The sequence below is a fragment of the Amycolatopsis thailandensis genome, from assembly GCF_002234405.1.
GTDB classification, from domain to species: Bacteria; Actinomycetota; Actinomycetes; order Mycobacteriales; family Pseudonocardiaceae; genus Amycolatopsis; species Amycolatopsis thailandensis.
On sequence record NZ_NMQT01000034.1, the window covers coordinates 1 to 82,434 of the forward strand.

At 68.8% G+C, this 82,434-nt stretch carries 87 protein-coding genes and 1 pseudogene; 49 read left to right on the forward strand and 39 right to left on the reverse strand.

Features of this window, described 5'->3' with window-relative positions; translation table 11 throughout:
• The 4 genes and pseudogenes from CFP71_RS44890 to CFP71_RS10855 form a co-directional block, all read right to left on the reverse strand.
• Positions 1 to 101, reverse strand: a pseudogene (locus CFP71_RS44890) (NUDIX hydrolase); the annotation flags it as partial.
• On the reverse strand, positions 98 to 1,492 hold the full coding sequence (locus CFP71_RS10845; protein WP_093933714.1) for a coenzyme F420-0:L-glutamate ligase: 1,395 nt from the start codon (positions 1,490 to 1,492) through the stop codon (positions 98 to 100). The gene CFP71_RS10845 and the pseudogene CFP71_RS44890, both read right to left, overlap by 4 nt.
• Entirely contained in the window at positions 1,428 to 2,426 is a 999-nt protein-coding gene (gene cofD, locus CFP71_RS10850) for a 2-phospho-L-lactate transferase (protein WP_093933715.1), read from the reverse strand. The genes CFP71_RS10845 and cofD overlap by 65 nt, the downstream gene beginning before the upstream one ends.
• Positions 2,423 to 3,157, reverse strand: coding sequence for a GNAT family N-acetyltransferase (locus tag CFP71_RS10855; protein WP_093933716.1), 735 nt, complete (start codon positions 3,155 to 3,157; stop codon positions 2,423 to 2,425). The genes cofD and CFP71_RS10855 overlap by 4 nt, the downstream gene beginning before the upstream one ends.
• A gap of 53 nt (positions 3,158 to 3,210) precedes the next feature.
• Between CFP71_RS10855 and CFP71_RS10860 the strand changes: the two genes are divergently transcribed.
• The 3 genes from CFP71_RS10860 (at position 3,211) to dapC (ending at position 4,923) form a co-directional block, all read left to right on the forward strand.
• The gene (locus CFP71_RS10860) at positions 3,211 to 3,405 is read left to right on the forward strand and encodes a hypothetical protein (RefSeq protein ID WP_093933717.1); all 195 of its coding nucleotides are present in this window, start codon (positions 3,211 to 3,213) and stop codon (positions 3,403 to 3,405) included.
• A 109-nt stretch (positions 3,406 to 3,514) separates the two neighbouring features.
• Positions 3,515 to 3,835 (forward strand): ferredoxin, encoded by a 321-nt coding sequence (gene fdxA / locus CFP71_RS10865; protein WP_005155436.1) that lies wholly within the window; start codon positions 3,515 to 3,517, stop codon positions 3,833 to 3,835.
• Positions 3,832 to 4,923, forward strand: a complete 1,092-nt coding sequence (dapC, locus tag CFP71_RS10870) for a succinyldiaminopimelate transaminase (protein WP_093933718.1) — start codon at positions 3,832 to 3,834, stop codon at positions 4,921 to 4,923. The genes fdxA and dapC overlap by 4 nt, the downstream gene beginning before the upstream one ends.
• A 245-nt stretch (positions 4,924 to 5,168) precedes the next feature.
• Here dapC and CFP71_RS10875 read toward each other — a convergent pair whose 3' ends face one another.
• Entirely contained in the window at positions 5,169 to 5,777 is a 609-nt protein-coding gene (locus tag CFP71_RS10875; protein ID WP_093933719.1) for a TetR/AcrR family transcriptional regulator, read from the reverse strand.
• 79 nt (positions 5,778 to 5,856) lie between these two features.
• On the opposite strand from CFP71_RS10875, the gene CFP71_RS10880 reads away from it, so the two are divergent.
• Positions 5,857 to 7,260, forward strand: coding sequence for an FAD-dependent monooxygenase (locus tag CFP71_RS10880; protein WP_093933720.1), 1,404 nt, complete (start codon positions 5,857 to 5,859; stop codon positions 7,258 to 7,260).
• Here CFP71_RS10880 and CFP71_RS10885 read toward each other — a convergent pair.
• Positions 7,236 to 8,204 carry a CHAD domain-containing protein gene (locus CFP71_RS10885; RefSeq protein ID WP_093933721.1) on the reverse strand — a complete coding sequence of 323 codons (969 nt, stop codon included), beginning with the start codon at positions 8,202 to 8,204 and terminating at the stop codon, positions 7,236 to 7,238. The genes CFP71_RS10880 and CFP71_RS10885 overlap by 25 nt on opposite strands.
• Positions 8,205 to 8,470: 266 nt before the next feature.
• The gene (locus tag CFP71_RS10890; RefSeq protein WP_093933722.1) at positions 8,471 to 9,145 is read right to left on the reverse strand and encodes a lysophospholipid acyltransferase family protein; all 675 of its coding nucleotides are present in this window, start codon (positions 9,143 to 9,145) and stop codon (positions 8,471 to 8,473) included.
• 51 nt (positions 9,146 to 9,196) lie between these two features.
• Here CFP71_RS10890 and CFP71_RS10895 point away from each other — a divergent pair, with 51 nt between their 5' ends.
• Positions 9,197 to 10,102, forward strand: a complete 906-nt coding sequence (locus tag CFP71_RS10895) for a glucosyl-3-phosphoglycerate synthase (RefSeq protein ID WP_093933723.1) — start codon at positions 9,197 to 9,199, stop codon at positions 10,100 to 10,102.
• Here CFP71_RS10895 and cydC read toward each other — a convergent pair.
• From cydC to CFP71_RS10915, 4 genes are read right to left on the reverse strand one after another with little or no spacing between them, the layout of a single operon-like run.
• The gene (gene cydC / locus CFP71_RS10900; protein ID WP_093933724.1) at positions 10,088 to 11,641 is read right to left on the reverse strand and encodes a thiol reductant ABC exporter subunit CydC; all 1,554 of its coding nucleotides are present in this window, start codon (positions 11,639 to 11,641) and stop codon (positions 10,088 to 10,090) included. The two genes, CFP71_RS10895 and cydC, sit on opposite strands and share 15 nt — an antisense overlap.
• Entirely contained in the window at positions 11,638 to 13,197 is a 1,560-nt protein-coding gene (cydD, locus tag CFP71_RS10905; protein WP_093933725.1) for a thiol reductant ABC exporter subunit CydD, read from the reverse strand. The genes cydC and cydD overlap by 4 nt, the downstream gene beginning before the upstream one ends.
• Positions 13,198 to 13,206: 9 nt before the next feature.
• Positions 13,207 to 14,199 (reverse strand): cytochrome d ubiquinol oxidase subunit II, encoded by a 993-nt coding sequence (gene cydB, locus CFP71_RS10910; protein WP_093933726.1) that lies wholly within the window; start codon positions 14,197 to 14,199, stop codon positions 13,207 to 13,209.
• A 3-nt stretch (positions 14,200 to 14,202) separates the two neighbouring features.
• Entirely contained in the window at positions 14,203 to 15,381 is a 1,179-nt protein-coding gene (locus CFP71_RS10915; RefSeq protein WP_093933727.1) for a cytochrome ubiquinol oxidase subunit I, read from the reverse strand.
• Between the two features lie 140 nt (positions 15,382 to 15,521).
• Between CFP71_RS10915 and CFP71_RS10920 the strand changes: the two genes are divergently transcribed.
• The 7 genes from CFP71_RS10920 to CFP71_RS10950 are packed head-to-tail and all read left to right on the forward strand — an operon-like array spanning position 15,522 to position 19,138.
• Positions 15,522 to 15,848: a helix-turn-helix transcriptional regulator gene (locus tag CFP71_RS10920; protein WP_005155407.1), complete on the forward strand. Its 327-nt coding sequence runs from the start codon at positions 15,522 to 15,524 to the stop codon at positions 15,846 to 15,848.
• Positions 15,845 to 16,510 (forward strand): permease prefix domain 1-containing protein, encoded by a 666-nt coding sequence (locus CFP71_RS10925; protein ID WP_093933728.1) that lies wholly within the window; start codon positions 15,845 to 15,847, stop codon positions 16,508 to 16,510. Before CFP71_RS10920 ends, CFP71_RS10925 begins: the two co-directional genes overlap by 4 nt.
• Positions 16,507 to 17,163 carry a permease prefix domain 1-containing protein gene (locus CFP71_RS10930; RefSeq protein WP_093933729.1) on the forward strand — a complete coding sequence of 219 codons (657 nt, stop codon included), beginning with the start codon at positions 16,507 to 16,509 and terminating at the stop codon, positions 17,161 to 17,163. The genes CFP71_RS10925 and CFP71_RS10930 overlap by 4 nt, the downstream gene beginning before the upstream one ends.
• The gene (locus tag CFP71_RS10935) at positions 17,160 to 17,831 is read left to right on the forward strand and encodes a permease prefix domain 1-containing protein (RefSeq protein ID WP_093933730.1); all 672 of its coding nucleotides are present in this window, start codon (positions 17,160 to 17,162) and stop codon (positions 17,829 to 17,831) included. The genes CFP71_RS10930 and CFP71_RS10935 overlap by 4 nt, the downstream gene beginning before the upstream one ends.
• Entirely contained in the window at positions 17,828 to 18,130 is a 303-nt protein-coding gene (locus CFP71_RS10940) for a DivIVA domain-containing protein (RefSeq protein WP_093933731.1), read from the forward strand. Before CFP71_RS10935 ends, CFP71_RS10940 begins: the two co-directional genes overlap by 4 nt.
• The gene (locus CFP71_RS10945) at positions 18,127 to 18,576 is read left to right on the forward strand and encodes an SRPBCC family protein (RefSeq protein WP_093933732.1); all 450 of its coding nucleotides are present in this window, start codon (positions 18,127 to 18,129) and stop codon (positions 18,574 to 18,576) included. Before CFP71_RS10940 ends, CFP71_RS10945 begins: the two co-directional genes overlap by 4 nt.
• Complete coding sequence (locus CFP71_RS10950) at positions 18,569 to 19,138, forward strand: DNA-3-methyladenine glycosylase I (protein ID WP_093933733.1); 570 nt, start codon at positions 18,569 to 18,571, stop codon at positions 19,136 to 19,138. Before CFP71_RS10945 ends, CFP71_RS10950 begins: the two co-directional genes overlap by 8 nt.
• Here the strand turns inward: CFP71_RS10950 and CFP71_RS10955 are convergent.
• Entirely contained in the window at positions 19,135 to 19,608 is a 474-nt protein-coding gene (locus CFP71_RS10955; RefSeq protein WP_093933734.1) for a hypothetical protein, read from the reverse strand. The genes CFP71_RS10950 and CFP71_RS10955 overlap by 4 nt on opposite strands.
• Before the next feature lie 112 nt (positions 19,609 to 19,720).
• Positions 19,721 to 20,515 (reverse strand): enoyl-CoA hydratase-related protein, encoded by a 795-nt coding sequence (locus CFP71_RS10960; RefSeq protein WP_093933735.1) that lies wholly within the window; start codon positions 20,513 to 20,515, stop codon positions 19,721 to 19,723.
• A 195-nt stretch (positions 20,516 to 20,710) separates the two neighbouring features.
• Here CFP71_RS10960 and CFP71_RS10965 point away from each other — a divergent pair, with 195 nt between their 5' ends.
• Together CFP71_RS10965 and CFP71_RS10970 are read left to right on the forward strand one after the other, a co-directional pair.
• Positions 20,711 to 20,878, forward strand: a complete 168-nt coding sequence (locus CFP71_RS10965; protein WP_005155393.1) for a DUF3117 domain-containing protein — start codon at positions 20,711 to 20,713, stop codon at positions 20,876 to 20,878.
• Positions 20,879 to 20,968: 90 nt separating this feature from the next.
• Positions 20,969 to 22,444 carry a leucyl aminopeptidase family protein gene (locus CFP71_RS10970; protein ID WP_093933736.1) on the forward strand — a complete coding sequence of 492 codons (1,476 nt, stop codon included), beginning with the start codon at positions 20,969 to 20,971 and terminating at the stop codon, positions 22,442 to 22,444.
• Positions 22,445 to 22,452: 8 nt separating this feature from the next.
• Here CFP71_RS10970 and CFP71_RS10975 read toward each other — a convergent pair whose 3' ends face one another.
• Both CFP71_RS10975 and CFP71_RS10980 read right to left on the reverse strand, forming a co-directional pair.
• Positions 22,453 to 23,064, reverse strand: a complete 612-nt coding sequence (locus CFP71_RS10975; protein WP_093933737.1) for a phosphatase PAP2 family protein — start codon at positions 23,062 to 23,064, stop codon at positions 22,453 to 22,455.
• A 70-nt stretch (positions 23,065 to 23,134) separates the two neighbouring features.
• Complete coding sequence (locus tag CFP71_RS10980) at positions 23,135 to 24,019, reverse strand: LysR family transcriptional regulator (protein ID WP_208635927.1); 885 nt, start codon at positions 24,017 to 24,019, stop codon at positions 23,135 to 23,137.
• Between the two features lie 105 nt (positions 24,020 to 24,124).
• Here CFP71_RS10980 and CFP71_RS10985 point away from each other — a divergent pair, with 105 nt between their 5' ends.
• Positions 24,125 to 25,375: an MFS transporter gene (locus tag CFP71_RS10985; RefSeq protein WP_208635928.1), complete on the forward strand. Its 1,251-nt coding sequence runs from the start codon at positions 24,125 to 24,127 to the stop codon at positions 25,373 to 25,375.
• Positions 25,376 to 25,958: 583 nt separating this feature from the next.
• Here CFP71_RS10985 and CFP71_RS10990 read toward each other — a convergent pair.
• Entirely contained in the window at positions 25,959 to 26,609 is a 651-nt protein-coding gene (locus tag CFP71_RS10990) for an O-methyltransferase (protein ID WP_093933740.1), read from the reverse strand.
• Positions 26,610 to 26,787: 178 nt separating this feature from the next.
• Between CFP71_RS10990 and sigE the strand changes: the two genes are divergently transcribed.
• Positions 26,788 to 27,408 (forward strand): RNA polymerase sigma factor SigE, encoded by a 621-nt coding sequence (gene sigE / locus CFP71_RS10995; RefSeq protein ID WP_026467370.1) that lies wholly within the window; start codon positions 26,788 to 26,790, stop codon positions 27,406 to 27,408.
• On the forward strand, positions 27,405 to 28,109 hold the full coding sequence (locus CFP71_RS11000) for a zf-HC2 domain-containing protein (RefSeq protein ID WP_093933741.1): 705 nt from the start codon (positions 27,405 to 27,407) through the stop codon (positions 28,107 to 28,109). Before sigE ends, CFP71_RS11000 begins: the two co-directional genes overlap by 4 nt.
• Before the next feature lie 9 nt (positions 28,110 to 28,118).
• Here the strand turns inward: CFP71_RS11000 and CFP71_RS11005 are convergent, their stop codons facing one another.
• Complete coding sequence (locus CFP71_RS11005; protein WP_093933742.1) at positions 28,119 to 28,775, reverse strand: LppU/SCO3897 family protein; 657 nt, start codon at positions 28,773 to 28,775, stop codon at positions 28,119 to 28,121.
• Positions 28,776 to 28,935: 160 nt separating this feature from the next.
• On the opposite strand from CFP71_RS11005, the gene CFP71_RS11010 reads away from it, so the two are divergent.
• Together CFP71_RS11010 and tatB are read left to right on the forward strand one after the other, a co-directional pair.
• A complete protein-coding gene (locus CFP71_RS11010) occupies positions 28,936 to 30,477 on the forward strand; it encodes a trypsin-like peptidase domain-containing protein (protein ID WP_093933782.1) in 1,542 nt (513 codons plus the stop codon).
• 54 nt (positions 30,478 to 30,531) lie between these two features.
• Positions 30,532 to 30,969, forward strand: a complete 438-nt coding sequence (gene tatB, locus CFP71_RS11015) for a Sec-independent protein translocase protein TatB (RefSeq protein ID WP_093933743.1) — start codon at positions 30,532 to 30,534, stop codon at positions 30,967 to 30,969.
• 97 nt (positions 30,970 to 31,066) lie between these two features.
• Here tatB and CFP71_RS11020 read toward each other — a convergent pair whose 3' ends face one another.
• Genes CFP71_RS11020 through CFP71_RS11035 form a run of 4 tightly spaced genes read right to left on the reverse strand, consistent with a single transcriptional unit; the run spans position 31,067 to position 34,988 of the window.
• Entirely contained in the window at positions 31,067 to 32,212 is a 1,146-nt protein-coding gene (locus CFP71_RS11020; protein WP_167406076.1) for an Mrp/NBP35 family ATP-binding protein, read from the reverse strand.
• A 10-nt stretch (positions 32,213 to 32,222) separates the two neighbouring features.
• Positions 32,223 to 32,732, reverse strand: a complete 510-nt coding sequence (locus CFP71_RS11025; protein WP_093933745.1) for a DUF1003 domain-containing protein — start codon at positions 32,730 to 32,732, stop codon at positions 32,223 to 32,225.
• Complete coding sequence (locus CFP71_RS11030) at positions 32,725 to 34,032, reverse strand: magnesium transporter MgtE N-terminal domain-containing protein (RefSeq protein WP_093933746.1); 1,308 nt, start codon at positions 34,030 to 34,032, stop codon at positions 32,725 to 32,727. The genes CFP71_RS11025 and CFP71_RS11030 overlap by 8 nt, the downstream gene beginning before the upstream one ends.
• A 44-nt stretch (positions 34,033 to 34,076) precedes the next feature.
• The gene (locus CFP71_RS11035) at positions 34,077 to 34,988 is read right to left on the reverse strand and encodes an aminoglycoside phosphotransferase family protein (RefSeq protein WP_093933747.1); all 912 of its coding nucleotides are present in this window, start codon (positions 34,986 to 34,988) and stop codon (positions 34,077 to 34,079) included.
• Positions 34,989 to 35,076: 88 nt separating this feature from the next.
• Between CFP71_RS11035 and CFP71_RS11040 the strand changes: the two genes are divergently transcribed.
• Positions 35,077 to 35,907: a slipin family protein gene (locus CFP71_RS11040; RefSeq protein WP_093933748.1), complete on the forward strand. Its 831-nt coding sequence runs from the start codon at positions 35,077 to 35,079 to the stop codon at positions 35,905 to 35,907.
• A 231-nt stretch (positions 35,908 to 36,138) separates the two neighbouring features.
• Here the strand turns inward: CFP71_RS11040 and CFP71_RS11045 are convergent, their stop codons facing one another.
• The 3 genes from CFP71_RS11045 to CFP71_RS11055 are packed head-to-tail and all read right to left on the reverse strand — an operon-like array spanning position 36,139 to position 37,583.
• Entirely contained in the window at positions 36,139 to 36,804 is a 666-nt protein-coding gene (locus CFP71_RS11045) for a DUF4190 domain-containing protein (protein WP_093933783.1), read from the reverse strand.
• 49 nt (positions 36,805 to 36,853) lie between these two features.
• The gene (locus CFP71_RS11050) at positions 36,854 to 37,228 is read right to left on the reverse strand and encodes a DUF4190 domain-containing protein (protein WP_093933749.1); all 375 of its coding nucleotides are present in this window, start codon (positions 37,226 to 37,228) and stop codon (positions 36,854 to 36,856) included.
• 37 nt (positions 37,229 to 37,265) lie between these two features.
• Positions 37,266 to 37,583, reverse strand: a complete 318-nt coding sequence (locus tag CFP71_RS11055) for a DUF4190 domain-containing protein (protein WP_093933750.1) — start codon at positions 37,581 to 37,583, stop codon at positions 37,266 to 37,268.
• 159 nt (positions 37,584 to 37,742) lie between these two features.
• Here CFP71_RS11055 and CFP71_RS11060 point away from each other — a divergent pair, with 159 nt between their 5' ends.
• The 6 genes from CFP71_RS11060 (at position 37,743) to CFP71_RS11085 (ending at position 44,037) form a co-directional block, all read left to right on the forward strand.
• The gene (locus CFP71_RS11060) at positions 37,743 to 38,939 is read left to right on the forward strand and encodes an acyl-CoA dehydrogenase family protein (protein ID WP_093933751.1); all 1,197 of its coding nucleotides are present in this window, start codon (positions 37,743 to 37,745) and stop codon (positions 38,937 to 38,939) included.
• Positions 38,940 to 38,999: 60 nt separating this feature from the next.
• Positions 39,000 to 39,515 carry a YflT domain-containing protein gene (locus CFP71_RS11065; RefSeq protein WP_005155368.1) on the forward strand — a complete coding sequence of 172 codons (516 nt, stop codon included), beginning with the start codon at positions 39,000 to 39,002 and terminating at the stop codon, positions 39,513 to 39,515.
• Between the two features lie 225 nt (positions 39,516 to 39,740).
• Entirely contained in the window at positions 39,741 to 41,063 is a 1,323-nt protein-coding gene (locus CFP71_RS11070; RefSeq protein ID WP_093933752.1) for an ABC transporter substrate-binding protein, read from the forward strand.
• Positions 41,060 to 42,010 carry a carbohydrate ABC transporter permease gene (locus CFP71_RS11075; protein ID WP_093933753.1) on the forward strand — a complete coding sequence of 317 codons (951 nt, stop codon included), beginning with the start codon at positions 41,060 to 41,062 and terminating at the stop codon, positions 42,008 to 42,010. Before CFP71_RS11070 ends, CFP71_RS11075 begins: the two co-directional genes overlap by 4 nt.
• The gene (locus CFP71_RS11080) at positions 42,010 to 42,852 is read left to right on the forward strand and encodes a carbohydrate ABC transporter permease (protein ID WP_093933754.1); all 843 of its coding nucleotides are present in this window, start codon (positions 42,010 to 42,012) and stop codon (positions 42,850 to 42,852) included. Before CFP71_RS11075 ends, CFP71_RS11080 begins: the two co-directional genes overlap by 1 nt.
• A gap of 3 nt (positions 42,853 to 42,855) precedes the next feature.
• Positions 42,856 to 44,037: an ABC transporter ATP-binding protein gene (locus CFP71_RS11085; RefSeq protein WP_093933755.1), complete on the forward strand. Its 1,182-nt coding sequence runs from the start codon at positions 42,856 to 42,858 to the stop codon at positions 44,035 to 44,037.
• Between the two features lie 22 nt (positions 44,038 to 44,059).
• Here the strand turns inward: CFP71_RS11085 and CFP71_RS11090 are convergent, their stop codons facing one another.
• A complete protein-coding gene (locus CFP71_RS11090; RefSeq protein ID WP_005155361.1) occupies positions 44,060 to 44,260 on the reverse strand; it encodes a PspC domain-containing protein in 201 nt (66 codons plus the stop codon).
• A 199-nt stretch (positions 44,261 to 44,459) separates the two neighbouring features.
• Between CFP71_RS11090 and CFP71_RS11095 the strand changes: the two genes are divergently transcribed.
• Positions 44,460 to 45,386, forward strand: a complete 927-nt coding sequence (locus CFP71_RS11095; protein ID WP_093933756.1) for a hypothetical protein — start codon at positions 44,460 to 44,462, stop codon at positions 45,384 to 45,386.
• Positions 45,387 to 45,568: 182 nt separating this feature from the next.
• Here the strand turns inward: CFP71_RS11095 and CFP71_RS11100 are convergent, their stop codons facing one another.
• Positions 45,569 to 46,246 (reverse strand): TetR/AcrR family transcriptional regulator, encoded by a 678-nt coding sequence (locus tag CFP71_RS11100; protein ID WP_093933757.1) that lies wholly within the window; start codon positions 46,244 to 46,246, stop codon positions 45,569 to 45,571.
• A gap of 122 nt (positions 46,247 to 46,368) precedes the next feature.
• On the opposite strand from CFP71_RS11100, the gene CFP71_RS11105 reads away from it, so the two are divergent.
• Positions 46,369 to 47,892, forward strand: a complete 1,524-nt coding sequence (locus CFP71_RS11105) for an MFS transporter (RefSeq protein WP_093933758.1) — start codon at positions 46,369 to 46,371, stop codon at positions 47,890 to 47,892.
• Between the two features lie 81 nt (positions 47,893 to 47,973).
• On the opposite strand, the gene CFP71_RS11110 is transcribed toward CFP71_RS11105, so the two are convergent.
• From CFP71_RS11110 to corA, 3 genes are all read right to left on the reverse strand, one after another.
• Positions 47,974 to 48,813, reverse strand: coding sequence for a ParB N-terminal domain-containing protein (locus tag CFP71_RS11110; RefSeq protein WP_093933759.1), 840 nt, complete (start codon positions 48,811 to 48,813; stop codon positions 47,974 to 47,976).
• Positions 48,810 to 49,457: a metallophosphoesterase family protein gene (locus CFP71_RS11115; RefSeq protein ID WP_093933760.1), complete on the reverse strand. Its 648-nt coding sequence runs from the start codon at positions 49,455 to 49,457 to the stop codon at positions 48,810 to 48,812. The genes CFP71_RS11110 and CFP71_RS11115 overlap by 4 nt, the downstream gene beginning before the upstream one ends.
• A gap of 177 nt (positions 49,458 to 49,634) precedes the next feature.
• Entirely contained in the window at positions 49,635 to 50,723 is a 1,089-nt protein-coding gene (gene corA / locus CFP71_RS11120; RefSeq protein ID WP_093933761.1) for a magnesium/cobalt transporter CorA, read from the reverse strand.
• 250 nt (positions 50,724 to 50,973) lie between these two features.
• Here corA and CFP71_RS11125 point away from each other — a divergent pair, with 250 nt between their 5' ends.
• Complete coding sequence (locus CFP71_RS11125; protein WP_341866885.1) at positions 50,974 to 51,552, forward strand: MaoC family dehydratase; 579 nt, start codon at positions 50,974 to 50,976, stop codon at positions 51,550 to 51,552.
• 26 nt (positions 51,553 to 51,578) lie between these two features.
• Positions 51,579 to 52,682: a DUF2332 domain-containing protein gene (locus tag CFP71_RS11130; RefSeq protein WP_167406077.1), complete on the forward strand. Its 1,104-nt coding sequence runs from the start codon at positions 51,579 to 51,581 to the stop codon at positions 52,680 to 52,682.
• A 107-nt stretch (positions 52,683 to 52,789) separates the two neighbouring features.
• On the opposite strand, the gene CFP71_RS11135 is transcribed toward CFP71_RS11130, so the two are convergent.
• Positions 52,790 to 53,218, reverse strand: coding sequence for an NUDIX hydrolase (locus CFP71_RS11135; protein WP_093933762.1), 429 nt, complete (start codon positions 53,216 to 53,218; stop codon positions 52,790 to 52,792).
• Positions 53,219 to 53,395: 177 nt separating this feature from the next.
• On the opposite strand from CFP71_RS11135, the gene CFP71_RS11140 reads away from it, so the two are divergent.
• From CFP71_RS11140 to CFP71_RS11170, 7 genes are all read left to right on the forward strand, one after another.
• The gene (locus tag CFP71_RS11140; protein WP_085939772.1) at positions 53,396 to 53,566 is read left to right on the forward strand and encodes a hypothetical protein; all 171 of its coding nucleotides are present in this window, start codon (positions 53,396 to 53,398) and stop codon (positions 53,564 to 53,566) included.
• A 24-nt stretch (positions 53,567 to 53,590) separates the two neighbouring features.
• Positions 53,591 to 54,151: a PH domain-containing protein gene (locus tag CFP71_RS11145; RefSeq protein WP_016331479.1), complete on the forward strand. Its 561-nt coding sequence runs from the start codon at positions 53,591 to 53,593 to the stop codon at positions 54,149 to 54,151.
• 51 nt (positions 54,152 to 54,202) lie between these two features.
• Positions 54,203 to 55,066 carry a PHP domain-containing protein gene (locus tag CFP71_RS11150; protein WP_093933763.1) on the forward strand — a complete coding sequence of 288 codons (864 nt, stop codon included), beginning with the start codon at positions 54,203 to 54,205 and terminating at the stop codon, positions 55,064 to 55,066.
• Positions 55,063 to 55,692 carry a MarC family protein gene (locus tag CFP71_RS11155; RefSeq protein ID WP_016331481.1) on the forward strand — a complete coding sequence of 210 codons (630 nt, stop codon included), beginning with the start codon at positions 55,063 to 55,065 and terminating at the stop codon, positions 55,690 to 55,692. The genes CFP71_RS11150 and CFP71_RS11155 overlap by 4 nt, the downstream gene beginning before the upstream one ends.
• A 645-nt stretch (positions 55,693 to 56,337) precedes the next feature.
• Positions 56,338 to 57,198, forward strand: a complete 861-nt coding sequence (locus CFP71_RS11160) for a RecB family exonuclease (protein WP_093933764.1) — start codon at positions 56,338 to 56,340, stop codon at positions 57,196 to 57,198.
• Positions 57,199 to 57,231: 33 nt separating this feature from the next.
• A complete protein-coding gene (locus tag CFP71_RS11165) occupies positions 57,232 to 57,576 on the forward strand; it encodes a hypothetical protein (protein ID WP_093933765.1) in 345 nt (114 codons plus the stop codon).
• A gap of 114 nt (positions 57,577 to 57,690) precedes the next feature.
• Entirely contained in the window at positions 57,691 to 58,356 is a 666-nt protein-coding gene (locus tag CFP71_RS11170) for a hypothetical protein (protein WP_093933766.1), read from the forward strand.
• A 39-nt stretch (positions 58,357 to 58,395) separates the two neighbouring features.
• Here the strand turns inward: CFP71_RS11170 and CFP71_RS11175 are convergent, their stop codons facing one another.
• Together CFP71_RS11175 and CFP71_RS11180 are read right to left on the reverse strand one after the other, a co-directional pair.
• The gene (locus CFP71_RS11175) at positions 58,396 to 59,793 is read right to left on the reverse strand and encodes an Rv3212 family protein (protein WP_093933767.1); all 1,398 of its coding nucleotides are present in this window, start codon (positions 59,791 to 59,793) and stop codon (positions 58,396 to 58,398) included.
• A 34-nt stretch (positions 59,794 to 59,827) separates the two neighbouring features.
• Complete coding sequence (locus CFP71_RS11180) at positions 59,828 to 61,423, reverse strand: DEAD/DEAH box helicase (protein ID WP_093933768.1); 1,596 nt, start codon at positions 61,421 to 61,423, stop codon at positions 59,828 to 59,830.
• Positions 61,424 to 61,885: 462 nt separating this feature from the next.
• On the opposite strand from CFP71_RS11180, the gene CFP71_RS11185 reads away from it, so the two are divergent.
• The 3 genes from CFP71_RS11185 to CFP71_RS11195 all read left to right on the forward strand — a co-directional run bounded on the left by CFP71_RS11185 (position 61,886) and on the right by CFP71_RS11195 (position 64,223).
• Positions 61,886 to 62,539 carry a ferritin-like fold-containing protein gene (locus CFP71_RS11185; RefSeq protein ID WP_093933786.1) on the forward strand — a complete coding sequence of 218 codons (654 nt, stop codon included), beginning with the start codon at positions 61,886 to 61,888 and terminating at the stop codon, positions 62,537 to 62,539.
• Positions 62,540 to 62,597: 58 nt separating this feature from the next.
• On the forward strand, positions 62,598 to 62,828 hold the full coding sequence (locus CFP71_RS11190) for a DUF3107 domain-containing protein (protein WP_005167610.1): 231 nt from the start codon (positions 62,598 to 62,600) through the stop codon (positions 62,826 to 62,828).
• A gap of 114 nt (positions 62,829 to 62,942) precedes the next feature.
• Positions 62,943 to 64,223: a heparan-alpha-glucosaminide N-acetyltransferase domain-containing protein gene (locus tag CFP71_RS11195; RefSeq protein WP_093933769.1), complete on the forward strand. Its 1,281-nt coding sequence runs from the start codon at positions 62,943 to 62,945 to the stop codon at positions 64,221 to 64,223.
• A gap of 356 nt (positions 64,224 to 64,579) precedes the next feature.
• Here CFP71_RS11195 and CFP71_RS11200 read toward each other — a convergent pair whose 3' ends face one another.
• Both CFP71_RS11200 and CFP71_RS11205 read right to left on the reverse strand, forming a co-directional pair.
• Positions 64,580 to 64,906 carry a DUF4873 domain-containing protein gene (locus tag CFP71_RS11200; protein ID WP_093933770.1) on the reverse strand — a complete coding sequence of 109 codons (327 nt, stop codon included), beginning with the start codon at positions 64,904 to 64,906 and terminating at the stop codon, positions 64,580 to 64,582.
• Positions 64,903 to 65,682 (reverse strand): TetR/AcrR family transcriptional regulator, encoded by a 780-nt coding sequence (locus CFP71_RS11205; protein WP_093933771.1) that lies wholly within the window; start codon positions 65,680 to 65,682, stop codon positions 64,903 to 64,905. The genes CFP71_RS11200 and CFP71_RS11205 overlap by 4 nt, the downstream gene beginning before the upstream one ends.
• A 50-nt stretch (positions 65,683 to 65,732) precedes the next feature.
• Between CFP71_RS11205 and CFP71_RS11210 the strand changes: the two genes are divergently transcribed.
• Positions 65,733 to 66,641 carry an AurF N-oxygenase family protein gene (locus tag CFP71_RS11210; RefSeq protein WP_167406078.1) on the forward strand — a complete coding sequence of 303 codons (909 nt, stop codon included), beginning with the start codon at positions 65,733 to 65,735 and terminating at the stop codon, positions 66,639 to 66,641.
• A complete protein-coding gene (locus tag CFP71_RS11215) occupies positions 66,638 to 67,561 on the forward strand; it encodes an alpha/beta fold hydrolase (protein WP_093933773.1) in 924 nt (307 codons plus the stop codon). The genes CFP71_RS11210 and CFP71_RS11215 overlap by 4 nt, the downstream gene beginning before the upstream one ends.
• Before the next feature lie 72 nt (positions 67,562 to 67,633).
• Here CFP71_RS11215 and CFP71_RS11220 read toward each other — a convergent pair whose 3' ends face one another.
• Positions 67,634 to 68,170 carry a carboxymuconolactone decarboxylase family protein gene (locus tag CFP71_RS11220; RefSeq protein WP_093933774.1) on the reverse strand — a complete coding sequence of 179 codons (537 nt, stop codon included), beginning with the start codon at positions 68,168 to 68,170 and terminating at the stop codon, positions 67,634 to 67,636.
• 163 nt (positions 68,171 to 68,333) lie between these two features.
• Between CFP71_RS11220 and CFP71_RS11225 the strand changes: the two genes are divergently transcribed.
• Positions 68,334 to 69,755: an amidohydrolase family protein gene (locus CFP71_RS11225; RefSeq protein ID WP_093933775.1), complete on the forward strand. Its 1,422-nt coding sequence runs from the start codon at positions 68,334 to 68,336 to the stop codon at positions 69,753 to 69,755.
• 73 nt (positions 69,756 to 69,828) lie between these two features.
• Here CFP71_RS11225 and CFP71_RS11230 read toward each other — a convergent pair whose 3' ends face one another.
• Entirely contained in the window at positions 69,829 to 70,449 is a 621-nt protein-coding gene (locus CFP71_RS11230) for a TetR/AcrR family transcriptional regulator (protein WP_005167618.1), read from the reverse strand.
• Between the two features lie 295 nt (positions 70,450 to 70,744).
• Here CFP71_RS11230 and CFP71_RS11235 point away from each other — a divergent pair, with 295 nt between their 5' ends.
• The 4 genes from CFP71_RS11235 (at position 70,745) to CFP71_RS11250 (ending at position 75,393) form a co-directional block, all read left to right on the forward strand.
• Positions 70,745 to 71,602: an alpha/beta fold hydrolase gene (locus CFP71_RS11235; RefSeq protein ID WP_167406079.1), complete on the forward strand. Its 858-nt coding sequence runs from the start codon at positions 70,745 to 70,747 to the stop codon at positions 71,600 to 71,602.
• Between the two features lie 81 nt (positions 71,603 to 71,683).
• Positions 71,684 to 72,856, forward strand: coding sequence for a DUF3152 domain-containing protein (locus CFP71_RS11240; RefSeq protein ID WP_093933788.1), 1,173 nt, complete (start codon positions 71,684 to 71,686; stop codon positions 72,854 to 72,856).
• 118 nt (positions 72,857 to 72,974) lie between these two features.
• Positions 72,975 to 74,153, forward strand: coding sequence for an adenylyltransferase/sulfurtransferase MoeZ (moeZ, locus tag CFP71_RS11245; RefSeq protein WP_093933776.1), 1,179 nt, complete (start codon positions 72,975 to 72,977; stop codon positions 74,151 to 74,153).
• Positions 74,154 to 74,595: 442 nt separating this feature from the next.
• Positions 74,596 to 75,393 (forward strand): TIGR02569 family protein, encoded by a 798-nt coding sequence (locus tag CFP71_RS11250; protein ID WP_093933777.1) that lies wholly within the window; start codon positions 74,596 to 74,598, stop codon positions 75,391 to 75,393.
• Positions 75,394 to 75,437: 44 nt separating this feature from the next.
• On the opposite strand, the gene CFP71_RS11255 is transcribed toward CFP71_RS11250, so the two are convergent.
• From CFP71_RS11255 to CFP71_RS11265, 3 genes are read right to left on the reverse strand one after another with little or no spacing between them, the layout of a single operon-like run.
• Positions 75,438 to 77,669 carry an FtsX-like permease family protein gene (locus tag CFP71_RS11255; RefSeq protein WP_093933778.1) on the reverse strand — a complete coding sequence of 744 codons (2,232 nt, stop codon included), beginning with the start codon at positions 77,667 to 77,669 and terminating at the stop codon, positions 75,438 to 75,440.
• On the reverse strand, positions 77,666 to 78,346 hold the full coding sequence (locus CFP71_RS11260; protein ID WP_093933779.1) for an ABC transporter ATP-binding protein: 681 nt from the start codon (positions 78,344 to 78,346) through the stop codon (positions 77,666 to 77,668). Before CFP71_RS11260 ends, CFP71_RS11255 begins: the two co-directional genes overlap by 4 nt.
• 15 nt (positions 78,347 to 78,361) lie before the next feature.
• Positions 78,362 to 78,886 (reverse strand): PadR family transcriptional regulator, encoded by a 525-nt coding sequence (locus CFP71_RS11265; RefSeq protein WP_093933780.1) that lies wholly within the window; start codon positions 78,884 to 78,886, stop codon positions 78,362 to 78,364.
• 169 nt (positions 78,887 to 79,055) lie between these two features.
• Here CFP71_RS11265 and CFP71_RS11270 point away from each other — a divergent pair, with 169 nt between their 5' ends.
• Both CFP71_RS11270 and CFP71_RS11275 read left to right on the forward strand, forming a co-directional pair.
• Positions 79,056 to 81,128: a molybdopterin oxidoreductase family protein gene (locus CFP71_RS11270; RefSeq protein WP_143267067.1), complete on the forward strand. Its 2,073-nt coding sequence runs from the start codon at positions 79,056 to 79,058 to the stop codon at positions 81,126 to 81,128.
• Positions 81,125 to 82,434, forward strand: a 1,310-nt coding sequence (locus tag CFP71_RS11275) for an NAD(P)/FAD-dependent oxidoreductase (protein WP_093933781.1), incomplete at its 3' end; no start/stop codon positions are given. The genes CFP71_RS11270 and CFP71_RS11275, both read left to right, overlap by 4 nt.

The following is an 82,434-nucleotide window of genomic DNA, read 5'->3' on the forward strand; positions in this document are numbered from 1 at the left end:
GCGGCGAGGAAGCCGAGATAGGCCTGGCGCAAGGATTCCTGAGCGGCGTCCGCCGGTCGCCAACCGGACAAAGTGGACACAACGTCGTCGTGCAAAGTCACAGCTCGAGAAGTCCTTCACCGGGTTCGACGGGACCGCGCGCGGGCGGCAGGGCGGCGGGATGGCCGATCGCGACAGCGCCAAGCGGTTCCCAGCGCGAGTCCAGGCCGAGGACCTCGCGCACGATGTCGGCGGCGAAGATCGTCGAACCGATCCAGCACGAGCCGAGGTCTTCGGCGGCGAGCGCGACCAGCAGACCTTGCACCGCCGCGCCCCCGGCGACGGTGAACATCGTGTGCTCACAAGCGTTTCGGCGGTCGTCGCGGTAGGTGTGCGCGCCCTCGGCGACGAGGAACGGCACCACGACCTCGGGCGCGTCGTAGAGAATGTCGCCGCGGCTGAGGCGCTTCGTGACCTGCTCGGCGGTGAAGTCGTCGCCTTCGAGATCGGCCTGCCAAGACGCCTTCATCGCGTCGAGAAGCTTGCGGCGCAAGCCTTCCTCACGCAGCCACACGAACCGGACCGGCTTCGTGTGATGCGGTGCGGGCGCTGTCAACGCCGTTCCGACGGCTCGGCGCAGCACTCCGGGATCGACCGGCTCGTCGGTGAACGACCGGATCGAACGCCGCGCGAGCACGGCTTCCCGACGGCCCTGCGCGAGGGATTCGTTGGCACCGAGACGGAACAGGTCCTCCTCGATCGGCCGGAGCAGCTTGCGGGCGGTCGAACCGTCGTCCGTGAGCTGAAGGCCGCGCACGACCGCGACCGGCGTCCCGCCGAGCTTGCCCTTGACCAGATCCGCCGCGGCGGCCAGTTCGTCGGCGATCGCCACCTCGGTGACCGCGAGTTCGTTGCCCTGGCTGTCGACCTCGCCCGCGTACGAATGCAGCACCCGCAGCCCGGACGCGCCGATCGCGGCGTCGGTCTGCCCGACCCGCCACGCGCGGCCCATGGTGTCGGTGACGACGACCGCGACCTCGACACCCAGCCGCTCCCGCAGCCCGTTCCGCAACGCGAGCGCGGAGGCGTCGGGGTCGGACGGCAACAACGCGACCTCGCCGGAGGCCACGTTCGACGCGTCCACCCCGGACGCGGCCTGCACGATGCCGAGCTTGTTCTCGGTGATCACCGTCCGGTTGATCCGCGCGATCACGCGGACGGACTCCTCCTCGACGAGTTTGCGCCGGGCGGCGTCGCGCTCCTCGGGATCGGCCGGGACGCGGATGAGCATGCCCTCGGTCTTGGAGACGATCTTGCTGGTCACGACCAGGACGTCGCCCGAGCGCAGCCACGGCGCCGCCGTGACGATCGCGCCGGTCAGGTCGTCGCCGGGCCGGAACTCCGGGAGACCGTCGACGGGCAGGATTTCGATCTTCGAAGAAGCGTGGTCAGTCAACGGAAACTCCCGCCAGGTCGAAAGCTGCGCGCACCATCGCCGCGGTCGCGTCCACATCGGACATCAGCAGGGGGACGTCGCGGACGGCGACACCCGGCACGTCCACGGTTTCGCCCTCGGAGACCAGCCAGCCGTCGAGTACGCCGTCCGGGGATTCCTTGCGGGAACCGTAATGCCGCCCGACGGCCTCGGCCGAGGTCTCCACGCCGATCGCGCTCAGGCACGCGTCGGCCATGCCACGCAACGCCTTCCCGCCGATGATCGGCGAGACACCGACGACCTTGGCACGGGTCTTCCGCAGCGCGTCACGGATCCCCGGGACGCCGAGGGTCGTGCCCACCGAGACCACCGGGTTGGACGGCGCGAACAGCACGACGTCGGCGCCCGCGATCGCGTCGAGCACGCCCGGCGCGGGCTTCGCCTCGTCGGCGCCGACGGCGATGATCGAATGCGCCTTCGGCTCGGCGCGGTAGCGCACCCACCACTCCTGGAAGTGGATCGCCTTGCGCTGGTCCGGGTCTTCCGGATCGTCGATCACGACGTGCGTTTCGACGCGGTCGTCCGACATCGGCAGCAGGCGCACCCCCGGCTGCCAGCGGTCGCACAGCGCCTCGGTGACCTGGGAGAGCGGGTAACCCGCGCGCAGCATCCGCGAACGGATCAGATGCGTCGCGATGTCCTTGTCACCCAAGCCGAACCACGTCGGCTCGGCGCCGTATTCGGCGAGCTCCTCCTTGACCGTCCAGGTCTCACCGGAGTGGCCCCAACCGCGCTCTTTGTCGATCCCCCCGCCGAGGGTGTACATGCAGGTGTCCAGGTCCGGGCAGATGCGCAGACCGTGCATCCACACGTCGTCCCCGGTGTTCACCAGCGCGGTCACCTCGTGCGGCGATTCCGGCGCGGAACCGATCGCGGGCAGACCCAGTGCTTGCTTGACCCCCAGCAGGAAGCGGGCCCCGCCCACTCCGCCGACCAAAATGACGACCTTCACGACGGGCGATCCTCGCACGCGCCGGGACCCGGGGCCCAGTAGCGGTAGCTGTGGTGCTCCGTACAGCCCAGGTTCTCGTACAGCTTCAGCGCGCCGGAGTTCGCCACCGCGACCTGGAGAACGACCCCGGTGGCGCCTTGAGCGGCCGCCCAGCCGCCAGCCGCGTTCATCAGCCCGCGGGCCAGCCCCCGCCGCCGGAACTCCGCCCGGACCTCCAGCCTGCCGATGTGCAGCCACTCGCCGACGACCGCGCCGCGTACCGCCCCGGCCGTGACGCCGTCGACTTCGACGACCCCGAAGCCGACCTTTCCGGTGCCGAGGACATGCCGTGGCGCCTCGGCCGGCTCGGCGCTTCCCGTCGTCATTTCCCACCATCCGGACGTCGGTTCGTCGAGAATCACCGCTCCCGCCGAGGTCCCGTGCGAAAGCGGCCCGGTCAGCACCGAAACCTCGTGCGCGGGCCGGTGTTCCACATACTGGACCCAGCCCGTCGAGGCGATCTCGTCCTCCACGGACGTGTTCTGGATCACCTGAACGACCGGCGGGATGGCATGATGGTGGGCGAAGTCACAGACCGCCCGCAGGGCGTCTGGCAGCGGTTTTCCCGGGTCACCGATCGCCAGCGCGCTGTTGGCGCGGGCGGTGAACCCGTCCGCCCAGCGCAGCCTCCAGTCGCCGATCCGGCGCTCCAGCAGGGGCGTCCAGGCCTGGCTACAGGTGAGCTCGAGCATTTCCGCACTGTTCACGGTTAGATTGTGCCAAGGAAGGCAGTGGAGGGACCCCGATGAGCATCGCGCGCAAAGACGACAGGCACAACGAAGACCTGGTCCGCGAGATCTCCGACGGCTTCAACCGGGCGTTGGGCGCGGAAAAGGCAGTCGAGGAGAAGAACGAGGAAGCGGAGAAGCCCGCCGCGCCGCAGTTCGTCATCACTGGGGACAGCAGGGCCACTCCGCCGCCACGCCGCAGGGACCGCTGAAAGCCCATACCCGGGGTACGGATAAGGGTGGCCTAAGCGGGCCTGGCGCGCCCGTGGGCGCGTAATGTCCGTTGCAGACTGGTGAAGCAGAGATAAGCAGGAGTACGCAGTGACCTACGTGATCGCCGAGCCCTGCGTCGACGTGCTCGACAAGGCGTGTATCGACGAGTGCCCCGTGGATTGCATCTACGAGGGTGACCGCATGCTGTACATCCACCCGGACGAATGCGTCGACTGTGGTGCCTGCGAGCCGGTCTGCCCCGTCGAGGCGATCTACTACGAGGACGACGTCCCCGACGAGTGGAATCCCTACACCAAGGCCAACGTCGACTTCTTCGACGAACTCGGCTCGCCCGGTGGAGCCTCCAAGGTCGGCAAGACCAGCCACGACCCCGCCTTCATCAAGGCTCTTCCCCCGCAGGGCGAATGAGCCGGGTCGCTCTTCCTGATTTCCCCTGGGACTCCCTCGCCGGAGCGAAGGCGAAAGCCCAGGCGCACCCCGGCGGCATCGTCGACCTGTCGATCGGCACGCCGGTGGACCCGGTCCCCGAGAGTATCCGCGCGGCGCTCGCGTCCGTGTCGGAGATCCCGGGGTACCCGACCACGCACGGGATTCCCGAGCTGAGGGCCGCCGCGATCGAAGCGCTTTCGCGGCGGCACGGCATCGAAGGCGTTCCCGAAGCGGCCGTGCTCCCGACGATCGGCTCGAAGGAACTGGTCGCCTCGCTGCCACGGCAGCTGGGGTTCGGCCCCGGTGACCTCGTCGTCATCCCCGAGGTGGCGTACCCGACCTACGAGGTCGGCGTGCTGATGGCGGGTGCTTCCCTGCTGCGCGCGGACAGCACTTTCGCGCTCGGCCCGCAGAAGCCCGCGATGCTGTGGCTGAACTCGCCGTCCAACCCGACCGGGCGCGTGCTCGGCGTCGACCACCTGCGCAAGGTCGTCGAATGGGCACGGGAACGCGACGTCGTCGTGGTCTCCGACGAGTGCTATCTGGCGCTGGGCTGGGAAAGCGAGCCCGTGTCGATCCTGCACCCGTCCGTGCACGGCGGCTCCCTCGACGGTCTGCTGGCCGTCCACTCGCTGTCGAAGTCCGCGAACCTCGCCAGCTACCGCGCCGGTTTCGTCACCGGTGACCCGAAGCTCGTCGCCGGATTGCTGGAGATCCGCAAGCACTCCGGGCTGATCGTGCCGCGGCCGGTGCAGGAGGCCATGGTCGCCGCGCTGAAGGACGACGAAGCCCTTGTCGTGCAACGGGAACGCTACGCGCGCCGTCGGCTGGTGCTGCGGAAGGCGTTGCTGGACAGCGGTTTCGAGATCTCGCACTCCGAGGCGGGGCTGTATCTGTGGTCGACGCGCGGGGAATCCGCGCTCGACACCGTCGACTGGCTCGCCGAGCGCGGCATCCTCGCCGCGCCGGGCACGTTCTACGGGCCGACCGGTGGCCGGCACGTCCGGATCGCGTTGACGGCGACGGACGAGCGGATCGATGCCGCGGTGGAACGCCTCGCCGCCTAGAGCCTTCGTCGCGGCTGCCGGTTCTCCCGGTCGCCCCGAACGTCAAAGCAGCACGTCTCGAGCGCCACGCTCGAGACGGTGAGCGTCCCCAGCGTGGCGCTCGGGACACGCACGCCGACACGTTAGCCCTGCCCCGCAAGAGAACGCGACTTGCTACTCACGACCCCCTCGGTCTGGCGCGGTCTGGTGGATCGGTGGCGTGGCGAAAGCGCCCTTCGCCGCGTCGTATGCGGCCATGGGCCCCTTCAGCCCACGTCGCGGCCGGTGAATCCCCGGTAGATGAACCGCGTCAGCGCCTCGACGGCTTCCTCTTCGGAGACCGCTGACGGGTCGACCAGCCATGTGTGCGCGAAGCCGTTGACCAGCTCGGCCATCATCGCGAGAGTGAGCCGCTCCGAGGCCGGGAGTTCCATTCCCGCCGCGGTGATGTACCCGAGGTGGCCGAGGATGTCCTCCGCCTGAGTGGCGCCGAAACGCGCGTACGTGCGCGCGAAGTCGTCGCTGACCATCGCGGCCTGGCGCAGCGCGAGCATCGTCGCGGCGTTGTCGCGATGGAAGTTCCAGTACTCGCGGACGTGCCAGCGCACCGCGTCCGGGTCGGTGAAGTCCGCTTTGTGCCCAGGCAGGGCGGCGTTGACGTCGCTCGCCGCCGCGAGGTCCGCGAGGAGCGCTTCGAGCAGCTCCTCCTTGCCCGCGAAGTGGTTGTAGAACGATCCCGCCGCGCGCCCGGCCTCGGCCGTGATGTCGGTGATCTTGGTGTTCAGATACCCCTTCGCCGCGAAAACGCGCTTCGCCGCGTCCTTGAGGGCGGCCTCGGTCTCCGCCGCCTTCTCCTTGCGGCTCGTCGCCGTCATCGGCACCTCCTTGACACGGAAGGCTAGCAACGATCATAGTGAATACAGATTCACTGAATTCTAATTCACTGGAGGAGAGATGACCGAGGTCCTGATCGCGGGCGCCGGCCCGACCGGGCTCACGCTGGCCATCGACCTGGCGCGCCGCGGCGTCGGCGTGCGGATCGTGGAGAAGACCGAGACGTTCTTCGAGGGGTCGCGCGGCGACGGCCTGCAACCGCGCACGCTGGAGGTCTTCGAGGATCTCGGCGTACTGGACGCGGTGCTGGCCGCCGGGATGCCGCCGGTGCCGATGAAGATCCACTTGGGCGGCGAGGTCGTCGGCGAGCGGATGATGGCCGAGCTCGCCGAACCGACGCCGGAGGTGCCTTACCCGAACGGCTTCTTCCTCGGCCAGTCGCGGACCGAGGGGATCCTGCGCGACCGGCTCGCCGAGTTCGGCGTCCGAGTCGAGGTCGGCACCCCGTTGCTCGGCTTCGAGCAGGACGCCGACGGCGTGACGGCCGAGCTGCCGGGCGAGCGGATCCGGGTCCGCTACCTCGTCGGCGCAGACGGCGGGAAGAGCTTCGTGCGCAAGGCGCTCGGGATCGCGTTCGAGGGGACCACCGACGAATCGATCCGCATGCTGCTGGGCGACGTCCAGGCCGAAGGGCTCGATCGCGCCTACGGGCACTGGTTCGCGAAGCCCGAAAACCCCATGTCGGGGATCGGGCTCACGCCGTTGCCGGGAGTGCCGCACTTCCAGTTCGGCGCGCCGCTGGGGGAGGAGGAGGTCGAGGCGTCACTGGCCACGCTGCAGTCCCGGCTCGACGAGCTGTCCGGCGGCGGGATCCGGCTGCACGACCTCGCCTGGTCGACGGTGTGGCGGCCCAACATCCGGCTCGCCGAAAGGTTTCGCGAGGGCCGGGTCTTTCTCGCCGGCGACGCGGCGCACGTCCACCCGCCGACCGGCGGGCAGGGGCTCAACACCGGTGTCCAGGACGCGTACAACCTGGGCTGGAAGCTCGCCGACGGTTCGCTGGAACTGCTCGACAGCTACGAGCCCGAGCGTCGCGGGAACGCCGCGCGGGTGCTGAAGATCAGCACGGAGATCCTCGAGAAGTACAAAGAGGGCGCGGACGACGCCCACGAGCGTGGCGAGAACACGCGCCAGCTCGACATCGGCTACCGCGGCGGTCCGCTCGCGCCCGAGGCGACCGGCCGGATCCGGCCCGGTGATCGCGCCCCGGACGCGCCGCTGAAGGACGCGAACGGCAAGTCCGTGCGGCTGTTCGAACTGATGCGAGGCCCGCGGCCGACGGTGCTGGTGTTCGGCGACGGTCCCGCTCCCGAAGGCGCGCGGCGGATCCTGCCCGCGGGCAGCGCACTGTCCGATGTGGACTTCGAGGACGTCGGCGGGCACGCCTTCGCCGCGTACGAAGCCGGGAACGGGCGGCAGGTGTCGATCCGCCCGGACGGCTACATCCGCGGGCTGACAGCCTGAGCGGCCGCGTCGACCTCCGCCCAGACCTCGCGCCACACGGCGCGGACCTGGGCGCGGCGCAGCAGTTCCTTCTCCGCGATCCGGCCCGCGATGAAGGCGACTTCGACATCGGTCGTGTCCAGGGCTCCTCGCATGCGATCGGCGGCGACGCAGGCGTCCTGATGGTCCCCGAGGACGGTCTGGAAGTTCTTCGTGGCCTTGATCAGCCGTTGGATCCGCTCCGCCTGCTTCTTCTTCGCGGCGGGCTTGGCCATCTCGGCGGCGTAGCGGAGCTTCTTGCCGTAGATGCGAAGCGCGTGAAGGTCGTCGTCCGGGGGATTGGCGGGAAGTGCCCTCACGGCCTTCGCGAGCTTTCGATGCGGCTTCGCGAGGCCGGCGACGAGATCGGCCGAGGTCTGGGGGCTCTCGTCGGCTTCCTCGGTGGCGGGCTGCCGGGCGAGACGGCCGATGCCCTGCAGCATCGAGGCGTACCGGGGGCTGGTGAGCGCGCGAGTGAGCCGCCGCTTCGCGACCCCGCGTTCGGTGACGAACTTCGAGACCAGACGGCGCGCGGCGGGCTGGTCGCGCACCTCGAAGTCGGCGACGACGTCGCGAAGGTGACCGATGAGGACGTCGTAGTCGCGGACGTCGCCGAGGGACTGGCCGAGCCAGCCGAGTTCGGCGCGCACGGGCTCGGCGTCGGGGCCGACGAGGCGGCCCGAAAGCTTGAGGACGCTTCGCATGCGGCGCAGCGCGACCCGCATCTGGTGCAGGTCCTCGGGGTCGGCGCCGGATTTGGTGCCCGGTTCGTGCGCGAGGAGCGCGCGGATCTCGACGTCGAGTTTGACCCGGACGTGGGTGGCCGCCGGATCGTCCGGCCCGGCTTTCGCGGGGCGGTCGCCGAGCCCGAGCGCGGCCGGAGTGGTCGAAGGGACGTTCTTGCGCGGCAGGGTCTCGGCTGTCACAAGATGAATTCTAAGTGAACGGGCAAGGTCGTCCAGGCCGTGAGAGAAGCAAGGGACCTTTGCTGTCGCCCTCCGGGGGAGCGTGACAGCAAAGGTCCCTTGCTCCCTTTCGGCCGTGCGCGCGCCCGCCCGCCCGCCGATGCAATGAAAGGCTCTTTCCTTGCAAAATTTGCAAGGAAAGAGCCTTTCATTGCACGCGTCTACAGGGAGCGCGGGCAGCAGGGGGAGCAAGGGACCTTTGCTATCGCCCGAGCATCGACGAGGCGTCAGGCGGCGCTCTGATCAGGGCGTTTGTGGTACGAGTCGACGTACTCCTGCCCCGAAAGCTCCAGGATCGCGTACATGATCTCGTCGGTCACCGACCGCCGGATCGCCGGCGAGGAGTCCTGTCCCTCGTACCGCGAGAAATCCAAAGGCGCGCCGTAGGTGACCGTGATCTTCGCCCGCCGCGGGATCCGCTTCCCCGCGGGCTGGAGGTTCTCGGTGCCGGAAAGCGCGACGGGGACGACCTTCGCGCCGGTCGCCAGTGCCAGGGCCGCGACGCCGGTGTGGCCGCGGTGTAGCCGCCCGTCCAGCGAGCGTGTGCCTTCGGGATAGATCGCGAACGCGCCGCCCGCGTCGAGCACCTTCCGCGCCGCTTCGAGCGCGGCGAGACCGGCCTGCGCGTTGCCGCGTTCGACCGGGACGTAGCCGAGGCCGCCCAGGAAACCGGCCATCATCTTGCCCTTGAGCCCGCGGCCGGTGAAGTACTCCGCCTTGCCGAGGAATTTGACCGGCCGCATCGCCGTGAAAGTGATCACTCCGGTGTCCAGGGCCGCCCGGTGGTTGGGCGCGAGCAGCACCGGGCCGGTGGCCGGGATGTTCTCCACGCCGCGGATCTCGGGGCGGTACAGCGCCCTGACCAGCGGACCCAGCACGAATCGGACGAGCAGCGGTAGCAAGGTTCCTCCATCGACAGAGTGTCGGACTCCAGCATGGCACGATCACTACTCATGAGTTGGTTCGAGCGGCGCACGTGGCAGAACCCCGGTTGGACGCTCGACGACATCGTCGCTGCGAAGGGTGACCGCACGGTTTCGGTCGTGCTACCGGCACTCGACGAAGAGGACACCGTCGCCGAGGTCGTCGGAACTGTCCGCCCGTTGCTGGGCACGGTCGTCGACGAGCTGGTCGTGATGGACTCCGGGTCCACCGACGCGACCGCCGAGCTCGCCGAGCGGGCCGGCGCGCGGGTGGTGCACCGCGAGGACGTGCTTCCCGAGCTGCCGCCGGTGCCGGGCAAGGGCGAGGTGCTGTGGCGGTCGCTGGCCGCGACGACCGGTGACGTCGTCGTGTTCCTCGACTCCGACCTCGTCGATCCGGATCCGGCGTTCGTGCCGACCCTGCTCGGGCCCCTGCTCTGCGAAGAAGGCGTCCACCTGGTCAAGGGCTTCTACCGGCGCCCGCTGCGGCTGGAGAGCAGCGGCGGCGGCCGGGTCACCGAGCTGCTGGCGCGACCGGTCCTCTCGGCGCTGCGCCCGTCGCTCTCCGGGCTCATCCAACCTCTGGGCGGCGAGTACGCCGCGACGCGCGAGTTCCTCGAGTCAGTGCCCTTCGCGGCCGGGTACGGCGTCGAGATCGGACTCATCCTCGACGCCGAAGCGCGCTACGGCCTCGAAGGGCTCGCGCAGGTCAACCTCGGCGTACGCAAGCATCGCAACCGTTCGCTGCTTCAGCTGGGCGTGATGGCGCGGCAGATCCTCGGGACGGCGCTCGCGCGCTGCGGCATCAAGTCCGACGACCCGGCCCAGCTCACCCAGTTCGCGCAGGTAGGGGACGAATGGCTGCCCGAGGTGGCCGAGGTTTCGGTCAGCGACCGGCCGCCGATGCGCGAAGTCCGCGGCTTATCCGAGTCGTAGGACCTCGTCGAAGCCCGCCACCTGCGACTCGCGATGGGTCACCAGGACGACGGTGCCACGAGCCGCCGCGAGAACGTCGGCCAGGACGGCGTCGCCGTGCTCCGGGTCCAGCCCCTCGACGGGCTCGTCCAGCACCAGGATCGGTGGTGCCGAGAGCACTGCTCTCGCAAGGATGAGCCGCTGGCGCTGCCCGCCTGACAACGCGTCGCCGTCGGACCCGACTTCGCGATCCAGAGGCAGGTCGAAACCGGCCGTTTCGCACGCCGAGAGCAGCTCGGCGTCCGCGGCGCCGGGCTTCGCGAGCAGCAGATTCTCCCGGACCGTCGTGTGGAAGACGTGCGCGTCCGCGAGCGCGCCGGAGACCACCGACGGCAGCAACGCCGGGTCGTACTCGTCGAGCGGCCTGCCGTTCAAGACCGCCCGGCCGGACGTCGGTGCCACGGAACCGAGCAGGACGTTCAGCAACGTCGTCTTCCCGGCCCCGCTCGGCCCGAGGATCCCGACGCGCTTGCCCGGCGGCAGGTCGAGGTCGACGCCCTCTAGCGCCGGAGCCCGGCCTTCGAAGTGAACGCCGACCCGTTCCAGTCGCAGATGTCCCGGCTCGGGCACCGCGTTTCCCCGCGTGGGCGACGGCTCGGTCAGCAGCGCCCGCACCCGCTCCGCCGACGCCCGGACCTCGACCCAGCGCTGCGCGGCCGCGGTCAGCGGGAGGACCAGTTCGAACACGGCCAGCGCCCCCAGCGCCAGTGCCGCCGTCACCGGCGGTGAAACCCCGGCGACCAAGGCGATCGTGACGCAGGTCAGCAGCTGGACAAGCATCCCGGCCGCGGTCAGCAGGCTGGTCCGGTTCGCCGTCCTCCGGTCCCGGACGGCGAGCGCGTCGACGGCGACGTGCGCGGCGTCCACAGTGGACTCGTGGACGCCGTACGCGATCAGCTCCCGGCGTCCGGTGATCAGCTCGACCGACCGTTCGGCGAGGTCGGCCCGTGCCGGGGCGCTCTGTTCCGCCGCCGCGCGGGTGATCCGCACGCACAGCCACGGCAGCCCGATCCCCGCGACGGCGAGCCCGAGCGCAAGCACGAGACCGGCCAGAGGACTGACGACGAGTGCGAACGCGGTCGACACCGCGCCCACGAAAGCGGCGACACCGGCGGGCAGCAGGCAGCGCAGGATCGCGTCCTGCACGGCGTCCACATCGGACACCAGGCGCGTGACGAGGTCGCCGCCGGAATGCCGGGAAACCCGCTGCGGCAGCAACGACGTGTACACGCGGGTCCGCAGGGCGCCGAGATACCGCAGGACGACCTCGTGCCCGGCGAGCCGTTCCGCGTACCGCAGCCCGCCGCGCAGCAACGCCAGCGTCCGGACGGCGACGATCGCCACCGTGAGCGACGCCAGCGGCGGCTGCTCGGCCGCCTTGAGCAGCAGCCACGCGGCGGTGGCCATCAGCGCCAGCCCGGCCAGCTCCGCCCCGGCCGCGATCAGCCCGGCCCGGACCAGCCGGACGACGTCCTTTGTGGACACACCCCAGACGTTCACACCAGTTCCCGTTCTCTCACGGCGCCATCCCGGACTTCGAGGACGCGGGTGGCCAAGCCGGCCATCGCGGGCCGGTGGGCCACGAGCACCGCGGTCCGGCCGGTGAGCAGTTCGCGGGTCGCGTCGAGCACGGCCGCTTCGGTTCCCGCGTCGAGTCGCGCGGTCGGTTCGTCGAGCAGCGCGAGACCCGCCTCGGTCCGGGCCAGTGCCCTGGCGAGGCCGAGCCGTTGCCGCTGCCCGGCGGACAGCGGGGCGCCCAGTTCCCCGATCCGCGTCCGGTAGCCGCCGGGCAGCCCGCGCACGACCTCGTCGAACGCCGCCGCGCGGGCCGCCGCCTGGACGTCCGGCACCCCGCCCATCGCGATGTTCTCCTCGACGGTCCCGGTGAACAACGTCGGCCGTTGCGGCACCCACGCCGTTCCGGCCCGCCATCGGCTCGGATCCAGTTCGCGCAGGTCGACGCCGTCGACGAGGACCCGGCCGGACATCGGTGTGACGAAACCCAGCAGGACCGCCAGCAACGTGCTCTTCCCGGCGCCGCTGGGGCCGACGAGCGCGACGTGCTCACCCGCCTCGATCGTCATGTCCACTTCGGACAGCACGATCTCCTCGCCGTACGCGACGCTCACCTTTTCCAGCACGATCTTCGGCGCACCCTGACCGGCCACCCGCGAACCGCGCACGGCGTCCTCGGAGTGGACGTTCAGCGCTTCCCGGAGGGTGGCGAGGCCTTCCGCGCTGGCGTGGAACTTCGCCCCGGCCGCCCGCAACGGCAGGTAGGCCTCGGGCGCCAGCAGCAGCACCAGCACCGCGGTGTGCACGACCATTCCGCCTTCCAGCAGGCGGAAACCGATCGGCACCGCGACCAGCGCCACCGAAAGCGTCGCCACCAGTTCCAGCACCAGCGCGGACAGGAACGCGACCCGCAGCGTGCGCATCGTCGCGTCTGTATGCGCGTCCGCCATCGCCCGCACCGTCTTCGCCTGGGCTTCGGCGCGGCCGAACACCTTGAGCGTGCCCAGCCCGCGCACGACGTCGAGGAAATGCCCGCCCAGCTGGGAAAGCAGCCGCCACTGCTTGGCCGTCTTCGCTTTGGTGTGCTGCCCGACCAGGATGGCGAACACCGGGATCAACGGCAGCGTCGCGGTGATGATCAGCGCCGACGACAGATCCGCGGCGAACAGCCGGACGACCACCGCGACCGGGACGATCGCGGACAACACCACCGTCGGCAGGTAGCCGGTCAGGTAGGCGTCGCCCGCGTCGATCCCCTTGGTCACCAAGGTCGCGACCTCGCCGGGATTTTCCGCTTCCGCGCCGAGAAGCCGTTGACGCAGCTTGGCCTTGACCGTCGCCGCGAACCGGCCGCCGAGGGAACCCTGGACGGCCGCGAGCAGCACCCGGACCGCGATGGCGGCCGCGAGGGTCCAGGTCACGCCGCCGCCGGTGAGCAGCGTCGCGAGACCGTCCGCCTGGACGAGGATCGCCGCGGCGGTCAGCGTTCCGAGGACGCCCAGCACACCGAAGTGGCGCCGCAGTCCGGGAAGGGGAGGCATCACGAGCTCCTAGAAGTGCAGCAGCGAACGCTGGTCGACCCGGCCGTCGTGCCTGCGCCAGGTCACCCACTGCACGGCGGCGATCGCCACGAGCGCGGGCGGCAGGACGAAGGTGAGCAGGCCGAGCATCTCGGTGCTGGTGGCGGCTTCCGTCAGGCTCAACGAGAACCCGCCGTCCACAGAGGACGTCAGCGCGTCCGGCAGGCGGAGGGTCCCGACGGCCAGCACGGGTGACGCGGAAAGCGCCATCGTGGCGATCAGCGCCACCTTGTGCCGCCCGGCGCGCAACGCCGCCGACGCCACACCCAACGCGCCGAACGCCAGCACGATCGACGGCACCACGGACCACGACGCGGAGGTCTCGAAGGCGCCCCAGACGACCGCCACGACAAGGAACGCGAGGGCGGGCGCGGTGAGGGCCTTGGCGATCCGGTTCGCGCGGGCGGTGAATTCGGCGGGTGCTCGAACGGCGAGGAAAGCCGCTCCCTGCAAGGCGAACAGCGCGACGAACCCGGCGCCCCAGAGCAGCGCGTACGGACTGAACACCGCGAGGACGTCACCGGCGGGTTTCCCGGAAGCGTCGAGCGGGAGGCCGAGGACGAGGTTGCCGAGGAACACGCCCCACGACACCGCCGTCACCCACGCGCCGACGGTGATCCCCAGCGTCCAGGCGCCGCGGCCCGCGTCCGGTCGCCTGCTGCGCAACTGCACGGCCGCGGTGAACGTGACCAGCCCGAGCAGCAGCGCGACGACCGGGATGTACGCCCCGGAGAACACTTTTCCTTCCAGATGCGGGAAAGCGCCGAACAGGACGCCGACCGCAGCCACCAGCCAGACCTCGTTGGCCAGGAAGAACGGACCGAAGGCGCCGAGCACACGCCGTCGTCCGGCCTCGTCACGGCTGAGCCTGCCGAGCAGCATCCCGACGCCGTAGTCGTAGCCGGCCAGCGCGAAATAGCCGGAGATCAGGAAACCGAGCACACACCACCAGAGGATCACCATGGGTCAGACTCCGCTCAGGACGGGAAGTTCGGCACGAGGCGCGGTCGCCTCTTCTTCGGGTTCCGGGCCGCGTCTGGCGACCCGCGACATCAGCACCCAGTCGGCGATCGCGAGCACCAGGAACAGCAGGGTGAAAGCGATGAAGGAGAACAGGATCTGCCCAGCCGGGATCGACGCGACGGCGTCGGCCGTGGTCAGGTGGCCGCGGATCAGCCACGGCTGACGGCCGATCTCCCGTACCAGCCAGCCGGAGATCGCGGCGAAGAACGGCAGCGGGATCGCCAGCACCATCACGTACAGCAGCGGCCGCACCTTGGTGATCCAGTTCCGGAACAGCAGCAGCGTGCCGAGGCTCGAGGCGAGGAAGGCGATGAAGCCGATCTGGATCATGAGCCCCAGCGGGGCGCCGACCAGCGGTTCCGCCGTTTCGAGCTTGCCGGGGTGGTACTCCCCGAGCGGGCCGAACTGCGCGAAGCCGAAGCCGATCACCATCGTGCTGCCCACCAGCGAGGTGAGCACGCCGACCCGCATCGAACGCCGGAAGAACTCGATCTCCTTGGTGCGCTTGATGAAGTGATACGCGCTGACGCCGACCACGAAGAAGCCACCGGTCATGAGCGCCGCGCTCAGCACATGCGGCAGCGACATCGCCAGCGCCGGGTTGGTGAACAGCGCGCCGAAGTCGTCGAGCTTCAGCACGCCGTTCTCGACGTGGGTGCCGACGGGGTTCTGCAGGAACGAGTTGGCCACCATGATGAACAGCGCCGAGGCGTACGCGGTCAGCGTGACCAGCCAGATCAGCGTCAGGTGGACCCACTTGTTGAGCCTGCCGAACCCGAAGATCCACAGGCCGAGGAAGGTCGATTCGGCGAAGAACGCCACCAGTGTCTCGATGGCCAGCGGGGCGCCGAAGACGTCGCCCGCGACGGCGGACAGGCCTGTCCAGGTCAGTCCGAACTGGAATTCCATCACGATTCCGGTGACGATCCCCAGCGCGTAATTGATCACGTACAGCTTGCCCCAGAAGCGTGTCATCCGCGTGAGTTCCGGCTTGCCGCCGAACGCGGAGCGTGTCTGCATCACCGCGACGAGTGTCACGAGCCCCAGTGTGAGCAGCACGAACAGGAAGTGGAACGAGGTCGTCGTCGCGAACTGGAGTCTCGCGATCGGGAGTGCGTCCATGCCGATGCACTGTATACGTAGCCTGTCTACATGTAGGCACAAAATCTATGAAATCGGGGCGATCTCGGGGTAATTCCCTGAGGTGACCAGTGGAAAGACCCGACTACCCTGTTGATCGGCGATGTGTAGACTGTCTATCTATGAAGGCCGACAGCCTGCGCGGGCACCTCGACGCGTTGCTCCTCGCCGTCCTCGACGGCCGGAAGCTCCACGGGTACGCCATCATCGAGGCGCTCCAGCTCCGCAGTGACGGTGCGCTCGACCTGCCGACGGGCACCGTCTACCCGGCGCTTCGCCGGTTGGAGCGCGCCGGGTTCCTCGCCAGCGAATGGGACGTCGTGTCCGGCCGCAAACGTCGTACGTACAAGCTCACCCGCTCCGGGCAGAAGGCCTTGGCGGCGGAACGGGCGGAGTGGCAGGAGTTCACCACCGTGATCGGTGGTGTCCTCGGGGGGAGCACCGCATGAGCGCGATCGAGGCCTACATCGGCGACTTGGACAGACGGTTGAGCGGGTCGGCGGGGGCCAAGGCCGATCTGCTCACCGAAGCCAGGGACGGTTTGACCGACGCGGCCGAGGCGTATCGCGAGGGTGGTACCGGCGAGAAGGAAGCCGAACGTCGTGCCGTCGCCGACTTCGGTCCCGCCGCCGTGATCGCCCGCGAGTACCAGGCGGAACTGGCGTTGCGCGCCGACATCGGCACCCTGTGGAAGGTCATCGTCGGAGTCCCGCTGATCCAGGTGGGCTGGGAGCTGGCGCGGATCTGGACCCACGGCGACTGGAGCCGGTCGGGGAAGCCGATCCCGGGCTGGTACGTGTCCGTCATCGAACTCTTCGGCGTCCTGGTCGTCGTTTCGCCCGTGATCGGCGCGGTCGCGCTCTTCGGCACCCGACGGCTGGGGCGCAGGCTCGACAGCGTGCGCCTGGGGAAGGTGACGCGGTGGACGGTGGGCGCCGCGGCGATCGCGAACCTGCTGGCGCTGCTGCTGCTCACGGTGGGCACGTCGGTCCTCGATCCGGCCAGGCTGAACGTGAGCCTGCCGTGCAACGTACTGGCGATCGGCTGGGCGGCCTTCAGTATCTGGCTGCTCGCGCCGGCTTTCCGGTCGCGGACCCTGATCGCCGCATGAACGCCATCGAGGCCTACATCGGCGACCTGGACAGGCGGCTGAGCGGATCGGCGGGGGCGAAGGCCGATCTGCTCACCGAGGCGAAGGACGGTTTGACCGACGCGGCCGAGGCCTATCGCGCAGGTGGCTTCGACGAGGCGGAAGCCGAATCCCGTGCCGTCGCCGATTTCGGCCCGGCCGACCTCATCGCCCGTGACTACCAGGCGGAACTGGGGCTGCGGCGCGACATCCGCGTCCTGTGGGAGCTGATCGTCGGTGTCCCGCTGCTGATCCTCGGCTGGGATCTCGCGCGGGTGTTCAGCTCCGGCGACTGGTCGCGGCTCGGGCAGCCCCCTTCTTGGTACTTCCGCGTGATCGGCACGGCCGACACCCTCGCCGCGCTGTCCCCGATGATCGCGATCGCCGGGCTGATCGCGGCACGGCTGCTTTCGCGGCGGCCGGGCGGTCCGTCCACCGCTCGCGTGGTCTCGTGGTCCTTGGCCGTGGCAGTGGGGCTGAACCTGCTCGCGGTCGCGACCTACGGCGGCGCGACCGGGCTGCTGGAGCCTGCCCGCCTGATCGTCAGCGTGCCGTGCGCGCTCCTGTCCGCGACGTGGATCCTGTTCAGCATGCGGCTCACGGTCGCCGCACGGAGTCGGAGAGCGACGGCATGACGGTGATCGAGGCCTATCTCGGCGAGCTGCGGACGCGGCTGGACGGCCCCGTGACGGCGAAGCGGGATCTGCTGCGCGAAGCGCGGGACGGGCTCAACGACGCCGCCGACGCCTACCGCGAGGGCGGCTGGAGCGAGCACGACGCGCAGCGCCGCGCCGTCGAAGACTTCGGGCCGGTGCACCTGATCGCCCGGGACTATCAGGCCGAATTGGGGATGCACAGCGGGACGCGCACGCTCTGGAAGCTCATCCTCGGCGTGCCGATGATGCAGATCGCCTGGGAGCTCGCCCGCAAGTGGACCTTCGGCGATTGGTCGCAGCTCGCGCCGACCCCGGGCTGGTACCGGTACATCGCCCAGTTCACCCACGGTTCGGTGTTCATCGTGCCGGTGCTGGGGGTGCTGGCGCTGGTCTGCATGCGCTGGCTCTCCCGCCGGATGGACGGCGTCAAGCTGGTCAAGAGCATCAGCGTGCTGATCGGCGAGGCCGTCGGGCTGAATCTGCTTTCGGTGGCGCTGCTGGTGATCGCCACCGGCCTGATCGACGCGTCGAGACTGTTCCTGTCGGTCCCCTGCGGCATCCTGATGGTGCTTTGGGTGGTGCTCAGCGTGCGACTCGCGTTGCTGGCGCGACGATCGTGGCGTTCGTGTGCCACGATCGTGGCGTGACGACCGCCCTGATCTATCTCGTAGTCATGCTGCTGGTGGCCGCGGTGGTGTTTCTGCTGGCCGCCGTGGTGTTCGGCAGGGGTGAGGAGCTCGCCCCGCTGCCGCCCGGCAGTTCGCCGACCAGGCTGCCCGCCGAAGACATCACCGCCGAGGACGTCCACGCCGTCCGCTATCAAATGGTGCTGCGCGGCTACAAGATGTCCGAAGTGGACTGGGTGATGCGGCGGCTCGGCGTCGAGATCGAGGAACTGCGCGCCAAGGTGGCCGAGCTGGAGGCCGACCGCGAGGGCGCCAGGTGACCGATGTCGTCGTCTCCGTCGACGTCGCGGTACCGGCCGGGACGGCTTGGCTCGCCCTGACCGACTGGGAACGTCAGGGCGAGTGGATGCTCGGCACCGAGGTCAAGGTCGTGGAGGGCAACGGGCGCAGCGTGGGCTCGAAGCTGTCGGCCTTCACCGGCGTCGCCGGGATCGGGTTCACCGACACCATGGAGATCACCACCTGGGAGCCACCGCTGCGGTGCGTCGTGACGCATCTCGGCAAGATCGTGCAGGGCACCGGGGTGTTCCAGGTGATCGAGAAGGGGCCGCATTCGTCGACGTTCGTCTGGGCGGAGCATCTGCGGCCGCCGTTCGGCGTCGTCGGACGGCTCGGCTGGCCGGTCGCGAAACCGGGGTTCGAACTGGGACTGCGGCTGAGCCTGCAGAAATTCGTGAAGTACGCGGAGGGGTACCGGGTTGGCTGAGGCGGGTCTGCTGGGGGCGGACGGGATCAAGCGGTGTTCGTGGGGCAACTCGGCCCCGGACTACGTCGAGTACCACGACACCGAATGGGGAGTCCCGCTCCACGGCGACGAGGAACTGTACGAGCGCCTGTGCCTGGAGTCGTTCCAGTCCGGGCTTTCGTGGATCACGATCCTGCGTAAGCGGGAGTCGTTCCGGAAGGCGTTCGCCGGCTTCCTGCCGGAGAAGGTCGCCGTCTTCACCGACGACGACGTTTCCCGTCTCATGGAAGACGCGTCGATCGTGCGGAACCGGGCGAAGATCCTGGCGGCGATCAACAACGCGCGGGCGATCGCGGAACTCGACGGTTCGCTGGACGAGCTGCTGTGGTCGTTCGCGCCGGCTCGGCAGAAACGGCCGCGCACGATGGGCGACGTCCCTGCCATCACGGACGAGTCGAAGGCGATGGCGAAGGAACTCAAGAAGCGCGGATTCGTGTTCCTGGGGCCGACGACGTGTTACGCGCTGATGCAGGCGACGGGGATGGTCGACGACCACGTGAAGGACTGCTTCCGGGCCGCTTAGTGCGCTCCGAGGTCTTGCGCCAGTCGTTCCAGGGATCGGTAGCTGCCGTCGAGCTCGATCACCCCACCGTTGTCCAAGGTGATCATGCACTTCGCGATGTAGGCGACGGGAATGAAGTTCAGCCAGTGCTCGACGCTCTTGTAGCGCACTTCGCGGACTCGGGCCCATGGGACGGCGTAGCGGACCTTGCGGCCGTGGACCTCGGCGAAACCGCCGGTGAAGAGGTACACGCCGCCGTCGAGGCGCCTTCGCGTGGAGACACACCAGGTCAGGAACAGCGGCGGCCAGAGGAACACCAGGATGCCCAGGGTCGTCGTCGGGTCGCTTTCCCGGATCCCCAGGACCAGCGCGCCCACGAGTGGGGCGAAGGCGACGAAGGTACCGATGACGCCTGGGCGGCGTCGGTAGCGGCGGACGAACTCGCCGAGGTCGTGCTCGGCGGCTTGCGTCCTGAGGTGGGGCGGGATCACCGCGGGACGCTAACCGCGCCGGTCGGGTACCGGTCCCGAGAGCGCTATGAAGGACGCTTTCATTGCAAAATTTGCTATGAAAGCGTCCTTCATCTCACGCTGTGGGGGAGGGCTACTTGCCCTGGAAGGTTGGCTTGCGCTTGCCCACGAACGCCTCCACCGCTTCGGTGTGGTCGGCGGTCGCGCCCAGCGCGGACTGCGCGGCGTCCTCGGCGTCGAGCGCCTCTTCGAGCGACGACTCGGCGGCGACGGACAGGACGTTCTTGATCTTCGCGTACGCCACCGTCGGACCGGCCGCGAGCTTCGCGGCGACCTTCTGCGCACGGGCGGCCAGTTCCTCGTCCGGGACGACCTCGCCGACCAGTCCCAGCGTCAGTGCCTCGGCGGAGTCGACCGTGCGCGCCAGCAGCATCAGTTCGGCCGCGCGGCCGAGACCGATCAGCCGCTGCAGCGTCCACGACGCGCCCGAGTCCGGGCCGAGGCCGACGTTCGCGAACGCCATCAGGAAGTTCGCCGACGTCGCCGCGATCCGGAGGTCGCTCGCGTAGGCGAAGGCGGCGCCCGCGCCGGCCGCCGGACCGTTCACCGCGGCGATGACCGGCTTCGGCATCCCGACGATGGCCTTGACGATCGGGTTGTAGTGCTCCTTGACCGTGTGTAGCGGAGCCGGGTCACCCGCTTGAAGCAGTCCGACGTGCTCCTTCAGATCCTGCCCGGCGCAGAACGCCTTGCCCGAACCGGTCAGGACGACCGCGCGGACACTGTCGTCGGCCGCGGCCTCGGTCAGGCCCGCCAGCAGCAGTTCCTTGAGTTCGACGGTCAGCGAGTTGTACGCCTGCGGCCGGTTCAGCGTGAAGGTGCGCACGCCATCGGCGTCGGCGGTCAGCAGAACGTCGGATGTGGTCACGGGATCTCCTAGTCGGCGAAACTGCGGTCAAGACTGAGTCTTTCAGCCTCGCGAGCCGCATACCAGCACCGATACGGCGGCAAAAGATCGGTCCGCGTTCGCGCTCGGCCGCTGATGAGGGACAATGGACAGTAGACCCGGCTGGCTTTGACGAGCGCGACCCGGGCGCGCCGGTTGAGACGGAGGGAGCACGCTATGGCGGCCATGAAGCCCCGGACCGGAGATGGTCCCCTCGAAGTGACTAAGGAGGGGCGGGGCCTCGTGATGCGCGTACCACTCGAGGGTGGTGGGCGCCTCGTCGTCGAACTCTCCGCGGAAGAAGCGAAGGATCTCGGCGCGGCCTTGCAGGAGGTCACCGGCTGAGCCGGACCGCACCAACGTTCAACCACCCGCACCCCGGTCTCCCTTCGGAGGCCGGGGTCGCGGTTCATCTGTGCCCGGAGGTCGCTCACTGTGCGTAACCCGCTACCCCCCGTTCCGGGGAAGCTGCTCGAACTCGAGGTCTCGGACGACCTGCGGCGCGGTACGCCGCTGGCCACGCTGATCGCGGCGCCCTCCGAAGAGGACGGTGACGCCGGACTCGCGGAGATCGGCGGCGTGCGGCCCTCCGGCAAGGCCGGTGACGTGCAGACCGTGCCGACCGGCGCCACCCGCTGGCTGGCAGGCGTCGGAGACGGCGAACCGCGGCAGTACCGCAAGGCCGGTGCCGCGCTGGTCCGCGCCGTTTCGGCGGCGCTGGAAGAAGACGTCAAAGCGGGCCGGAAGGCGTTCCGCGGCTTCGCCGTCGAGCTGCCCGAGGACGCGGGCGCCGAACACCTCGAAGAACTCGCGTTCGGACTGCTGCTCGGCGGCTACCGGTTCACGGTGACGGCCGAGGAGCCGAAGCCGAGCCTGCGGACCGTGCGGTTGCTCACACGTCACGAACGCGCCGTGCCCGCGTACGACAAGGCACTGGAGCGGGTCCGCGAGCTCGCCGCGGCCGCCTCGTTCGCGCGCGACCTGGCGAACACGCCGTCGAACGTCAAGACCCCCGCCTGGCTCGCCGACACGGCCGCGCGCGCGTCCGGCGGCATCCCGAACCTGAACGTGACGGTCCGGGACGAGAAGTGGCTGGCCGAACAGGGCTTCGGCGGCGTCCTCGCCGTCGGTGGCGGCTCGGCCGCGCCGCCGCGGCTGATCGAGCTGGAGTACCGGCCGCGCGGGGCGGCGACGCATCTGCTGCTGGTCGGCAAGGGCATCACCTTCGACACCGGCGGGCTTTCGATCAAACCCGCCGACGGCATGCACCTCATGCGCACCGACATGGCCGGCGGCGCGGCGATCATCGCCGCCGTCCGCGCGATCGCCGCGCTGCGCCTGCCGGTCAAGGTGACCGGGCTGGTGCCCGCCGCCGAGAACCACGTGTCCGGTTCGTCGTACCGGCCCGGGGACATCGTCCGGCACTACGGCGGCAAGACGACCGAGGTGGGCAACACCGACGCCGAAGGCCGCATGGTCCTGGCCGACGCGCTCGCCTACGGCATCAAGAAGCACAAGCCGGACGCCGTGATCGACGCGGCGACGCTGACCGGCGCCATGAAGGTGTCGCTCGGCGTCCGGACCGGCGGCGTGTTCGCCACCGACGACGTGCTCGCGGAGCGGGTCACGAAGGCGGGCGAGCGGGTCGGCGAGGCGTGGTGGCGGATGCCGCTGCTGGAGGACCTGGCCGAGACCGTGCAGGGTTCGCTCGGCGACATCCGGCAGGCGCCGGGCGGTCCCGGCGGGATCGTCGCGGCACTGTTCCTGCGGGAGTTCGTCGGCGACGTGCCGTGGGCGCATCTCGACATCGCAGGCCCGGCACGAGCCGACAAGACCTACGCCGACGTCGTGCCGGGAGCCACCGGTTTCGCCGCGCGGACGCTGGTCGAGCTGGTCGCTTCCTACGTCTGACCTGCGGTTTACCTGCGCGGCGGTAGCAAGGGACCTTTGCTGTCGCCGCGCGGGCGCACCCTCGGCATGGGCTGGGTCGGCGCGTCGCCGGCATGCGCGGTGAGGCGGCGGGCGATCCTGGTCACGGGGCCGCTCAGATAGCGGAACACGAGCCACGCCGTCACGGAGCCGAGGACGAGCCCGGCGAGCACGTCGTGCGGGTAATGAGCGCCGACGAACACCCGCGAGAAGCCCATCAGCAGGGCGCCCGGGAGTACCCACGGCGCGAGCCGTCTCCAGGCGAGCGCGAGTCCGACGGCGGCCGCCGCGGCGACCGTGGAGTGGTTGCTCGGGAAGGACCAGTCGCCGACCGCCGGGCAGTCGACGAGGGTGACGAGGCCCCGGCACGGCCGGTCCTCGCGGATCACGCTCTTCGCCCCTTCGCTGATCACGTACGCGATCGCCGCGGCGGCAGGTACCAGCAGCGACACCGCGAGCCTGGTCGGCGAGGTGCGGGCCCGCCAGGCGACCCAGACCATCAGGGCGGCGAAGATCAGCATGCCCGCGTCGGTGAACAGGACGCCTGAGGCCTGAAGCCAGCTGGGGCTCTCGCCCGCCATCTCCACGATGTCGTCGTACATTCACCCTAAGTTAGCGAAACCGACAGTCGCGCCGCCTTGCACCATCGTCAGGGATCGCCCTTGACGATCGTCACGTCCGCTGCGCGCGGACCCGCTCCCGGAACCGCATGACGGCGGGAGGCAGGACGACGTCCTTGCGCCACGCCAGCCCGATGGTCCGTCCCACCGGCGGCACCAGCGGGACTTCGGCGACGCCCGCCGGGCTGCCGGGTTCGAACCGGGGGAGCAGCGCCACCCCGAGCCCGGCCGCGACCAGCCCGCGGACCGTGTCGGACTCCTGGCCTTCGAAGGCGATCTTCGGCTGGAAGCCGGCCGCGGCGCACAGCTCGTCGGTGATGGTGCGGAGGCCGTAGCCGGTTTCGAGCAGGACGAATTCCTCGTCCTTGAGGTCTTCGATGGCGGCGCATTCCCGGTCGGCGAGGCGGTGCGACGTCGGAACGGAGAGGAAGATCTCCTGCTCGGAGAGCACGGCCGTGTCGAGCAGCGGATCGTCGACGGGGGCGGGGGCGAGCAGTGCGAGGTCGAGCTCGCCGCTGGTCAGCCTGTCGACCATGTCCTGTCGTGAGCCCTGGACCAGCGTGAAGCGGACTCCCGGATGGTCCGCGCGGTAACCGCGGAGCAGGGTGGGGACCAGCGACCGGCCGAGCAGGTGCAGGAAGCCGAGGACGATGTGCCCGGATTCCGGATCGACCTCTTCGCGGGCCTGGCGGACTCCGGCGTCGACGTCGGCGAGGGCGCGTTCGGCGGCGTCGGCCAGCAGCTCGGCGGCCCGGGTGAGCCGGATGCCGCGGCCGTCGGGGACCGTCAGCGGGGCGCCGAGGGCCTCGCCGAGCGCCGAGATCCGGCGGCTTACCGTGGGCTGCGGGACGCCGAGCAGTTCGGCCGCGCGTGTGACGTTCGTCGTGCGGCGCAGTGCGGTGAGCAGCGCGAGCTGGGGGGCTAGCTGGGCGGTCATCCTTTCATTCAGCACGGTATCGATTGTGTCAGATGATCGTATTAGACGTATCGTTTAGCCAGGCTTAGCTTCAGGATCGTGTCTGCCACCGGAACCACCCGCCGGGTGACGATCGCCGTCGCCGCGGCCGGGATCTCCTCGTTCGCCCTGCTCTACGCGCCGCAGCCGGTGCTGCCGCAGCTGGCTGGGCAGTACCACCTCGATCCCGGTGGCGCTTCGCTGGCGGTGAGCGTCGCGACCGGCGCGCTCGCGATCGCCGTGTTGCCGATCGCGGCGCTTTCGGAGGTCGTGGGCCGGCGTCCCGTGATCGTCGCTTCGGTGGTCGCGTCGGTCGTGTTCGGTTTCCTGCTGCCGCTGGCGCCCAGCTATCCGGCGCTGTTGGTGCTGCGGGCGCTGCAAGGGGTCGCCATCGCGGGGTTCCCCGGAGTGGCCGCGGCCTACCTCGCGGAACGGCTCGGCAAGGCCGGGCTCGCGGCGGCGGTGGGCGCGATGATCGCCGGGAACACCGTCGGCGGCATGATCGGGCGGCTCGCGGCCGGGTTCACCGCCGGTCCGTTCGGGTACCACGGCGCGCTGCTCGTGGTCGCGGCGATCGGCCTGGTGTGCGCGGTGGTCACGGTGCTGGCCCTGCCGCCGGGGAAGCAAGGGACCTTTGCTGTCACTTCCGCGGATCGGCCCAGGTCAGAGCGGCTTCGCGAGCAAGGACGGGCGGTGCTGGCGGGCCTCGGCGCCGCGGTCCGGAAGCCGGTCCTGCTGGTCCAGTACTCGGTCGCGCTGCTGGCGATGGGTTCGTTCGTCGCGCTGTACAACGCCGCCGGCTTCCGCCTGACCGGGGAGCCGCTGAACCTCTCGCCCGCGATCGCGTCGCTCGTCTTCCTCGCCTACGCGATGGGCTCGGTCTCGTCCGCGACCGCGGGCAAGCTCGTCGGCCGGTTCGGCCGTCGCGGGTCGCTCGTCGGCGCCTTGCTGCTCACGATCGCCGGCGCCGCGCTTACACTCTCCGACTCGCTGCCCCTGGTCGTCGCCGGTTTCGTGGTGCTGACCGGCGGGTTCTTCGCCGCGCACGCCGTCGCCAACGGCTGGGCCGCCGCGGAGGCGCCCGAGAACGCCCGAGGCCAGGTGGGCGGCCTCTACACGCTTTCGTACTACCTCGGCAGCAGCATCGGTGGCGCCGTCGGCGCGACCGTCTACGGGCACTCCGGCTGGACCTGGCTGATCGTGCTCACCGCCGGCTGGCTGGCCCTCGCCGCGGCGGCCGTGGTCGCGGTGGTCCCCAAGTCCGTGAAGGCCTCCTTCCCTACCTTCAGGGTCAGGGGCTCGGCGAAGTTGCCTCTTCGCTGGTCAGGGAGGTTGTGAAAGCCACTTTCGCAACGTTGAAGGTTGCGAAAGTGGCTTTCACAACACTGCGCACTGGGCCCACTGAACGCCCCCCCCCGGCCGCCGGACCGCGCGATCCCGACACCTCCCTCGCCAGGTCGGTCCGGGTGGTCGTGAGTGGCGTTTCGGGTTAGAACCGGGCCGGTATTTACCTACCCACGCCTGAACTGGGCGAGAGTGGTGGTTCAGCGGCTGCCAGGGCGCGACGATGTAGGAATTGGGACGTTGAACGTCCCAATTCCTTCACCGTGGGGTCGCCCCGGCGACCACGCCATCATCCAGCACCACGACGAAACAGGGCCCCACCGACGACAGACCCAGGACGTGCACGGCCCCGACTCCCTCACCAACCAGACCGAGCGTGGAAGATCCGGGACGTTGAACGTCCCGGATCCTCCACACTCGCCGGTCACACCAATCGGTAGCCAAATACGAGTCCGCCAGAACCCGAAACGCCACTCACGACCCGCTTACGCGACCCTTGCCGGGGCCCTGACCCTCAAAGTAGGGAAGGAGGCTTCGCGGAGCGCCTCTGAGCCCCGGCGATAGCAAAGGTCCCTTGCTACGCGATCGCGGCGACCAGCAGCCCGCCGCCCACCGGCAGCAGCGCCGGGACCAGCCGTTCGTCCTCCCGGAAGGCCCGCGCGACCTCGCGCAGCGCGAGCGTGTCCGGATCGCGTCGTGAGGGATCGGTCACCCTGGTGCCCGAGACGTTGTGAAAAGCCAGTATCCCGCCGGGCCGCAGCAGCGCGACGGCCTTCTCGTAGCAACTCGGGTACTCGATCGGCGCCGAATCGACGAACACCAGGTCGTAGCCGCCCGGGGTGAGCCGGGGGAGGACGTCGAGCGCGCGGCCCATGATCAGCCGGGTTCGTCCCGGCGGGTACCCGGCCTCGCGGAACGCCGACCGCGCCGCCCGGTGGTACTCGGGCTCGATGTCGATCGAGGTGAGGATCCCGTCGTCGACCATGCCCCTGAGCAGGCACAACCCGCTCACCCCCGCCCCGGTCCCGACCTCGACCACGGCTTTCGCCCGCAGCGTCGTGGCGAGAAAACGCAGGGTCGCGCCCGCGCCCGCGCTCAGCGGACCGCATCCCAGATCGGCCGACCGCGCCCGCGCGGTGGCCAGTACCTCGTCGTCGGGGAGGTACCCGTCGACGAGGTCGGCGTCGGCGGCCTCGGCAGCCGAGCCCGCATGCGTCCCGGAATTCACACGCGGAGGTTAGCGCTGCCTATCGTCAAAAGAGCGAAGACTCCCTGGTACCGACTTCTCAGCCTCTTCTCAGTCCAGTCTCACTAGAAACATAAGCAGGCCGGACAGACTGGTCCTCGACAACGGGAACACCGTGCACATCGCCCGCGTTGGGTGGAGTAGTTGGGAGAAGACGCTGATGGAGGTGCCTACTTCCCCGATGCAGGACACGATGCAGGACCAGCACGCGGACCAGGTCACACCGGTGACGGTGGACGAGGCCGCATGGACGCCGCCCTCGTGGGACGAGGTCGTGCGTGAGCACGCGGACCGCGTGTACCGGCTGGCGTACCGCCTGACCGGTAACGCCCACGACGCCGAGGACCTGACGCAGGAGACCTTCATCCGGGTCTTCCGTTCTCTCGCGTCCTACAAGCCCGGCACGTTCGAGGGCTGGCTGCACCGCATCACCACGAACCTCTTCCTCGACATGGCCCGCCGCCGCTCGCGCGTGCGGATGGAAGGCCTCCCCGAGGACACCGATCGCATCGTCGGCGACGACCCGAGTCCCGAGCAGGTCTACTCGGACACGCACCTCGACCCGGACCTGCAGGCCGCGCTCGACGAGCTGCCGCCCGAGTTCCGCGCGGCTGTCGTGCTGTGCGACGTCGAAGGCCTCTCGTACGAGGAGATCGGCGCCACTCTCGGTGTCAAACTCGGCACCGTGCGCAGCCGGATCCACCGTGGCCGCCAGGCGCTTCGTGCTTCTTTGGAGCGTCGTCGCGCCGAGGCGCGTGAATCTGCGAAGGTGGGGGTATGACCGCACCGCGAGGCTGGGGACTCCCCGAGTCGCATCTGCTTCCGGACGCCATCGTCGCCTTCGTGGACGGAGAGCTGACTCTCGGCGCCCAGGATCGCGCCTCGGCGCACATCGCCCGCTGCCAGTCCTGCGCGGGCGAGGTCGCCGCGCAGCGCCAGGCCGTCGCGGCCGTGAAGCAGGCGGGAGCCCCGTCGATGTCGGCGGGATTCCTGGCCAGCCTGTGCTCCATCCCGCAGAACACCGAACTCCCCGGCACGCCGGACAACCTGGCGATGACAGCGGACGGCCAGCTCGTGGCCATCCAGCGGCCGGACAGGGTCGCCGGCCTCCGCGACACCGGCGTACTGACCGGCAACGGGGTTCTGGGAGGCACAGCGCCGTTGGGATCGTCGACGCCGCTGGGCCAGTCGCCGAACGTCCTCGGCGGCGGACGGTTCGGCCTCGCCCGGCGTAAATACGCGCAGGGCGCCGGAGTCGTCGTTTCGGGTCTGGTGCTGAGCGCCCTGGCCCTGGTCGCGACCTCGGGTGACGGCAGCGAAGAGCAGCCGAGCACGGGTTTAGTGCCGCCGCAGGGCGTCAACGCCGGTCTGCTGCCCGCGCAGCTGGGCGGCGCCAAGCCGGAATCGCCGCGCGGCCCCGCGCCGAGCACGACCACGAGCCCGAGCACGTCGAGCGTGCCCGTGCCCGTGTCGGCACGCTGACCCGCTTCGTCAGGGTTTGACGAAACAGATCGTCGCGCTCTTGAACTTCGAAGTCCCGTAGCTGGCGTAGGAGATGACTTCAGCCGTGCCTTCCTGGCACGGACTGTTCACCACGCTCATCTGCGGGAAGACCTCGCTGATCCTCAGCCGCGCCGAGCCGCAGTCCTTCAGCGGCGGCGGGGTCTTGCCCGAAATGTCGTCGAAGCACAACCCGACCTTGGCGTTGATCGCCAGGCACAGGGCGACGCCCTCCCCGCGCAGCGGCGTCGGGACGGCGTACTTGTAGAAGCCCTCTTTGCAGTCCCAGTCGCCCTTGTTCTTGCCGGTGAGGCTCACCGCGTACGGGGCTTGAGGCGAATCGCACGGCGTCTTGACCGCGTCGGCCTCCTTGCCGGATCCGGTCAGCACGACGCAGTCGCCTTCGGTCAGCTTCCCCGCCTGCTTCTCCGGGCCGGAGACCGCCTTCATGACGAAGATCAGGCCGAGCCCGCCGCCGACCACGACGAGCGCGGCGACCAGCAGCAGCACCTTCACCTTGGTGGACAAGCCCTTCTTCTTGGGCGGCTGCTGTGGCCAGCCTTGCTGCTGTTGGGGCCACTGCTGCTGCGGCCATTGCTGGTGAGGGGCGTTCTGGGGCGGGAAAGGAGCCCCGGGGTTCTCCGACATGGCCGTCAGAGTGCCACAAGTGAGACATGCTGTCTCGAAGTGTCACATTTCTTGGCCGTTCCGGGGAATCAACGCGCACTTCACCGTGGTCACGGCAGAATCCAGGTCGAGGCTTGGCGTACTCTCGCGTCGGCCAACCTGATCTCAGCCCCGGGGAATGATGACCGAGCAGCCGAACGCGAATCCGCAGCAGCCTGGTGAACCGGCGGGCGATCGGCTGGCGCCGCGCCCGCTGGCCCGGCCCGCCGTCGATCCGGCGCAGGCGGCCACGTTCGGCAGGCCGCGCGGCGTCGACGGCGCCTTCGACAGGGTGTACCAGCCCGGTTCGAACGGTCAGGCCGCGTCGAACCTGAACCTGGCGCCGCCGACACCGGAATCGCTCGCCGAGGCCTTCCGTCGCCCGCCGGGCGCCGAAGGTGTCGTGCTGGAGCGGCCGCACGGGACCAACGGATCCGAACCGGCCGCGGACGGCGCCGACGGTCCGCTCTGGACCACGACCTCGGACCCGTGGCGCGATCCCGGCTCCGGCGCGGTGCTCGCCGGACCCGCCGTGCAGCAGGACTCGGACGAGGAGAAGGACGCGAAGCGCCCGCAAGGTGCGCTGCTGAGCCTTCCCGAGGTCCTCTTCGGGCGGCGTGTGCAGACGAAGGCGCTGGCGATGCTCGCCGCCGTCGCGCTGGTCATCGGCGCGGCGGGCGGGCTGATCGGCTGGTGGTTCGCCGACACCGGTACCGAACTGACCGGTCAGGCCAGCATCTCCGAGGCCGACGCGGCCAAGGAGCGTCCGGCGGGCTCGATCGCGGACATCGCCCACCGGGTGGCGCCCGCGGTGGTCTCGCTCGAAGTGTTCAAGCCCGGCGCGGACGCCGGTCAGCAGGGCTCCGGCGTCGTCATCGACAACCAGGGCTACGTGCTCACCAACGAGCACGTGATCTCCGCCGCGACGACCGACTCGGCCACCAAGGTCACCGCCGTGTTCTTCGACGGCAAGCGCGTCGAGGCGAAGGTCGTCGGCGCCGACGCCAAGACCGACCTGGCCGTGGTCAAGGTCGACGTCAAGAACCTGACCGCGCTCCAGGTCGGGAAGTCGGCCGACCTCGCCGTCGGCGACTCGGTGATCGCCGTCGGCTCGCCGCTGGCGCTGCAGAACTCGGTCACCGCCGGCATCGTGAGCGCGCTCAACCGCCCGGTGACCGCGGGCGGCGACGGCGGCAGCGCACCGGTCATCTACGAGGCCATCCAGACCGACGCCGCGATCAACCACGGCAACTCGGGCGGCGCGCTCGTCGACGCGACCGGCGCGCTGGTCGGGATCAACTCGGCGATCCGCTCGTCGAGCGCGGAGGGCGGCAGCATCGGCATCGGCTTCGCCATCCCCAGTGACTACGCGGTGAAGATCGCGAAAACACTGATCAAGGACGGCAAGGTCGTCCACCCCGACATCGGCATCAACGCTTCGTCCACTGTCGCGGGCTCCAGCACCATGGGCGCGCAGGTGCGCAACGTCGCCCCCGGCGGCCCCGCCGCGTCGGCCGGGATCAAGGAAGGCGACGTGATCACCGAAGTCGCAGGTCGGCTCGTGCGCGACTCGGCGGAACTGCTCGTCGCGGTCCGCGCGCGCGAAGTCGGCGAAGTGGTTCCTGTCCGCCTTGTCCGGGATGGGTCTTCACTGATGGTGGACGTGAAACTGGCCTCGGACTAGCGAGTCCGTGCGGGTACCCTGAACGGGAAGACGCCGAGGCGGAGGTTCACACGGGTGTTCGAGAGTGTCGGCTGGGGAGAGATCCTCATCATCGTCGTCGCGGGTCTTTTCATCCTCGGTCCGGAAAGGCTGCCCGAAGCGGCGGCCTGGGTCGCGAAGAGCGTCCGCAAGGTCCGCGACTTCGCGACCGGGGCCAAGACGCAACTGCGCGAGGAGATGGGCCCGGAGTTCGACCAGCTGCGCAAGCCGCTGGAGGACCTGCGAGGCCTGCGGAACTTCGACCCGAAGCGGGTCGTGACCCAGCACCTGTTCGACGGTGACACGGATCCGCTGGGGCTCAACAACGTCAACGGCACCAATGGTGCCAACGGTTCCCATGGCACGAACGGTGCCAACGGGGCGTCGAAGCCCAACGGCTACCCGGCGACGGCTTCGCAGCCCGAGCCGCTGAAGCCGGGTGAACGCCCCCCGATCGACCCCGACGCCACCTGACCCAGGCTTTCGCCCTCATGCATTTAGTCCTCTGGATGCGATCCTTGCGCGTGCAAGTACCGCATCCAGAGGACTAAATGCATGGGGAGGAGCGGGGTCAGCGGCCCGCGGGGGTGACGTTCAGCATCATCCCGGCCAGCCCGCGCGCCCGGACGGTCAGCTTCTTCGCCGCCTCCTTGAGCACCAGCGACGCCGGGGCGTCCGGCTCGGCCAGCACGATCGGCGTGCCCGAGTCGCCGTTGGAGACCACGCGCGGGTCCATCGGGACCTGCCCGAGCAGCGGCACGGTCGAGCCGACCGACTTCGACAGTGAGTCCGCCACGGACTGCCCGCCACCGGCGCCGAAGATCTCCATCTTCTGCCCGTCGGGCGTCTCCAGCCACGACATGTTCTCGATGACCCCCGCGACCCGCTGCCGCGTCTGCAACGCGATCGCGCCCGCGCGCTCGGCCACCTCGGCGGCCGCCTGCTGCGGGGTGGTGACGACCAGGATCTCCGCGTTCGGGATGAGCTGCGCCACCGAGATCGCGATGTCACCGGTGCCCGGCGGCAGATCCAGCAGCAGGATGTCGAGGTCGCCCCAGAACACGTCGGCGAGGAACTGCTGCAGCGCGCGGTGCAGCATCGGCCCGCGCCACACCACGGGGGTGTTGCCCGGGGTGAACATGCCGATCGAGATGACCTTCACGCCGTGCGCCTGCGGCGGCATGATCATGGTGTCGACCTTGGTCGGCTTCTCCCGCGTGCCGAGCATCCGCGGCACCGAGTGCCCGTAGATGTCCGCGTCGACCACGCCGACGGAAAGTCCGCGTTCGGCCATCGCGGCCGCGAGGTTCACCGTCACCGACGATTTGCCGACGCCGCCCTTGCCCGACGCGACGCAGTAGACGCGCGTCAGCGAGCCGGGCTGAGCGAACGGGATCACCGGCTCCGCGGCGTCACCGCGCAGCGATTTTCGCAGCTCGGTGCGCTGCTCGTCGCTCATCACGTCGAGCTCGACCCGGACGTCGCTGACGCCGGGGAGCTTCTTGACGGCTTCGGTGGTGTCGTTGGTCAGCGTCGCCTTCAGCGGGCAGCCGGCGACCGTCAGGTAGATCCCGACGACGACCACACCGTCCGAGCCGACCTCCACGTCCTTGACCATGCCGAGTTCGGTGATCGGTTTCTTGATCTCCGGGTCGTACACGGCCTTCAGCGCGGTGCGGACATCGTCGACGCTGGGGAGTTGCTGCGTACTGGTCACAGCGTCCATGTTACGTACCGGTAGGCGTGCGGTCGGGTTTGGCCTTGCGCGGCTTGACGTCAAGATCCTCTCGGAGCCTGTCGAGCTCACCCCGCAGGAAGTCCCGCGTGGCGACCTCGCCGAGCGCGATCCGCAGCGACGCCAGCTCCCGCGCGAGGTATTCGGTGTCCGCCTTCGTCTGCGCGGCGCGGTTCCGGTCTTCGTCCAGCGAGACGCGGTCGCGGTCGTCCTGCCGGTTCTGCGCCAGCAGGATGAGCGGCGCGGCGTACGCGGCCTGCGTCGAGAACGCCAGGTTCAGCAGGATGAACGGGTACGGGTCCCACTGCAGCGAGACCGCGACCAGGTTCAGCACGATCCAGACGATGACGATCAGCGTCTGCCAGAACAGGTACTTGCCGGTGCCGAGGAACCGCGCGATCCGTTCGGTGAACCGGCCGAACGAGTCGGGGTCGATGTTCAGCCTGAACCGGCTCTGGCCGCGGGGCTGGTCGAGCCGCCGCCCGGATGTCAGTTCAGGCACGTTCGGCCTCCTCGGTCTCTTCGGTGATCTCGCCGGTGATGTCGTGCAGGCCGGTTTCGCGCCAGTCCTCCGGGAGCAGGTGGTCGAGCACGTCGTCGACGGTGACCGCGCCGAGCAGGTGGTCCTCGGTGTCCACCACCGGCCCGCAGGTGAGGTTGTAGGCGGCGAAATAGCGGGTGACCTCGGACAAGGTGGCGTTCGGTCGCAGCGCGGGCAACTGCGAGTCGACGGCGCTCGCCACCATCTCCGCGGGCGGTTCTCGCAGCAACCGCTGGAAGTGGACGACGCCGACGAAGCGCCCTGTCGGCGTCTCCGTCGGCGGACGGCAGACGAACACCATGCTCGCCAGCGCCACCGGGAGGTCCGCGTTGCGGATGTGCGCGAGCGCCTCCGCGATCGTGGCGTCCGGCGTCAGCACCACCGGCTCAGGCGTCATCAGACCGCCCGCGGTGTCGGAGGAGTACTCCAGCAGCCGCTTCACCGGCGCCGACTCCTCGGGTTCCATCAGCTCCAGGAACCGGTTCTGCTCGGCGGGCGCCAGCTCGGCCAGCAGGTCGGCGGCGTCGTCGGGGTCCATCGCCTCGAGGATGTCGGCCGCCCGCTCCTCGGCGAGGTAGGACAGCAGTTCTTTCTGGTCGTCCTCGGGCAGTTCCTCGATGACGTCCGCGAGGTGCTCGTCGTCCATCGCGTCGGCGACTTCGTGCCGCCGCTTCAGAGGCAGGTCACGGACCGTGGCGGCGACGTCGGCCGGGCGCATGGTGTCGAACAGCATCAGCAGCTGCGCCGCGCCCTGGGTCTGGCCGGTCAGGTCGGTGAGCCCGAGCCCGGACACCTCCGACCAGGGCAGCACCTGCATCGCCGACCGACGCCTGCCGAGGCCGAGCCTGCTGGACCGTTCGCGGATCGCGAGTTTCGCGAGCACCCAGTCCCGCGTCCGCGTCGGCTCCATGCCGGCGTCGACGACGGTGACCCGGGTGTCGGAACCCGCGAGCGTGGCGTACGCGTCGAACAGCTGCCCGACCACCAGCACCTCGTTGGGCCGCTGATGGAAGCGCCGCATGTTCACCGATCCGGTGGCGAGCGTGACCGCGCTGGGCTCGATCGACGTCACGCGCAACATCGGCACGAACACGCGGCGCCTCGTCGTCAGCTCGACCACGATGCCCAGGATCCGCGGCGGCTGCTGGTCGAGGCGCAGGCCCGCGACTAGGTCGCGGACCTTGCCGATCGATTCGCCATCGGGTCCGAAAACCGGCAAACCGGCCAGCTGAGCTGCGAATACCCTGTTCACGGCTGCCATGCCCGAAGGCTATCGGCTCCGGGGGCCCGAGACGATTCGTGTGATCACCGCAATGCCCACGCGGCGATTTCGGGGACGGCGGCGTAGGCCGGGTCTTCGGCGAGGCTCTCGCGTGAGGCACCCTCGGCGAGGTCCTCGTACAACCAGGCCCAGTTCTGCACCGCGCGCACGAGTGTCCACGCCCGCGCGCGTTCGGCGTCGACACCGGCCGCCGCGCTGAACCACTCGATCTTGTCGTCCATTGTGGACTCTTTCGCGCGGTTCCAGAGAATCGAGATCGCGCCGAACTCCAGGTCACCCGAAAGCGGCTTCGGGTCGATCACCAGCCACGGCTCGCGTTCGCCGGCGAGGACGTTCTCGAAGTGCAGGTCCTCGTTCACCATCAGCTCACCGGCTTCCGGACCGAGGTGCACGCAGATCTCCACGGCCGCGTCGATGTACTTGCGCTCGAACGGCTCGCCCAGTTCGCTCCAGGTCTCCGGCAGTTCGGTGACCAGCTCCGCGGCTTCCTCGCGAAGAGATCGCTGCAACGCCGAGGGAGCGGGGACGGCCAGCCGCCGAGCCAGCGCGCCGACCGTCTCGACGGCCTGCCGGATCGGCTCGGTTTCGAGCGACCGGGTGGCATCGAGCCGCTCCAGGAGCAGCACGCCGTCCTCGGCGACGTTGTCGTACATCAGGACGGCGCCCTGACCGGCCCAAGTGGACAGTGCGAGCGGTTCGTCGTCGGATTCCTCGTGCGGCCAGCCGAGTTTGAGGATCGCGGAGGAGCCGTCCGCGCGGCGCACGGGCTGGGCGACGCCGACGAAGCCGTGCATGGCCTCGCCGTCGTACTCGAGTTGCCACTTGGCGGTGTACTTCTCGGCGAGGAACGGGAGGGAGTCGAGCCATTCGGCGGCTCCGGGGCCGAGCTCGGCGGCGCGGTCGAGGAACTTGGGCGGGATCTTGAAACCGGTCACGGATCCACCTTCGCAGGCCTGTCCACCGTGTTTCGCCCGTGACCCGCCGGGCGTACCGTGAACAGGGAGAACAACCCTGGGAGCAGCCATGGTGGTGGAGATTCTCAGTGCGGTCGCCGTCGCGGGCGGTGCTTGGGTCGCGGCCAGCCTTCGCGTGGTGAAGCAGTACGAACGCGGTCTCGTGTTCCGGTTCGGGCGGGTGCGCCCGGCCATCCGGCAGCCGGGGCTCGCGCTGCTGATGCCGTTCGCGGACAGGCTGCAGAAGGTCAACATGCAGATCGTCACGATGCCGATCCCCGCGCAGGACGGCATCACCCGCGACAACGTCACCGTGCGGGTGGACGCGGTCGTGTACTTCAAGGTGATCGACCCGGTGCTGGCCGCGGTCAACGTGCAGGACTACCGCTCGGCCGTGGGCCAGGTCGCGCAGACCTCGCTGCGGTCCATCATCGGCAAGAGCGACCTGGACGATCTGCTGTCCAACCGAGAACGGCTCAACGAGGGCCTGGAGCTGATGATCGACAGCCCGGCGCTGGACTGGGGCATCCACATCGACCGGGTCGAGATCAAGGACGTCGCGCTGCCGGAGTCGATGAAACGCTCGATGTCACGCCAGGCCGAAGCCGAACGCGAACGGCGGGCGCGGGTCATCTCGGCCGACGGTGAACTGCAGGCGTCGTACAAACTCTCGCAGGCGGCCGCGACCATGGCCGACACCCCGGCGGCGTTGCAGCTGCGGCTGCTGGAAACGGTCGTGCAGGTGTCGGCGGAGAAGAACTCGACGCTGGTCCTGCCGTTCCCGGTGGAGCTGCTGCGCTTCCTCGACGCGAACACGCCGAAGAAGGAGGAGAAGCCCGCGAACAACGGCCAGGTCGCGCCGGCGCCTCGGGAACCGGACGACGCGGGTCAAGCCTCGTGAGTGGCAAGGACGGTTAGAGCCGATCGTGTCTTGAGTACCTACGGTCCGGCGGTTTTCGTGTGACCGTACGGACGACACACGTGACTGGGTGGACGGCTCGCGTGATCAGACGGACGACACGCGGCGCCAGCCCGAAAGTGAGGCAGAGGTGTCGTGCTCGACGTTGAGGAAAGAGAGGTCGTGAGTGGTAAAGCCGGTTAGAACCAGCCTTGCCACTCACGAGCCCCAACGCTAATCGAGCTCCCCGTTGACACCCAGGATGATCAACGTCCCGAAGAACCCGACGTACAGCGCGAGCACGATGTACCCGATGACCACGGCCGCGAGCGCCATGCCGCGCCCGCCCGCCTCGCCACGATTCGCCTTCGCCAGCCCGATGTGCCCCAGGATCAGCCCGACGATCACGGTCACGCACGAGCAGATCCCGACGAGCGAACAGACCAGCCCGGCGATCGCCATCCCGTTGTCCTGCGACCGCGGCGCCGCGGTCGCCGCGTACGGGTTGTACGGCTGGACATAAGGCTGCGACGGGTACGCGACAGGCACGGGTGCGGGCGTGTACACCGGAGGAGCCGAAGCGTCCGGAGCCGCGAAGGACGGTGGAACGGGCTCGGCGGTCAGCGGGTCGATGGCCTGCCCATACGTCTCTTCCGGGACAGGGACGGAAGTCGGCTCAGGGACGGACAGAGTCTCGCCCGAAGGAACCTGGAACGGCGCCGGCGGCTCGAACGGCGGAGGCGGCGTGAACGGCGCTGGCGGCTGGAACTGCTGCGGTTCCGACGGCGACGGGTTCGACACCGGTTCGGACGGCGAGGACGCCGAAGTCGGGTCCGAGAAAGTGTTCGAGTCGGTGTAGGACGACGTCGACGGTGTGTCCTGCGAGTCGGAACTGCTCATCCGGTTGGCCCCCTGGTTCGTGCGGGACACCACCGTATCCCCGGACGGCTCACGCGACGCCCGCGGCACCGATCGCGAGCACCACGAAAACGAACCACAGGATGATCGGGATCAGCCACAGGGCGGTGATCACGTAACCGATGATCATCCCGGCCTGCGCCATGCCCTGGCCGCCCGCTTCACCGCGTTTGGCCTTCCCGAGCGCGATGTGCCCGAAGATGATCCCGAGGATCGCCGGGAAGCACATGACCAGCCCGATCAGCGAGCACACCAGCGACGCCACCGCCATGCCCTGATCCGGCGGCCGTACGTAGGCCTGCTGGACGTAGAACTGCTGCTGAGGCTGATACGGCTGGAGACCGTACGGCTGCTGGAACTGCCCGGACGGCTGTTGCCGCCCATACGGGTCGTGCGGGTTGGTCATCGAGTTCCCCCTCGAAGGCGGCTTCGGACCGTAGTCGTCAGCGGAATGCCCCGTGTTTCGCGGCCACGTTCAGCAGGACCGGGATCGCGATGGCGTACAGGATGATGATCAGGTAGCCGACGATGAACGCGGCCAGCGCCATGCCCTTGCCACCCGCTTCGCCGCGCCGGGCCTTGGCGAAGGCGACATGGCCCAGGACGATCCCCGGGATCACGGACACCAGTCCGATCAGCCCGAAGAGTGAAAAGATCAGGGCGGCGGTCGCCAGGCCGGAGTCCTTGCTCCGGGCCGGAGCCTGGTTGGGAAAGCCGTACTGCTGTTGCGGTGGGAATCCACCAAAGGGCTGCTGAGCCACGTTTCGTCCCCCTCGGACTGTGATCGGCTTGTCACTGTAGTGCCAGGGTCACGGATGGCGTACGCGTGACTGCGCTCATAGCGAGGTCCCCGGTCAGGCGTCATACTCACCGGTAACCCAGCGCCGGGAGCCCGGTGCGCGCGAATTTAGGGAGCAGCGATGGCTCGCCTCGCCCAGACCGCCGGCTTGACCGACGTGCAGTCCGAAATCCTGGCCACGGTCCGCCAGTTCGTGGACAAGGAGGTCATCCCGCGCGCGCAGGAGCTCGAGCACTCCGACACCTACCCCGCCGACATCGTCGACGGGATGAAGGAGATGGGCCTGTTCGGGCTCACCATCCCGGAGGAATACGGCGGCCTCGGCGAATCGCTGCTGACCTACGCGCTCGTGGTCGAGGAGATCGCGCGCGGCTGGATGAGCGTCTCCGGCGTCATCAACACGCATTTCATCGTGGCGCACATGATCTCTCGTCACGGGACGCCGGAGCAGAAGCAACACTTCCTGCCCCGCATGGCGACCGGCGAGGTGCGCGGCTCCTTCTCCATGTCCGAGCCGGACCTCGGGTCCGACGTCGCCGCGATCAAGACCCGCGCCCGCAAGACCGGCGACGGTTACGTCATCGACGGCTCCAAGATGTGGCTGACCAACGGCGGCAGCTCCAACCTGATCGCGCTGCTCGTCAAGACCGACGAGGGTGCCGAGAAGGCCCACCAGAACCTGACCACGTTCCTGGTCGAGAAGCCCGAGGGCTTCGGCGAGGTCGCGCCCGGCCTCACCATCCCCGGCAAGATCGACAAGATGGGCTACAAGGGCGTCGACACCACCGAGGCCGTTTTCGACGGTTACGAGATCGGTGCCGACAAGGTCCTCGGCGAGGCGCCGGGCAAGGGTTTCGCCTACATGATGGACGGTGTCGAGGTCGGCCGGGTCAACGTCGCCGCGCGCGCCTGCGGCATCGCGATCCGCGCGTTCGAGCTGGCGGTGGAGTACGCCCAGCAGCGCAAGACCTTCGGCAAGGCGATCGCCGAGCACCAGGCGGTGGCGTTCAAGCTCGCCGAGATGGCCACCAAGGTCGAGGCCGCGCACCTGATGATGGTCAACGCCGCCCGCCTCAAGGACTCGGGCGAGCGCAACGACGTCGAGGCGGGCATGGCGAAGCTGATCGCCAGCGAGTACTGCGCCGAGGTCACCCAGGACTCGTTCCGCATCCACGGCGGCTACGGCTACTCCAAGGAGTACGAGATCGAGCGCCTGATGCGCGAGGCGCCGTTCCTGCTCATCGGCGAGGGCACCAGCGAGATCCAGAAGACCATCATCAGCCGCGGTCTGCTCCGCGAGTACAAGTCCCGCTCCTGAACGTTCGCGCCTTTCGCCCGTCCTTGAGAAGATGGACCGGGACGGGCGAGAGGTGATTACGTGAGTGCTCCCTTTGGCGGAGGCGGCCGGGCCGCGGGCGGGCTGCCCAGGCTGCCGACCCCGCCTTCCGGCTGGCCGATCGGCTCCTACGCGACGTACGGCGAGGCGCAGCACGCCGTCGACTTTCTCGCGGAGAAGGAATTCGGGGTCGCCGACGTGACCATCGTCGGAGTCGACCTGATGCTCGTGGAACGCATCCTCGGCAGGCTGAGCTGGGGCCGCGTGCTGGGCACCGGAGCGGTGTCGGGCGCGTGGTTCGGCCTGATCATCGGGCTGCTGCTGGGGATGTTCAACAACCAGGGGTTCGCCTGGCAGCCCATGATCGGCGGGCTCGTGCTCGGCATCCTGGCGTGGACGGTCTTCGCGGCGATCAGCTACAGCATGTCGCGCCGCGACTTCTCCTCCGCGAGCCAACTGGTCGCCGGCCGGTACGACGTGCTCTGTCAGCCACGTTCGGCCGAACAGGGCCGTGAGCTCCTGGCCCAGCTGGCGTTGGGCGGCCGCCCCGCCGGATGACATTCGGCGGTACTGGTTCACCTGTTCGTCGTGCGGTCCGCTGAATCGTTACCGATACTGCTTGCGGGCGGTGATCGCCCGGAATAGGTTGCACAACACCAGTCGGGCGGTCATGTACTCCAGCGTGTCCGCCCGAGCACTAGCACGTCGGGGTGCTGGCGCGCGGGCTTCTTCAACGCGTCCTAGTGCCGCCGTTCCCCAGGCGTGCGCGGGTGAGGAGGCCTCATGGGGAAGAGGATGAGCGCGAGCCGAAGGGGTCGCTCACCAGGCCGCACCGGCTCGCTACTCGGCGCGACAGCGCTGACGGTCGGCCTGCTGGCGGGCTGCGGTGCGGATGCCGGCCTGAAGATCAACGTCTATTACGCGCCCGAAGACAATTTCCAGTCCGTTGTGGACGATTGCACCAAGGCCTCGGGCGGGCGGTACGAGGTCGTCTACAACAAGCTCCCGCGACCGGCCGACGGCCAGCGGGAACAGATGGTGCGCCGCCTGGCCGCCGGCGACGACTCGCTCGACGTCCTGGGGCTGGACGTCACGTGGGTGTCCGAGTTCGCCGAGGCGGGCTGGGTCGACGAATGGACGGGTGAGGCCAAAGCCGAGGCGACCGCGGGCGTCCTGCCCGGGCCGCTCGAAACCGCCACGTGGAACGGAAAGCTCTACGCGGCGACCAAGAACACCAACGTCCAGCTGCTCTGGTACGACGACAGGCTGACCCCGACGCCGCCGAAGACCTGGGACGAGATGATCCAGCAGGCCCAGGCGCTCAAGGCACAGGGCAAACCGGCGAACGTCGTGTTCACCGGCGCGCAGTACGAAGGCCTCGTCGTCATCTACAACACGCTCGTCGAGTCGGCGGGCGGCAAGATCCTCTCCGACGACGGCAAGTCCGTGGTGATGGACGAGGGCGCGATCAAGGCGCTGGAGATGCTCAAGAAGGTCACCACGGCCGGGATCACCGACCCGTCGCTGACCAACTCCAAGGAGGACGAGGTCCGCCAGGCCTTCCAGCGTGGCAACGCCGCCTTCGAACTGAACTGGCCGTTCGTCTACGCCTCCTACGCCAAGGAGAAGAAGGCCGAACTCCAGCACTTCAAGTGGACCACCTACCCGCGGCTGGACGCGGACAAGCCCGCCAAGACCACGATCGGTGGCTACAACCTGGCGGTCAGTTCGACGTCGAAGCACAAGGCCGAGGCCTATGAGGCCGCGCTGTGCCTGCGCAACGAGAAGAACCAGAAGTTCTCCGCGCTCAAGGACGGTGTCCCGCCGACGCTCGAATCGCTCTACACCGACACGGTCCCCCTCGACGCGACGGCCGGCGTGAGCGACGACAACCCGAGCATGGACACGAAATACCCGATGCGGGAAACGATTCTGGACGCGCTCAAGGACGCCGCGGTGCGCCCGCTGACGCCCGCGTACCAGAACGCGTCGACAGTGTTGTCGAAGGTGCTTTCCCCGCCCTCCGAAATCGATCCGCGGAAGACGGCGGAGAAGCTGAAGGAACAGCTCGCCGACGCGCTCCAGTCGAAGGGAGTGATCCCGTGACCGTGCAGGAAACCGCCGGTTCGGCGACCGAGAGCAAGCCGGGCAAGAAGGTGAAACCCGTTCTCAGTGAAGGAAAGAAGGCCGAGCGCAGACTCGGTCTGTGGCTGTGTGCCCCGGCCGCGTTCGTGATGATCGCCGTCACCGGGTACCCGATCATCTACTCGATCTGGCTTTCGCTGCAACGCTACGACCTCCGATTCCCGGCGCAGCAGGAGTTCGTCGGCCTCGAGAACTACGTTTCGGTGCTGTCCAACGGCTACTGGTGGACGGCGTTCGGGACGACGATGGGGTTGACCATCGTCTCGGTGGTGATCGAGTTCGTCCTGGGCATGGGCCTGGCGCTGATCATGCACCGGACGCTCGTCGGACGGGGCCTCGTGCGGACGGTCGCCCTGATCCCGTACGGCATCGTGACGGTGGTCGCGGCGTTCTCCTGGTACTACGCCTGGACGCCGGACACGGGCTACCTGGCCAACCTGTTCTTCCCGGACGCCGCGCCGCTGACCGAGTACTGGCCGTCGCTGGCGATCATCGTGCTCGCCGAGGTGTGGAAGACGACGCCGTTCATGGCGCTGCTGCTCATGGCGGGGCTGGCGCTGGTGCCGGACGACCTGCTGAAAGCCGCGGCGATGGACGGCGCGACGGCGTGGCAGCGGTTCACCAAGGTGATGCTGCCGGTGATGAAGCCGGCGATCCTGGTGGCGCTGCTGTTCCGCACCCTGGACGCGTTCCGCATCTTCGACAACATCTTCGTGCTCACCAATGGGGCACAGGACACGTCGTCGGTGTCGATGCAGACCTACAACAACCTGGTCAAGGGGCTGAACCTCGGGATCGGGTCGACGATGGCGGTGCTGATCTTCATCACGGTGGCGATCATCGCGTTCATCTTCATCAAGGTGTTCGGCACGGCCGCACCCGGCAGTGACAATGGGGGTAAGCGCTGATGGCCATCGGTGGAGCGGTCACTCCCGGCCGCAAGGTCAAATGGGGCCTCGTCGACGTCCTGGTCCTGGGGTTCGCGCTGTTCCCGGTGCTCTGGGTGGTCTCGCTTTCGTTCAAGACCAAGGAAACCCTGAACGACGGCAGCTTCATCCCGACGGAATGGACCTGGCAGAACTACGCGGACATCTTCGAGACCACAGAGTTCATCCGCGCGCTGGTGAACTCGATCGGGATCGCGATCATCGCGACGGTGATCGCGGTCGTCCTCGGCACGATGGCGGCGTACGCGATCGCGCGGCTGGACTTCCCCGGCAAGCAGGTGCTGGTCGGGATGTCGCTGCTGATCGCGATGTTCCCGCAGGTGTCGCTGGTGACACCGCTGTTCAACATCGAACGTGAGCTGGGGTTGTTCGACACCTGGCCGGGGCTGATCCTGCCCTACATCACGTTCGCGCTGCCGCTGTCGATCTACACGCTTTCCGCGTTCTTCCGGGAAATCCCGTGGGAGCTGGAAAAAGCGGCGAAGATGGACGGCGCGACCCCGGCGCAGGCGTTCCGGAAGGTGATCGCGCCCCTGGCGGCACCGGGGGTGTTCACCACCGCGATCCTGGTGTTCATCTTCTGCTGGAACGACTTCCTGTTCGCGATCTCGCTGACCTCGACCGAGGCCTCGCGCACGGTCCCGGCGGCGCTGTCGTTCTTCACCGGGTCGTCGCAGTTCGAAGACCCGACCGGGACGATCTCCGCGGCCGCCGTGGTGATCACCGTCCCGATCATCCTGTTCGTGTTGTTCTTCCAGCGTCGCATCGTGGCGGGGCTGACGTCCGGTGCGGTGAAGGGCTGACCCATGGCTGAAATCGTTCTCGAAAAAGTGTCCAAGAAGTACCCGGACGGCGCCCTCGCGGTGTCCGAAGTGGACATCACGATCGCCGACGGCGAGTTCATCATCCTGGTCGGCCCGTCCGGCTGCGGCAAGTCCACGACGCTGAACATGGTGGCGGGCCTGGAGGACATCTCCTCGGGTGAACTGCGCATCGACGGCCAGCGCGTCAACGAGAAGGCACCGAAGGACCGTGACATCGCGATGGTGTTCCAGTCCTACGCGCTGTACCCGCACATGAGCGTGCGGGAGAACATGGCGTTCCCGTTGCGGCTGGCCAAGGTCGACGACCGGATCGTCCGGTCCAAGGTCGAGGAGGCCGCGCAGATCCTCGATCTGACCGGGCATCTGGACCGCAAACCGGCGAACCTGTCCGGCGGGCAGCGGCAGCGCGTCGCGATGGGGCGCGCGATCGTCCGCAACCCCAAAGCGTTCCTGATGGACGAACCACTGTCCAACTTGGACGCGAAGCTCCGCGGCCAGATGCGGACCTCGGTGTCGAAGATCCAGAAGCAGCTGGGCACGACGACGCTCTACGTCACGCACGACCAGACCGAGGCGATGACCCTCGGCGACCGGGTCGTCGTGCTGCGGGCGGGCTACGTGCAGCAGATCGGGTCGCCGCAGTTCCTCTACGACAACCCGGCGAACCTGTTCGTGGCCGGGTTCATCGGCAGCCCGTCGATGAACTTCGTGCCCGCCACGCTGGAGAACGGCACCGCCCGCAGCGCGCTGGGCGACATCCCGCTCACCGACCGGGTGCGGCAGCTGGTCGAGGCCGCCGACGCGCCGCGTGAGGTCATCGTCGGCATCCGGCCGGAGCACTTCGAGGACGCCGCGCTGGTGGACGCGTCCGCTCGCGAAGGCGGCGCGACGTTCACCGCCCACGTGGACGTCCTCGAATCGATGGGTTCCGAGAAGTTCGCGCACTTCTCGGTCGAAGGTGAGGTCGCGTCGTCGTCCGACCTCGCGGATCTCGCCGCCGACAGCGGATCCTCGGACGTCCCGGGCTCGGAGTCACAGATCGTGGCCCGGCTCTCGGCGGCGTCTTCGGCCGCGGAAAACCAGAACATCGAGCTCTGGTTCGACGCGGACAAGATCAAGCTGTTCGACGGGGCCAGTGGCAAGAACCTGACCTACACCGAGTGAGGCGCGCTCGTCCTGCCCGGGATCAGTACTCGCTCTCGGGCAGGGCGAGCCACAGCACGAGGTACACGATGAACTGCGGGCCGGGCAGCAGGCAGGACAGCACGGCGAGCAGGCGGACCTTGCCCGGTGTGGTGCCGAAACGTTTGGCGATCCCGGCGCAGACGCCGCCGATCATGCGGCCTTGTCGCGGTCGGGTCAGGCGGGCGGCTACGGGGTGGCTCACGGTTCTTCCCTCTCGGTCGTCACGTTGTGTGAAACCCATTTTCGTCGCCCGACGGCGAGACCGCATCCCACCGCGGAACGAAACGCACCCCTAAGGGCGTGAAATCGCGGTAAAGCATTCACCTGGGAAAACGCGGCGGACCCTGTGTTCTTCGCCCGTAGGGGGTGGTGTTCCGGGATCTTTTGACGATACTGCTCCGGTGCCCCCGAAGAGACTGATCGCAGGACTCTGTGGCCTGTTCCTCGCCTCGGCCTGTGCCACGCCGGAACCGGCGACGCCACCGTCACCGACCACGGCGGGCGACGAGGCCCTGACGGCGTCCGAGGCGCTCGGCGAGTACCCGTCACTCGACTATTGCAGCCTTGTCGACCAGCGAAAAGTGATCGGCGGCGGAAACGCGGTCAAGCCGCCCTTGAGTTCTTTCGACTCCTGCCGGCTGGAATTCGTCGAGGGCGCCAATCGCTACACCGTGACCACCGGTCCGATCACTTCCGGGCAGGACCCGAACAACCGGCCCTACGAATACGCCGGGCCGCTGCCGGAGGGTGTCAGCGTCCAGCAGTCGACGTTCAACGAGGAAACCACCTGCACCCGGCTGCTGACCTTCGCCGACGGGATCCGGCTGGCCATCGCCGTCACCTCCGACGACAAGGCTCCGGCCGACCAGCTCGACCGCTGCCGGGTCGCCGACGCGGCGGTGGGCGGCGCGGCGGAGGTGATCACCGCGCGCAAGGTCGGGCGGCTGAATCTCGACCAGCGCTCCTGGGGCCGCGTCGCTCCGTGCGCGCCGCTCGATCAGCACGAACTCGACGCCGCCGCCGGCCCGGAGACCAAACCCGCCCCGGCGCTGTCCGGGCACAACTGCATCCGCGGCAAGGTCAGCTTCTCGCTGTCGGTGGTGGCGGACACCACGCCGGGCGCGACGGAGGCCCTGGGCGGGCGGCAGGTCCAGGTGACGACGTCGGGCGCGTTCTGCCAGGTGACCACGCACCGCCCGATCCCGGGCACCCCGGACCGGGTCGAACAGGCGACGCTCTCGGTGGTCGGCGTCGACGGCGCGCCGGAGGACGCCACGTGCACGGCGGCACGGGAAGTCGCGGTGGCCGTTTTCCCGAAGCTCCCCTGAGCCCTCCACCCCGCGTTTAGTCCTCTGGATGCGTTCCTTGCGCGTGCAAGTACCGCATTCAGAGGACTAAACGCGTGAACCTCGCTCCGCGACGTGTGAGTTCCGCCTCTGATCACGCGTGTTCCGGCTCCAAGCACGCGAGATCGGTGCCCCGCCGCATCCAGAGGACTAAACGCGGCGGGTCAGCGCAGTTTGGGCAGGCGGAAGGAACACATGACTTCCTCCAGCGCCTCGACGTCCAGCGGCGGATGCGGCAGCGGGGTGGCGCGGCCGGGTTCGGCGCGAAGGCCGTCGAGCAGCATCGCGAGGCACCGGCGCCACAGGTCCGGCTGGATACCGTGCGTGAACTCGATGACCGAACCGATCATCTGGTGCAGCAGCGGCATGTCCGTCGGCACGATGTCCGCGCGGAGGACCCCCGCCGACTGAGCCCGCTCGACGAGCTGTGTGATCAACGGCACCATGCGTGCTTTCGCCTCGGCGACGCGTTCCTGGCCGAAGACGTTCGACAGCATGACTTCCCGTAACCCGCGGTCACCGGCGTGGAGTTCGGCCGCGCGCCAGGTGAAATCGGCGAAGCCGTCCCACGGATCCTCGGCGCGAAGGGCCTCTTCGGCGAACTCGCGGATCGTCTCGAACTGGTCGACGAACATGGCCTCGACCAGGTGTTCCTTGCTCGGAAAACGGCGATAGACGGTGCCGACGCCGACGCCGGCGTGATGCGCGACGTCGTCGAGAGTCGCTTCGAGTCCGCGCTCGCCGAAGACATCGCGTGCCGCCGCGATGATGCGCTGCCGATTGAGTTCAGCGTCGCGCCGCAACGGCCGCGCCGGTGCGGCGGGAGCGAGGTCCCGAGCCATTCGTCCAGCTTAACAAATGAAGTAGAGGACAGTTCTCCACTTCTTGTGTACCTTGGGCGGCGAAAGAGGAGATACCTACTCCACATAGCCTCTTCGTCACTATCGGTGAGGAAACCGCCCGTATGTCTGAGTCATCCACCGCTGTCGCCACGCCGCCGGGGGACGCGGCCGCGCAGCACCCCAACCCGCATCACGCCAGGAGATGGCTGATCCTGGTGATGATCGGTCTCGCCCAGCTGATGGTGGTGCTCGACGCCACCGTCGTGAACATCGCGCTCCCGTCGGCGCAGCAGGACCTCGGTTTCTCGAACGACGCCCGTCAGTGGGTCGTCACCGCCTACGCACTCGCGTTCGGCAGCCTGCTCCTGCTGGGCGGGCGGCTCGCGGACCTCTTCGGCCGCAAACGCGCGTTCCTCGTCGGGCTCGCCGGCTTCGCCATCGTGTCCGCGATCGGCGGCGCCGCCGGCAGCATCGAAATGCTGCTCGTGGCCCGCGCCGCGCAGGGTGTCTTCGGTGCCCTTCTCGCCCCGGCGGCCCTTTCGCTGCTGACCACGACCTTCACCGACCCGAAGGAGCGCGGCAAGGCCTTCGGCGTCTTCGGCGCGATCGGTGGTGGCGGGGCGGCGATCGGCCTGCTGCTCGGCGGCGTGCTGACCGAGTACCTCGACTGGCGCTGGTCGATGTACGTCAACATCATCTTCGCGGTGATCGCGTTCGCCGGTTCGTTCGTGCTGCTGAAGAACTCCGAGACCGACGGCCCGCGCCCGAAGCTCGACATCCCGGGCACGATCACCGCGTCGGCCGGGTTGTTCGCGCTGGTCTACGGCTTCGCGAACGCCGAGCGCGACTCGTGGTCCTCGATCTCGGTGTGGGGCTTCCTCGCCGCCGGTGTCGCGCTGCTCGCCGCGTTCGTGGTGATCCAGCAGCGGGCCGAGCACCCGCTCCTGCCGCTGCGCGTGCTGCTCGACCGCGACCGCGGCGGCTCGTACCTCGCGATGTTCCTGCTCGCCATCGGGATGTTTTCGATCTTCCTGTTCCTCACCTTCTACATCCAGCTGAACCTCGGGTTCACGCCGGTGCAGAGCGGGGTCGCGTTCCTGCCGATGGTGGCCACCCTGATGGCCAGCGCGACGTCGGCGACGGCGATCCTGCTGCCGAAGTTCGGCGCGAAACCGTTGGTGTCACTGGGAATGCTGATCGCCGGAGCCGGGCTGTTCTGGCTCTCGGCCATCGACACCAGCAGCACGTACGCGAGCGGGGTGCTGTTCCCGCTGATGGTCATGGGCGTCGGTATCGGCCTCGCCATGGCGCCCGCGATGAGCGTCGCGACCTTCGGCGTCGACACGCACGACGCCGGTGTCGCGTCGGCGGCGGTCAACACCGCGCAGCAGGTCGGCGGTTCGATCGGGACCGCGCTGCTGAGCACGCTGGCCGGTAACGCGGCGACGTCGTTCCTCGTCGGGAAGGTGCCGACGCCGCAGCTCGCGGCCGAAGCGGCGGTGCACAGTTACACCACCGCTTTCGTGTGGGGCGGGTGGATCTTCGTCATCGGTGCGGTGATCTGCGGGCTGCTGCTGCGGTCCGGTGCCCCGGCTCGCGCTCCTGAAGGCGCTTCGGAGGGTGCTCCGGTCGCCGTGCACATGTAGGTCGCGAAGTGTCATGAGGGGTCCCCATGGGACGAAAGTTGTCCTATGGGGACCCCTCATGACACGCGCGCGGAGGGAGCGTCAGCGGGACTGTGACCGCACGGCTTCGAAGACCTCGTCGTCCCACCGGTGCGTCCGGATCAGCCGGTACCGTTCGCAGGCGACCCATAGGTAAGCCTCGGCGTCGGTCCGCGATCCGATCAGGTCCGCCTGCCGCAGCATCGCCACCACCGGCCCGAACTCCTCGTCGAACCACCGCTGCGCCAGCGTCGCGCGGTCCGAGAAGGTCCCTTCGTCCTGCATCAGCCGGAAACCCCAGGCCTCCACGTGCTCACCGAGCCGCGCGTAGTCCCACGGATCCGTGAACACCACGGAAGCCCGCGACTGCCCGGAAAGCGGGACGCGCTCCAGGAACAGCCGCCGGTAGTCCTTCACGATCAGGTCGCCGCGATACCGGATCCCGCTCGGGTCCAGTTTGGTCCGGACCTCGGTGACCATCGCCTCTATTGTGGACAGTCGCATCGCGTGCGCCACCGAAACGCGGTGGTGCCCGTCGATGATGAAGTGCAGTTCGCCGACGCGGTACACCTCGATCGGCGGGATCGACTCGCCGCGCCTGGTCGCCAGCGCGAGCCGTTCCCAGCGCTCGCGGACCCGGCCCGACGTCGGGCGGAAGCGGCGGTCGAAGTCCCGGCCGCGGTCGACACTGCCGACGATCGAATCGAGCCGGATCACCCGCGCCCCGATCTTCCGCTCGCCGAGATAGCCGAGCGCGTCGACCACCTCGTGGAACGGCAGCATGATGTTGACGTCGTCGGGTTCACCGCGCAGCCAGTTCGCCAGCCGCGACAACACCTGACGCCGTCGTGCGCGGAGGAAGTCGTGTTCCGCGTCAGCCCTGGGAAAACCGGTGTCCTTCACAGTAACTCCATGATCCGGTGCCCGACGACGTTGCGTACCGTCGTCCCGCCGACCACCCGGTCCGGCACGGGTTCACCGTGCGGGTGGATGTGCCCGTGCAGCAACCATTTCGGGCGCAACAACTCGATCGTGCGATGGAGGCAGTCGAACCCGCGGTGCGGCGGATCCTCGCGGTCGCCGCAGTGCCGCGGTGGCGCGTGAGTGAGCAGTACGTCAACATCCCGCCCGTCCCGCCATCGGCGGAACCGGGCCCGGCGCACCAGCCGACGCGCACGCCGGGCCTGCTGGCGCTGCGTCCACTGGTTCGGGCCGTCGTTGTAGCGGACGGAACCGCCGAGCCCGGCGAAGCGGAGCCCGCCGATGTCGACGATCCGGCCGTCCGCGTTCACCCCGCCCGCCGGGCCCGGCCACTCCGCGGGGAAACCGTCCTTCATGGACAGTCCCCCGTAGCGGGTGTAGCCGGACAGGTCGGGATCGTGGTTGCCCGGGACGAACACGCAGGGAACGTCCAGCGCGCTCGCCAGGAATTCGAGGTACGCGTACGGCAGGTCGCCGGCACCGATCACGAGGTCGGCGGGGTGGTTGTGGACGGCGGACGTCCACAACCGCTCTTCGACCTCGTCCGCGACGACCAGCGCTTTCACACGCTCCAGCGTAATGCCGGAAGCGCTACTTGGGGCCGTGCGCGAACGCGGGGTCCTTGGCGATGATGGCGATCACGATGCCCAGCCAGACGAGGCAGAAGGCGAGGGCCCAGAACTTGAGGTTGGTCAGCATCCTTGGCATGAGGAACTCCAGAACTACCGGAAAGGGAAGAAAGGTCAGAGCCAGCGGTTCTTCCGGAATATTCGGTAGAGCAGGATGCACACGCCGAAGATGATCGTCATCGCCAGCGGGTAGCCGAAGCGCCAATGCAGCTCCGGCATGTAGTCGAAGTTCATCCCGTAGATGCCGGCCAGCGCCGTCGGGACCGCGATGATCGCCGCCCACGCGGTGATCTTGCGCATGTCGGTGTTCTGCTGGAGCGTGATCTTCGCCAGTGTCGCGTCCACCAGGGTGGTCAGCAGCTCGTCGAAGTTCGCGACCCGCTCCGAAACGGTCGTCAAGTGGTCGGAGACGTCACGGAAGTAGGACCGGACCTCGTCCGGGATCAGCCGCGTGTAGCCCTCGGCCAGCCGCTGCAACGGCGTCCCCAGCGGCATCACCGAACGCCGCAGCTCCAGCACTTCGCGCTTCATGAAGTAGATCTGCTCGGCGCTGACCTTGGACCGCGGCGCGAAGACCTGGGTCTCCATCTCGTCGATGTCCGACTCGATCCGCGTGGTCACGTCCAGGTAGTGGTCGACGACGTGGTCCGCGATCGCGTGCAGCACCGCGGACGGCCCGAGTTCGAGCCGCTCCGGGTCCTGGTCGAGTTCGCGGCGCAGCCTGGCGAGCCCCGAGTGGTTCCCGTGCCGCACGGTGATCACGAAATCGCGGCCGAGGAAAGCCATCAGCTCGCCGGTCTCGACGATCTCGTTCGCCGTCGTCGGCGACTCGTGCTCGACGTAGCGGACCGTCTTCAGCACCATGAACAGCGTGTCGTCGTAACGCTCCAGCTTGGGCCGCTGGTGCGCTTCGAGCGCGTCCTCGACGGCGAGCTCGTGCAGGCCGAAGGTCTCCGCGACACCTTGGATCTGCACCGCGTCCGGCTCGTGCAGGCCGATCCAGACGAACCCCGCGTGCCGCTTGCGCACCTCTTTGATCGCCTCGGCGTGCGTCCAGCGGCCGGGCAGGCGCTTGCCCTCCACGTACACCGCGCAGTCGACGACGTACGCCGAAAGGGGGACGGGCAGCGGGCGTTCGGGAACGCTCTTGGCGCGGCCGTTGCTCCGGCCGCGAAGGCCGCCGAGCGAGGGAATGGCAGGCATGGGGATCTCCTGGGCAGACGTCGTGCGTTGTGCGCGAAGACGACGGGCCAAACGGCCGGGGGACCGCTCGGCTAGGCCAGCGTTCCCGGTTTCGTCAGCCCTGCCAGGTGGGGATCCGGCGAGATGTGAAGGCGGAAACGCTGCGACTACTAGGAAGCGGACTATCGCCACTGGACATCGGGTTCCTCACCTCCTTCGGCTCGGCGGACGGTTACGCAGTGGTGTGGGTCGCGTTGACGACCCGACACCAATGGTCGAGGGTACTCCTCAACACGAATGCCTGTCGTCCCAGGCTCACGCCGCGTTACTCGTGCAGGAGGAATGGGTGCAGTTCGGTCGCTATTACGAAGAGTTCGAGGTCGGTGCCGTCTACAAGCACTGGCCGGGCAAAACGGTCACCGAGTACGACGACCACCTGTTCTGCCTCATCACCATGAACCACCATCCGCTGCATCTCGACGCGCACTACGCCGAGGAGACCACCGACTTCGGCAAGAACGTCGTGGTCGGCAACTACATCTACTCGCTGCTGCTGGGCATGTCGGTGCCCGACGTGTCCGGCAAGGCGATCGCGAACCTCGAGGTCGAATCGCTGAAGCACGTGAAGCCGACCTTCCACGGTGACACCATCTACGGCGAGACCGAGGTGCTGGACAAGACGCCGTCGAAGTCGAAGGACGACCGCGGCGTCGTCTACGTCGAGACCCGAGGCTATAAGCAGGACGGCACGATCGTGTGTGTGTTCCGTCGCAAGGTGATGGTGCCGAAGCGGTCTTACGGTGACGCCAGGGGCGGCGAGCAGCCAGGTCGTCCCGTGCCGCACGAATAACGACTGTCAGGAGAGGGAGCGCGTCGATGCCCATCGGGCTGGATGAGATCAAACGCCGCCTGTGGAAGTTCGCGACGGTCGAGGCGGCCGGTGTTTCGCCGTTGTACGAGCACTTGGCGGCGAAGGCGGCCGAGGACGACGACATCGCCGGGCTGCTGACGGACGCCCGCGGCGGTGAAGCGCGCGGAACGCTGCTGATGGCGACGGCGCACCGGCTCATCCAGGCCGACCCGATCCACCCGCTCTCGCGGTACTACCCGTCCGTCGGCGGTTTCGACGGGGTGGACTCGGAGACGTGGCCGCTCTTCCGTTCGTTCCTGCTGGAACGGGCGGACAAGGCCAGGGCGATCATCGCCTCGCGGTACACACAGACCAACGAGGTCCGCCGCGCCGCGCTGCTCTATCCCGCGGTGACGGCGGCGGCGAAGGAGGCGGGCGGCAAGATCGCGCTGCTCGAGGTCGGCTGTAGCGCCGGGCTGCTCCTCGGCCTGGACAAATACGCCTACCGCTACCAGTGCGACGGCGGCGAGCAGCTCACCGCCGGGCCGGCGAAGACCGCCGTCGGCCTGCACTGTGCCTTGGACCTCGCGATCGGCGCAGTCACGCCGAAGGTGCCGAAGAAGCTGACGATCACCGCCCGCGCCGGTCTCGACCGCGCTCCGGTCGACCTCGCCGACGAGGACGAGCTGGCCTGGCTCGAAGCCTGTGTCTGGGCCGACCAGCCCGACCGGATCCGGCTCCTGCGCACGGCCGCGGCCGCGCAGGGCAAACAGCGGCCGGAACTGATCACCGGCGACGCCGTCGACGATCTCGCTTCGGCGGCCGCCACCCTGCCCGCCGACGCTCCGCTCGTCGTGCTGACCAGCCATGTGCTGGCGTATCTGGGGGAGCGGCGGGTGGACTTCCTCGACGCGCTGCGGGAACTCGCCGCGTCCCGGCCGCTGTGGTGGGTCAGCGAGGAGTTCTACGCAGCCGCGCTGGAACCGCTGGTGCCCGGCAGGACCGATCTGGCCGAACCCGCGGACCAGGCCGTGCTCGGGCTGGTCCGCTGGGACGGTGGCGTCCCGGACGTGCGCGCGCTGGCCAGGACGGCTCCGCACGGACAGCGGATGACCTGGCTCGCGGTTTAGCTTTTCGCGCGACCGGCGGACATGTCGGGAAAGCATCGGGGAGGATAATTTTCACCTCACCCGGTGCTTTATCCCCGCGGCATTCGCCGATTCGGACACGACACGTGTCAAGCCTCCGAGCGGGGCCCGGTCGGCAGCACTCCCCAGTCGCGGAGAGTGACGAACAAGAGTTCGGCCAACCGGCCGCCTTTGTCGAGTTCGATCAAGGTTTCGGCGTCGATCCACCGGGCGTCGGCGGCGTCGTCACCGGCACGGAGAGTGCCGCCGGTGACCGTGCAGGCGTAGTCGTGGATGTCGTACCGGCCGCGGACGGCGTTGCCGACGTATGTGCCCGGCATCACGTCGAGACCGGTCTCTTCGCGCATCTCGCGAATGACAGCCACTTCGTCCGTTTCGCCTGGTTCCACGCGGCCGCCAGGGACCGACCAGAGTCCACGTCCGGGTTCATTCGCGCGCTGAATCAGCAGAATCCGGCCCAGTCGGTCGTGGACGATGCCGCCGACACAGCGGACGGTGCTGTCCGAAACGGTGTTCATTCCCGAATGGTAGACACCGGCTTCCTGACAACGGCTGTCCTGTACACGGAGAGTAGCCGTACGGTACACTTCACCTCGCCGGCTGACCCAAGCGCGGGACTTCCCTCCCGCGCCGGTGGAAGGTGCGGTACAAAATGAATAGCCAGTATCCGCAGTCAGTCACCGTAAGAGACAGGATTGATCGCCGTGAACGCGAAAAAGCTACTCACTTTCGCAGGAATCGCGTTGGTGCTGTTCTTCGTGATCGCGCAGCCAGGTCAGGCCGCGGGCCTCGTGGGAAACATCATCGGCTTCCTGCGTGACTCGGCCGAATCGGTGATCACCTTCGTCAGCAACGTCTTCAGCTAGCGGGGGAGCGGATACTCTATCGGTATGTTCGCCCCACGCGATCCAGACGAGTATCTCCTCGACACCGAGCGACGGGTCATCAGGATCCGCCGTCACTGGGCTGTGCTGTTGTGGGACACCTTCGAGGCGGTGGCCTTGCTGGCCATCTGCGTCCTGGTGTCCTACCTGTTGCCGCCCGCCGCGTGGGTGATCCAGAACATCCTCTGGTACGCCGCGTTGCTCGTCATCCTGCGCTTCGCGTATGTGGTGATGGAGTGGTGGGTCGAGCGGCTGGTGGTCACGGACAAGCGGTTCGTGATGACCACCGGCGTCTACACGACCAAAGTGCTGATGATGCCGATCACCAAGGTCACCGACCTCACCTACGAACGTTCGGCGTGGGGCCGGATGATGGGGTACGGGACCATGGTGGTCGAGTCGGCCGGTCAGATCCAGGCGCTGAACCGCATCGACTACCTGCCGAAGCCGGAAGAGTTCTACGACACCATCTCCGAGCTCGTCTTCGGCGACAAGCAGAAGCAGGCCGAGCGCTTCTCCATGATCAAGGCGCAGCGTGCGGCGCGCGGCAAGAAGAAGGTCGGTTAGCCCAGGTCCCGGAGTCGCTGTGACCTGGAGCATCGTCGATACTGAGCGGCGATGCGCATCGACTTGCACGCCCACTCCACCGCCTCCGACGGTACCGACAGCCCTGCCGGGCTGGTCGCCGCCGCCGCGAAGGCGGGCCTCGACGTAGTCGCGATCACCGATCACGACACCACGGCCGGTTGGGCCCCGGCCGCCGAGGCACTCCCGCCGGGGCTTTCCCTGGTGCCCGGCGCCGAGCTGTCCACGATCTCCGTGGATCCGGTGTCCGGGCGGCACGTCAGTGTCCACCTGCTCGCGTACCTCTTCGACCCGGAGTCGAAGGCGGTCGTCGCCGAGCAGACCCGGCTGCGGTCTGAGCGGCGCTGGCGGTTGCGCGTGATGGCCGAGCGGATGGCGGCCGACGGCCTGCCGGTCGACCCCGACGAGGTCATGTCGCTGCTGCCCGAAGACGGTTCGGCCGGACGCCCGCACCTCGCGCAGGCCCTCGTGCGGGCCGGTGTCGTCTCGTCGGTGAACGAGGCCTTCGGAAGCTACCTCGGCAACGGCAGCGGGTACTTCGTGGCGCGGCAGGACACCCTCGTGGAGGACGCGATCGACATGATCGCGGAAGCGGGCGGCGTCACCGTGATCGCGCATCCTTTCGCCTACACGCGAGGCGCGACCATCACCGTCGACGTGCTGGCCGGACTGGCCGGGCACGGGCTCACCGGCGTCGAGGTCGACCACCCGAACCACGACGAGGAGACCCGCGTCCGGCTGCACGGGCTGGCGGGGGAGCTGGGGCTCGTGCGCACCGGGTCGAGCGACTACCACGGCACGAACAAGACCATCGATCTCGGCGACGAGACCACCGACCCGCTCGCGCTCGAAGAACTCGTCGCGCGGTCGACCGGGTACCAGGTCGTGACGCGGTGACGATCACGGACTTCTTCGACGCGCGCCTGTTCATGAGCGCGACGATCACGCTGATCGTCATCATGGACCCGCCCGGCACGGTGCCGGTGTTCCTGAGCCTGACCGGCCGCAAGTCGGTGGCGTTCCGCGCCAAGGCCGCGCGGCAGGCGGTGCTGGTCTCGCTGCTGGTGATCTCGCTGTTCGCCGTTGCGGGACAAGCGATCCTGTCGTATCTCGGCATCGGGATCCCGGCGTTGCAGGGCGCGGGCGGGCTGTTGCTGCTGCTCATCGCGCTGCAGCTGCTGACCGGCAAGACCGGTGGCGAGGCCGAGGCGGCGGGCGACGACGTCAACGTCGCGCTCGTGCCGCTCGGGACGCCGCTGCTCGCCGGCCCGGGCGCGATCGCCGCGACCATCGTCTTCGTGCGACAGGCCGACGGGCACGTCGGCGCGTACGTGGCTCTCGCGCTTTCGATCGTGACGGTGCACTTCGTGCTGTACCTGTGCATGCGGTACTCGGGCGTGGTGATCCGGCTGATCAAGGAAAGCGGGATCACGCTGCTGGCGAAGATCGCCGGTCTGCTGCTGGCCGCCATCGCGGTCGAACTGGTGGCGAACTCGGTGAAGGGTTTCATCTCGGGCACCTAACCGGCCCTCGGCTTTCGCGCGGCGATAGCAAGGGTCCCTTGCTATCGTTTCTCTCAACGTTGAGACAAGCGATAGCAAGGGACCCTTGCTATCGCTTGTCTCAATGTTGAGAGAGATGTAAGTCCGTGAAGGCCTCCTTGCCTACCCTGAAGGTAGTGAAGGAGGCCTTCACGGACTCTGGGTCCCTCAAGGCGACCTTCACGGACCGCCGCTCCGCCCCAGGCGCCACAGGAACCTCAGGCGCCCCAGAAACCCCACATGCCACAGCGGGCGCGCGTGAAGGCCGCCTTCCCTCGGCTCAGCGGAGGAAACTCGCCCTTCACCGCGGCCCCAAGTACATGAAGGGGTCCTTCACGGAGCCAGGCGCAGTGAAGGGGGCCTTCATGTACCTGCTCCAGCGGTGCGGCGATACCAAAGGTCCCTTGCTCCTCCCGCCTCGCGCTCCCACCCGCGCGATGCAATGAAAGAGCCTTTCCTTGCAAAATTTGCAAGGAAAGGCTCTTTCATTGCACGCCCGACCCACACGAACCCCGCGCGAGCCCGCGGTCCCAAGCGGGCGATAGCAAAGGTCCCTTGCTCTCTTCGGCGGGGATCCCCTCGAAAAGTGTCGGTGGGGGTGCGTAGCGTTGCGGGCGGGGTGATCCGATGGAGCAGATTGGTTTCGACTTCGGCGTCGAAGCGCCGCGCAAGCTGACGAAGGTCTCGCCCGCGCGCCTCGCGACGTTCGAAGATTGCCCGCGCCGCTATCGCATGTCGTATCTGGACCGCCCGTCCCCGACACGCACCGGCGCGTGGGCGCACAGCACGCTGGGCGCGGTGGTGCACAACGCTTTGCGGGCGTTGTTCGACCTGCCGGTGATCAAGCGCGTGCCGCAGCGGGCGATGGCGCTCGTCGCCGAGCACTGGAAGGACGCCGGGTTCGAAGACTCCGATCAGGCCGCCCGGTACCGAGCGCGGGCCAAGGGGTGGGTCGCGGAGTACGTCGAGCACAACGACGTCAGCATCGAGCCGGTCGGGCTGGAGCGCTGGGTTTCGGCGCCGGTCACGCTCGAGCCGGGCAGCGGGCCCAGCCTCATCATCGAGGGCCGCGCCGACCGGATCGACCAGCGCGGCCGGGAACTGGTGATCATCGACTACAAGACCGGCCGCCGTGAGCCGGACGAGTACGAGGCGCGCTCATCGCAGGCTTTGGCGCTGTACGCGGTCGCGGCCGCCAGGACGTTGCGGACGCCGTGCTACCAGGTCGAGCTGCACCACGTGCCCACTGGCACCGTCGCGGCCGCCGAACACACCGAGCAGAGCCTCAAACGGCATCTCCAACGCGCCGACGAGACCGCCGGAGACCTGAGGCTGGCAACGGATACGCTGAACGCCGGTGGCGACGAGGACGTGTTGTTCCCCGCCCGCCCGAGCCGCCGATGCTCTTGGTGCGACTTCCGGCCCAGTTGCGCGGCAGGCCAGGAAGCCGGGCCCGCGGCTCAGCCGTGGGAGTTGCTGGCGCCCTAGATCCCGAGACAAGACGATTGGACAGGCGAGGACGTGTCGTCACCGGACACCGAAGAACTCGCGACCACGCCGCCGCCCGCGGGACCGGGTGAGCCCGTGGCGCCCGAACGCGGCCGGTTCTGGCGCGGGCTGACCGGTTCGCTCGCGGCCGGGATGGTCGTGCTCGCGGTCATCGTCCTCGCGATCGCCGCGATCTGCCTGTTCACCGGCGCTCCCGGACCGGGGCCGCTGATGCTGATCGGACATCCGGTCGCGGCGGTGGTCGCCTTGCTGGCCCAACGCATCGCCGATTCGCGTAATGGCCGCGTCGCGGGCTTCGCGGGGCTCGGCGTCGTGGTGAGCGTGATGGCCGCGCTGAGCCTGTTCTGGTGGAACTGACGGCAGCAAACTGCCATGTGATCGGAAAAGAGCTCCGGCACGACGAAACTTTGAACTCACTGGGCGCGTCGTAGACGAACAACCCGCCGCGCAGCGAGGACGAAGGGCACCGTTATGACCTACCCACCCCAGCCAGGACAGCCCCAGTACGGCCATGACGGGCAGCAGCACCCGGAGCAGCAGTACCCAGGGCAGCAGCAGTATCAGCAGGGCGGCTACGACCAGAGCGGCGCGTACCCGCAGCAGCAGTACCCTCCGCAGCAGCAGTACCCCGGCGGCTACGGCCAGCAGTATCCCGGTCAGAACCAGCAGTACGGACAGGGCTTCGGCGGGCCGCCCGCCCCGCCGAAGAAGAGCAACACCGGCCTGCTGGTGGGCATCGCCGCCGCGGTGGTCGTGCTGGTCACGCTGGCCATCACCGGGTTCGTCGCTCCCGGGTTCTTTCTCGGAAAGGACAAGGCAGCCGGTCCCGAAGCGACCGCGCAGGCGATCATCGACGGCATCAACGCCCACGACGGGCCCGCGTTGACGGCGCTCAAGTGCGCGAACGCGGACAAGGACGTCACGCAGGCCATCGAGCACGTCAGCGAAGTTTCGGACGCCGCGCTCGGCGAGACCACGAAAGCCTCCGACACGGAGTTCACGATGTCCGTCACGCTGAACGTCGAAGGGCGGACCCGCACCGGCACCGGCACGCTCGCCCGCGAGGGCGAGAAGTGGTGCTGGAAGGAGATCGGCCGGTTCCGCACCAAGACCTCGACGACCACGACGACGCGCTGACGGCGGCGGGAGCAAGGGACCTTTGCTATCGCCCGGCGGTCACTTGAGGGCGACCAGCGTGGGGCCGCGCTGCTCCAGCAGCACCGGCCCGACCGAGGACAGCTGCACCGGGCCGTTGTAGCCGCGCCTGTCGATGCCGACGGTGCGGATCGTGGTGCCGCTCAGCTCGTCGAGCACGGCGAGCCCGCCCTTGATCGGCACGACCAGCTGCTCCCCGAAGGTCACGCCGGGGCCGACGGAGCCGTTCAGCGACCAGCGCGGGGTGAGGTCGTCCCGCGAGAACGCCATCGTCTTCGAGCCGGTGAACCAGTAGACGCCCTGCGCGGTCCACGCGATCGGCATGATGCCGCCTTCGGGATCCTGCGCGAGGTCCGCGGCGGGCGCGTCGAGCGGATACGCGGACTTCTGCACACCGTCGCCACCGTAGATGACCAGCAGTTTCTCTTCGGGCAGCACGATCAGCGCGAGGTCGCCGGACATCGCGACGACTTTCGCGTTCTTGCCGGCGAGGACGGTGCTGTAGTCGACCTTCGGGTCGTCGGCTTCGTCGTTGGTCGCGCGGTAGACGGTGAAACGGTCGGCCGGGTCTCCGGGGCAGCGTTCGATCACGCCGATCTTGCCCGCCGCGGCGGCCACCGTGCCGTAGGTGCAGCCCGTCCTCGGCTGTTTGTTCGCGTTCACGATGGCCGGGACCTGGCCGTACTCCATGCTCTTGACCAGGTCGTCGCGCCAGGTGTTGAGCAGTTTCTTGCCGGTCGTGGTGACGTGCGAGCCGTCGACGACCAGCCGGGTGCCCAACTCGGCGTCGCCGTTGCGTTGCGCGGTGCGGCGCCCGGTGCCGGTGTCGAGCTGGGTGACCTCGCTGCACCCGGTGTCCTTGCGGTACACCGCGTCCACCTTGATCCCGGCGAGGGCGACCGTGCACAGTTCGAGATCGCGGGAATAGCGCCAGCGGACGTCGCCGGTGTACGGGTCCCGGCCGAGCACCTCGCCCTTCTCGGCGGTGACGACGCTGTTGGCCTCGCCGATCGGCACGGGCGTCGACGAACTCGGCGCCTGCCACAGCTCGGTCAGCGAGCCGGGGACCTGCGCCGGTGCGGGCGGGAGCCCGGGTGGCAAGGTCGTGGCGACCTGCGTGACCGTTGCCGCGCTGTCGCTGTTCACGCCGATGACGACGCCGGTGACCGCGACGAGGGCCACGATCGCCGCGGCGATCACGCGATCCCGCGTGCGGTTCCAGGGCGAGCGCCGGGCGCGTTTCCCGGCCAGTGGCGGCTCGCCGGCCGCCACCGGCGCGGATTCGGCGTCCAGCACGTCTTCCGCGCCGATCGCGTTCTCAGCCGTCCCCGGCTCGACGTCGTTCGGCGTCTGCTCTGGTTCGGCGGGCACGGGCCGCGCCGGATCGTTGTCCGGCGCGGCGTCCCAGCGTTCGCTCACGTGCCCTAGCCCCCCACGTCCGCGGAATGAAAGCTCAGTCTGCCGACGCAGGTGTATCAGAAGTCGCCGACGGACGGCGACGGCGGCGTCGGCGAGCCGGACGCTCGGCGCTGTCGCCCGCCTCCTTCTCGACCGCCGGACCGCTGACCTCCGGGCTCGGCTTCGCGCCACCGCGGCTGCGGCGGCGGGTCCGCGTCCGGCCTTCCGAAGAGGTCTCGGCGGCCTCGGTCCCGGTGCCTTCCGCCGATGCGGCAGCGGCGTCCGCGGCCTCGATCTTGGCGGCCGAGTCGGCTCCGCCGCGGGTCCGCTTGCGCGGCGCGCGATTGCGCTTGCGGGGAGCCTCGTCCTCCTTCGGACCGTGGCCACGGCCCCGGCGCTTGCCGCCCAGGTCCTCCTCGGCCTCGGCCGAAAGACCGGCGCGGGTCCGCTTCGACAGCGGGAGGCGGCCGGTGGTGCCCTCGGGGATGCCCAGGTCGCTGAACAGGTGCTTCGACGACGAGTACGTCTCGGCCGGCTCGGGCATGTCGAGCCCGAGGGTGTCGGAGATCAGCTTCCAGCGAGGCTCCTCGTCCCAGTCGACGAGGGTGATCGCGACACCGGTGCGCCCGGCGCGGCCGGTGCGGCCGATCCGGTGGACGTAGGTCTTCTCGTCCTCCGGCGTCTGGTAGTTGATCACGTGCGTGACGTCGTCGATGTCGATGCCGCGGGCGGCGACGTCGGTGGCGACCAGCACGTCGACCTTGCCGGAGCGGAACGCGCGCAGCGCCTGCTCGCGGGCGCCCTGGCCCAGGTCACCGTGCACGGCGGCGGCCGCGAAGCCGCGCTCGACGAGCTCGTCGGCGACCTTCTGCGCGGTGCGCTTGGTGCGGGTGAAGATCATCGTCAGGCCGCGGCCCTCGGCCTGGAGCGCGCGGGCGATCAGCTCGGGCTTGTCCATCGAGTGCGCCCGGTAGACGAACTGGGTGGTGCGCTCGTGGATCGCGCCGGCGTCGTTCTCCTCGGCGCGGATGTGCGTCGGCTGGGTCAGGAACGTGCGGGCCAGGGTGATGATCGGACCCGGCATGGTCGCCGAGAACAGCATCGTCTGCCGCTTGTCCGGGACCATCCGCAGGATGCGCTCGATGTCCGGCAGGAAGCCGAGGTCGAGCATCTCGTCGGCCTCGTCCAGCACCAGCCCGCGGACCTTGCCCAGCACCAGGTGCTTCTGCTCGGCCAGGTCCAGCAGGCGGCCGGGGGTGCCGATCACGACGTCGACGCCGTTGCGGAGCGCCGCGATCTGCGGCTCGTACGGACGGCCGCCGTAGATGGCCAGCGTGCGGATGCCGAGGTGCTTGCCGGCGCCCTTGAGGTCGTTCGCGACCTGGATGCACAGCTCACGGGTCGGCACGACGACCAGCACCTGCGGGGTGCCGTCGCCGGGGACCTCGACGCGGTGCAGCAGCGGGACGCCGAAACCCAGCGTCTTGCCCATACCGGTGCGGGCCTGGCCGATCAGGTCGTCGCCGGCCATGGCCAGCGGCAGCGTCAGCGCCTGGATGGCGAAGGTGCGCTCGATGCCCGCCTCGCCGAGGGCCTTCACGATCTCCGGCTTGACGCCGAAGGAGGCGAAGGTGGGGGATTCGGGTTCCACCGGCGCGCCCGCCTGCAGCGGGTGCGACGTGTCCAGCGCGGCCGGGCCTGTCTCGCTGTGCTCCAGCGCGACGGCGGCCGGGACGCCGGTGGTGGTGTTCTCTTCGGTTGTGGTTTCGTTCGTGGTCAGGGTGCTCGCCTCTCTCGTGACCAGCGCGCACTGCCCTGGTCACCGATCGACACTCGACCACGAAAATTCGCTCGGCTCCGCGCTACTGGCGCTGAAGCGGCCCTTCGTGGGAATGCCGCAGGATGGCGTGCACGCACATCATTCTTGTGCTGACCGGGGCCACACCGGCTGTCCTTCAGCCGCAGCGGCGTCCCGATCCGGGACGGAAGATCCGTCGTATCCGGCCGTCAGTGTACCTGGTCTGCGGTTTTAGGAAAGTCCCCGCCGCGCCGGTGAGGGTGGGATCGGTCTCTTCACCTCCCCGAAGGTGTGTTCGGCGATACTCTTTCCGCCGTGACCGAGGCAAAGCAGATCAGTGAAGGCGTAGTCGATTTGCTCGGCGTACTCGCCTATGGGGAATTGTCCGCATTCGATCGCATGGCCGAGGACGCGCGCACCGCGCCGACGCTGTCCGGACGGGCCGCGCTGGCGTCCATGGCGGCCGCCGAGATCGGGCACTACGACCTGCTCACCAGGCATCTCGCGGGGCACGGCGTCGCGATCGAGGACGCGATGCGGCCGTTCGTCGGGCACATCGACGCCTGGCACGCCTCCACGGCGCCGCGCTCCTGGCTGGAGTCGCTGGTGAAGGCCTACGTCGGCGACGGGCTCGCGGCGGATCTCTACCGCGAGATGGCCAGCTGGCTCGACCCCGAGACCAAGGAGCTGGTGCTCACCGTGCTCGCCGACACGGGGCATTCGGCGTTCGCCGAGCGCGAGGTCGCCGCCGGGATCCAGGCCGACCCGAAGGCGCGGGACAAGCTCGCGCTGTGGGGCCGCCGCCTGCTGGGCGAGGCGCTGACGCAAGCCCAGTACGTCGTGGCCGAGCGGGACGGGCTCGCCGAACTGATCGTCGAAGGCTCGGGCGACCTTTCGGGAATCGCCGCGCTGTTCCGCCGGTTGCAGCAGGGGCACACCAAGCGCATGCAGGTGCTGGGGCTCGGCTGAGCCTTTCGGCTAGCCTTGGCGCACCAGTAATTTTCGAACTTTCAAGCGGAGGTCCCACGTGGAGGTCAAGATCGGCATCAAGGACACGCCGCGAGAGCTCGTGGTGTCCAGCAGCCAGTCGCCCGACGAGGTCGAGGAACTGGTCGCGAACGCCTTGAGGGCCGGCGACGGGATCTTCCGCCTCGACGACGAAAAGGGCCGCAAGTACATCGTGCCCACCGACCGGATCGCCTACGTGGAGATCGCGCCGTCGGACGTCCGCAAGGTCGGTTTCGCCGTCGGTGGCTGACCCGATCGGGTCATAGTCGCATGTCACAGTGGCGTCACCGCTGCGTCTCAGCTCGCTCTCAGATTTGATCGTCACGCTAAGGCGGGGACGGCAGGGGGCTAGCCGAGAAATGAGGTGGACGGCGTCACTGTGATGGACCGCGCGCTGGTCGACAGCGCGCGAACTGTTCCCGGACAAGGCAAACGGGCCGCGGGGCGGCTGACCGGCATCGACGTCGCCCGCGGCCTGGCCGTACTCGGCATGTACGCGGTGCATGTCGGACCCGAACCCGCCAAAGGCGGCGTCGGGGTGCTGTTCAAACCGTTCGAAGGCCACTCCGCGGCGCTGTTCGCGGTGCTGGCAGGCGTTTCCATCGCGCTGATGTCCGGGGGTCGCCGCCCGAAAGTGGGCCGCGACCGCACGCGTGTCGCGCTGAAGCTGGCGACCCGCGCGCCGCTGCTGGTGGCGCTGGGGCTGTGGCTGACCAGCCTCGAGACCGGCTACATGGTCATCCTGGCCTACTACGGGGCCTGTTTTCTCTTCGCGATTCCCTGGCTGCGCGCGGGCGCGAAGGCGCTGGCGATCGCCTCGGTCGTCGTCGCCATCGCCGGCCCGCTGCTGTCGCATCTGATCCGGATCCAGCTGCTGCCCCGTGACCTGCTCTTCTTCGCGCCGGACCTGACCGCGGAAGATGTCACGTCGACCGGGCTGCTGAAGGCCGCGACCGTGCTCGTCCTGACCGGGACGTTCCCCGCGCTGACGCTGATGGCGTACGTGTTCGCGGGGATGGCGATCGGGCGGATGGACCTGACTTCGCGCAGCGTGTGCCGCAGGCTGTTCTTCGGCGGGTCGGCGCTCGCGGTAGGCGGGTACCTCGTGTCCTGGATCGCGACCGGGCCGCTCGGCGGCATGCAGGCCGTTTACCGGTCACTCGAACCGGCGGCCGCGCAGATGGGGATGACGCCGCAGGAATTCTTCCGGCTGCACCAGACCTGGATCCACGGCACGCCGCCGACCACCAGCTGGGCCTGGGAACTGTTGCCGACGGGGACCTCGTACACGCCGTTCGACCTGCTGATCTCGATCGGGATCGCGGCGGCGGTGATCGGTGGTTGCCAGCTGCTGATGCCGCGATTCGAGCGGGTGCTGCGGCCGCTTTCGGACCTGGGCGGGCGGGTGCTGAGCGCGTACGTGCTGCATTTCGTGGCGATCGCGCTGCTGTGGGACGGGAGCGACGGCGACTCGATCTTCAGCGTGCTGCACTTCGTCGAGTTCTCGGTGGTCGCGCTGACCGGCGCGGTGCTGTGGCGGAAGTTCGTCGGGCGCGGGCCGCTGGAATGGGCGATGAACAAGCTGTCGAGCTGGCCGAAGCATCTGTTCGCCGATGCGCGGGTGCCTGCGCAGCGTCGGGGCTGAGGGTCGTTCCGAGGTTCCCAATGTCGCATTTGAGACGCTCAGCGTCTCAAATGCGACATTGGGAACCTGAGGGGCAAGGCGCCGAAGCGGTACCTGTGGCTTGCTGTACATGAAGGCCCCTTGCTTGCGCCTAGCGCAAGCAAGGGGCCTTCATGTACTTCTCGAGGTGTGAAGGTCGAGATTGCTCGGTTCAGCTGGGAGTTTTCGCGCGCTCCTGGGGTGGCGGCGCAACCTCCTGCCGGCGTGCTGACCTGCGGAAAGAGAGCAAGGGACCTTTGCTCCCGTTCGTTAGCACGCTAACCAAAGAGAGCAAAGGTCCCTTGCTGTCGCGCGGGGCCCGGAAGTCCGTAAAGGCCTCAGGCGTTGAGTTCGTTCAGCTCTTCGAGGCTGGTCGGCACGTGGAACGGAGGCGTGCTGGTGCCCATGATGCGGTAGCGGTCCCACGGGTCCGGGTCGGAGAGTTCGCCCTTCGCGCTGTACTCGCCCGCGCGGATCTCGACGGCGGTCTTCTTACCACCGGCTGCCGCGGACACCTGCTCGTTGGTCGCCACGCGGCCGTACCAGCGGTAGTACCCGTCGATGGGCTGGAAGTAGCCCCGCAGGTCGACCGTGGCCGCGATCTCGGCTCCGTCGATCACGAGGACCGCTTCGCCGGCGTAGCCGTCTTCGTCGTGCTCGCTCATTGCCCCTCCACCTGCTTTTCCTCGGTCTTCCGCATCTGGACGACCTTGTTCTCTTCGAGCGGCAGATTCGGGTCGATGACGATGCCCTGCTGCCGGGAGAGGCCGTCGATCGCGGCCCAGATGATCTGCGTCAGGTATTCGACGACGCTGTCGCGGCCCATCGAGCGCCGGTCCAGCCACCATTCGCCGGTGCTCTGCACCATGCCGACGATGCCGTGCGCCCACGGTTCGGCGGCGCCGGAGTCCATGTTGAACATCCGCATGTAGTCGCCGAGCAGCGCGGTCAGCGCGGTGGCGATCAGTTCTTTGTCCTCGGCGACGACGTCGGACTTGACGAGCACCTTCTCCTGCAGTCCGCCGCGCGCGAGCAAGCGGTACAGGTTGGGGTGCTCCTCGATGACGCTGAAGAACGAGTCGAGCGCCATCCGGATCCGGGGGACCGGCGCCAGCTCGGAGTTGATCGCCGGGATCAGCCGCTGGAAGAGGATCTCCGTGCCGCGCTGACCGAGCGCGACGTACAGATCCGCCTTGTCGTCGAAGTGCCGGTACAGCACGGGTTTCGTGACGCCCGCTTCGGCGGCGACGTCCTCCATGCCGAGGTCCGGGCCGTGGGTGTCGAGGGCGCGGAGGGCGGCCTCGACGAACTCCGCGCGGCGCGCGATCCGGTGCTTGCGCCAGCGGTCGCGACGGGCGTCACCCGTGTCGGCCTCACCCGCCGTGGGGTGCTTGCTCGACTGCTTGCTGTTGCGCTTGACACGTTCGATCACCCAAGTCATGCTACCAGAGGTAACTGTTACCACGAGTTACAGATAGGGGTGTGTCGGCAATGACGCGGGCGCTGAAAGAGACAGACCGGGAGAAGACGGCCGAGCGGCTGCTGAAGTCTTCCGCCAACAAGTTCTACGACCCCGACGTCGACATCGACTGGAACGCTCCGCTCGTGGACGGGAAGCGCTACATCCCGGCACACCGTTCTTCGCTCTACGGCACGAAGTTGTGGGACTCGCTGTCGGAAGAGCAGCGCATCGAACTGGGCAAGCACGAGGTCGCGAGTGTCGCCACGACCGGGCTGTGGTTCGAAATCCTCCTGATGCAGATGCTGCTCAAAGAGGTCTACGACGAGGACCCGACCAGTTCGCACGCGCAGTACGCGCTGACCGAGATCGCGGACGAATGCCGTCACTCGACGATGTTCGCGCGGATGGCTTCGCGGATCGGCTGCCCGTCCTACGGGCCCGTGCCGTGGCTGCGGCGGCTGGCGAAACTGATGCCGTCGATCAGCTACGGCCCCGCGCGTTACGGCGCGATCCTTGTCGCCGAAGAGGTCCTCGACCGGCTTCAGCGCGAGCAGATGAACGACCCGGACATCCAGCCGCTGGTGCGCATGGTCAACCGGATCCACGTTCTCGAAGAAGCCCGGCACGTCACCTTCGCCCGCGAAGAGGTCACTCGCGGGATGGCGAAGCTGACGAAGAAAGAAATCATCTATCAGCAGTTCATCATCGCGCTGATTTCGTACTTCGTGACCCGGGCGTTCATCAACCCGCGCGTCTACAAGGCAGTCGGCATCCGGCCGCGTGACGGTGTGGAAGCCGCGATGAACAACCCGAACTGGCAGGAGAGCGTGCGCTGGGCGGGCGAGAAGATCATGCCGTTCCTCCAGGAATCCGGTCTGGTCGGCAAGCCCGGCATGTACTTCTGGCGCAAGTCCTTCCTGCTGCCGGGGAAGCGATGAGGGGCGTCAAGCAGCGCGGCACCGTCTCCTGGGATCCGTCGCGCGAGCACCGCTTCGTGACCGCCGACGGCACCGCCCTGCACGTCGAGACGAGCGGTCCCGCCGACTCCGAGCTCACACTGGTCCTTGTGCACGGCTGGACCCAGGACCACCGGACCTGGGACGGCGTGACGTCGCGGCTCGGCGATTCCGTCCGGACCCTGCGCTACGACCTGCGCGGTCACGGCGGCTCCGCGCCGGCGAAACCGGGCACGGCCACGATCGCGACCCTCGCCGACGATCTCGCGGAGCTGATCCAGGAGCGCGTCCCGAACGGGCCGCTCGTGCTCGCCGGTCACTCCATGGGCGGCATGACGATCATGGAACTGTCCCGCAGGCACCCCGAACTCGTGGCCCGGCGCGTCGCAGGGGTCGCGTTCGTCGCCACATCTTCCGGTGAGATGGACCGGATCACCCTCGGCTTGCCGGGGATCGCGGGCAGTGGCGCGGCGAGGTTCGAACGGAGGCTCGCGAAGCTGCTCGCGAAGAACCGCCGGGACGCCTTGCCGTTGCCGCTGTCCGTGGTGCGCCCCGGCGCGCGGCTGCTCGTCTTCGGGCGGCGTCCTCGGCGGGCCGATGTGGACTCGGTCGCCGAGCAGCTGCTGTGCGCGCATCCGGCGAGCGTCGCCGGATTCCAGGACGCGATCTCGCGGCACGACTGCCGCGTCACGCTGGCCGCGTTGCAGGGGAAACCGGTGATCGTGCTGTCGGGGGAGCGGGACCGGCTCTGCCCGACCCCGCACGCCAAGGTCATCGCCGACGCGCTGCCGGAGGCCGAATTCGTGCGCTATCCGGGAGCAGGGCACATGCTTCCGCAGGAACGGGCGCAGGAAGTCTCAGACCGTATTGCCGCCCTCGTCCGCCGCGCCGCGAGGGTCTGAAGAGGGAGCAAGGGACCTTTGCTCACGTTCGTTAGTGCACTAACCGACGTGAGCAAAGGTCCCTTGCTCCGTTCAGAGGCGGGTGTAGCCCTCTTGGAGGAGCCGGGCGCCCATCCCTTGATAGGCCTCCTGGTCGTCCGGCGCGATGGTGGCCAGCCCGTCGACGTACCGGTTGAACATGCAGAACGCGGCCGCGATCAGGACCGTGTCGTGGATTTCGACGTCCGTCGCGCCCTCGGCGCGGGCGACGGCGATCAGGTCTTCGCCCACGGATTTCCCGCCTTCGCGGACGGCGAGCGCGACGTGCAGGAGCGCCTTCACCTTCGCCGAAACGGGCGCGCCGTCGACGTCCGCCCAAGCGGCTTCGACGACCGGCATGCCGCCTTCGAGTGCTTCGGCGGCGATGGCGGCGTGACTGCGTGAGCAGAACGTGCAGTCGTTGCCGCGCGAGACGACCGCGCTGATCAGCTCGCGTTCACCCACGCTGAGGCTGCTCGGGCCGCGAAGCAGGACTTCGGCGAGTTGCTTGAGCGGCGCCGCCGTCTCCGGCCGGTAGGCGAACAACGCGGAGATGCCGGGCAGGTTCTCGTCGAGCGCGATGTGGGGCATGGACTACTCCTCGCGGATCGGCAACGCGGTCGCCCGATTCAAACCGAAACCGGGCCGGGCAGGCTTCCGCTGGATGGCCGAAAGCGATAGCAAAGGTCCCTTGCTCTCCCCGGAGGCGCTAGCGTGATCTTGCAACGCTGCTTTCGACTGGGGAGTTGAAACGATGAAACAGCGCAGATCCGTCCTGTCCGTCTTCAGCCTCACGCTCGCCGTCGGCCTCGGCGCCGCCCTGCTCGGCGGTCTCGGCGGCGGGAACACCGAAGCCGGGAGCGAAGCGGAGTTCACCGGTGCCGGCCGCGTCGTCATCCGTGACGCCTCGATGGTGCTCACGATGGACCCCAGCCTCGGCGAAGGACCGCTCGGCGCCCTCGCCGACGCCGACGTCGTGCTGGAAGGCGCCAAGATCAAACAGGTCGGCAAGGACCTCGACGCGGGCTCGGCGAAAGTCGTCGACGGGCGCGGCAAGATCGTCCTGCCCGGGTTCGTCGACCTGCACAACCACCTGTGGCAGTCGCTCATCCGCGGCTGCGCGGCCGACAAGGAACTCATCGGCTGGCTCGGCAAATGCGTCATCCCGCTGTACCGGGCGCCGGTGACCGACGCGGACGCGTACGCGGGGACGAAGCTCGCGGCCGCCGACGTCGTCTCCACGGGCATCACCACGGTCACCGACTGGTCGCACGCGTTCAACACCGACTTCGCCAAGGGCGGCCTCCGCGCGCTCGGCGAGTCGAAACTGCGTTTCCTCTACTCCTACAACGGAACCACCGATACCGCGCTGCAAAACGAGATCCGCCGGGTGAAGCGGGAGGTCATCGACCCGAATCCGCTGGCGCGCCTCCAGATCGGCACGCATCCGTCCACCGGGAACTTCCCGAGTGCCGAGGCGTCGGAGAAGCTCGCGCGCGAGCTCGGTGTCTCGCTGAACGTGCACCTGCTCGAATCGAAGGCCGATCTGACCGCGGGGCAGATGGACGCGCTCCGGCGGGCCGGCGCGCTGCACCCCGGGCTGGTGGCGAACCACGTCATCCAGGCCACCGACGCCGATCTCGACGAACTCGCGGCCGCCGGGGTCGGCGTGGCGCACAACCCGCTGTCGAACATGCGGCTCGCGTCCGGCGTGATCAGGCTGCCGGAGATGAAGAAGCGGGCGATGAAGGTCGGGCTCGGGCTCGACGGCGGCACCAACGACACGAGCGACATGTTCAACGTGATGCGAGCGGCCGTCGGCCTCCAGCGGGCGATCGCGACGGATCCGGCCGTCTACCCGACCACGGCCGACGTCCTGCGCATGGCGACGCTCGGCGGCGCGGAAGCGCTCGGGATGGACAAGGAGATCGGGTCGCTCACGCCGGGCAAGCGGGCGGACCTCCAGCTGGTCGACGCCCAGGCGGTCAACTTCGCGCCGAAGGTGGACTGGGTGAATCAGCTGGTCTTCAACACCCAGCCCGCGAACGTCTCGTGGGTCTTCGTCGACGGCCGCGCTCTCAAGCGCGAAGGGCGCGTTGTCGGCATCGACACCGCGAAGGTCGTCGCCGACGCCCAGGCCGCCGCGGACCGGATCAAGAAGCTGCTGCCCCAGTAACCCCGCGCACTTCGTCCTCTGAATGCGGTAGTTGCCTGCGCAAGGACCGCATTCAGAGGACGAAACGCAGGGATCAGTGCTGGAGCGGGAAGCCACCGCCGATGCCTCGCCAGGCGAGGTTGGCGGTGAGGGCGACGGCCTCTTCGCGGCTCATCGACTTGTGGTGCGCCAGCCAGAACCGCGCGCTGACCTGCGAGAGGCCCACGAGGCCGACGGCGAGCAGCCGGGCCTTGTCCTCGTCGAGGCCCGCGTCGGCGGTGATGGTCTCGGTGATCGCGTCGACACTGGCCGACGTCGCCCGGTCCACCGCCTCCTGCACGGCGGGCTCGCCGCGCAGGTCGGACTCGAAGACCATGCGGAACGCGCCGGCGTCGTTGTTGACGAAGTCGAAGAACGCGCCGACGGTCGCCGGGACGCGCTGCTTGTTGTCCGTCGTGGAGTCGAGCGCCTCCTTGACCCGTCGCACCAGTTCGTCGACGTGGCTCTCCAGCAACGCGATGTAGAGGTCGAGCTTGCCGGGGAAGTGCTGGTAGAGGACCGGCTTGCTGACCCCGGCCTCTTCCGCGATCTCGTCCATCGCGGCGGCGTGGTAGCCGTTCGCGGCGAACACACGCTGCGCGGCGGCCAGCAGCTGGGCGCGGCGTTCCGTCCTGGGCAGCCGGACTCCTCGGGCCAGTCGCGCCATTTCTGTCATCGTTCCTCCAGTTCGAGGCACTCGTCTCCGCCGAGAACGCGTCAGCCTGACTCATCAGCGCAGTCGAGCGGGCTCCGCGGGGCGGGGTCACCGCCGCGTGAAGTGAGCTCAAGATTACTCGCCGGTACGGCCGGACCGCCAAGGGTCGGGCATCCTTGGCACTGTGCCTTCTCCAGTTTCCCGTGCCGCCCGGGGTCGTCCGCCGCTGACCCACGTGCCGCTGTCGCGCAGGTCGATGCCGTCGCTGGACCCCACGCCGCCACCTTGGCCCGGGGAAACAATAGGTGTCGGCGGGGTGAAATTGCACATCCGCCGGACGCCGGGCGGCCCGGAGACGGCGGTCTACGTCCATGGGCTCGGCGGCTCGTCCACGAACTGGACCGACCTCGCCGCGCTGCTGGCGCCCGAAGCGGGCGGCACTTCGGTCGATTTGCCGGGCTTCGGCTATTCGGAGCCAGCCGACGACTTCGACTTCAGCCTCGACGCGCACGCCGAAGTGGTCGCGAACCACATCGAGAGCCTCGAAACCGGGCCCGTGCACCTGCTCGGCAACTCGATGGGCGGTGCGGTCGCGCTGCTCGTCGCGGCCCGCCGTCCGGAGCTGGTGAAGACGCTGACGCTGATCTCTCCCGCGATGCCGGACCTCCGGCCCAGCATGAAGCGGCTGTCCGACCCGCGGATGGCGTTCGCCTACCTGCCGTTGATCGGCCCGCGGGTGCGCCGTCAGCTGGCCGCGCTCGGCCCGCGCGAACGCGCCATGCAGGTCATCAAGCTGTGCTTCGCCGACCCGGCGCGCTTCGCCGAAAGCAGGCTGGACGAGCTCGAACAGGAGCACAGCGCCCGCGCCGAGTTCGCCTGGGCCGCCCCCGCGCTGGCCCGCAGCACGTTCGGCATCTTCCGGACGTGGTCCGCGCGCGGCCCCGCGTCGCTGTGGGCCGTCGCGCCGACGGTCGCCACGCCGACGCTCGTCGTGTGGGGGCAGCACGACCGGGTGATCTCCGTCCGGCGCGCGGAGCGGACCGCTCGGCTGATTCCGCACGCCCGGTTGCTCGTTCTCCCCCGAACCGGCCATGTGGCGCAGATGGAACGCCCGAATGTCGTAGCGAAGGCCGTTTTAGGCATGTGGGAAGCGGTCGAAACGGACACCTGGTAGCCCATTCGGGTGGGCGGGACACGCCGCGCGAAGCGCCGGTCGCTCACAACATCACAGTTCGGTTATGGCACCCTGGTGCGCGTGGATCGGGTTAAGCAAGGCGCGCAGGGCGAAGGTCGGCGGTCTCAGTACTCCGCATCCGCCCGCCGTCCGTCGCGCGCTCAGCCCCGGACCTCGGAGGTCCCGCGCACCGGTCAGTACCGTCCGACACCGCCGCCCTCGCAGCGGCTCGACGAGGACCGTTACCGCCCGGGCGGTCGCCGGACCAGCGCCCAGCCGCTCAGCGCGTCCTGGAAGCCGCACGAGCCCGGCGCCGCGAAGGGCAAGGCCGCCAAGCGCAAGAGCAAGGGCGGCATCGGCCACTTCGCCAAGACCTACGGCTGGCGCGTGTACGCGCTGCCGATCCTCGTGGTGATCACCGCGCTGGTCGTGTTCAACACCGCCACCGGTCCGGCCGAGCCGATCGCCTCCGACGGCACGAGTCTCGCTTCGTCCGACAGCTCGGGCGGTGACGGCGGGGAGAGCGGCACCGGTGTCGACGGCAGTGGCGACGTCCTCCCGGAGAACCCGGCCAAACCGGTCGACCTCAAGATCCCGACCGCCGACCTGCCCAAGGGCGGCGTCTTCACCGAGTCCGGTCAGGGCACCTATCACGTGGTGCCGGGCAAGGGCGAGAAGGTCGGCACGGGACAGCTGTACACGTACACCATCGAAGTCGAGGACGGAATCGACTCGGCCAGCTACGGCGGTGACGACAGCTTCGCCTCGATGGTGGAGGCCACCCTGTCCAATCCCAAGAGCTGGACGTGGGACGGCAAGAAGGCGCTCCAGCGTGTCGATGCGAGTTTCCCGAACCCCAGCTTCCGGGTGAGTCTCACCACACCCAACACGACGCACCGCGCGGACGTCTGCATGTTCCAGATCACCTACGAGACGTCGTGCTACCGGTCGAGTTTCGACAAGCGCGTGGTGATCAACCTCGCCCGCTGGGTGCGGGGGGCGATGGCCTTCGAGAGCGACATGACCGGGTATCGCCAGTACGCCATCAATCACGAGGTCGGGCACGCCCTGGGCGGAAAGCACGTGGGCTGCAAGGTGAACGGCGGGATCGCGCCGGTGATGATGCAGCAGACGTTCGGCGTCTCCAACGACTTCGTGGCACAGCTGAACAATCTCCCCGGTGGCGACCGCGGCAGAGTGCCCGCGGACGGCCTCGTCTGCAAGCCGGGCTCCTGGCCGAATCAGACACCTTAGCCCTCGCCGTCTCACGTGCTGGAATATCCCAGGATTTGAAACAGGGGAAGTCGTTTCCGCCTTCTCGTGTTGTAGATACTGGGATGCGACCCGCGATCCACGCGAGATGGAGGACCCGATGTCAGGCACGCTGCCGCCGCTCGTCGAGCCGGCCGCCGAGCTCACCAAGGAAGAGGTGGCCCGGTACAGCCGTCACCTGATCATCCCGGACGTCGGGGTGACCGGGCAGAAGCGGTTGAAGAACGCCAAGGTGCTGGTCATCGGCGCCGGTGGCCTCGGCAGCCCGGCGCTGCTGTACCTGGCCGCGGCCGGGGTCGGCACGCTCGGCATCGTCGACTTCGACGAGGTCGACGAATCGAACCTGCACCGCCAGGTCATCCACGGCCAGTCCGACATCGGCAAGCTCAAGGCCGCGTCGGCGCAGGAGACCATCGCCGAGATCAACCCCTTCGTGAAGGTGCACCTGCACACCGACCGGCTGGAGTCGTCGAACGCGCTGGAGCTGTTCGAGCAGTACGACCTGATCCTCGACGGCACCGACAACTTCGCGACGCGCTACCTGGTCAACGACGCCGCCGTGCTCACCGGGAAGCCCTACGTGTGGGGCTCGATCTACCGGTTCGAGGGGCAGGCGAGCGTGTTCTGGGAGGACGCGCCGAACGGCAAGGGCCTCAACTACCGCGACCTCTACCCCGAGCCGCCGCCGCCCGGCATGGTCCCGTCGTGCGCCGAGGGCGGCGTGCTGGGCGTGCTCTGCGCGTCGATCGGTTCGATCATGGTCAACGAGGCGATCAAGCTGATCACCGGCATCGGTGAGCCGCTGCTGGGCAGGCTCGTCAGCTACGACGCGCTGGAGATGAAGTACCGCGAGGTCAAGATCCGCAAGGATCCGGAGACCCCGAAGATCACCGGGCTCATCGACTACGAAGCCTTCTGCGGCGTCGTGTCCGACGAAGCCGCTTCGGCCGCCGCGGGCAGCACGATCACTCCGGCGGAGCTCAAGGCCAAGTTCGACAACGGCGACAACTTCGCCCTCATCGACGTCCGTGAGCCGCACGAGTACGAGATCGTCAACATCAAGGGCGCGACGCTGATCCCGAAGGACCGGATCCTCTCGGGCGAGGCGCTGGCGGAACTGCCGCAGGACAAGCCGATCGTGCTGCACTGCAAGTCGGGCGCGCGTTCGGCGGAGGCGCTCGCGGCGCTGCACCAGGCCGGGTTCAAGGACGCGACCCACCTCGGTGGCGGCGTGCTGGCTTGGGCGCGGCAGATCGACCAGAGCCTGCCGACGTACTGAGGCTTGGGGTCGCTGACCTGCGGGAAGAGAGCAAGGGACCTTTGCTGTCGTTAGTTAGTGTGCTAACGAACGCTAGCAAAGGTCCCTTGCTCTCCCGGGTGTTTGGGCTCCTGGTCGCTGATGCAATGAAAGGCTCTTTCCTTGCCAAATTTGCAAGGAAAGAGCCTTTCATTGCACGCGCACCCAAGCCTAAAAGCCCAAAAGGGATATTTCGCGCGTCGAGGGGTCGTGAAGGCCTCCTTGCCTACCCTGAAGGTAGTGAAGGAGGCCTTCACGGACCCTGGGTCCCTCAAGGAGGCCTTCACGGACCAGCCCGGAGCCGGTCGGGGGAAGCGCGGCGGAAGAACGGCTGGTCAGGCGTGATTGTGTCTTGAGTATCGCTACTCGATGACCAGCGCGTCTTCTCGTTCGTGGCACGGAAGACGGGGTAACGTGCCCAGCCGTGCGTGCCACCCTTGAGAGCCCTCCGGAACACGTCTGTTCGGCGTTCGGCGGACGTGACGGTGACGCGGAGCCGATGCCCGGCACCACAGCCTGGCGCTACGCCGATCTCGTGCTCAAGCCGGTCGAGGACAAGTCGCGGACCCTGTGGACGGCCCGGGCGCTGGAAGCCGTCGACGAGCCGGGACTGCGGGTCGCGAAGCCGGTCCGGTCCAGCGACGGCCGCTGGGTGGTCGGCGGCTGGTCGGCGAACCGGTTCGTGTCCGGTACGGCCGAGCACCGCTACGACGAGGTCGTGCACGCGGCGGTCAAACTGCACCGGTCGACGGCGGGGCTGCCGCGGCCGGACTTCCTGGGACGGCGCACCGATCTCGAGGCGCTGGCCGACAAACTCGCCTGGGGCGAGGCGGACATGTCCCTCGACGAGAACAAGGGCGGCCGCTGGTTCGAGGTGCTGGCGGGCTCCCGAAGACCGGTCAAACTGCCGGACCAGGTCGTCCACGGGGAGCTGCTCGCCGGGGTGCTCTTCGACGGCGCCGAGGCCCCCGGCATCGTCGATTTCGTGCCGTACTACCGGCCTGGGGAGTGGGGCGCCGCGATCGTCGCGGTCGACGCGCTGGCCTGGGGCGGCGCCACCATCGAACTTCTCGAACGCTGGGCGCATCTGCCCGAATGGCCTCAGCTCCTGCTGCGCGCGGTCCTTTTCCGCCTGGCCGCCAACGCTCTCGACCCGCGATCGACGCGAGCGGCGCACGACGGTCTCCGCGCCGCCGCCCGCGACGTCAGCGCCGTGCTGTGAGTCCGTGGAGGCCCCTTGGACAAGAGGCCTCCACGGGAACGGGCTCAGTCGGTGCGCAGACTCTCCGTCTTCGCCGCCGAGCGCACGGACGGCAGCGTCGACGCCGTCACCAGCAGCACCATCACGATCGCCGCCGCGGCGAGCACCCCGACCGCGGCCCAGTCGATGTACAGCGACCTCCAGAACATCCGCTTGCCCACCGCGGCGATGCCGATCCCGGTCGCCGTCGCGATCACGATCCCCAGCAGCAGCGGGATCCCGTTCTGCCACACCAGGGACCGGAAGATCACGCGGACGGGGACCCCGGTGGCGGACAGCGCGCCGAGGGCCCGCCGCCGTTCGCGGACCTGTTCCTGCGCGAGCACGAGCAGGCTCACCCCGGCCAGCAGCAGGACGAACAGCGCGCCGCCGAGCAGGATGTTCCGCGCGTCCCCGAACATCCTGGCCTCGTCGCTGATCCGGTTCTTGTTGTACGCGCTCACGTTGGCCTCCCAGCCGAGCGAGGCGACCGAGTTCCGCACCAGTTCGACGAAGTCCGGATTCGCGGCCCCGTCACGCAGGCTCATCGTGAGCGAGGCGGCGGTCAGATCGACACCCGCCATCGCGGACGGCGTCGCGAACACGCGCACCCCCTGGTACTGGGCGATGCCCGCCGGCTTCGAGCCGAGCGGTCGTGGCGTCACCGGAACGGTCCAGGGCTGTTCCTTCTTGTCCAGGGTGGTGAGCGTCAGCGACTGTCCTTTGTGGAACGACGGCGGCTCGGCGAACACGTCGCCGTCGTGGCAGCCCGTCACTCCCGCCGACGCTTCGATCGTGGGGCAGTCGGCGACGGCGAACGACGAGAGCGCGTTGTCCATGGTGACGAACATCGAGCGCATGGCCTGGACATCGGCCGCGCCCGGCACCGCGCGCACCGCGGCCATCGCCTTGTCCGCCACCGGGCCCTCCGTGTTGACGATCGTCCGGCCGTCCGTCGTGTCCTCGTATGCGCCCAGCGCCGCCTGTCCCGCCATCAGGCTCTGCAACCCGATCGCCCCGGCGATCACCACGCAAAGGCCCGCGACCACCCGCGACGGGGTCCCGCTGTCGCTTTGCAGGCGCCGGATCGCGAGCTGGAACGACGGCGACCCGCCCTTGATCCGGGACACGACGCGTTCCAGCAGCCACGGCAGCAGCGCCGGGATCCCGAGCATCAGCAGAACCGCGCCGGCGATCAGCGCCCAGCGGCCGAGTTCGCTCGCCACGCCGAAGTCCGGGAGTACCAAAGCGATTCCGGCGAGGACCGGCAGCAGCCGCCACCACAGCCGGCGCTTCGGCGGCGTGGACTCGCGGACCACGCCGAGCGGTTCGACGATCGTGTGCCGCTGGGCGAACCACGCCGTCACCACGGTCAGCGCGGGGACGAGCAGCACGATCAGCACCACCAGCGGCCACGGCGGCGTGAGGTCCTCCGGGTAGAGCCCGAAGCGGAACACCTGGAGGTCCGGCACCACACCGCGTACCAGCAGGAACAACGCGGCGCCGACGACGAGCCCGGCCACGGCGCTCACGAGCGATTCCGCCGCGGTGATCCGGCGCAGCTGCCGGAGGGACGAGCCCGCCAGCCGCACCGCGGCGAGCCGCCGGTCGCGCGCGGCGCCGCCGAGCCGGGAGATCGTCCCGATGAAGATGAACACCGGCGTGAGCAGGACGAAGAGACCGATCAGCAGCAGTGCCAGGATTCCCTGTTCGAGCATGACGTCGTAGCCGCGTTCGGCGCCGAAGCCGTAGACCATCGACCCGGAAGGCAAAGTGTCCGTGCCGACGTAGGCCAGCAAGTCGTTCGGGTTGACCATGGTCCCCGCCGCGATCACCCCGACCGGTTTGCCGGGCAGCCGCGGCGCCAGCAGACCACTGGTATCGGAGGCGACGAGTTCGTCCAGCTTCGGCGAAAGGAAGACCTCGCCCGGCGCGGGCAACCGGTCCACGCCCGGCGGGATCGGCGAATTCGGTCCGGTGGGCCGCACGTGGACGAGCGAGATCGCTTGACCGCGGAAGTCGGTCGTCGCCGCGCGGTAGGCCAGCGGGGCGACACCGGGGATCGGCTCGCTTCGCACGTACGAGGCGAACGCCCGCTGGTCCCGGTTCTCCTTGACGGTGCCCGCGGAGGCGCCGGCCAGCAGGATCGCCACCGCGAGCCCGATGCCGACGGCGCTCAGGACGAGCCTGACGATCGAGCCCCGGCCGCCCCCGACGGCCAGCCGGAACCCCAGCAGCAGGTCTTCGCGTGCGGTCATCGGGTCACCACGGGTTCACGTGTCCGGCCGTCTCGCACGATGATCTCCCGGTCTGAGTAGGCGGCCACCCGCGGTTCGTGGGTGACCAGGACGACGGCGGCGTTCGTCTGCTTCGCCGTCTCGGAAAGCAGGCGCATGACGAGTTCGCCGCTGAGCGTGTCCAGCGCGCCTGTGGGTTCGTCGGCGCTGATCACCGACGGTTCGGTGATCAGCGCCCTGGCCATGGCGACCCGTTGGCTCTCCCCGCCCGAAATCCGGCCGGGCATGCTGTCGTCCGAGTCGCCGACTTCCAGCCTGTCGAGCCAGTCCCGCGCGAGCCGCTCGGCGGGGCGGCGCTTGATGCCGCCCAACCGCAGTGGCAGCGCGACGTTCTCCAAGCAGGTCAGTTCCGGAACGAGCTGCCCGAACTGGAAGACGAAGCCGAACTCGGTACGCCGCAGGGCACTGCGTTCGGCGTCGTGCATGGTCGCGAGGTCGCGGCCGCGGAACAGCACCTGGCCTCCGTCGGGCCGCACGATGCCGGACAGGCAGTGCAGCAGGGTCGATTTGCCGGAGCCCGACGGGCCCATGATCGCGACGATCTCGCCGGCTTCGAGCGTCAGCCCTGCCCCGGCGAGTGCCTGATCGGGGCCGAAGGCCTTGTGCAGGCCCGAGCCTTGTAACAACGGTGTTTCCACTTTGTGGTCCCCAGGTCAGCGCGTCAGTTGCCGCGCGAGATCGTCGAGCCGGGCGGCGGTGAGTTCCAGCCAGCGCAGATCCGCTTCCAGATGGAAGAGCGCGTGATCGCAGATCAGCTGGTCGGCGAGGTCGCCGTCGGTCTTGCGGGCGGTGAGCTCACGCATGGCGCGGAGGTGGGAAGCGCGCTGGGTGTCGAGCAGATCTTGGGCGCCGCGGCCGGACAGAAGCGCGAGCACGACCTTGGTGTAGAGCGTGTTCTGCAGGTAGACCGAGGGACTTTCCGGACTTTTCAGCCATTCCTCGACGTTGGTGACGCCGGCTTCGGTGATCGCGTACCGCTTCCGGTCCGGACCGCCGCCCGCTTCGACGCCGTTCTCCTCGACGAGCCCGTTCTTCAGGAGCCGGTTCAGCGTCGAGTAGACCTGCCCGTAGTGCAGCGGCCGGTCCTGGCGGAACTGCTTGTCGTAGAGCTGCTTGAGGTCGTAACCGTGCTTGGGGCCCGCTTCGAGCAGGCCGAGCAAGGTGTTCCCGATGGACATGCGGGCGACTATACACACAGTCTATACACATGGTGAATAGTCGTCCCTCGACCTCACGGTGTGACGTCCATCGGCGGCGGGCAATGTCAAACGCCTGAAACATTCAGGAGTTTTCAGGTAACACGGCCTACCTACCTTCAAGCGCTATCGACGCCTGGAGGAGGTGCCCGTGCCGCTCGCCACCCCTGTCCCCACCCGCGCGGTGGACACGCACTGCCCGTACTGCGCCCTGCAGTGCGGGATGAGCCTCGACGGCGCCCGCGTCGCCCCGCGTGACTTCCCGGTCAACGCCGGCGGCCTGTGCCAGAAGGGCTGGACGTCGGGGGAGCTCCTCACCTCGCCTTCCCGCCTGACGACGCCGCTGATCCGGAGCGACGGCGGACTCCGGCCCGCGACCTGGGATCAGGCGCTCGACCTCGTCGCGCGACGGCTCACCGAGATCCGGGCCGCGAAGGGCGCCGACTCGGTCGCAGTCTTCGGCGGAGGCGGGCTGACCAACGAAAAGGCGTACCTGCTTGGGAAGTTCGCCCGCGTCGCGCTGGGTACCTCGCAGATCGACTACAACGGCCGGTTCTGCATGTCGTCGGCGGCCGCCGCCGGGATCAAGGCCTTCGGCGCCGACCGCGGGATGCCGTTCCCGGTCACGGATCTCGCCGACGCCGACGCCGTCCTGCTGATCGGCGCGAACCCGGCCGAGACGATGCCGCCGTTCACCCAGCACCTCAAACACGCGGATCTGATCGTCGTCGACCCGCGCCGCACCCCGACCGCGGAACTGGCCGGACTGCACCTGGCGCCCGCGCCGGGCACCGACCTCGCTCTCGCGCAAGGGATCCTGCACGCCGTCGTCGCCGACGGGCTGCTCGATCAGTCCTATGTGGACGAGCGCACGAACGGCTTCGAAGAGCTGTGGCGGTCGGTCGCCGCGTGGTGGCCGGAACGGGTCGAGCAGGTCACCGGCGTCTCCGCCGCGGATCAGCGCCGCGTCGCCGCCAAGCTCGCCGCCGCCCGCAACGCCTACGTTCTCACCGCGCGCGGCACCGAACAGCACGCCAACGGCACCGCGATGGTCAACGCCTGGATCAACCTCTCGCTCGCCCTCGGGCTGCCGGGGCGCAAGGGGTCCGGGTTCGGCTGCCTGACCGGGCAGGGCAACGGACAAGGCGGGCGTGAGCACGGTCAGAAGGCCGATCAGCTGCCCGGCTACCGCAAGATCGACGACCCCGCCGCGCGCGAGTACGTCGCCGGGGTCTGGGGCGTGCCGCCGGAATCCCTGCCGGGACCGGGTCGTTCGGCCGTCGAGCTGCTGGAAGCGCTCGGCACCGAAGACGGGCCGAGCGCGCTGATGGTGTTCGGCAGCAACCTCGTCGTTTCGGCGCCCCGCGCCGGGAGCATCCAGGAAAAAGTGTCCTCTTTGGACTTCCTGGTCGTTTCCGACCTCGTCCTTTCGGAGACCGCGGCGATGGCCGACGTCGTCCTGCCGGTCACCCAATGGGCCGAGGAGGACGGCACGATGACCAACCTCGAAGGCCGGATCCTCCTGCGGCGCAAGGCGATCGATCCGCCGTCCGGCGCGAAGACCGATCTCTGCGTGCTTTCCGAACTCGCGCGCCGGTTCGGCCAGCCCGACGGCCGGTTCCCGACGGACGCGGAGACCGTCTTCACCGAGCTCCGCCGCGCGTCCAAGGGTGGCATCGCCGACTACTCGGGCATCACCTACGACAGGCTCCGCGACGGCGAGGCGCTGTACTGGCCCGTCCCGGCGGAATCGCATCCCGGCACACCGCGGATGTTCCTCGACTCTTTCGCCCATCCGGACGGCCGCGCGCGGTTCGTGCCGGTGGACCACGTCGGCCCGGCCGAGCCGCCCGACGCCGAATTCCCCTTGCAGGCCACCACCGGACGGGTCCTGCAGCACTACCAGTCCGGGGCGCAGACCCGGCTGGTCAAAGAACTCAACGACGTCGTGGCGGAGGCTTTCGTGGAAGTTCATCCCGACACCGCGGCGCGGGCGGGACTGGCCGAGGGAGATCTCGCCGTCGTGCGGTCCCGGCGCGGGGAGACCGTCGCGCGGGTCCGCTGCGTGCCGTCGTTGCGCCCGGACCTGGTGTTCCTGCCGTTCCACTTCCCCGGTGAAGGGCGGGCGAACCTGCTGACCAACCCGGCGCTCGACCCGACCAGCCGGATGCCCGAGTTCAAGGTGTGCGCGGTCGCGCTCGCCCCGGCCGAGGTCGTCGCGTGAGCCCCCGGTCGGTGGTCATCGCCGGATACGGGATGGCGGGCGCGCGGCTCGCGGACGAGATCCAGCGCCGCGATCCCGAGGGTGAACGCGTGCGGCTCACCGTCGTCGGTGCGGAGAAGCACACCGCCTACAACCGGGTACTGCTCTCGTCGGTGGTCGCCGGCACCATGCGCCCGGACGCCGTCCGGCTGCACGACGACGAATGGCCGTCCCGCACCCGCGCCGATCTGCGCCGCGGTGTCTCCGCGACGTCGATCGACCGTGACTCGCGGCGGATCCACCTCGACGACGGGTCCACTGTGGACTACGACGCGCTCGTGCTCGCCACTGGCGCGAATCCGTGGATGCCGCCGGTGGAGGGGCTCGAACCCGGCCCGGACGTCGTCGCGTTCCGCACCCTCGACGACTGCGCCCGCATCCTCGACGCCGCCAAACTGGGCGCGCCGGTCGCCGTCCTCGGTGGCGGGCTGCTCGGTCTGGAGGCCGCGCGAGGCCTCGCCGGACGCGGAAACCTGGTCACCGTCGTGCATCCGATGCCGCACATCATGGAACGGCAGCTGGACGCGGAATCCGCGCGGGTGCTGACCAGGAAGCTCGAAGAACTCGGCGTCGACTTCCGGCTCGGCGTCGGGGCCGCGCGCTATGTCAGCGGCGACGGGCTCAAACTCGACGACGGCACGCACGTGCCCGCCGACCTCATCGTCGTCTCCACCGGCGTCCGGCCCGAGACGAAACTGGCCGCGGATGCGGGGCTGGCCGTCGAGAACGGCATCGTCGTCGACGATCTGCTCCGCACCAGCGACGGCCGGATCCACGCGATCGGCGACTGCGCGAAGCATCCCGGCGCGTTCGGCGGGCTCGTGCAACCCGCGTGGGAGCAGGCCGCAGTCGTCGCGGATCTGGTCACCGGCACGAAGTCCGCGTCGCGCTATCGCGGCACCCAGGCCGTGACGCGACTGAAGGCCCGCGGAATCGACCTCACCGCGCTCGGCGAGACGATGACCGGCGCGGACGACCCGACGGCCGAGGTGCTCACCTTCAGCGACCCGGTGGGCTGCCGCTACGGCAAGCTCGTCGTCCGCGAAAACCGCGTGGCGGGCGCGATCCTGCTCGGCCTGCCCGATGCGGCCGCGTCGATCACCCAGCTCTACGACCGGGGCACGCCGGTGCCCGAAGACCGGCTCGCCGTCCTTCTGGGACGCGCGCTGCCCGCCGGGGCGCCGTCGGCGTCGAGCCCGGCCGATCTGCCCGCGTCGGCGGTCATCTGCCGCTGCAACGCGGTGACCAAGGGGCGGCTCGTCGAGGC

Coding starts and splice junctions, on each gene's coding strand:
- CFP71_RS11135 (WP_093933762.1), bottom strand. CDS start 53,218: ATGAACACCGTTTCGGACAGCACCGTCCGCTGTGTCGGCGGCATCGTC.
- corA (WP_093933761.1), bottom strand. CDS start 50,723: ATGCCTGCCATTCCCTCGCTCGGCGGCCTTCGCGGCCGGAGCAACGGC.
- CFP71_RS10975 (WP_093933737.1), bottom strand. CDS start 23,064: ATGTACGACGACATCGTGGAGATGGCGGGCGAGAGCCCCAGCTGGCTT.
- CFP71_RS11070 (WP_093933752.1), top strand. CDS start 39,741: ATGGGGAAGAGGATGAGCGCGAGCCGAAGGGGTCGCTCACCAGGCCGC.
- CFP71_RS11085 (WP_093933755.1), top strand. CDS start 42,856: ATGGCTGAAATCGTTCTCGAAAAAGTGTCCAAGAAGTACCCGGACGGC.
- CFP71_RS10855 (WP_093933716.1), bottom strand. CDS start 3,157: ATGCTCGAGCTCACCTGTAGCCAGGCCTGGACGCCCCTGCTGGAGCGC.
- CFP71_RS11255 (WP_093933778.1), bottom strand. CDS start 77,669: ATGACCGCACGCGAAGACCTGCTGCTGGGGTTCCGGCTGGCCGTCGGG.
- cydD (WP_093933725.1), bottom strand. CDS start 13,197: ATGCCTCCCCTTCCCGGACTGCGGCGCCACTTCGGTGTGCTGGGCGTC.
- CFP71_RS10980 (WP_208635927.1), bottom strand. CDS start 24,019: ATGACCGCCCAGCTAGCCCCCCAGCTCGCGCTGCTCACCGCACTGCGC.
- CFP71_RS11010 (WP_093933782.1), top strand. CDS start 28,936: ATGACCGAGCAGCCGAACGCGAATCCGCAGCAGCCTGGTGAACCGGCG.
- CFP71_RS11205 (WP_093933771.1), bottom strand. CDS start 65,682: ATGACTTGGGTGATCGAACGTGTCAAGCGCAACAGCAAGCAGTCGAGC.
- CFP71_RS11105 (WP_093933758.1), top strand. CDS start 46,369: ATGTCTGAGTCATCCACCGCTGTCGCCACGCCGCCGGGGGACGCGGCC.
- CFP71_RS11130 (WP_167406077.1), top strand. CDS start 51,579: ATGCCCATCGGGCTGGATGAGATCAAACGCCGCCTGTGGAAGTTCGCG.
- CFP71_RS11200 (WP_093933770.1), bottom strand. CDS start 64,906: ATGAGCGAGCACGACGAAGACGGCTACGCCGGCGAAGCGGTCCTCGTG.
- CFP71_RS11125 (WP_341866885.1), top strand. CDS start 50,974: ATGGTCGAGGGTACTCCTCAACACGAATGCCTGTCGTCCCAGGCTCAC.
- CFP71_RS10875 (WP_093933719.1), bottom strand. CDS start 5,777: ATGACGGCGACGAGCCGCAAGGAGAAGGCGGCGGAGACCGAGGCCGCC.
- CFP71_RS10930 (WP_093933729.1), top strand. CDS start 16,507: ATGAACGCCATCGAGGCCTACATCGGCGACCTGGACAGGCGGCTGAGC.
- CFP71_RS11060 (WP_093933751.1), top strand. CDS start 37,743: ATGGCTCGCCTCGCCCAGACCGCCGGCTTGACCGACGTGCAGTCCGAA.
- CFP71_RS10895 (WP_093933723.1), top strand. CDS start 9,197: ATGAGTTGGTTCGAGCGGCGCACGTGGCAGAACCCCGGTTGGACGCTC.
- dapC (WP_093933718.1), top strand. CDS start 3,832: ATGAGCCGGGTCGCTCTTCCTGATTTCCCCTGGGACTCCCTCGCCGGA.
- CFP71_RS11150 (WP_093933763.1), top strand. CDS start 54,203: ATGCGCATCGACTTGCACGCCCACTCCACCGCCTCCGACGGTACCGAC.
- CFP71_RS10880 (WP_093933720.1), top strand. CDS start 5,857: ATGACCGAGGTCCTGATCGCGGGCGCCGGCCCGACCGGGCTCACGCTG.
- CFP71_RS11050 (WP_093933749.1), bottom strand. CDS start 37,228: ATGACCAACCCGCACGACCCGTATGGGCGGCAACAGCCGTCCGGGCAG.
- CFP71_RS11145 (WP_016331479.1), top strand. CDS start 53,591: ATGTTCGCCCCACGCGATCCAGACGAGTATCTCCTCGACACCGAGCGA.
- CFP71_RS11080 (WP_093933754.1), top strand. CDS start 42,010: ATGGCCATCGGTGGAGCGGTCACTCCCGGCCGCAAGGTCAAATGGGGC.
- CFP71_RS11030 (WP_093933746.1), bottom strand. CDS start 34,032: ATGGCAGCCGTGAACAGGGTATTCGCAGCTCAGCTGGCCGGTTTGCCG.
- CFP71_RS10845 (WP_093933714.1), bottom strand. CDS start 1,492: ATGTGGACGCGACCGCGGCGATGGTGCGCGCAGCTTTCGACCTGGCGG.
- CFP71_RS11225 (WP_093933775.1), top strand. CDS start 68,334: ATGAAACAGCGCAGATCCGTCCTGTCCGTCTTCAGCCTCACGCTCGCC.
- CFP71_RS11170 (WP_093933766.1), top strand. CDS start 57,691: ATGACCTACCCACCCCAGCCAGGACAGCCCCAGTACGGCCATGACGGG.
- CFP71_RS11210 (WP_167406078.1), top strand. CDS start 65,733: ATGACGCGGGCGCTGAAAGAGACAGACCGGGAGAAGACGGCCGAGCGG.
- CFP71_RS10965 (WP_005155393.1), top strand. CDS start 20,711: ATGGCGGCCATGAAGCCCCGGACCGGAGATGGTCCCCTCGAAGTGACT.
- CFP71_RS11230 (WP_005167618.1), bottom strand. CDS start 70,449: ATGACAGAAATGGCGCGACTGGCCCGAGGAGTCCGGCTGCCCAGGACG.
- CFP71_RS11005 (WP_093933742.1), bottom strand. CDS start 28,775: ATGTCGGAGAACCCCGGGGCTCCTTTCCCGCCCCAGAACGCCCCTCAC.
- CFP71_RS11220 (WP_093933774.1), bottom strand. CDS start 68,170: ATGCCCCACATCGCGCTCGACGAGAACCTGCCCGGCATCTCCGCGTTG.
- moeZ (WP_093933776.1), top strand. CDS start 72,975: ATGTCAGGCACGCTGCCGCCGCTCGTCGAGCCGGCCGCCGAGCTCACC.
- CFP71_RS11160 (WP_093933764.1), top strand. CDS start 56,338: ATGGAGCAGATTGGTTTCGACTTCGGCGTCGAAGCGCCGCGCAAGCTG.
- CFP71_RS10925 (WP_093933728.1), top strand. CDS start 15,845: ATGAGCGCGATCGAGGCCTACATCGGCGACTTGGACAGACGGTTGAGC.
- CFP71_RS10915 (WP_093933727.1), bottom strand. CDS start 15,381: ATGGACGCACTCCCGATCGCGAGACTCCAGTTCGCGACGACGACCTCG.
- CFP71_RS10920 (WP_005155407.1), top strand. CDS start 15,522: ATGAAGGCCGACAGCCTGCGCGGGCACCTCGACGCGTTGCTCCTCGCC.
- CFP71_RS11000 (WP_093933741.1), top strand. CDS start 27,405: ATGACCGCACCGCGAGGCTGGGGACTCCCCGAGTCGCATCTGCTTCCG.
- CFP71_RS11100 (WP_093933757.1), bottom strand. CDS start 46,246: ATGGCTCGGGACCTCGCTCCCGCCGCACCGGCGCGGCCGTTGCGGCGC.
- sigE (WP_026467370.1), top strand. CDS start 26,788: ATGGAGGTGCCTACTTCCCCGATGCAGGACACGATGCAGGACCAGCAC.
- CFP71_RS10935 (WP_093933730.1), top strand. CDS start 17,160: ATGACGGTGATCGAGGCCTATCTCGGCGAGCTGCGGACGCGGCTGGAC.
- CFP71_RS11045 (WP_093933783.1), bottom strand. CDS start 36,804: ATGAGCAGTTCCGACTCGCAGGACACACCGTCGACGTCGTCCTACACC.
- CFP71_RS10860 (WP_093933717.1), top strand. CDS start 3,211: ATGAGCATCGCGCGCAAAGACGACAGGCACAACGAAGACCTGGTCCGC.
- CFP71_RS11265 (WP_093933780.1), bottom strand. CDS start 78,886: ATGTCCATCGGGAACACCTTGCTCGGCCTGCTCGAAGCGGGCCCCAAG.
- CFP71_RS11040 (WP_093933748.1), top strand. CDS start 35,077: ATGGTGGTGGAGATTCTCAGTGCGGTCGCCGTCGCGGGCGGTGCTTGG.
- cydB (WP_093933726.1), bottom strand. CDS start 14,199: ATGGTGATCCTCTGGTGGTGTGTGCTCGGTTTCCTGATCTCCGGCTAT.
- CFP71_RS11215 (WP_093933773.1), top strand. CDS start 66,638: ATGAGGGGCGTCAAGCAGCGCGGCACCGTCTCCTGGGATCCGTCGCGC.